Source organism: Micromonospora sp. NPDC048999 (genome assembly GCF_040649295.1).
Classification (GTDB): Bacteria; Actinomycetota; Actinomycetes; order Mycobacteriales; family Micromonosporaceae; genus Micromonospora.
In genome coordinates this window covers 1-115,343 of sequence record NZ_JBEZFI010000019.1, presented here as the reverse complement: position 1 = coordinate 115,343, position 115,343 = coordinate 1, and the positions used below count along the sequence as shown (strand labels likewise).

Genomic DNA, 115,343 nt, shown 5'->3' with positions numbered 1-115,343 from the left:
TCGCCGTTCACGACGCAGTCTTCCCGCAACGTCCCTTCACGCACGAACCCGAGCTTCTCCAGCACGCGGGCAGATGCCACGTTGCGTGTATCGGTCTCAGCCTGGACGCGATTAAGGTCCAGCGTGTCGAATGCCCACCGCAGCAAAACGCGCGCGGCCTCCGTCGCGTAGCCGTGGCCCCACGCTGCCTCGTTGAAGCAGTAGCCCAGCGATGCACTGCGGTAGTCCGGATTCCACCGGTTCAGGCTGCACCAGCCGATGAAGGCCCCGTCGGAGACACGATCCACGGCCAGCCGCGCCCCGGTGCCCCCCTCTGCCATCTGCCGGCAAGCCGCGATGAACCGCTCGGAGCGCACGTGTTCGCTCCACGGCGGCGCGTCCCAGTAGCGCAACACGTAGGCGCTGCTGTGCAGCGCGAAGAGGTCGGTCGCATCCGCGTCATCGAAGGGACGCAGGCGAAGGCGAGCGGTGTGCAGCGTGGGGGTCGGCAGCGACATGCGCGTCATGTTCCTCCCGTGATTGGTGGCCGATCAACCGGACATCTGATGCCGGCCACTCGCAACGAGCTTTCTCGGCGCGCGGGAGAGCGACGTACCCGCTCATCAGAATTGCGGCGTGGAAACCCAGCCGTTCACGGCCGGGAGGAAACGCCGCCGCCTCCCCTCAAGGTATGTCTTACATGGACGATTGTTAGATTGTGGGGCGTGGCTGAGGTGGTGAAGCGGGCGTACAAATACCGCTTCTACCCGTCCCCTGAACAAGCTGAGCTGCTGGGCCGCACCTTCGGGTGTGTGCGGAACGTGTACAACCTTGCGCTGGAGGCCCGTACCCGGGCGTGGACGGTGGACCGCCAGCGCACCACGTACGTGCAGTCCTCGGCGTGGCTGACCGAGTGGAAGCGCACGCAGGAGTTGGCGTTTTTGAACGAGGTGTCGTCGGTGCCGTTGCAGCAGACGTTGCGGCATTTGCAGGCCGGGTTCGTGGCGTTCTGGGACAAGCGGGCCGGGTATCCGAGGTTCAAGTCCAAGCGCAAGTCGCGGGCGTCGGCGGAATTCACCAGGTCGGCGTTCCGCTGGCGGGACGGCCGGCTCACCTGCGGAACCGTCGACGGTGACGGTGTCCCGGGACCCTGCCGGCCGTTGGTTCGTGTCCATCTTGGTGGAGGACCCGGCCGTGGCGCCGCTGCCACCCGTTGCCGGGGAGGTGGGGGTGGATGCGGGCATCACCAGCCTGCTCACCCTGTCCCGCCCGATCCCCGGGGTGAGTGACGAGGAAGGGAAGGTGGCCAACCCGCGTTTCGGGCAGGCCGACCGGCGCAAGCTGGCCAAGGCCCAGCGGGACCTGGCCCGCAAACAGAAGGGCTCCGCGAACCGGGCGAAGGCCCGGCTCCGGGTGGCGCGGATTCATGCCCGGATCGCCGACCGGCGGCGGGACCACCTGCACAAGCTGACCACTCGACTCGTCCGTGAGACTCAAACGGTCGTGATCGAAGACCTCAGCGTGCGTAACATGCTGCGCAACCGTCGCCTGGCCCGCGTCATCTCCGACGCGAGCTGGTCCCAGTTCCGCAGCATGCTGGAGTACAAAGCCCAGTGGTACGGGCGGGAGGTGATCCCGATCGACCGGTGGTACCCGTCGTCCAAGACCTGCTCGACATGCGGACGCATCAACACCACCCTCGCCCTCAACGACCGCACCTGGACCTGCCCCGGCTGCGCAACCGAGCACGACCGGGACATCAACGCTGCTAGGAACATCCTCGCCGCCGGGCTGGCGGAGAGGTAAAACGCCTGCGGAGCTGACGTAAGACCTCAAGGGAAGAAGTCCTCCCGGAAAGGCAGCCGGCGATGAAACAGGAAACCCCACGGGCGACCGTGAGAATCCCGGTCCCTTCAGGGCCGGGAGGATGTCAACGGCCTTGAGGATGCCCGTCCAGCTGAGCAGCGAGAGCCACGGATGCTGACGTCTTCGGGGCCGCCAAAAAGCTGATCGTGCCGGAGGCCTAGGTCGGGGGACGGATGCTGCCGGATCAGATCGCCGTCGGCCTCAACGCCGGCCCGGACGTCACTGCCGGCAAGCGCCCGAGCGGTAGTGCGACGGCCGCTCGGCAGGCCGCCGCGCCCCGGTTGCGGCAGGTGAGGACGCCGACCGCTCCAGCCGGGCGCTGATCTTGCAGACGGCATCTCGCACGATGGTTCGGCGCATGAGGAAGACTGGCGGGCATGGCTGACTTGGGCGATGCGAAGGCTGCGCTGCACCACTACCTCCAAGCGACTCGCGAAGACCTGATCTGGAAGCTCGACGGGCTGAGCGAACGCGAAGCCAGACTGCCCCGCACCGCGACCGGCAACAACCTGCTGGGAGTCCTCAAGCACGGCCTCAATGTCGAAGCCGGCTACTTCGGGCCTACCTTCGGGCGCGAATTCCCGACGCCTGAGGAACTGGTCCCCATGCAGGCGTACGACGAGGACCCGCAGGCAGACTGGTACGCGCGGGAGGACGAGCCGAAGGATGGGTTGATCGATCTGTATCGCCGTGTCGGGGTGTTCGCGGATCAGACGATCGAACAGCTACCGCTCGACGCGCCGGGGCGAGTGCCGTGGTGGCGGCCAGGTGACCAGGCCGTGACGCTGCAAAGGATCATCATCCATGTGACCTGCGACCTCGCCCGTCACGCCGGACATGCCGACGTCATGCGCGAGCAGCACGACACGGCGATCGGCCTGCGGCGGGAGAACACCAACATTCCTCACGACTATGACTGGCCGGCGTACGTCAACAAGCTGACGAAGCTGGCTAACCGCTTCGGATAGACGCCCGGTCCCGTCGGTACAGTCGGTGAATACAGCGTCCGCTCCTCGACAGTTCCGGGCACCTGCCGGCGCGCCTTCCACGCTCACGTTACGTGACGCTCGGATCGCGGCGATAGTGGATGGACGTCGATCACTCGGTGAGGAATGCGATCAGGGTCTTGAGGTACTCGTCCGGAACGGTCTCGTGAACCAGGTGGCCGGCCGGGATCGTCGTCAGCCGTGCGTCGACCAAGCGATCGGCGAGTTCGGCGAGGTGCTCCTGGGGGACCGGGCTCGCTGCCCCGCCCCCGATAAGCAGCGTGGGTGCCGTGATCCGGGCGACGACGTCGGCCCATCCTGGATCTGGATCGTCGATCTCGGGCCGGACCTGTTCCACCATGTGCCAGTCGAAGGGCAGATCCCCCGCGGGACGGTCGGGAAGCCCCGGCGGTCGAGGGTGCGGGTAACCGATGTCCTCAAGCACGAGTTTGCGGACGTGTCCCTGCCGTTCGGCGGCCACCCCGCAAGCCACCAGACCGCCGAGGGAATGGCCAACCAAGTCCACCGCGCCGATGTCCAGCTGGTCCAAGATGCCGATGACATCTTGCGTGAACAGTTTCAGGCTGTACGCGCCGGGCCAGTCGCTGGCACCGTGGCCGCGTAGGTCGACGGCGTACACCGTGCGCTCAGTACGAAGGCCCGAGGCGATCACCCCCCAGTCACGTGCGGTCTTTCCGGTGGCATGGAGCAGCACGGCGGGCGTCTCACCCTTGTCGACGGCTCGCCATACCCGCAGGGAGAAGTGAAGATCCGCGACCGCGATGTCCATCAGCTCAGGCACATCCTGAGCATCGCCAGCCATCGCCTCCGAATTCAAGACATTCCGCCGTGGGCAGACCCACACGCTGCATCCGGCAGGTCCGCGCACCGACCGGCTGACCGGACCCATCACCCGAGGAGGCCGCCCGTGACCGCGACCCCGCACCCCCTGCTGGACCCGCTCGCGCAGCTGGACGCGCAGGGCGCGCAGTTCGACTGGGACGCCCACGACGTGCTCCGCCTCGACGAGCGCTACCGGCGCCGGCAGCTCCCACTGCTGCACGAGGCCCCGCGGCCGCCGCTGACCGGCCATGACCTGCCGCCGGCGGAGTTCTGGCCCCCGGTCAGATCCGCGGTCATCCCGATCGACGACGCCGTGCTGCGGGCCGACGCTGACTTCACCGCGTTCCTCGACGACCTGCGCCGCGCTCTCAGCCCCGCCGTCTGGTGGCCCGGACTGCAGCTGCGCGCCGACCGGGTGCACGCGACGCTGGCGCCGGACCTGGGCATCGACGCGCAGCTGCCCGACGAGCCGCTCGCCGCGGTCCACCTGGCCGTACGCGGTCCCTGGATCGGCCGAATCAACACCGGGCGCATCTACCTGCCGGTGCAAGCCGCCGACGCCGGTTCGGCGCGGCAACTGGAAGCGGTCCGGGCCTGGCTGGGAGCCGAACACCGCCCGCTGCTCGCCGGCTACCTACAGCTGACCGACGACGTAGGCGGCGAGCAGTACGCCGCACTGCGTGAACTGGTCAGCAGGCACCAGACCCGCATCCACGTGCCCGTCACCCCCGCCGAGCTGCGGCTGATGGACACGATGGACGATCTCGTCCTACGGTCTCGCGTCGCGCAGCGCGCGCCGTTCACTTCGCCTACGGCGGCCGATTCAACGCGCAGCTTGGCCCGCCAGCCGAGCAGGGAGTCGGTCTGACGCCCGAGAATGTCGACCGCCTGTGGCTACGGGCGGCGGTGGAGTCGCCGAAGTTGCTGCGGACGTTGCCTTGTACGGGCTTGGTGACCCAGTCGCGCTCGGCCGTGCCCTCGCCCCGGACGAGCAGCGGCTTTGGGCAGGGGCAGCGCGGGCGAACGTCGGACACTATCCTCCGGGCCATGACTTCCACCTCGCCCGATCGGCGCGGCGTCGACTCCGCCCTGGACCCCTCGGCCGAGCAGATCCGGGACATGGGTGGGCGTGCCGTCGAGTGGGTCGCCGCCCACCACGACTCGATCCGGGACCTGCCCATCGCCCCGCGAACCTCCGCCGCCGCGCTGAAGAAGGTGCTAGCCGAGCCGCTGCCCGTCGAGGGCCGTGACTTCACCGACCTGCTCACGGTATTTCGTGAGGTGGTCGTGCCCGGCAGCCGGCACAACGGGCATCCCCGCTTCTTCGGGTACGTCTCGGCGCCGGGCACCGCCGTCGCCGCGGTGGCCGACTTCCTCGCGTCGGCGTTGAACCCGAACCTCACCGCGTGGCGGTCGGCCCCGGCTCCCGTTGAGCTGGAGCACGTAGCCATCGACTGGATCAAGGAGATTCTCGGCTGCGACCCGGGCGCCGGGGGCCTGTTCATGAGCGGCGGCTCGATAGCCAACTTCACCGCGCTCGCCGCCGCACGACACCGCCACTGCGGCGACGCGGTCGCCACCCACGGTGCGTCCGCGCACCCCGCGCCGCTGCGCGTCTATGCCTCCACCGAGACCCACCACTCGATCCACAAGGCCGCCGCGCTTCTCGGCATCGGGCGGGCAAACGTGCGCGAGATCCCGGTGGACGCCGCCTTCCGGATGGACGTCGACGCCCTTGTCCACGCGATCGACGAGGACCGGGCCGCCGGGGCGGAACCATTCTGTGTGGTGGCGAACGCCGGCAGCGTCGTCACCGGCGCGGTCGATCCGCTGGCCGAGATCGCGGCGGTGGCACGACGGCACGGGATGTGGATGCACGTCGATGCATGTTATGGCGGCTTCGCGCGGCTTGCCCCCTCGGCCCGCCCGCTCTTCGACGGCATGTCGGAGGCCGACTCGATCGCCCTTGACCCGCACAAGTGGCTCTACCTGCCCGCGGACTGCGGCTGCCTCATCTACCGCGACCCCGAGGCGGCACGGCCCGCCTTCAGCATGGACGCCGACTTCATCCGGGTCATGCAGACCGAGCCGGCCGAGGCCTTCGCCTTCTGGGACTACGGTCCGGACCTGTCCCGGCGCTTCCGGGCTCTCAAGGTCTGGATGGCGCTGGCGTACGCCGGTTCGCGAGCCGTCGGCGACGCGATCGAGGGCAACCTCGACTGCGCCCGTCACCTCGCCGAACTTGTCAATGCCAGCGCCGACTTCGAACTGCTCGCCCCGGTCGAACTTTCCATCTTCTGCTTCCGCTACCTGCCGCCGGGTGCTCGTGCCGGCTCGCGGTCGCAGGCGGACGAGGAGGCACTGGACCGCCTCAACGAACGGATCATGGTGGCATTGCAGCAGGCCGGCAGCTCCTATCTGTCGAACGCGACCATCAACGGCCGCTTCGCGCTGCGCGGCTGCGTGCTCAACTACCGCACCACCCGCCGCGACATGGAGATCCTGCTCGACGACGTACGCCGCGCCGCCGAGCAGGCGATCGAGGAGACGCGCTGAAGGTCGGCCTGCGGTTGCCACACCCGGCGTGGCGGTGTACGGCGAGGATCCACACACTCAGCGGAAAACCGGTGAACGTCAGTGGACACCGCACTAGATCGGGAAGCGGCCGCGGCGCCAGCGCCAGTGGCGGCCAGCCTTCAGATGGTCGACGACCGCGCGCTGGAGCACGGTGCGGCGCGGCAGCTGGTCGAGCGGCGTGGTCAGGGTGCGGAACACGAACCGCAGCACCTCGACGTCGGCGTCGAGGCCTTCCGGCTCCTCGTAGGGCTCCAGCTCGAACCTCTGCTGGAACCGGGCGATGTTGGAGTCCCCGGGCAGGTACTCCAGCAGCTGCGGGTCGAGCAGCCACGAGCCGCAGGAGAACGCCGTGTAGCGCTCGTCGGGAAAGTGGCGCGGGAAAAACGTACGGGCCTCGTCGAGCGACGCCGCGACCGCCTCCGGGGTCATCGGCCCCGACTCGGGTATGTGCAGATCGATGGCAGTGTCGCCGCGCTGGTACTGCAGCCGGCCCAGCTCGTAGACGCCGCCGCGCGCGTGCAGCGTCAGCCAGCTCTGCATGACCGGCCAGCCCTCGCGGTGCATCCGCCGGTCGATTGCGAGGTTGCGGCCCAGGTCCGCGAGGGTCAGCCACGACACGTCATCGGCGATGCCGTGGTCGCGGTGGTAGCCCGTGACGACGTCGACCAGGGCCAGGTACGCGTACACGTAGAGATGCCGCCAGGCGGGGCCTCGTTCGCGGGGCAGCGCCGGACCGGGCGGCAGCCAGCCGTGGCCACCGAGGTCGGCGCGGACCAGAGCGATCGAGCGGTCGAGCAGCCAGCGCAGCTCCGAGGTCCACAGCGGCGAGTGCGGGTCGGGCCAGCCCGCCATGATCTCGGCGGCGTCGTCCGGCTGTACCGCGAGCCGGTCGAGGATCGCGGGCGCGTCGGCCTCAGCGGGCAGCGGAGCCGACGGCAGGTCGCCGGCGAGCCGGTGCACGCGGTCGATGTCCTCGACGGGTACCCCGAGCCGGGCGGCGGTGTCGTCCAGGTCCACGCGGACGACCCTACCGACCGGTGGGGTCGCGGCGACAGGCCCGAACGCGCGATCGCCGCAGTCCCCTGCTCAACCTGACCGGCCGGACCGAGGCTCAGGCGACGGACGCGCCGACAGCCGTGGACACGGGTTTGGTCAGTCCAGGGTCACCGTCTGGATCCTGAGTTCGTTCTTTGGCCTGCCGCCTCCTGCGGTGCTGGCGTAGGAATCGTCGTGGCCGGCCGCAGCGACCCGATCGACGATGTCGAGGCCACTTGTGACCTCACCGAACGGGGTGTAATCCGGCGGCAGCGATTGAGTGCTGTCTTTGAACACGATGAAGAATTGGCTGCCGTTGGTGCCGGGGCCTGCGTTCGCCATCGCCACCACGCCCCGGTCGTACCGCGCGCCGGTCAGGTTTTCGTCCGCGAACTGGTAGTCCGGCCCGCCTTGACCGGTGCCGGTCGGGTCGCCGCACTGCAGGACGAAGATCCCCTCGGTGACGAGCCGGTGGCACGAGCTCTGGTCGAAGAAGTTCGCCGCTGCGAGATGCTCGAAGCTTGCCACGGTGCACGGCGTACGGGCTCGGTCCATCGTGACGACGATCGGCCCGTGGTTCGTGGTGATCCGCATCGTGGCAATGCCCTGGCCGGGAGCGTTGGCGAAATCAGGTGGGCCGACGGCTATGACTCCGGGGCGCGCCTGCGGGATGACCAGGCCACACGTCGACGATGCTGGCGTGGCCGGTGCCGGAGAATCGGCCTGCTCGGTCGGTTTCTCGCCGGTCGGATCCGCTGGGGTTGACGGATCGGAGTCGACGGTCCCGGCCCCGGCCCCGGCCGCATGCTCGGCGCTCTGGCGCAGGTAGTAGACGCCCAGCCCGGCGCAGCCCACGATGCCACACAGCAGCATCGCGGCGGCCGCACTGACCAGGCCGATGATGAGGCCGCGTCGGTTATTCGGCGGTTGCGCGGCTGGCAGGTATGCCATCGCGGGCGGATCGGGGTGTTTCGGCATCTCGGGGGGCTGCGGTGGATCGGTGTGCGGGTGACTCACAGGATCAACCTCCTCTGTCGCCCGCCGGAGGGCGGTGCCGGGCACGATGACGGCGAGACCTGACAACGCCCAGAGCGAGACCGCCACCGACGACAGCGGCGGGCGTATCTCGAACAGCGCGAAGAGCGAGTACGGTCCCGCACGTCGAAATCAGCCGCAATGATGCCATGGCTACCCGGGCCTTGGTCGAATGGCAGCATCACCATCAGGCCGATGCCATCCCCGTTAATTGGCAACCTTGGGGGCGATGCCACGCGGCGGGGGCTGCGGCACGATCGGCACGCCGGTGCCCGGCGTGGATCCCGCGCCTTGGCGGGTCACCATGGGGGCGGTCGTCGATGCCCGGCGGGCACCAACACGGGGCCGAAGGCCACCGCGTACCGGGATAGAATTCGATGCAGATCGCTGGGTGGCTCGCGGGGCCCCTTGGAAGGGGGCACCGCGACGTTGACAGGTCATTGAGCCCGATGGAGGTTCCGATGAGCAGCGAAGAGTCGACGTTGGCGGCCGGTGCAGAGGCGTTGTCGCGCATTGACACGTCGGTGGCGCACCCGGCCCGGCGGTACAACTACTGGTTGGGCGGTAAGGACAACTTCCAGGCCGACCGGGAGTCCGGTGACGCCATCGCCGCGGTTTTCCCCAGCGTCCGGATCGCCGTGCTGGAAAACCGTGCTTTTCTGCGCCGGGCGGTGGCCTACCTGGCCCGGGAAGCTGGCATCCGGCAGTTCCTCGACATCGGCACCGGCATCCCGACCGCCGACAACACCCACGAGGTCGCCCAGGCGATCGCGCCGGAGTCGCGCATCGTCTACGTGGACAACGATCCGATCGTGCTGAGCCACGCTCGGGCCCTGCTGACCAGCACACCACACGGCGCCACCGCATACATCGACGCCGACCTGCGCGAACCGGAGAGGATCCTCAGCCACCCCGACCTGCTGGAGACCCTGGACCTGTCCCAGCCGGTGGCGTTGATGCTTCTCGCCGTCATGCACTTCATCGAGGACGAGGATGACCCGTACGGGATCGTGAATCGGCTGCTGGACGCACTGCCCTCCGGCAGCTACCTGACCATCACCCACGGCACCGTAGACTTCATGCCGGAAGAGCAGCGGCAGCAGGGACACGCCGTGGCGACCAACGGCCGGCACGGCGCGCTGAAGCCGCGCACCCGCGAGGAGTACGGCCGCTTCTTCGACGGGCTTCAGTTGGTCCCCCCGGGCATTGCCGTCGTCACCGAGTGGCGTGCCGAGGGCGAGTCGGGTGAGCGCCCGGCACCGGCCGATGCCGCCATCTTCGGTGCTGTCGCCCGCAAGCCGTGAACAGCGGCACGAGGCTCAGAGTCCGGGTCGCACGGGGGCAACTCGCTGCGGTCGAGGCGTTACGCCTCCAGCGCGTTTCCACGGTTACAGCTGCAGGGCGGCGTTGAGCGCGGCCAGGTACGCCCCGGCCTGCGCCCCGTTGACCAGCCGGTGGTCGTAGGCCAGCCCAAGGTCCGCGATCATCCGCTCGCGCACCTCACCTGCGGCGTCCAGCACGACCTCGCGGTGCACGTCGGGCAGCGACAGGGCGCAGGTGACGCCGGGCGGGATGATCGGCTGGGCGTAGCGCACGCCGGGGGTGTTGTTGAGCGCGACCAGGAAGTTCATCCCGGCCATGTCGTCCTCGCGTAGCCGGTTGCGCAGCGCCTTCATCCGCAGCTCGACCACGGTGTCGGCGAGGTCGCTGAGGTCCAGCTCTGCCGCGTCGCGGATCACCGGCAGGAACAGCCCGGTGCCGACGTCCACGGTGAGCCCGACCGACGGCTGTGCCGCGTCGATGACCCGGCCGTCGCTGGTGAGCTGCGCGTAGAGGGCAGGGAACCGCTCGTGCAACGTGGCCACGGCAGCGATGACAACCTCGGTCAGGGTGACATCGGCGCCGGTCTCGTCGGCGGCCCGGCGCGCGTACGCGAGGGCGGCGGTCACGTCGACCCGCACGGCGGTGAAGGCGACCGGGATCTCCCGGTGTGAGGTTGCCACCACGTCGGCGATGCGGCGTTGCGACGGTGGCAGCGGCCGCCCCGGCAGCGCCGGTTGCGTGGCCACGGACGGCTCGGCGGCCGGGGGCGCCGCAGCGGGGATGGCGCCGGCGGGCAGGAGGTAGCCGATGGTCGAGCCCGGGACGCAGTCGGCCCCGGCGGCGAGGTCCTGGCGCAGGACGCCCGCGTGTGTCGCTGCGACTTCCTCGATCGCCTTGGAGGTCTCGACCGCCGCGATCGGCTGTCCGGTCTCGACGGTGGCGTCGGCCGGGACCAGCCACTCCAGCAGCACGTAGCTGTCGTCGTTGTTGTTGAGCTTGGGTACGGTCACCGCGATGCCCTGCTCCGCCGCCCGCGCCTGGCGCGACCTGGTCAGCGGGGAACCGGTGCGGGGAACCGGAGCCGTGCCAGAGAGGTGCATGATGCGGTCGAGGATCGTGTCCGCGCTGAGCAGGACCGCTCGTTCCAGGTGCGGCGCCGACGGGACGATGCTGTCGGCCGAGCTGACCAGGTCGATCGGCCGACGCAGCAGCGGCCACGCGGCGGCGTAGAGCTGGGTGGCGACCTCACTGCCCCAGGTGCCGCCGGTCGTGCTCTCTTCGGCGACGATCACGCCGTCCGCACCGTCGAGCAGGCCGAGCACACCGTCGACGTCGAAGGGGTAGAGCCGGGCCGGGACCAGCACCTCGACGTTGCGCCCCTGCTCCCAGGCCTTCCTGGCGGCGGCGATCGCCCGGTTGGCGACCCCGCCGGGCGCGATGACCAGCGTCGGCGCGGCGGCGGCAGCCGGGTCGTGGACGCGGGCCCAGTTTCGGTCCCCGCCCAGCAGCTCAAAGGCGAGACGGTCGTCGACGCGGTTGTCCACGTACCTCCGCTGGGTGTAGAGGATCTTGTCTTCGAACAGCATGGACGGTTCGCCGGATTGCAGCGCGGCGGCGAGCACATCGGCCGCGTCGTGCAGTGGCGACAGCTCGAAGAGCGTCAGGTGCGGGATGCCGATGAAGTGCTTCTGCAGGCTCTGGCTGTGCGTCGGGCCGTAGCCCCGCCCACCGCCGACGGGGCAGCGGATCACGACCCGCATCGGGGTGTGCTCGCCGTACATGGCGACGGATTTGGTGAGGAAGTTGATGATCTGGTCGAAGGCGAGGCCGACGAAGTCGCCGAACATGATCTCGACGATGACCGTGTCACCGCAGAGCGCCAGGCCGCCCGCGACGCCGGTGATGCCGTTCTCGCTCAGCGGCGTCGACAGCACCCGGCCCGGGTAGGCCGTCGACAGGCCGTGGGTGACCTTGAAGGCGCCGCCGTAAGGGTCGGCGACATCCTCGCCCAGCAGCCAGGCCCGTTCGTCGGCGGCGAACAGCTCGTGCAGGGCGCGGTTGAGGTGCTGGCTCATTCGTTCGGCGCGCGTCACGCCACGCCTCCGTGCACCAGGGGCCGGGCCAGCGCCGCGGTCGAGAGCTCCGCGACCCGCTGCCGGGCGTGCGCGTCGGCGGCCGAAAACTGTGGCGGGTACGCGGTCGCATACCGCTGCAGCCAGTCGAGGTGGCGCAGCTGGCGGATTTCGTCGGCCGGGCGGGAGTCGTCGCCCTTGCTGTGCGGGCCGAGCCGGACCGTGTGCTGCACCAACACGTGCGGCTGCCGGGTGGCGCGGACCCGCTCGATGTGCGGCGCGGCGGTGGCACGCACCTCGTTGAGGTCCAGCGAATCCGACTCGCTGAAGGTGATCCCGAACCCGGCGACCCGGCCGCCGATGGTCCCGGCCAGCTGCTGGGTGGTCGGGGTGGACTGGGCGATCCGGTTGTGCTCGACCACGACCAGCAGCGGCACCCGCCACAGCTGCGCCATGTTGAGCGCCTCGTAGACCGCTCCTTCGCCCCAGGTGCCGTCACCGATGTAGGTCACCACGATCCGGTCCTGGCCGGTCCGGTTGAGGTGCAGCCCCACGCCGACCGCGGCGGGCAGGCTCTCTCCCTGCACGCCGGTGGACAGGAACCGTTCCCGGCGCAGGTGTTGGCTGCCGCCGTGCCCATGGCACACCGCGCCCTCCCGGCCGAGCAGTTCGGCCAGCAATCCGTCCGGGTCGGCGCAGTGGGCCAGGTAGTGCCCGTGCCCCCGGTGGTTGCTGAACACGAAGTCTCCGGTCAGCAGCGGGGCCAGCGCGACCGGGATGTATTCCTGGCCGAGGCAGGTGTGCGTGGTGCCGCTGAGGTGGCCGTCCGCGTACAGGCGGAGCAGGTTCTCCTCGAAGCGGCGGATGAACAGCCCGGTGCCGAGGTCGGCGTCGCTGAGCGGAGACGGCGCGGCGACCGTCATTCCTCGACGCCCCGCTGCGCGAGCAGGTCGCGCAGGTCCGCCACCGACCGGACGGCCCGGATCTCCCGTGGCGTGATGGCGATCCCGTACGCGTCCTCGACCGCGGCGACGATTTGGAGGTGGCGCAAGCTCACCCAGGCCGCTGTGGTCGCGGGGCCGGTCTGCGCGTCGACCTGACCGACCGGCAACTCCAGCACGTCGGCGACGAGCCGCACCAGGCGACTGGACATCCGGTGTCCCTTTCCAGAACGGATATCGGGCAGCGGCGGCGCGCTGGCAAAACCGACCGGGCGATCGATGCTTACACCTCGATGATGGTACAGGCCCAGTGCATGCCCCGGCCCAACGAGATCAGCGCGACCCGGTCGCCGTCGCCGAATTCACCGGCGGCGAGCAGGCGGCTCAGCCCGAAGATCTGGTCCGCCGCGCCGAGGTGCCCGTGCTCGGCCGCCAGTTCCCGGTTGGTACGCGCCAGCGGCACCCCGTGTGCCTGCGCCAGAGACGCCATGGCCCGCTCGTTGTCGCTGACCAGGATCAGGCGTGCCAGGTCGGCGACCTTGACGTCGGCCCGCTCGCAGGCCCGCTCGGTGACCCGCACGGCACGCTCGTCGAGGTCCCGGGCGAACTGTTCGAACTGTTCGGCGTCGTAGTCGAAGAACTCCATCACGTGCCACACGTCGCGTACGGCGGGCGGCTCGGTACCGGGGCCGAAGGGTGCCGCCGCGCCGCCCACGTCGAGCCGGTGGAACGTGGCGTAGCGGCCGTCGGTGGCGGCCTCCGTGGCGAGCCACCGCAGCCGGGAATGCCCGCGCCGGGCCACCGTGGCGACCGCGCCGTCGGAGAAGACCATCGGCTGGGTGTCCATCCGGTTCCAGTACGTCTCGCAGGTCCGGTTCGCGGCCACTACCAGGGCGTTGGCGTACCGGGGGTGGGTGGCGAACTTGCCGGCGACGGTGTCGAAGCTGAGCACGCCCGTCGTGCAGGCCTGAGTGAGCAGCACCGCTTCGGCGTTGACCGCGCCGAGCCGGTGCGCCAGGTCGGCGGCGGCGTCCCAGTAGAGGTACTCGGTGAGGTCGGTGACGGCCAGCACCAGCAGGTCCACGTCCGTGGCGGCGAGCGTGGCGGCGTCGAGGGCCTGGCGGGCGGCCCGCTCGGCGAGGTCGGTCAGGCCAATCTCCGGCGCGCTGCGGTGCACCTGGCGGTAGCCGTACCCGAGGACCCGGTTGACGTCGTCGGTGTACTGCCCCACCACGTCCCCCACCGGTACCGGGTCGCCGAGCGCCTCGCCAAAGGACACCAGCCCGAAGCTCATTTTGCCGTCCCGCCGCAGATCCTTCGATGCATACCATTGCCGGATGCCCCGAGAGCATCTCACGTCGCTGGCCGGAACCCCGTGGTACGTATGGCGTTCGGCGCTACTGCGGTCGGCCGGTTTTCCGGTGGCCGGGATGCGGCGGTTCGCGGCGCCCGCGCTCGCGGCGGCCGCCGACGGCCATCTCACCGGTGCCTCCAACGTGACCGCTTTCGAGGCCGCGTTCGACGCCGCCGCAACGGATCTCGGCCAAGCGGTCTACGACATCGCCTGCGACGATGCGTTCCGCGCTGCGCTGGCCTGGCAGAATCCGGCCGTCCTGGTCGCGGTCGACGCGATCCGGCGCGACGGCCCGCACGCCCCGCGCAATCTGCGCCGACGGCACCGCGAGGAGGTCATCGCGAAATACTGGCAGCGTTACTGCCTCAAGAACGACACCGTCGGCTTCTTCGGTCCCATCTGCTGGACGGAGCTGGGCGGCCCCGGTCCCGTCGCCACGGTGCGCCCGGGTGCGGCTTTGACGCGTACCCGCCGGGTTTTTCTCGAGCGGTGGGCGCTGGACGCGCTCGGCGAGGCGTTCGCCCGCGCGCAGGGCGTGCGGGAGTGGCTGCCGGTGCGGCTGGCGCCCCAGTTGACGCTGCGCGACGGGGTGCTGTTGCATCCGCACCGCGCGCCGCAGGCGCTGCCGGCGGCGACGGCCGCGCTGCTCGCTCTGGCGCAGCGGCGATCGCGCGTCGCGGACCTCGCCTCCGCGCTGGTCGGGGACCCGGCGAGCGGGTTCCGCCGGGCCGTCGACGTGTACGCGCAGCTCGACGAACTCGCCGAGCGGGGCGTGCTGCGGATCGGGTTCGACCTGCCGATCGACCTCACCGCCGAGGATGTGCTGCGCGAGCAGCTCGCCGCGATCGGCGACGACCTGGTCCGCGAACGGGTGCTCGGTGAGCTGGCCGCCATCGGCGTGCTGCGCGACGCGGTGGCCGCCGCCGACGACTCGGACACCCTGGCCGCCGCGATGTCCGCTTTGGAGGGCAAGTTCGTCGAGGTGACCGGTCGGGCCGCGCGGCAGCAGCCCGGCGAGGTGTACGCCGGGCGCACGCTGTGCCACCTGGAGACCGTACGGGACCTGGACATCAGCTTCGGTGACAGGCTGCTGGAGAGGCTTGCTCCGTTGGAGCCGCTGCTGCTGTCGGCGCGGTGGCTGACGGCGGCGATCGGCGACGCGTACGCCGAGGCGTTGGCCGCCCTCTACCGTGACCTGTCGGCCGATTCGGCCACTGCGGATGTTCCGCTGCCGGACCTGTGGTTCCTGGCACAGGCGGTCGTGTTCGGGGCTGACCCGCCCGGCGCTGCCGTCACCGCCGATTTCCTGGCCCGGTGGGCGAAGGTGCTCGGCCTGGCCGACGCCGATGCCGACGCCCGGGAGCTGCGGTTCGGCGCCGCCGAGCTGACCGAGCGGGTCGCCGCGGCGTTCCCAGCCGCCGTGCCCGGCTGGGCCGCCGCCCGGATTCACAGCCCCGACGTGCATCTGTGCGCCCCGGACGAGGCGGCCCTGCTGCGCGGAGACTTCACCGTCGTGCTGGGCGAACTGCACGTGGCCCTGGCCGCGTTCGACACGCACTTTTTCGCGTACGGGCACCCGGATCCGCAGCGGTTGCGCGACGGCATGCGGGCCGACCTGCCTGAGGGCCGGGTGCGGCTGCTGGCCCCGGTGGACTGGCCACGTCACACGGCCCGTATCGCGGAATGGCTGCACGGGCCCGCCGACGCGCAGCTCGGCTTCGTCAGCGCCCCCGGCGCCGACCCGGACCGCCTTGTGCCGATCACCGGCCTCACCGTGCGACCGGAAGCCGACGGCAGCCTGCGGGTGCACGCGGGCGACGGACGGCAGTGGCCGCTGGTGGAGGTGTTCGCGCAGCTTTTCGACTACCAGGTGTTCGACACGTGGAAGCTGGCCGGGAACGTCGGGCATACCCCGCGTATCACCGTCGATGACCTCGTGCTGGTGCGGGAGACCTGGCGCACCACGGTCGGCGACACCGGGCTGCACAAGGTGAAGGGCGAGCGGGAACGCTACCTCGCGGTGCGGCGCTGGAGGCTCGGCCTCGGCCTGCCCGAGCAGATCTTCGTACGGGTCGACACCGAGCTGAAACCCAGCTTCGTCGACCTGACCAGCGGCGTCTACACCCGGCTGCTGTGCACCCTGCTGCGGGGCGCGCACGAGCGGGGCGGCGACGGGGTCGGGCTGACCATCACCGAGTTGCTGCCCGGCCCGGGCGACGCCTGGCTGACCGATGCGGCCGGCCAGGCGTACGCCTCGGAGCTGCGGCTACAGATCGTCGATCCGGCGGCGGCGCTGGTGCGGTAGCCACGCGGTCGCATCCGCCGGCGCGTCGGGGGTCTCGGTGTCGAACAGTCGCAACCGGTGCTGGCCGTAGGCGCCCAGCGACACCACGGCCAGGGCCAGCCCGGACACGACGAACGCGAACCCGAGCCCTCGGCCAGGGCCGGTCCCGATCAGGGCACCGACGCTGTCGGCCAGGGCGCCGCCCGGAGCGAACATCGGCTCCAGCACCGACCCGCTCAGCGGCACCAGTACGGCGAAGCCCAGCGGCAACGTCGCCCAGGTCAGGGTCTGGATGATCGCCAGCACCCGGCCGTGGAACCGCTGCGGCACCTTCACCTGGATGATCGACAGGTAGATGCCGTTGTGCAGGCCCAGGCCCAGTCCCACGCCGAAGCTGCCGAGCGCGACCAGCGCAAGGTTCGGGCGTACGCCGCTGAGCACCAGGCTGATCGCGACGCCGAACGCGATCGTGATCAGGGCGGGCATCCGGCGCCTGGTCGGGCCACCCCATACCGCGATCACGAGGCCGCCCAGGACAGCGCCCAGCGCCTCGGCGAACGCGACGGTGCCGACCTGGCCCATCGTGCCGAACGCGAGCACCATCGGCGGCACCAACAGCAGGCTGGCCAGGCAGAGGTTGTAGAGCGAGAAGAAGCCGAGCATGGCCCGGAACCCCGGCTCCGCCCACGTCATCCGTGCCCCGCCGATCAGCTCGGCCAGGAATGGCTCCTTGCGTCGGCGGCCGAGCAGCTTGGGGAACTTCACCACCGCGAGGACGCTGATCGCGACCGCGTAGCTGACGATGTCGATCAGTAGTACGCCGGTCAGGCCGATCGCCGCGAGCAGGCCCGCCGCCAGCAGCGGCACCGCCAGCGAGCTGAGCCCGACGGCCAGTTGGGCGATGCCGTTGGCGTGCCCGAGGTAGCGCTTCGGCATGACCTGCGGGATCGCGGCCAGGTAGGTGATGCGTTGGAACACCGACGCCGCGCCGAGCACACAGACCAGGGTGTAGATGGCGGCCAGGCCCAGTTGGTCGGTCCACAGCAGCGTGGCCAGCAGCGCCTCCGCCGTCACGGCGGCCGCGCACGCGGCGAGTAGCACCTTGCGCCGGTCGAAGCGGTCCGCGACGGCACCTGCGACCGGCAGCGTCAGCAGTGCCGGGAGGTAGGCGATCACCCCGGACAGGCCGAACCACAGCATCGACCCGGTGGTCAGGTAGACCCAGACGGGTACGGCCCACTGGGTCAGCGCCGAGCCGGTGGCCGAGATCAGCTGGCTGGCGGTGAGTGCCAGGAAGCGGCGTACGCCGGGCTGCACGTCGGCGCCGGCGGTGGCGGGGTCGGCGCTGGTGGCGGCTAGTTCCCAGTCGCCACCAGCGAGCCGGTCCGTCGTGGCCGGCGCGGCGGAGGGCTCGGCCAGCCGGAGATGGGTCTGGGTGACCACCTGGGCGAGCGCCTTGGCCCGCTGCTTGATGAAGTAGTGCCCGGCCTGGTCGAGGACCACCAGTGCGGTGGATACGCCGAGGAAGCTCCACTCGCGGTAGCGCTCCTCGTAATACTCGGTGAGCATGTCGTGGGTGCCCACGACGGAGATCACCGGCGCGGCCACCTGGACAGGCTCGGCCTCCAGCCACTCGGTGAACTTCTCCTGCGCCTCGGCGGCCTCCCGCCGCACGTGGTAGACGAACCGGTCGACCTGCGCCTGGTCCAGGTCGGCCAGCTCGGCGCCGATCGAGCGGAGGAACGTCTCGTAACGCCGGTCCGCGCCGCGGGAGTCGACCCAGTCGACGAGGCGGCCGAGCATGTTGTCCGGCCGGGCCGTCGGGAACACGCCGCCCGCGTAGATCGCTTCGATCGGGCGGCCCTGCTCGTGCAGCCGCCGGGCGATACCGGTCAGCAGGGCGCCGCCGACGCAGTGGCCGTACAGGACCAGCGGACCGTCCACCCGGTCCTGGATTTCGGTCACGCACCGGTCGACCAGCTCACCGAAGGGCAGCGCGGTGTCGCTGACCCCGACGTCATGTCCAGGGACCGCCACTGAGAACAGCGTGTGCCCGGGTGGCAGCTCGTCCGCGAGCGGCTGGTAGATGCTGGCCAGCCCGCCACCATAGGGTACGCACACGTAGGTCCGCACCCGCTGCGCCGCCGGGACCGGCTTGGTCAGTTCGTAGAGCAGCGGCCGCTGGCGCTCCGCGTCGGCCGGGCCGTCGATCAGCGCGGCCAGCCCCTGCACCGTGGGGTGCTGGAACACGTCCATCACGCCGACGTCGATGTGCCCGAACGCGTCGCGCAGCGTGGCCAGCATCCGGATCGCCAGCAGCGAATGCCCGCCCAGTTCGAAGAAGTCGTCGTCGAGCCCGACGTCCTTGATCCCCAGCACGTCCTGCCAGGCGGCGGCGATGGCCTGCTCGACCAGGGTGACCGGTGGCCGGCGCACGGCGGCCGGGCTGCCGTCATGCCCGGGCGCGGGCAGCGCGGCGGTGTCCAGCTTTCCGTTGGGAGACAGGGGCAGCGCGTCCAGCGGCACGAACGCCGACGGCACCATGTACTCCGGCAGCCGCCGCTTCAGCGCCTCCCGCAGCGCCGCCCGGTCCAGGGCCTCGGTCCCCGTCGCCAGCGTCACGTACGCCACCAGGCGCTGCTCGGCGGGCGTGGCGCCGCGTACGGCGACGGCGGCGGAGCCGACTTCCGGCTGCTCGCGCAGCACGGCGGCTATCTCCCCCAGCTCGATCCGCAGGCCGCGCAGTTTCACCTGGTCATCGACGCGGCCGAGGAACTCCAGCGTGCCGTCGGTCCGCCAGCGGGCCAGGTCACCCGTGGCGTAGAGGCGCCCGCCGGTGTCGTCGAACGGGTCGGCGACGAACGTGCCGGCGGTGAGTTCGGGGCGGTGCAGGTAGCCCCGGGCCACCTGCACCCCGCCGAGGTGGAGCTGCCCGGCGACGCCGACCGGTACCGGCTGCAGAGCCTGGTCGAGCACATAGGTACGGACGTTGCGGATGGGCCCGCCGATCGGCACCCGGCTGACCCCGGCCAGCGCTGTGGGCGTAGCGGCCCAGGCGGTGACGTCGATCGCGGCCTCGGTGGGCCCGTAGAGGTTGTGCAGCGCGGCGGCCGGGAGGGCAGCCACGGTCCGGCGGGCAAGTTCGAGCGGCAGTTCCTCGCCGCTGCACACGATCCGCCGCAGTGACCCGCATCGGGCGAGGTCGGCGGGACCGGCGGTGGCCAGGAAGGCGTCCAGCATCGACGGCACGAAGTGGACGGTGGTGACCTGCTCCCGCTCGATCAGATCCCGCAGGTACGCCGGGTCGCGGTGTCCGCCCGGCTGGGCCAGCACCAGCCGCGCACCTACGGTGAGCGGCCAGAACACCTCCCACACCGACACGTCGAAACCGATCGGCGTCTTGTGCAGCACGGCGTCGTCGGGTCCGAGCCCGAAGGCGTCCTGCATCCAGTCGAGCCGGTTGACGATGCCGGCGTGCTCGTTGATCACGCCCTTCGGTCGCCCGGTGGACCCGGACGTGTAGATCAGGTACGCCGCGTTGCCCGGCCCTGCGGCGGTGCCCGCTGCAGTCTCGGGCTGGTCCGGACCGGTCAGCGGCAGCACCACGCCCGGTACCGCCAGCCCCTCCGGCACCTCGTCGGCCAGCAGCACCCCGGCACCGGCATCCGCCAGCATGAAGGCCAGCCGCTGCGCCGGATAGTCCGGATCCAACGGCAGGTACGCCGCGCCGGCCCGGTGAATGCCGAGCAGCCCGACGACCAGGCGGCTGGAGCGGGGCTCATGGATGGCGACGATCGACTCAGGCCCCACACCGTGCGCGATCAGCCGCCGTGCCACCTGCTCTGCGGCGGCGGACAACTCGGCGTAGGTCAGCCGGTTGCCGCCGTCGACCAACGCGACCGCGTCCGGCGTACGCCGGGCCTGGCCGTCGAACAGCTCCGCCAGGGTGGTCTGGCGCACCGGGGCGTCGGTGGCGTTCCAGCCGGTCACGACCTGGGCGCGCTCGGCTTCCGACATGATCGGCAGCGCGCCCACCCTGGTCCGGGGCGCTGCGGCAGCGGCCGCGAGCAGCAGCAGGTAGCGGTCCGCGAACGCCTCCATGCTGGCGGCCGCGAACAGGGCGGTGTTGTACTCCAGCCGCAGTTCGTCCCCGGCGATCTCCAGCGACAGGTCGTCCATGGCGCCGCCGAACGCCTCACCGCGGCCCGTCGGCAGATGATGGAACGTGACCTGATACAGCGGCGGTACGCCGGGGTCGCGCCGCACCGCCAGGTCCTCGACGAGCTTCTGGAACGGCATGTCCTGGTGGTCCCACGCGTCGAGCACGACGTGGCGCACCCGGCGGACCAGGGTCAGGAACGGCGGATCACCGGAGACGTCGACCCGCAGCGTCAGCATGTTCATGAACATGCCCAGCAGCGGCGCCAACTCGGCGCGGTCGCGGCCCACCACCGGCATGCCGACCACGATGTCGTCGCTGCCTGAGAGCCGGTGCAGCAGCGCGACGTAGGCGGCCAGCTGCACCATGAACGGGGTCGCGGCGGCCTGCTGGGACAGCTCGGGTAGCGCCTGCGCCACGCCGTCGGGCAGGGTGCGGCGTACGTCGCTGCCGCTGAACGTGCGAGTCGGCGGGCGCGGATGGTCGGTGGTCAGCGCGTGCACGGCGGGCAGGCCGGTCAGCGTCTCCCGCCAGTAGTCGCGCAGCTGACCCAGCCGAGGGCCGTCGAGGCGGTCGCGTTCCCAGGCGGCGTAGTCGGCGTACTGGATGGGCAGGTCGGGCAGGTCCGGCGTCCGGCCCGCGACGGCGGCGGCGCACAGCTCGGTCAGCTCGGCACGCAGGTTGAGCAGTGCGGTGCCGTCCAGGATGACGTGGTGCCCGGCGAACAGCAGCCACCAGGTGTCCGCGTCGAGCCGCAGGAGCCGCGCCCGCCACAGCGGTGCGCTGTCCATCGGCAGGTCGAGGCGGGCGTACTCGGCGACGATCTGGGCGCGGGTGCGTTCCCGGTCCGGCTCGGTCAGCCCGGACAGGTCGGTCACCGGCAGCTCGATCGGCACGGTGGGGTGGATGTCCTGGTAGAGCTCGCCGTCGGTCAGGCGCAGGGTGGTGCGCATGGCCTCGTGCCGTTCGGTGACCGCTCGCAGCGCGGCGAGCGCCTGCTGCGGCCCCGCGCCCGGTGGCAGGGTGACCGCGTCGGTCATCGTGAACAGCGGCTGCCCGGGGCTGAGCTGGGCGGTGAACCAGACCCGCTCCTGAGCATAGGAGGCGGGGACGGTGTAGACGTCGCCCACCGCCGCGAGGTCGTGCCGCGTCTCGGTCATGCGGGTTGCCCCGGTCTGCGCAGCCGCGGGATGGGTGCCTCCGCGGCGGCGGCCGGTGGGGCGCCGCGTAGCGACTCGATCCGGGCGGCCATCGCGGTGACGGTCGGCGCGTCGAACAGCACCCGCATGGACAGCCGGGCGCCGACGGCCTGGCGGATGCGCAGCACCAGCTGCGCCGCCACCAGCGAGGTGCCGCCGAGTCGGAAGAAGTTGTCGTGTGGGCTGACTTCGGCGACGCCGAGGACGTCGCCCCAGATCCGGGCGATGGTGGCGGTCAGGTCGCCGTCAGCGGCGGCCGCGGTGGAGGTCACCGTGGCGGCGGCCGAGGCGAGTCGCCGCTCGTGGCCGGCGACCGCGGCCACCGGGTAGGCGCCGATCGCCACCGAGCCGGTGCGGCCCTCGGCGAGGACCCGCTGCCCCGCGGCGACCGCCGCCACGGCGGGGAGCCCGTCGTGTTCGGGCACGCCGTCGTCCTGCCACGCGCCCCAGGCCAGCGACACGAGGCGGGTCGGCCAGCCGTGCGGGCTGCGCGGGTACGCGTCGAGGAATGCGTTGCCGGCCGTGTCGTCGGCCCGGCCCAGGCCACCCGCGAGCGCGGTCACCGACGAGGTCAGCGCCACGAAGTCGAGCGGCAGGTCACCGAAGACCTCGCGCAGCACCAGCGTGCCGGTGACCTTCGGTCGCAGTTCCGCCGCCGCGTCGGCCAGCCGCGACCCGGCGGACAGGCCGGTGTCGGGCAGCTTCGCGGCGTGGATGATGCCGTCGAGGCCGCCGAGGTCACGCAGGACTTCGGCGCGTACCGCCCGCATGGCGGCCACGTCGGTAACGTCGGCGGTGAGGTGCCGCACCCGGGCGCCCGCCTGTGCCAGGGCCTCGATCGTGGCCGGCGGCGGCTGCGCGGTGCGGCTCACCAGCACCAGCTGCGCGCCGCGCCGGGCCAGGTCGGCGGCGAACGCGCCGCCGACGCGGCCCAGCCCGCCCGTGATCAGGTAACGCCCGCCGTCGCGGATGCCCAACCCCGAGGTGGTACGCCCATTCGGCCGGACCGCAGCGAACTCGCGGGTCCAGCGGCGCCCGCCCAGCCGCAACGCGACCGTCTCGGCCCGCTCGGTGCCGAGCAGTTCGTCCACCACCGCGTCGATGCCGGGGTCGCCCGGGTCGGCGTCGACCCAGTGGCAGCGCACCTGCGGGCGTTCCAGCGGCACCGAGCGCACCACCCCGGCCACGGTGGCGTGCTCCGGGCGCACCAGGTCGGCCCCGGTCACGTCGGCCACTCCGGTGGTGGCCACGTCTAGTTGCACACCGGCGGCCGGCAGCGCGTCCAGCAGCGTCAGCAGCGCGTAGTACCCGTGCTCCTGGGCCGCCGACACAGCGTCCGCATCGGAGTCGGCCGGGTCGCCGTCGAGCGCCCAGGCGTGCACGATCCGGGCGGCCCGGCCGTCGTCGGCGCACTCGTCGAGCAGCCGCTGATAGTCGGCGGCGTTGGTCGCTCGCAGCCGGTAGCCGTCGGGGCTGACGGCGAAGGCAGCCCCAGGGCGGACCACGGTGATGTCGGTGCCGCGCTCACGCAGCCGGGCCGCGAGGGCCGTGCCCCGCTCACCGGCGGCGAAGAGCAGCAGCTGACCGGGCGCTTCGGCGGGTGCCGTGGCGGGCAGTTGGTGCCAGACCGGCACCTCGACGACCCCGTCGTCGTAGCGGCGGTCGGCGGCCGGTTCGGCGGGTGCGGCCACCGGCGCCGGGTCGATCCAGTGCCGGGTCCGCTGGTACGGGTACCCGGGCAGGGGCACCCGGCGTGGCGTGCCGGGCGCGGGCAGGCGTACGGGGATCCCGGCCGTCCACAGCCGGCCCGCCGCCTCGTAGGCGGTCTGCCGGTCGGTCAGCTTCTCCCCCGGCGCGGGCAGCGTCCGCAGCGGCGCCCTGGCCCCCTTGGGCTGGCTGAGCCGGGCGAGCCCGGCGAGCTGGCGGCCGGGCCCGCACTCCAGCAGGAGCCACTCGTCGGCGGCACCCGTCGCGGCGAGCCCTGCCACGGTGGCCCCGAACCGCACCGGCCGGCACAGCTGTTCCCCCCAGTACGCCGGATCGGTGACCTGCTCGTCGGTGAACGGTGCGGCGGTCGCGGCCGACCACACCGGCAGGTTCGGCGCCCGGCGGGGCACCGCCGCCACCAGCGCCGCGAACTCGTCGCGCACCGGGTCCAGCAGCGGCACGTGCATCGCGTACGGCGTCCGCAGCAGGGTGCAGCTGACGCCGCGTTCGCGCAGCGTGTCGGCGAAGGCGGTGACCGGCTCTGGTGCGCCGGCCAGCACGCAGGTGTTGGGCCCGTTGCTGATCGCCATGGCGACGCCGGCGGGCAGCAGGGGCGAGATGTCGTCGGCGCCGCGCTGCACGGCGAGCATGCGGCCCTGCGGCGCGGCCTGGACCAGGCGGCCCCGGGCAGCCGCGAGCCGCAGCGCGTCGGGCAGGTCGAAGACCCCGGCCACGGTCGCCGCCACGAGCTCGCCGATGGAGTGGCCGATCATCGCGGCGGGCGTGACACCCCAGTGTCGCCACAGCATCGCGGTGGCGTATTCGATGGTGAACAGGGCGGGTTGCAGCGCCGCGGGTTCGGCCAGCCGCTCGTCGGCACCGGGTTCCGTGTTGAAGATCAGCTCGTGTGGGTTCCAGCCGAGGATCCGGCCGCATTCGTCCACGGTGGCCGCGAACACCGGCTCGGTCGCGGCGAGGCGCGCGCCCATGCCGGGGTGTTGCGAGCCCTGGCCGGGGAAGAGCAGGCCCACCCGGGGCACCGTCGCGGCGTCCCCGCTGGCCCGACGCTTCGGGTCGGTCAGCGCCGCGGCCGCCTGGGCCGCGTCCACCGCGACGACGGCGGCCCGGTGCTGATAGACCGGCCGTCCCTCCCGCAACGTGTACGCCACGTCGCGCAGTTCCCGCTCCGGCCGGTCGGTGAGCCGGGTGGCCACCTGGGCGCACGCCGCCGCCAGCGCGGCCGGGGTCGCGGCGGACACCTGGATCAGCTCGCCCCCACCGTGATCCGGCGCCGTGGCGGGTGCGGGAGGCGGTGCCTCCTGGAGCAGCAGGTGCGCGTTGGTGCCGCCAAGGCCGAGTGAGCTCACCCCGGCCCGCAGCGGTCGCTGCTCCTCGGGCTCCCACTTGGTCAGCGTCGACACCACGTAGAACGGGCTCGCCTCGAAGTCGATCTCCGGGTGCGGCCGGTCGTAGTTGATGCTGGGCGGGATGAGCCGGTGCTGCATCGACAGCACGGTCTTGATCAGGCCGATCACGCCACCGGCGGCACTGAGGTGGCCGATGTTGGCCTTGGTCGAGCCGACCCCACACCAACCCCGCTCGGTGGCACGCCGCCCGTAGGCCGCCGTCAGCGCCGCGATCTCGATCGAGTCGCCGAGGACCGTACCGGTGCCGTGCGCCTCCACGTAGCTGACCGAGCGCGGGGCGACGCCGGCGACCGCGAGGGCCTGCACGACGACCTCCAACTGCCCGCTGACGCTGGGTGCGGTGAAGCTCGCCTTGGTCATGCCGTCGTTGTTGACCGCATTGCCGATGATCAGCGCCCGGATGTCGTCTCCGTCGGCCCGCGCGTCGGACAGCCGCTTGAGCACGACAACCCCGACCCCGCTGCCGTAGACCGTGCCGTTGGCCTGCGCGTCGAACGGGCGGCAGTGCCCGTCGGCGGACGTGTATCCGTCGTCGGCGACGTACCCGACGGCGTGCGGCAGTTCCACGCACACCCCGCCCGCGAGCGCCGTGTCGCACTCGCCGTTGCGTAGCGCTTCGCTGGCCAGGTGTATCGCGACCAGCGACGACGAGCAGGCGGTCTGCACGGTCATCGCCGGGCCGCGCAGGTTGAGCCGGAACGACACGGTGCTGGCCAGGTAGTCGGGCTTGTTGCCCAGCGACACCCGCAGCTCACCCGCGCCCGCCAGCGCCTGCGGGTTCCGCCGGACGTTGAGCCACTGGTAGAGGTCGGCGTTGCTGCCCGCGTAGACGCCGATCTCGCCGTCGTAGCGGGTCGGGTCACAGCCCGCGTCGGTCAGAGCGGCGTGCGCGTGCTCCAGGAACAGTCGTTGCTGCGGGTCGGCCAGCTCCGCGTCGCGCGGGCTCATTCCGAACAGACCCGCGTCGAACTGGTCGAACTGGTCGAGCACGGCCGCCACCGGCACGTACGCCGGATCGTCGAGCTCGTCCTCGCTCACCCCGCGCGCCAGCAGCTCAGCCCGGCTGAACCGGGTGAACGACTCGGTGCCGTCGACCAGGTTGCGCCAGAACTCCTCCGCCGACGATGCCCCCGGCACGCGCAGGCTGAGCCCGACGATCGCGATCGGCTCCACTGCCTCGTTCGTCATGGCGTCCCTTCCGGCTCGGCCGAATCGCTGATGTGCAGGCGCAGCTCGCTGACATAGTGGCGGCCCTGGCCGTCGGGCAGCCACGCCTGCGGCAACCCGGGCAGCAGCTCCGACACCGTCACCGGCACGTCGTCGCCGCCCTCCAGATGTGCCGCCCGCAGCAGCAGGCAGAGCCGGTTGGCGTACAGCGGGCTGGTCAGGTCGGCGTACGTGGGTTTGAGTTCGGTGGCCACCCGGATGAAGACCCGCTCCGGCAGGCCCAGCGCGGCCCGCCACCGGCGTACCGCGAGGTAGCGTTGTGCCTGGTCGATGGCGCTGGTCAGGCCGGTCTGCCCGACCGTGGTGCGCCACGTCTCCCGGGCCAGCACCAGTTTGTCGACGGTGACCCGGGCGCTGTGCGGGCGCTCGGTCATCAGCTTGAACGCGTCGCCGGCGTGCACCGCGATCAGGTCGGCGAACACTTCGACCAGCGGCCAGCGGGTGCCGTCGGGCCCGGTCGCCACCAGCACGCCGTCCACCTCAGACACCAGGGCGGCGTTGGCCGGCACGAGCCGGTCCCGCCCAGCGCCCGGCGCGTCGGCGAACGCGAGCCGGTAGTCGCCCGGCCCGAACAGCGACGCCGACAACCGGCCGCCGACCCGGGGGAATTCGACCGGGTAGATCGGGCGCAGCCGTCCCGAGCCCAGGTCCGCCGCGTACGCGCGCCGCAGCCGGTTCAGGTCGGGATGGCAGTGCGTGAACAGCTCGGCGTTGAACGTCGCGTACGCCGCGTGCAGCTCACCGAGCACCGCCCCGAACTCGCCGTCGACCAGCGCCCGCGGCGACTCGGCGAAGATTTGCAGGTCCGGGCTGTGTACCCGGCCCGCGCTCCAGCCGGGGCGGGTCGCCGGGAACTGCTCGGCCACCCGGGGCGCCAGCTCGGCCGAGCTGACCTCCAGCCGCGCGGCGTCGGCGGGCAGTTCGGCGAGCCCGAGCACCCGTTCCCAGCGGGTGGCGAATTCGTGCGCGACCCGGTCGACGGGCCGGTCGCCGGGCCCGAACAGCGGACCCTGGGCGAGGAACCACAGGTCGCCGAGCCGGACCGGTCCGTCGCCGCTCAACTCGGCGTACAGGTCACGCAGCGCGTCGCCGTACGCGGCGGCCAGTGCGGCCGTGAGCCAGCGCGCCGCCTGCAACGGCAGGGCCAGGGCCGGGGCCAGGGCGTCGAGCAGGCCGGTGCCGACGGTGAACTCCACGTCGCGGGCGGTCTCCTCGTGGCACAGCGCCCGCCCGGCGTAGTTCTGCCCGGCCCGGCGGCGCGGCGGCAACCCCGTCAGCTCGGTGAACTCCGAGTCCAGCGCGGACAGCGCATCGGCCAGCGCGGCGGGGTCACCGGCGGCGTCGGCGACCCGGGTCCGGGCTCCGGCCAGCCGGTTCAGCCCGGCCAGGGCGTTTTCCCGCAGCGCCGGGTCGCCGATGGCGCCGATCCGCTCGCGCAGGCGCTCCGCCGCGGCGAACCCCTGCGGCAGGTCGAAGTCCCAGCGCAGCAGGCCCCGTTCGGCCAGGTGCGTCAGCAGCAGGAACCCGTCCTCGGACTGGCGCACGCCGGCGCGCTCGTCGCGGACCAGGTCGTCGACGATTTCCCGCGCGGGGCGGCTGCCGTCGCACCACGCCAGCGCGACCGACTCGGTCAGCGACACCGGTGTCGGGCGTTGGGCGGGCCGGTGCACGACCCGCCCGTCCAGGTGGGCGTGCGGCGCCAGGGCCGGGGCCAGCCACGCCCGCACCAACGGGTCAGCCGCCAGTTTGTCCGCGTACGCGGACAGGGCCCAGTATTCGAGGTAGACGGCGCGCCGGCGCAGCAGGCCGGGGCCGGGCATGGTGGTGATGGTGGCCGGGCCGGGTTCGACGGTGCCCCAGCACACCGGCCCGAAGAAGCCGATGGTTTCGCACTTGGCGACATATCGCTGCCAGTACCCGGCGACGACGTTCTCCCGGCCCCGGCGGCGGACGTTGCGTGGCCCGTCCGGGCCGTCCTTGACCAGCCCGTCGAGCGCCACCAGGACGTCCGGGTTCTGCCAGGTCACGGCCTCACGGAACAGCGGGTCGGCGGCGATCTCGCACACCGCCGCCGCCGACGCCCGGGTGGCGTCGGCGTACGCGGCCGTGAACGCCGACGCGTCGAGGTCACCGGCGAGGTGACGGTCGGCGGCGTCGGCGCAGTCCGGTGCGGCGAAGCGGTCCAGGCCGTCGGCGGGGAACCCGGCGCTGCGCAGCAGCGCGTCCCGCCAGACCGACCAGCCGGTGTCGCCGAGTGGGACCAGGTGGGTCACGTCGGATCAGCTCCGACAGCGGGCTCACCGGTCGAGTGGCGCCGGGCGCGCTGGAGACGGACGGCACCGCGACGCGTAGCCCGTTCCACCGCCGCGTCCTCGGCGCTTCCCGCCGGCGATTCCGTGGACGCGCGGGCGTCGTCCAGGTATGTGGCGAGCGTACGGACGGTCGGATGGCGGAACAGGTCCACCAGCCGCAGGTTCGTGCCGAGCAGCCGGTTGAGCTGCCGCTGCACGACGGCGACGGCCAGTGAGCCACCGCCGACGTCGAAGAAGCTGTCCGTCGCCGCCACCTCTGGTACGCCGAGCACGCTGCACCAGACCGACGCGATCTGCCGTTCGGTGGCGGTGGCCGGGCGCGCGGTGATCGCGCCCGAGCGGCCCACGGCCCGCTTGACCCGGGCGGCCCGGGTCACGTCGCCCGGCCTTCCGGCCGGGATGGCCGTCCAGCCGGGCAGCTGGGACACGGGTTGCCGCGGATCGGCGGCTCCGGCCCGCAGCATCTGCTCGACCTCGCCGAGCACGGCCGCCATCAGGCCGGTGCCGTAGACATCCGGGTTGAAGACGATCTCCACTCGCAGCTGCCCGTCGCGGGTCACGCCGTAGAGGGTGAGGTCGAACGGCGACCCGGGCGCGGCCACCGGCACCGGTTCGCTGCCGAGCCCGGCCAGGTCCAGGTTCGGCTCGTCGAACGTGTACATGTTGAACAGCACCTGCACCAGCGGGCTGCGGTCCAGCAGACCGCCGAGGCCGAACCCGCCGACGACGCGTTCCACCGGCGCTTCCGGGTGCGCGAGCGCGGCGAGGAGTTCCTCCCACGCGGCGCGCACCTGCTCGGCGAAGCCCGCCTCGGGGGCCGGGCGCAGCCGCAGCGGTGCGATCTCGATGAAGAACCCGACCATCCGCTCGAAGTCGGCGGCTCGCCGGTCCACCGTGGGCGTGCCGATGACCAGGTCCGGGTGGCCGGTGCGCCGGGCCAGCACCAGCGCGAACGCGGCCAGCACGGCGGCGGCCGGGGTCGCGCCGAGCCCGGCGGCGAGGTCGGTGAGGGCGGCCGTCGCGGCCCGGTCCAGCCGGGTGGTCACGGTCGCGCTGGTGAAGGTCTGTTCGGCGGGCCGGTCTCGTCCCCCGGGCAGCTCGATCACGACGGGTACGCCGGTCAGGTGCTCCAGCCACCAGTCAAGGTCCTGCTCGGCGCGTCGCAGGGAGCGGTCGGCGCGCCACGCGACATAGTCGCCGTAGGTGGCGGGCAGCGGCGGCAGCGGCGCACCGTCGCCGAGCGCGGCGCGGTAGGCGGTGGCGAGGTCGGCGTAGAACAGCGACTGGGACCAGCCGTCGAACACGGCGTGGTGGGCGTAGACGGCCAGCACGTGCTCGTCGGCGCCGGTCCGGATCAGTTCGGCCCGCCACAGCGTGTCGGTGGCCAGCGTGAACGGTGCCGCCGCAGCCGCCGCGAGGTGGGTGGCGAGGTCCGTGCCCGGGGCCAGTTCACGCACGGGCAACGGCACCGGCGCGGGCGGGTCGGCCACGGCGTACGGGACGCCGTCGGTGTCCGGGATGCGCCAGCGCAGGATCTGCTGGCGGTCCGCGACGGCGGTGAGCGCCGTGGCCAGGGCCGCGATGTCGAGGGGGCCGGTGAGCCGTTCGGCGAAGGCGACGTTGTAGGCCGACGCGGCGGCGAGGAAGTAGCGGTCGAGGAACCACAGCCGCTGCTGCGCCGGGGACAGGGCCGGTGGACGGCCCCGGGTGACGGTGGCCGGGCTGGCCTCGGCGGCGGCGTCGGCGCGGGCGGCGATGCCGCGCAGCGTACGGCCGATCAGCACGTCCTCGATCGCGATGTTCCGGCCCAGCCGCTCCCGCAGGTCGGCGACCAGCCGCATCGCGGTGATCGAGTGTCCGCCGTGGTCGTAGAAGTCGGCGTCGCGGTCGACGGCCGGTTCGTCCAGCAGCGCCGCCCAGGCCTGCGCGATGAGGCGCTCGGTGTCGGTGGCCGGTGCCTCGCGCTGCGGTGCCGGGGCGGGTTCGGCGGCGGTGAGCGCGGCCAGCCGTTCGGTGTCGATCTTGCCGTTGATGGTGATCGGCAGCGCGGCCATGGTGAACATCCGCGCCGGGACGGCCGCGGGTGGCAGCAGCCGCGCGCAGTAGGCGCGCAGGTCCGCCACGTCCAGGCCGGTGGCCACGTACGCGACGAGTTCCTGGCCGCCGGGGCCGCCGCGCGCCTGGACGCTGGCGTTGCCCACCTCGGGGTGGCGGCGCAGCACCGCCTCCACCTCGCCGAGTTCGATCCGCTGTCCCCGGATCTTGACCTGCCGGTCGGCCCGGCCGAGGAATTCCAGGCTCCCGTCGGGCAGCCATCGGGCCAGGTCACCGGTGCGGTAGAGCCGCTGCCCGGGCTGCGCGGTGAACGGATCGGGGATGAACCGCTCCGCGGTACGCGCGGCGTCGAACAGGTACCCGCGGCCGAGCCCCGGCCCGCCGGCCAGCACCTCGCCGATCTCACCGGGGCCGACCTCGCGCAGGCGGTCGTCGACCAGGTGGATACGGTGGTTGGCGGCGGGCTTGCCGATCGGGATGGGCCCGGTCCAGTTGCCGCTGCCCTCGAACCAGGTCACCAGCACCGTCGCCTCGGTCGGGCCGTAGACGCTGATGAACCGGCGGCCCCCGTCGGTCCACCGGCCGACCTGCTCCGGTCCGGTTGCTTCCCCACCGGTCATCACCAGCCGTACGCCGGGCAGCCGGGCCGGGTCCAGTAGCGGCAGGATCGGCGGCGGCAGCACCACGACGTCGACGGCCTGCTCGGCGCAGACCCGGTAGAGCCGGGTCGGGTCGGCCCGCTCGGCGTCGCCGGCCAGCACGACCGTGCCCCCGGCAGCCAGCGGAGCGAGCAGGTCGGCCACCGACGCGTCGAACCCGATCGAGGCGAACGCCAGGCATCGGGTCGTCTCGTCGTAGTTGGAGAAGTCCGCGATGTTGGTGACCTTCTCGGTCAGCGCCCGGTGCTCGATCACCGCGCCCTTGGGCTGCCCGGTCGACCCGGAGGTGAACATCGCGTACGCCGTGGTGGCCAGCGTCGCGGGCGTCGGCTGCCAGGGCGCCGTTTCGGCTGGTACGCCCAGCACGGTCAGGTCACCGAAGGCTTCGGGCGCGGCGGTGGGCGTACCCACGATGAGGTGAAGGCGGGCCTCGGCGGACAGTTCGCGCAACCGCTGCGGTGGCAACGCCGGGTCGAGCGGCACATACCCCGCGCCGGCCGCGTGCACGCCGAGCAGGGCGACCACCAGGTCCGGACGGCGATCCACGCAGACACCGACGAGGTCGTCCGGGGCGATGCCGTGTGCGCGCAGCGACGCGGCGAGGGCGCTGGCCCGGCCGACGAGGTCGCCGTAGCTCAGGGTCAGATCGCCCTGCACGACCGCGGGCGCGTGGGGACGCCGCTGGGCGTGCCCGGCGACCAGGTCGGGCAGGCACAGCTCGGGATAGGGCAGGTGGGGGCCGGTCATCGTCTTGCCTCGATCCAGTGTCTGGTCCGTTGGAACGGATAGCCGGGCAGCGGAACCCGCCGCCCCCGCACCACGGGCAGGTCGCCACCGTCCAGCCAGGAACGCGCGACGGCGTCGTCGGCCACCGGTCCGCCCTGCGCGAGCGCGGTCAGCTGCCCCACCGCCTCGTCGGCGTCGGCGCACCCGACCGCAGCCCGGTACGCCAGCCGCCGCCGTCCCACCGCCAGCGTGTGCGCCACGTCCGCCACGGCGAGGTCACCCACGGCCAGCCGCTCTGCCAGCCGCCGGGCCAGCTCCCGCAGCGCGGCCGGGCTGCCCGCCGACAGCCCCAGCACCACCCGATCATGACGTTCTTGCTCGTCATGGTTGTTCGCGCCGGGCGCCTGCGCCACCAGCACGTGCGCGTTGGTGCCGCCGAGGCCGAACGAGCTGACCCCGGCCCGCCGCTCCCCGGCCCACGGCCGGGTCTGCGCGCTGACCTCGGCACCCGCCGCGGCCAGGTCGATGTCGCCGTGCGCGCCGGTGAAGTGCGCCGTCCCCGGCACCTGCCCGGTGTGGACGGCGTACACAGCCTTGATCAGGGATATCACGCCGGCGGCGGCGTCCAGGTTGCCGAGGTTGCCCTTCAACGAGCCGAGCAGCAGCGGGCTGCCGCGGCCCCGGCGTACCCGAGTCAGGGCGTCGACCTCGATCGCGTCCCCCACCGAGGTGCCGGTGCCGTGACCCTCCAGATAGCCCACATCGGCCGAGTCCCAGCCCACCGACGCCAGCGCCTCCGCCAGCACCGCCGCCTGCCCCGCCACGCCCGGGATGGTGAAGCCGGGCCGGTCGGCGCCGTCGTTGTTCACGGCCCAGCCCGGCAGGACGGCGTAGACGTGGTCGCCGTCGGCGCGCGCCTCGGCGAGGCGTTTGAGCACCACGGCGCCGGCGCCGTTGCCGAACACCTGCCCGGTCGCGGCCGCATCGTAGGGACGGCACACCCCGTCGGTGGCCAGCAGTCCACCCGGCCGCCGGCGGTAACCGGCCTGCCGGGTCGAGACCACCGCCGAGCCACCCGCGATCGCCACGTCGCAGCGGTAGTCCAGCAGGCTCTGCGCCGCCTGACACACCGCGACCAGCGATGTCGAGCAGGCGGTCTGGATCGCCACAGCCGGTCCCGCCAGCCCCAGCGCGTACGCGGTGCGCGTCGGCAGGTAGTCGCAGCCCGAGCCGGTCAACACGTCGTCCCAGTCCTCAGCCAGGCCACCGAAGCCGGGCTGCAGAGCGGGATTGCCCAGCAGGTGATGGTGCAGGTAGCGGTTCGGGCCGCAGCCGGCGAACACGCCGACCTGGGCCGGGTCGCGGTCGGGATCGATTCCAGCGTCCTCCAGGGCGCGCCAGGCGACCTCGAGGAACAGCCGGTGCTGCGGATCGAGCAGCACCGCCAGCTCGGCGGGATAGCCGAACAGGTCCGCGTCGAAACCGTCCAGGTCGTCGAGCCGCCCGAACACCGGCACCCAGTCGGGGTCGGCGAGCGCACCCTCGGCGGCCGTCAACCGACGCACCGAGTCCACCCCGGACAGCAGGTTCCGCCACATGGCGGGTGCGTCGTCCGCGCCGGGCACCCGGCAGGACAGGCCCACCACCGCGATCTGGTCGGCCTCGCTCACGCCCCACCCTCCCCGCCGCCACCGCCCCGCGCGGCCCTGCGCCGCGCCATCCGGTACCCGACCGCCGCCAAACGACCATCCGCCGGTACGCCAGCGGCGTCCGCCGCCGCCAGGTGTGCCGCCAGCGCCGCCACCGTCGGGAACTCCACCAGCCGGGCCAGCGGCACCCGCCGGTCGAGGCGTTCCTCCAGGTGCCGCTGCAGGAGGGCGAGCTGGAGCGAATGCCCGCCCAACTCGAAGAAGCTCACCTGGCGGTCCACCCCGGGCAGTCCCAGCACCGCGCACCAGCCCGCCGCGATCGTCTCCTCGACCGGCCCCGACGGCGGCCCGCCGGCCCCCGCGACGGCTCGCGCCGCCTCGGCATCCGGATCGGGCAGGGCGGCCTGGTCGAGCTTGCCGGTCGGGCCCATCGGCAGCTGCGCCACCGCCACCACGGCGCGGGGCACCATGAAGTCCGGCAGCACCGCCGCCAACTGCTCCCGCAGCCGTCCCGGCTCGATGCTCGCGCCTGCGGCCGGGACCGCGTACGCGATGATCTCCTGCTCGCCGGTGCCGGACGCGGCCGCGCTGCGCCGGGCCACCACGGCCGCCTGGCCCACCCCGGGCAGCCCGGCCAGGTGGGCTTCGACCTCGCCCAGCTCCACCCGATAGCCGCGGATTTTCACCATCCGGTCGCGGCGACTCAGGTAGACCAGCATCCCGTCGGGCAGCCGCCGCGCGATGTCCCCGGTCCGGTACGCCCGCACCCCGCCGTGCTCGATGAACCGGGCCGCAGTGAGCTCCGGCAGGCCCAGGTACCCCAGCGCGACGTGCGGGGTACGCACGATCACCTCGCCGGTCAGGCAGGTCGGGCGCCCGGCCGGGTCGGCCAGCACCACCTCGATGCCCGGCAGCGGGTGCCCGATCGGCACGACGTTCTGCTCCAGCTGGGCGCCGGGCGGCAGGTGGTGCTGTGCGGCGAAGCTGATCTCGGTGGTGCCGTACCCGTTGACGAACACCACACCGGGCGCGAACGACCGCCGGGCCAGCGTTACGTCGTGCCTGGTCACCTCCTCGCCGCCGAGCACGACGGCGCGGATCGACGGCAGCCGCCCGCCCTCGCCCAGGCTCGCCACCACGTATCGGTAGACGGTCGGGGTGGAGTGGTAGATCGTGACACGCCGGTCGGCGAGGGCGCCGGCCAGGTGGCCGAGGCCATGCGCGCGAACGTCGACGGGGACGGCTGCGGCACCGGACAGCAGGGCGCTGAAGGTGTCGGTGACCGCCATGTCGTAGCCGAACGAGGTGAGCACGCTGGTGCGGTCATCCGGCCGGATGGCGAAGTTACGCACGTGATTGCGTACGCCGAACAGCACGTTGCGGTGGCTCTGCACCACACCCTTCGGCATCCCCGTCGACCCCGAGGTGTACAGCACGTACGCCGGGTCGTCCGGCCGTCCGGGCCCCCGCAGCAGCGACAGGTCGGCCGGGGAGGTGCCCGGCCGCGGGTGCACGATCGGCAGCTGCGGCAGCCCGGCTTCGGCGGCCAGCGTGGCGGCGAGCCGCGCGTGCTCGGGGTCCGTGACGATGGCCCGCACCCCGGCATCGCGCAGCATCCCGGCCAGCCGGACCGCCGGGAACCCGGTGTCCAGCGGCACGTACGCGGACCCCGACGCCAGCGCCGCCAGGATGCCGGTGATCGTGGCTACGCCGTGTCGGCACAGCACCCCGACCGGCGCAGGCGCTGCGATGGTGCCCGGATCGGCCAGGGCCACGGCGGTCGCGGCGACGGCGGCGCCGAGCTCGCGATAGGTCACGGTCGCGTCGTCGGCCAGCACCGCCACCCGCTGCGGGTACGCGGCAACGACCGAAGCGAACGCTGCCGGGATCGTGTCACCGCGTACGCCGTCGGCTTCGGTGCCGTCGCCACCGTGCAGCCGGCCCAGTTGCGGTGCCGGCCGCTGGTCGTAGCGGGCCGACGGCAACACGTCGGCCGACGACGCGGCCGGGTCCAGGGCGGACAGAAACTCGGCCAGGTCGGCGCACAAGTCATCGGCGTAGTCAACGGGCAGCCCCGACAGGGCGCCGTCGACCAGATCGGGGCCCAACTGGACGCTGGCGTCGGCGGCGGAACCCGGCGGTGCCGGGCGCACCGCCCGCCACAGCTCGCGGATCTGCGCGTCGGCGGTCAGGTCCAGCGCCACCAGGTCGTCGCCGTGCCCCAGCGTCACGACCTGGGCGCCCGTGTACCGGCGCACCAGCAGGGCGACCGCGGTGAGGACCACCGCAGCCGGGGTGACCCCGGCGGCGTGGGCCTGCGCGGCAAGCCAGGCAGCCCGCTCGGGTGACAGGCCGAGCGGGCGGTCGGAGCACGTCGGGTTCACCAGGTGTTCCCGACGGCGGCCACGACGTCGGCGACCGTGGACACCTCGGCGTCGGCGACGGCTACGGCGAAGTCGTTGGAGTAGCTCCCGGTGCCGTGCACCACGATGTCGTGCCCGGCCGGCACCAGGCCACGGTCGATGGCGTTGCAGACACCGGTCAGCGCCATCACGATCGACCACTCCCGCAGCTGCTCAGGGTCGGCGGGGAGCGTGAGCCCGGCGTTGGCGAGCCAGTCCCGGGCCACCGGGTAGCGCTGGGCGCATTCGCGCCGCGACACGACGATGCCGTCGCCGCCGTGCCGCTCGATCAACGCGTTCATCGCCGGGGAGGTCACCGGGCAGTGGGTGTAGAAGGTGGGGTCGAGCACCTCGGCCGGGTCATCGGTGACGGCCGGGAAGTGGGCGTCCTTGTCCTGCGTCCAGGCACCCACGCCCTCATCCAGCGTGTAGGCCGGGCAGTTGTCCCGCTCGAACGAACCGTGGCGCAGGCTGAGCACCATGTCGGGCGTACCGAGGTGCTGCACGAGCAGGAAGCCGGGCCGGTCGGCGGGGCTGGCCTTGCCCGCCGCTTCGAGCACGTCGCGGCCCAGGTTGTAGCCGAGCAGGCCGAAAGCGCTGGAGACGGCGTGCGCGTGCCAGCGCGGGCGGGCAGCGCCGGCCGGGGCCACGTCAGCCTCGAAGGCGGCGCGGGCGGCGTCCGCGACCAGGTAGTTCTTCAGGTCCAGGGTGTACCACAGGGTGATGCCGTGCTTGTCGTGCATCGTGGCGGCGTACTCGTCGACGAACGCGCGGCCGAGCGCCTTCACCCCCTCCGGGTCGCTGCCGGTGTACCGCAGCAGCGGGTTGACCTGACGCGACCGCGGGTCGGCGGCCAGCGCGTCGTGGCGGAACTTGTGCCGGGTCGACTGCGGTGCCAACACCACGATGGACAGCTGCTCCGGCGTCACCAGCCCGGCCGCGTAGGCACGGGCCACCGAGTCGCGCAGTGCGACACCCTTGTTGCCGGAGGTCGGCGTGAAGATGCACAGCCGGGTCCCGGTGCGCCGGATGTGTTCCACCGCGCGGGCGACGATCACCATCGACGCGAACGTCTTGGTGGTCTGGGTGCCCGGGTTCGCCGTCAGGTCGAGCAGTTGGAGGTGGTGCCCGCCGTATTCGCCCAGCCGGGACCAGCTCGCGGTGGCGGCGGCGTAGTACTCGCGCACCGCCGGGGTCAGCTCGGGCAGGTCGAAGCCGGGCGCGAAGCCGGGCGTCCCGGCCGGGCCGCCGGGAACGGCGCCGCACTGATCCACCGCCGCCGCGATGACGTCGTAATAGTCGGTGATCAGGTTGCGTGTGGTCGGGGCGGTCACGGACATCGGGATTCCTCCAACACACGAGGGGCCTGCGCCGGCGCCGGTGGCATCGTTCGCAGCTGGTCGCGCAGGGCGATGAACCGAGCAAAGACCTCAGGCAGTTCCGTCACGCGCCAGCCTTCGGCCAATTCCGGCTGGTACGCCGACAGCGCCGCCCGGGCACGCTCCGGATATCGCACGTGGCCGTCGCTGACCTCGACGCCGTCCCGGTGCCCGGCGACGGTGTTCCAGGCGACAGCCTGCGCCGCGCTGACCTCGGGCGGCAGCCGCAGCTCGGCCCGCCCACCGCTGAGCCGGACCGGATAGCCGCCCGGCAGCCCCAGCGGCCCGGGCAGGCTCGCCACCACCTCACCCGCGTCGGCAGCCAGCCCCGCCACCAGGGCGGCGGCGGCATGCCCGGCCAACGCGTTCAGCTGCGGCCGCGGCAGGGCACGGTAGCCGGCCAGCAGCCCGGTGACGTCCGGGACGGGCCGGCCGTCCAGCCAGGCGCGTACCTCGGCGGTGGTGTCCCCCGTGCGGTCCGGGCCGGGCGCGGCGAGGTGGGCATGGTGGCCGAGCACCGCCAGCCGCCCCGGCCCGGGACGGTCCAGCGCGGCGTCCAGACACGCGGCCAGGGTCGCCACGTTGCCGATGCCGCACAGCACGGGCAGATTCAGCGCCGCCAGCAGCGGGTTGACCGCGTCCGGGAAACAGCCGTTGACCAGCAGCGCGTCCGGTGCGCCGCCGGCCAGCGCGGCGGCCAGCCGGGACACCAGCTCGGCCTGCAACGCCAGCGTCACCCCGAAGCCGGCCGCGGCGACCAGGTCCGTCCAGGCCGACGGCGCGTGCACCCGCTCGTACGGCGACTGCGTCGACGCGGCGCAGACCAGCACGTCAGGGCGGAGCCGGGCCATCGACGCGGCGTCGGCGGCGTACCCGTCGCCGGGCTCGGTGCACGGTTCGGCGGTGAACGGTTGGGCGGTGAAGCTGACCCCGGTCCCGGCGACCGTGGCGCGCACCTGCGCGCCCCGGGCCGCGCCGGCCGCAGCGGTCAGGTCCCGGGCCAGCACGGTCACGCGTACCCGCTGGGGGGTGTGAATCGAGGCCAGGGAATCGCACAGCGAGCGGGCGAGCTGGCCGCTGCCCACCACGACGACATGCCGCGGCGCGTTACCGAGGGGGACTGTCATCGCGTCTCGCGTCCGCGACCCGGGCCAACCAGTCGGCGAAGGACCCGGCGCGCAGGCAGCTCGCCGGGGACACCTCCAGGTCAGCCATCTCGCGCACCCGGTGCGCCACACGCAGCGCGGTCAGCGAGTGCCCGCCGAGGGCGAGGAAGTTGTCGTCGTCATGCACGGCCTCGACGCCGAGCGTGACCCGCCACGCCTCGCGCAGCCGGTCGGCGAGGCCGCCGCCCTGCTCCGGGGCCGTCTCCCCGTGTCGCCGGGGTGGCGGCGGCAGTTCCAGCCGGGCCACCTTGCCGTTGGGCAGGCGGGGCAGGCTGTCGACGAAGACGAGCTGGTCCGGGTGCATCGCGGGCGGCAGCACCGACGCCAGGTAGCCCTGGAGGAGCCCGGTCGTCAGCAGCTGGTCGGCGGGCTCGTCCCAGGGCGAGGCCGCCGGCGGCTGATCCTGCGGCCGCATCGCGTAGAGGTAGCTGACATCGGCGTCCGCGCCGACGTTCCAGTCACCGATCTCGTGCACCTCGAACCCGGCCGCCGACAGCAGCTCGCGCACCTGCGGCGCGGTCACGCTGCTGCGCTCGACCTCCAGGCACACCTGGCCGATGCGGCGCCAGTGCTCCGGGCGCAGACCCCGAAGCACACTCAGCTCGGCGCCCTCGGTGTTGACCTTCAACAGGTCAACCCGGTCCAGCCCGAACCGGTCCAGCAGCTCGGACAGCGTCACCGTCGGCACCATGTGCGCCACCGAGGTCAGGCGCCGGTGCGCGTCGGCCAGCAGCGCGGCCTGCTCGGCCTCGTCGGCGTCGCCGCCACCCTGCCGGTAGTGCGACTGGACCAGGTCCGACGCGGCTTCGGCCCGATCGGCGCCCAGGCCGGACAGGTAACTCAGCTCGGGGAACGAGATCAGCTCGGCCGTGCCCGCCACATCCGTCACCGCGGCCTCCACGATCGAGGCGGACTCGGCGTAGAGGCTGAGGTTGGCCCGAAGGTACGGCAGCGTGTCCGGGTTCGGCTCAACCGCGATCAGGTGCACATCGCGCGCCTGCCGGGTCGCCCACAGCGAGAACAGACCGATATTGGCGCCCACATCGACAACGACCGCACCGTCACCGAGGCGTACGCCGAACCGCGAATACTCCGCGTGGTCGAAGATCTGCCGGTAGAGGAAGACCGCCTCGTCCGGCGACGCCGCCGTCACCGCCATGCCGTTGGGCAGCCGGAACCGGGTCAGCCCGCCGATCGCCGGGGCCCGCCGAGGCTGCGGCACCACGTACCCGACCAGGCGCGGCCCGGAATCCTCGTCCGGCACGGCCACGACCACCGCGTCGTGCACGGCGGGATGCTTACGCAGCACCGCGGCGACCTCGCCCGGCTCCACCCGGATGCCCCGGACCTTGACCTGGTCGTCAACCCGGCCCCGGAACTCCAGGAAACCCTCCGGCGCGACCCGCACCAGGTCACCGGTGCGGTAGAGCCGGGCACCCGGCCGGACCGGATCGGGCCGGAAACGTTCCGCTGTCCGCTCGTCGTCGCGCAGGTAGCCCAGGCCGACCGCGACCCCGCCGATCCACAGCTCACCGGTCTCGCCGTCGGCGACCGGCCGGAACTCCTCGTCCAGCACCCGCGCCGACACCCCGCCGATGATCCGGCCGACCGGGGCGATGCTGCCCGCGTACGCCTCGGAACAGTCCCAGTAGGACACGTTGATTGAGGTCTCGCTCGGGCCGTACCCGTTGAACAGCCCGCACGGCAGCGCCGCACGCCACCGCCGGACCAGTTGCATGTCCAACGCCTCACCCCCGCACAGCACCCGCCGCAACGTGACACAGCCGGCGAGTTCCGGCTCGTCGAGCACGTGCCGCAGCATGGTCGGCACGAAATGGGCGGTAGTGACGGCTTCCCGCTGGATCAGCCGGACCAGGCCGAGACTGTCGAACTGCAGGCCCGGCCCCGCGATGACCACGGTGCCACCCGCGATGAGCGGGGAGAAGATCTCGTGCACCGACGCGTCGAACCCGATCGACGACTTGTGCAGCACCCGGTCGTCGGCGGCGAAACCGAACCAGTCGTGGCCCCAGGCCAGCCGGTTGACCAGCCCGGCGTGGTGCAGCACGACACCCTTCGGCTGGCCGGTGGACCCCGAGGTGAACAACACCAGCGCGGCCTGCTCCCCCGGCGGCAGCCAGCCCCCACGATCCAGCGGATCGGCCCCCGCCACCACCGAGGCGGTACGCACATCGCGCCAGCGGGTGCCCGCCGGCGCGGCGACGGTAGCGTGCCGCTCCGCGTACAGGACGAGCCGGGGTGCGGCCATGGCGAGCAGCTGCTCGACTCGCCCGGAGGGCAGCTCCGGATCGACCGGCACCGCGACCGCGCCCACCGCGAGCGTCGCCAGCAGCGACGTCACGTAGTCGGCGGACCGGTGCAGGTAGAGGCCGACCAGGTCACCCGGCCTGATCCCGCCCCGGCGCAGCAGTTCGGCCGTCGCGCCGACCCGCTCCCACAGCTGTGCGTAGCTCACCTCACCGTCGGGGCCGACGATCGCCGGCCGGTCGGCGTCGACTCCCGAGGGCCGGTGCACCAGATCGAGCAGGTAACGCGGACTGGACATGGCGGTCACGCCGTCCTGGTCGCGACCGCGACGATCGCCATCCGGGGCACCTCGGCGACGAACTGCCCGTCGGCCCGGTAGACCACCGGCCGCGCCGGGATGCCGTCACGGCCACCGAGCGCGGCCAGGTAGCCGGTGTGGTCGAAGTGGTGCGTCAACAACCGCCACACCTCGTCATCGCTCAGCGTCGCGAAAAACTCCCGCACCCCGTACATGTCGCCGACATAGTCGCGAATCCGCTCGTACGCGGACTGCTCGGTGTCGGCGCGCACGATCAGCGGATCGTAAAGGTCGACGATGCGCACCGGCAGATCCACCTGGGCGAACAGGCCGGCCAGCTCCGCCCGGCTGAAATGCTGGTAGTCGTGGCCACCGGAGGCGTGCGAATGCACCACCTCACCGAAAAATCCAGCCATCGGGCTCGACTCGTCGAAGTCGTGCAGCACGATCCGGCCACCGGGACGGACCACCCGGGCCGCCTCCGCCACCGCCAGCGGCCGCTGATGTGCCGGGATGTGATGTGTTCCGTAGGCGAGCAGCACCGCGTCCAGGCTGGCGTCGCGCAAGAACAGGAAGTGCGCGGCCTGGCGTACGGCGGGCAGGCCGTGCGCGAGCGCCTTGTCGACCATGTGGCCGGACAGGTCGCCGGTGATGAACGCCAGCTTGGACTCGAAACAGGCGGACTGACTGCTCGCGGCGCGCGCCACGGTGCCGTCGCCGCCGAGCACGTCCAGGATGAGGGTGACCGGCTCGGACCCGGCCGGAGTGGCCAGCTCCAACAGTTGCCGCATCCCGGTCCAGCGCACCAGGGTGTCGCGCTGGGCCCGCCGATAAGAGTCGCCCCGGCCGGTGGAGTCGGTGTCGAACTCGCTCACCGTGGCGGCCAGCTCCGCGAGCGCCGCAGCCGCACCCGGGCGCTCGAAATCAAGCACCTCGCGTAGCTGGGGGTGGACGGTCGCCACCGTGTGCAGGTACTCACGCAGAATCAAGGACGGCAAGTACGACGGGCTCATGTGCACCTCGGCGCACGCAACGGTTTGCCGCCTCGTCAGCGACGTCCCTTCGACGAACGGATGGCGAACTGTAACACCGCATCTCGCCGGTCAGCCAGGTCGAACACCCGACACCATGGAATCCCTGGTGCGGGCAGGAGTCCTTACACATCCTTTGTCGACGATTACGACACAGCGGTGTGATCGGCGACGATGCGACGCATTAGGTCCAGGATTTCCGACTGGTAGTCAGTCAGGAAGAAATGCCCACCGGCGAACACATACCGCTGTGGCGGGGTCGCGCATTCCAGCGCCCACCCGGCCGCCCGGTCCAGGTCCACATGCTCGTCCGCGTCGCCCAGCAGCACGTGCACCGGCAGCTCCAACGGCGGCTCGGCACGGTAGGCGTACCGCTCGGACAGGGCGAAGTCGGCCCGGACACCCGGCAGAATGATCTCCATCATCTCCCGGTCCGCCAGCAACCCGGCCGGGGTGGCCCCGAAGTCGCGCAACGCCTCGATCAGGCCGGTGTCGTCGAGTTCGTGACAGCGCTGCTTTATCAGCCGGGTCTGCGGCGCCTCGGCCCCGCTCACCAGCAGCGCCAGCGGATCGGGCGCGCCCCGGCGGCGCAGCTCCCGCGTCACCTCGAACGCCACCAGCGCACCCAGGCTGTGCCCGAACAGCAGAAACGGCCCCGACGCCCGCTCGATGACCGCCGTCGTCAGCTGATCCACCAGCTCCGCAAGGTCGTCGACGGGCGGCTCGTGCATCCGGATTCCCCGGGCCGGCATCAGCGCGACCTGCAACGACAGTTCCGGCTCAGCCATCGTCTGCCACTCCATGAACGATGTGGCGATGCCACCGGCATGTGGGAAGACGAAGACCTGCGCGTCGCCGGAGGACTGCGCCACCGGCCCGAACCAGCGGCTCGCGCCGCCCGCACTCACCCGGGACATGACCGCGAGCATAGGTCAACCAGGGAGTCTGTCGGCGAGCCATCGTGCCGAGCCGGCCGGCACCTACCCGGTGCCGGCCGGTCCCGGCGTGACCCTGCCGCCCCCTCAGAGGCGACGACCGGATCAGTTGGCCCGCGGAGGCCGCCCCACCGTCACCTGGTGACGGGCGCGGTCGTCAGCCGCAGTGGATCGGTCCCCACGTTTCCGAGCTGAGGTTCCGATAAGTCACGGACACGATGATGCACCGGCTGGCCGTGCCGGTGACCTTCACCGGGCCGGCGTAGTACTGGAAGTTGCCGGGATCGTGGTCGAAGACGATCGGCTCGCACGGGTAGCCCGGGTTGTTGGTGCCGCACCGGCCGACGAGGATGTCCATCGACTCGGACTTGTCGCGGTTGAGGTTCTTCTGCGCCCAGACGCAGTTGGTGCCGCCGTTGGCGCTGGAGTAGTAGATGAACACCGAGATCGCGCCGCCGTACGCGTCGCGGTGCGGCGACAACTCGGTGCCGGGACAGGAAGCCCCTGGGCTGAGTTTGGTGTGGGCGGCGGCGGGCGAGCTGGTGACCGCGAGTGTCGTCGCCACCAGTACCGCAGTCAGGAATGCCCCGAGCAGGCTGCGCATGGACCGGTACGTCGAGGAGGCCATGAAGGATCCTTCCAATCAGAGGTACGTTGATCGTCATTATCCGCCACAGCCGAGGGGCCAGTACGGCCGGTGCCGGCTCGCCAGCACCGGCGTCGCTGCGCTCGGCGCTTCAGGTTGCAGGTGTCAACATCTGTTTTGTTGTCACTTACATCTGCGACACTGCTGTTTAGTTCGCCGAAGGGGTGAAGATCATGGTCGAAGATCGGCTTGTTGAGCTGGAGCTGCCGTCCCTCGACACGTTGGCCGCCAGGCTGGAGTACCTGTTCGACAAGATTCGCCCCACACCCGAGGAACTGAGCGACTCCGACGAAGCAGGACGCCGGTACACCAACAAAGAGATCGCCGACAAGATCAACGCAGCGGCGGCCGACACCGGTGTCACAATCAGCGCGGCCTACGTCGGAGAGCTACGCCGGGGCGTGGCCAGCGACCCTCGAATGTCGCACGTACGTGCCTTGGCCGCCGCGTTCGGCGTGAACTCGGGCTACTTCGTCGATGAGGCGGCCGCGCAACGAATCCAGGACCAGATCGGGCTGCTCAACGAGCTCCGCCGAATGGACGTCAAGCAGGTGGCACTACGCCAGGTGCTCGCCGACAGTGGACTGTCCGCCACGGACAGACATCTGATCGAGCAGATGGTGACGCGTCTGCGAGCCGTGGCCGAGGGCTCAGGCCCCGAGGAAGTCGGCAGCACGTCTGGCGATCGCAGGTAGCGGTGCTGATCCTTCGGTGGCAGCACGCCGACGACCGGGAGAACGCTCACGTGACGTTGTACCGACTACGCAAGCGCTGCGACCAACTGCTCGCCGCGCTGGAGATGCCGGAACCGTTCGACATACGCAGATTGTGCGAGATCCTCGGCGAACGGCGCGGCCGGCCCATCCACCTGGTTCCGATCAGCCTGCCGGCCCACACGGTGTGCGGGATGTTCGTACCGACCGGCGACTTCGACGCCATCTTCTTCGAGCAGAACACCTCGCCGCTGCATCAGATGCTGATCATCGGGCACGAGCTGGGGCACCTGATCGCCGGCCATCGCACGACCGAGGTAATGGATCCGGACGCCTCACGGTTGCTGCTGCCAGACCTCGACCCGGAGTTGGTCCAGCGCTGCCTTGGTCGCAGCAACTACGCCGCCGCCGAGGAACGCGAAGCCGAGATGATCGGTTCGCTGCTTCTTCGGCGGGCACACTGCGGCGGCACCGAACACGACGACTCGCCGCTGGACAGCCGGCAGGCCGAGCTGTACGACCGGCTACGACACTCCCTGGAACACCCCGACTGGTAGGCGGGAAATGGACACTGCGCTGTACGCCGTCTCCGCCCTCGCGGGCTGGATCGCCTTCGGATATCTGCTGCGGCTCCAGCGCCGGCAGCCCAGCCGCGTGCGCGGCGCGATCTGCGTCGCCATCGGAGCTTTCGCCGTCGGGATAACGCTCGCCGTACCACCCCTGGCCACCGCCATCGATCACACGTCGGGCCTGCCCAACCTCGCCAAGGTCCTCTCCCACGCCGGCGCGATGACCATCGCCGTGAGCGCCGAGAGCATGCTGCTCCACCTGGCGCTTCCGCCCGAAAAGGCCGCCGCCCGCGTCCGGGTGTGGGTCCTGGTAACCGGCTGCGCCTTCGTCGCGATAGCCGGGCTGTTCGCCTACACGCTCACCTACGACACGCCGGTGCTCCTGACGGTCGAGTACGCCACCGACCCCGCGGTGACCGCGTACCTGCTGATCTTCATGACCCTCGGCTTCTTCGCCTACTGCATCGACATCACCCGGCTGTGCTGGCGCTTCGCCCGGATCTGCGGGCGCCCCTGGCTGCGCCGCGGCCTTCGCGTCACGGCCGTCGGCGCCGCCTTCGCCCTGCTCTACAGCACCAACAAGATCGCGTATCTCATCGCCTACTGGACCGGTAACCGGCCGACCGGCGAGCGGGAGATCGCCGCGGTCCTGGTGACCATCAGCGCGCTGCTCATGATGGCCGGCCTCACCATGCCGGCATGGGGCCCTATCCTGACCATCACGCGACGCTGGGACGACCTCCGCTCCTACCGCCGGCTGGAACCGCTCTGGCGGGACCTCATCGCCGCACTCCCGGAACTCGAACTCGACGAGAGCCTGCGTCGGACCCTCACGGCCGTACGGGACATCGACTACGCCCTGACCCGCCGCGTCGCCGAGATCCGGGACGCGCGGCTCGCGCTGCGCCCGTACCTGGACGGCAGGGTGACGGCGCTCGCCGAACAGTTCGCCGACGAGGTTGAGCTGACCGCCGACAGGCGGCAAGCCGCGGTCGAGGCAGGGCAACTGGCCTGTGCTCTGCATGCGCGTCGCGCCGGCCTCGCTACCGCGCTCCCCCAACCCACTGATGACATGCATCGTCCCTCCGGTGGTTACGCCGGCGAGATCGCCTGGCTGACGCTCGTGGCCAGCGCCTACACCCGGTCGCTCGTGGTGGCCCAGACGCTCGCCGCGTCCCGACACCTCCCCTCGCAGTCACCGGTTGGAGATGCCCGACGATGAGAGCCCGCTACACCAACCTCGCTCGTATCCGCGCCCTCGACCCGGAGCGCGATTACCTGGCCATCTACCAGGCGATGCTGCGATACGAGTTCCCGTGGGACATGAAGCTCGGGCTCAACCTCGCCTTCAACCGGTCTTTCTCGATCCCGTCGATCGCCGCGGTGCACACCGCCACCGGTGAGCTGACCGAGCGTACGCAGAAGCGGATCGACGACACCGGTCTGCTGATGTACGAAATGGTGCTCAACGGCTTCGAGCAGCCGCAGGGCCGGGATGCGCTACGACGCGTCAACCAGATCCACCGCCCGTACGACATCAGCAACGACGACTACCTCTACGTCTTGGGCTGCCTGGTGGTGATCCCGACCCGCTGGCTGCAACGCTACGGCTGGCGCCGCCCGTGCTGCCACGAACGGCAGGCCACGCACCTCTTCTACCGGGAGCTCGGCCGCCGGACGGGCATCACCGACATCCCCGACTCCTACGAAGCGTTCGAGACCTGGTTCGACGCCCACGACGCCGCCCACCTGAAGCCGAACGACGACGCGGCGGCCATCGAACGGGCCACCCGCATGCTCATGCTCACCCGCATCCCGGGCCCGCTCGCACCGCTGGGCAACGCGCTCGTCAGCGCCATGTACGACGAACGCCTGCGAGCCGCGATGCAGGTCGCTCCACCCGCCTGGCCCGTCAGGGCCGGCCTGCACCTGGCGCTGAAGGTTCGCTCCCGGCTGCAGCGCTGGTTCGGCAAGCCGCGAACGACGGCGTTGTTCGCCGACGGAATCAAAACCAAGACCTACCCCGACGGGTACGAGATCAGCCAACTCGGCCCGCAGCCGAAAGAGGGGGTTGCCGCTGTCTACTCGTCGAGGGCTTGCTGCAGCGCCGGTTCGGGCGCTGAGGACACCGCAGGCGGGCGGGCGGTCACCAGGTCGTAGGCCGCCTTCCACGCCGCCGGTACCTCGCGTGCGGTGTTCCTCGCCAGAGTCACCGTCCGGCAGCCGTCACAGCGGGCGGCGACCCCACTCGCGTCGATGCCGAGGCGCCGGCACAGCATCACAGCGCGAGGCAGGTGCAGTGACTGGCTGACAAGCAGCGCCCGGCGTATGCCGTACACGTCATGGGCCCGCTTGCAGGTGTCGTAGCTGTCGAGACCATACGGGTCACCGACGATGTGCTCGGCGGGCACGCCTGCGGCGACGAGGTACGCCGTCATCACGGCGATCTCGTCGCCGGAGGTGCCGTCGCGGTCGCCCGAAACGAGCACGGCGCGGGCCTTGCCGTCCTTGACCAGTTGAGTTGCCACGTCCAGCCGCCCCTTCAGAAACGGCATGGGCTGAGTGCCTCCCGGTGCCAGTTGCGCGCCGAACACGACCACGACCGGCGCCTCGGGCGCATCGTCAATCGCGTACAGATGGCCAACGGAGTACGCCCGGACCCAAAGCGCCGGAGCGGCGAAGAGCAGCACAAGCCCGACCCCGGCGACGAGAACCCGCTGAACAAGCCGACGTCGCCGACGGGCCGGCCGCAGCCCGGACCGCCCCGAATCGACGGACGGGCCGTCGGCGTGACCGGGTGGGAGCGACGCGGAAGGGCCTGGCGTGACGGTCATGGCCCGATGGTAGGCACCAGTTCAAGCGGAACAGTCGTCTATCTGATGTCGATCACGGGCAGGCAGAGAGGACCCCGGGTTGGAACTCCACCTGCGGATCAGCGGGTCCGGGTTCGCCACGATCCGCGCCTACGACCCGGCCCTCGTGTCCGGCGCGGTGCTGGCCGGCATCACAGACCCCGTTGGTCGTCTCTTCTCGATCACTGGGCCCATTTCATCGGGTGCCGGAAACCCCCGATCCGCCGATGAGACGAGAGGGCAGATCGGGGGTCCTCGGCTGCTGTCACATCCGCCGGTTACTGGGCCGCCTTGGCGAACGCCACGAACGTGGACCACGCCGCCGGGGTGAAGGCGAGCGCCGGCCCCTGGGGGTCCTTGGAGTCACGTACGGCCACGACACCGGGTAGGTTGTCCGCCACCTCGACACAGTTTCCCTGGGCTCCGCTCCGGGTGGACTTGCGCCACTGAGCACCGCTTGACCTACTCATAATGTCTCTCCTTGATCCGCTGCATCAACTTACGGGATTCGTCGACGCTCAACGCTTGATCGGTGAGCGTGTTCCAAACCTCGGCGTAAGCCCTGACCTCTTCGATTCGATCGAGGTAGAGCGCCCCCGAAAGACCTTCGTTATAGACCGTTGTCGGCTCCGCAGACCTAGCCCCGTTGGTCGGAAAGTCCAGGATCACAAAGCCACCTGACACCGCCACCTGAGACAGTCTGCCGTTCAGTGGTAGAACCCTGATCGATACGTTGGGGTCCTCGCTGACCCTCATCAGTTTGTCAATCTGCGCGGCCATCCCGGCGACGCTCCTGTGAAGTAGTGCCTCCTCGATGAGGACATCCAGGGTTGGAGCGGCAGGCCGCCTCCTTGTGAGAAGGCGTTGCCGTTCGACACGTAGTTCAACGAGCTTGGCCGCCTCTCCGTCGGAGACATTCGGCCGGGTGCGCACGACCTGGGCGGCGTACTCCGGGGTTTGCAGCAGGCCCGGAACCAGGGCATGTTCGTATGTCCTAATCCGACTGGCGGCGGCCTCAAGGCCAACATACAGCTCGAACCAACGGGGGATTACTTCGCCATAGGCGTGATACCAGCCCTTGCTCTTCGACTCCTTCGCGAGGCTGGTGAGAACCTCGGTCATTTCCGCCGACGTCCCGTACATCCGGCACATCTGTTCCACGTCCAGGGAACGGACGGGAGTTTGCCCCGACTCGATGCGGTACATCTTGGCGCGCGACCACTCAAGATCGGATGCGGCGGCCTCCAAGCCGATCCCGGCCTGCTCTCTGGTTTGTCGCAGCAGCCGACCAAGCTCTCGCCTCGGCACGGTCGAGCCGACTTCGCTCATCAGGATCATCCTCCCCTGTTTCATCGTGACGCCTCATCCGACTTGCCGCGAGACGGCTCTTGCATCATCACCCGGGAAGCGCGTCTCAGCACGATTGTCTCGTCTGGAGTGTTGCAGCAGGCATCGATGTTGCCGGACCGTGGCAGCTAGAGAGGCCGGCCAGATGATCATGGGAGGTTGACGTGCCCCGGTGGAAGTGGTTCCAACGCAGCGGCGAACCCGTCGATGTGGTGCAGCGGCCCGCCTACGGCCACCGGGGAGGGGCGTACGGGAAGGAGGCTGCCGCCGACCCAGAGTGTGAACAGCCCTCCCCGGATCGGGCCGACCATGCCGAGAGGGACGACCGGGGTTGAGGGGCGAGTGATCGTGATTGCCGAGATCGTTCCGGTCGTGTTGGGCGGCTTGATGCCCGGGTTCCTGCTCGGGCTCTTCGCGTTCCGGGTCAAGGCACGGTGGTGCCCGCGCTGCGGCGAATCCACCGAGGCCATGCACCACACGGAGGAGCGATGAACAGCAGGCCAGGCCGATACATCGCTGGTGAGCTTCCACCCGGGCGGCGCGTGGCCCAGTTGCGGGCGCGACGCGGGATGACCCAGCAGATCTTCGCCAACCGGATCGGCAAGTCGAAAAGCTGGGTCGACAAGGTCGAGCGCGGGCTACGCAACCTCGACCGGTTCTCCACCATCGAAACAGTCGCCGAGGTCCTCGGCGTCACCCCCGAAATCCTGCTCTCCAAAGCAGCCCGCTGGCCGGAGCCGATCGGCGCCCCCGCCGACGCCCTGGAACGCGTACGCGCGACGCTGGCCTGCTACGACACCACCGGATTCGCCGCCGGCCGGCCGGTGCCGCCATCAGCGGACGAGTTGACCCGCCGGGTGAACCACGCCTGGGAGGCATACCGGCACGCCCACCACCCCCAGGTCCTACGGATGCTGCCCGACCTGCTCGGCGACGCCCGCCACCTCGCCACCGTGACCAGCCCGGCCGACACCGCCAACCTCCTGGTACGGACATACCGGCTCGCCGCCCAGGTGCTGGTCAAACTCGGCGAGGCGGAGCTGGCCTGGCTGGTCGCCGACCGGGCGATGACCGCCGCCGCCGGCGACCCGCGCCGCACCGCCATGGCCGCGATACCCCTGGCCCAGGCGCTCCGCGCCTCGAACCGGGGACGCCTGGCCATGACCGCCGCCACCACCGCCGTACAACAACTCACTCCCACACCAACCCGACACACCCCACCCGACCACCTCGCCCTGGCCGGCATCGTGCAGATCCAAGCCGCCCTCGCCGCCGCCACCTGCGACGACCCCACCGCCGTACGCCACCTCACCAACCACGCCGCCCACCTCGCCGCCACCCACCGCGACCACCCCCACCACAACGGCGGCGGCGACCTCGACTTCGCGCCCATCATGGTCGACCTCGCCCGCGCCCTGACCGCCGCCGAACTCGGCGACAGCCAACAAGCCATCACCCTCCACCGCCACGCCACCAACGGCGACGCCTGGCGTTGGCTACCCGCCGAACACCGCGCCGCCCACCTGATCGACATCAGCCGCGCCTACCACGACCTCGGCGACCACCACGCCGCCGGCCAGGCCCTTGTCACCGCCGACCAGATCGCCCCCGCCGAAACCCGCAACCGCCCCGCCGCCCACGCCGCACTGACCGCCCTGCTCCGCACCGGACCCACCTCAGCCGACGTCACCCGCCTCGCCACCACCATCGGACTCATCATCCAACGATGACGCGCAATATCGCAGGGTGCGTGCGCCGGTGGCCGGCGCGGTTACTGGCCAGGCGCACCTGGCCGGGTGTTCAGCCCAGCCGAGTGCATGAGGTGCTCAGGTTGCTTTCCGAGTTCTTGCTCGTTCTTGGCGTACCTCTTCAAGCGTGGCAGTGTCGGATGCGAGGTCCGGGTGGCCCACTTGGCGGTCGAGGTCGACGACGAGTTCGAGCTCGCTGATCGCCCTGTCGAGATTCCCCTCAGCCCGGTGGATCATCGCGATGTTGTACCGGGTGATTGCTTCGCCGGCGCGGTCGCCGACCTCCCGCCGGATGGGCAGGGCCTGCTGGTAGTAGGCCAGGGCCTGCTGCCGGTCCCCGAGCCCGTTGTACACGCCGCCGATGTTGTTGAGAGTGGTTGCTTCGCCGGCGCGGTTGCCGACCTCTCGCTGGATGGGCAGGGCCTGCTGGTAGTAGGCCAGGGCCCGCTGCCGGTCCCCGAGCCCGTCGTACACGAAGCCGATGTTGCTGAGAGTAGCGGCTTCGCCGACGCGGTCGCCGACCTCCCGCCGGATGGGCAGGGCCTGCTGGTAGTAGGCCAGGGCTTGTTGCCGGTCCCCGAGCCCGTTGTACACGCCGCCGATGTTGTTGAGAGTGGTTGCTTCGCCGGCGCGGTTGCCGACCTCTCGCTGGATGGGCAGGGCCTGCTGGTAGTAGGCCAGGGCCCGCTGCCGGTCCCCGAGCCCGTTGTACACGAGGCCGATGTTGCTGAGGGTGGCGGCTTCGTTGCCGTGATCGCCGGCCTCGCGGTACAGGTGCAGGGCCTGCTCGAAGCTGGCCAGGGCATGTCGGGGCTGCCCGGTGGAGGATTGGGCCCAACCCAGGTCATAGAAGGCGCTGGCGTCCGGGCCGAGGGTCAGGGTCGCGTCCGCGAGGGCCGCGACATCCGCGAACCGGGACCTGCGCAGCCACACCCTCGCCACCCGGTCTCCGACGTGCTGGGCGATCACCGACTCCCGGCCCGCCACCGCCAGCCGGTGCACCTCCACCCATTGGGCGAGGGTGGTCATGACGCGGGCCCGGGCGTGGCAGGGTCGGTGATCCAGAGTTCGTACAGGGATTGTGCGGCGGCGGCGCAGGCTTGGGTGTATTCGTCGTCGGTGAGCAGGGGGCGGATGAGGGGGCGCAGGACGTTGGAGACGTAGTAGCGGGGTTGGCGGGTTTCGGGGTCGATGCCTTCTTCGATCAGGCCGAGTTGGACGGCGCGTTCGATGTGGATGGTGGCGTCGGGGTGGTCGTGGACGGCGCGGACGGTGTCGGCGGGGACGGGTAGTTCGATGACGTTGACCTTGGCGAGCATCTTCTGCAGCTCGGGGGTCTGGGAACTGAGGAGGTTCTTCGCGAGGATGGTTTCCCGGCGGAATCGGTCGGCTTCCTCCTCGATGGCGGTGATGAGGCTATCGATGTCGAGACGGGGGTCGGCGACGATCAGGTCGAGCCAGTCGAGCAGGCGGGGGTTGCCGGCAGCGGCGTTGATGGCGCGTTGGCGGATGTCGGGCTCGATGGAGGAGCCGGGGCGCAGGTTGCGCAGGTTCGCGAGTTTCTTGGCCTGTTCGATTCCGGTGAGGGTTTCGAGTGACTCGACGACGATGGTGGTCGCGGCGGGTGCGGGAAAGCGGTAGCGGCTGGTGATGACGACCCGGCTGGAACTGCCGGTGTCGCGGATGGCCTTGAGTAGGGCGGGCAGGATGTCGGCCATCTCCGGGGAGAGCACGTGGCCGCCGTCGCGTTCGTCGAGGTTGCCGTCTTCGAAGTCGTCGAACACGAACAGGCAGGGAGTCTGTCCGAGAGGTCCGTCGACGTGAAGCAGATGGCGCAGGCGGACAAGGAGGGGGGCCTGGCCGTTGTCGAGCAGCTTGGCTGCTTCGATCTGCTGCTCCATTGTGGGGAACTCGACCTTGGTGGTGAGCTCCCGGAACCTGGTTAGGTCGACGCGGCCAAACCAGACGGCACGCTGGTGGGTGGGCATGCGTTCCAGCAGCCGGGAGGCGAGGCTGCTCTTGCCGAGGCCGCCCATGCCGTGCAGGACAAGGGCCTCGGCCGCGTCGCCGCTACCGTACGGTTGTTTGAGGGTACGCAGGCAGCGCTGGATGACGCGTCGTCGTCCGACGAAGGCAGCGCGGGCGGCGACCCGGGACAGTCGGGTCTGTGGGTCCAGGAATTCCTGATCGGCGGGCCGGATCTGGATCCGTGCACGCCCCTTCGTGAGCAGGGGCGTGACCATGGGGGCGAGCGGGGATCTGTCGGCGTAGGCGCGCAGCAGGTGCCAGTTGCCGCGCTTGTGCTTGTACAGGTGCTGACGGGCCTCGACGATGGCCCGGTCGAGGGGCTGCCCGTCCGCCAGTGACCGGTAGAGTTCGGCGGCGAACTCGGTCGCGGAGACGTCACCGACCGGCAGCGCCCACCCCAGCACGGCGGGAGCTCCGGCGCGGACCAGGCTCTCGCTCATCGAGGGGAACGCGCCGCCGTCGGGGGCGTTCCCGGTGAGGCAGCCGGAGACGAAGACCAGGCGGGGCCAGTGCCCGGCCATGGCTTGGGCGATCTGGTCAGCGGTGGCGTAGGCGAGCCCACCGAACTCGTTCTCGACGAGGAAGGCGGGCTGGCCGTTCACGCTGATGGTGGCGTGGCCACTCAGATGTAGGACGTCGAAGTATCCCGTCCCGTAGTCGCGGCTGAGAAAGCGAAGCCCTTCCAGCGTGCCGCTCTCCTCCACGACCAGATCGGCGCCGGTTCGGGAGGTGGCAGCCAGGATGGCCGCTTCCTCCGCCTCGTAGCTGAGCACCGGCTCGACGCCCTCGGGAGAAGTGGCCATGAACAGCACCCGCAAGGGTCGGTTCGCGGCTTTGACCGGGGCCGTGAGGGCCGAGTTGGTGCCGACGGCCCGCACCGGTAGCAGCGGCGCATTGACGGATACGGTCAGATGCGAGCCGTCCACGGCGAGCAGTTCCCAGGGCAGGTGCCGAAGCCGTCCCTCGGCGGTGATGCGCAGCGTGGTGCCGGCAGGGCGGTCCAGGACCGGGGTCAGCCACCGTTCATCGCCGTCGAGGAAGGCGGCCAGTTTCATGCCCAGGTCACGCAGCTGCGGTGCGCCGAACACCTTCTGCGCGACCGCATGCTGACTGTAATCGCGTTCCACCATCCCGATCAGCTGATCGATCGCCGCCTTGTCCACGCCACGGGTCTTCGGCGGGCCCCCACCGGTCCACAGGCGCAACTCGGAGTAGTCGGAGGTCTGCTCGAAGATCTCCAACTCGTACGTGCTCATCTCACCCACGATGATCTCCGCCCTCAGCGTTGCCGCGACTCGACCTGCTGGAAAGCGATCTCCAGCTCCCCTCCGCTGACGTTGGACACGTCGACCCGGGTACCGTCGCCGAGCAGGATCGTGACGGTAACGCCCTCGGCACGGCGGGAATGCCACCAGTCCCAGATCGTCTTGGCCGCGCCGACCCCAGCGAACACGAGCCCGATGACAGCGATCACCACATCGGCGGAACGCTGCACCTCAACAGGTGACACCCCATCGCCAGGCCCGGCGTTCGCGGCAAGGGCGGCGTGCAGTTCCGCGGCCCAACGCGCGGCGTCCGGTCCCGAAACCTCAAGTGCGGCAGTTCCCACCGTTTATCCTTCCCTCGTTTGCTGAAGCTGAATGAGGAACGCTCGCATCTGATCCAGCGCCGGATGGCTCGTCTGCTCGGCCAGAGCCACCGCTCGGCGCTGGAATTCGATGGCATCGTCCACTCGCGCCATCCCTAGGAGCAGAGCGGCCATATTGGACTGCGCCACGGCCTCCGATCCGCGATCACCGATGACGTGGACTACCTCAAGAACTTCATCCAACGTGTCCTTCGCCCCAGCGAAATCGCCTTGCTGGAACTTGATACCGCCGATGTTGTTGAGGGTAGTTGCTTCGCCGGCGCGGTCGCCGACCTCCCGCATCACGGGCAGGGCCTGCTGAAAGTAGGACAGGGCCCGCTGCAGGTCCCCGAGCCCGTCGTACACGCCGCCGATGTTGTTGAGGGTGGTTGCTTCGCCGGCGCGGTCACCGACCTCGCGCAGGATGGGCAGGGCCTGCTGGTAGTAGGCCAAGGCCCGCTGCCAGTCCCCGAGCCCGTCGTACACGAGGCCGATATTGTTGAGGGTGACGGCTTCGCCGGCGCGGTCGCCAACCTCCTGCCGGATGGGCAGGGCCTGCTGGTAGTAGGCCAGGGCCTGATGCCGGTCCCCGAGCCCGTCGTACACGCCGCCGATGTTGTTGAGGGTGGTTGCTTCGCCGGCGCGGTCGCCGACTTCCCGCACGATGGGCAGGGACTGCTGGTAGTAGGCCAGGGCCTGCTGCCGGTCTCCGAGCCCGTGGTACACGAGGCCGATGTTGTTGAGGGTGGCGGCTTCGCCGGCGCGGTAGCCGGCCTTCCGCGCGATGGGCAGGGTCTGCTTGAAGTAGGTCAGAGCTCGCTGTCGATCCCCGAGATCGTCGTAGGCGAGGCCGATGTTGTTGAGGGTGGCGGCTTCGTTGCCGTCGTCGCCGGCCTCGCGGTACAAATGCAGGGCCTGCTCGTAACTGGCCAGGGCTTCCCGGGGTTGCCCGGTAGAGGACTGCGCCCAACCCAGGTCATAGAAGGCGCCGGCGTCCGGGCCGAGGGTCAGGGTCGCGTTCGCGAGGGCCGCGACAGCCGCGAACCGGGACCTGAGCAGCCACACCCTCGCCACCCGGGCTCCGACCTGCCGGGCGATCAGCGGCTCCCGGCCCGCCACCGCCAGCCGATGCACCTCCACCCACTGGGCAACCGTGCCAGCCGGCCTACCGTGAACCAGAGAATCCGGCATCGCGTCCCGCCCGCTGTTGGCCCCTGAGCCCGGACCATTCGCCAACCCGAAAACCTCGCCTCACATCCACCTGGCCGGCATGGTCCATCGCCAACGCCGGTCAGCGTCCGCCCAACAACCGGAGCCCCTCCACAATGGCCGGCACTTTACGGCTGGCACCGATCCGGCGGACCGGAACGACCATGATCTGACATCAGAAACCACTCTCAAGCCGGATTGTCCGATCACCGCCGTCGGCGTACACACCGAGCCATTCCGGACCATGTTGGCCAGCTGGATGTGCGTCGTGCCTTCGACATGTTGGCGTCGATCAGCAGGCTCCAGCAATGGGCCGGCACCCGGGCAATGGGCCGGCACCCGGGCCCGGTTGCGGTGGTGGCGGCGTGGCGATCCATCACGAGTCTGCATTCGGTGACGCGATCGTCGCCGCGCTGCTCGCCGACGGCTGGGCGGAGGGCGACCGGGCCGACTACCGTCCCGAGCTTGGCCTCGACACCAGCCAGCTCTTCGCGTTCATCGGGGCGACCCAGGCGCAGGAGTGGGAGGACCTGGTCACCTACTACGGCGGTGACCGGGACGCGGCGCAGCGCGGGTTCGCCAAGCGGCTCGACCAGGCGATCGCCACCGACGGGCTGCTCGACGTGCTCCGCAAAGGCGTCAAGGACCACGGGGTACGGATCCGCCTCGCATACTTCAAGCCGTCGTTCGTGGAGTCGGAGGCGATCCTGGCCGACTACCGCCAGAACCGGCTCACCGTGGTCCGGAGCCGGAGTACGCGACCAAGCAGGCCGACCGGGGGAACCGCCTCGACCTGACGGTGTTCCTCAACAGCATCCCAGTCGCCACCGCCGAGCTGAAGAACCCGCTCACCGGCTCCGGGGTGGAGCACGCCAAGGAGCAGTATCGGACCGACCGCGACCCGACCGAGCTGATCTTCTCGCGCCGGGTGGTCGCGAACTTCGCCGTCGATCCGGGCCTGGTCTTCGTCACCACGCAGCTGCGGGGCGCGCAGACCCGGTTCCTGCCGTTCAACACCGGCAGCGAGGGGCCGGGGCGTCCCAGCGGCCGGGGCAACCCGCCGGCCACCGCGTACGGAAAATATGCCACCTCCTACCTGTGGGAGGAGATCTGGCAGCGGGACAACTGGCTCGACCTGCTGGAACGCTTCGTCCACCTGCACCAGGAGAAGGCCGCCGGTGGGCGTACCCGAAAGTCTTTGATCTTCCCGCGCTATCACCAGTGGCATGCGGTGCGGCGGTTGACCGCGCACGCGGCCCGGCACGGCGGCGGGCACAACTACCTGGTGTTGGCCTCGGCCGGCTCGGGCAAGTCGAACACCATCGCCTGGCTCGCGCACCGGCTGTCGTCGCTGCACACCCCGAACGACCCGGCGGCGCTCGCACCGGACGCGCCCGCCGCCGGCGTCAAGCCGGGCAGCCCGGTCTTCGACAAGGTCGTCATCATCACCGACCGGCGGAACCTGGCCTCCCAGCTCCGGGACACCGTCGGCAGCTTCGAGCAGACCGCCGGGCTGGTCGTGAAGATCGACGAAAGGTACGGCGCCAAGTCGGAGCAGCTCGCCAAGGCGCTCTCCCAGGAGACCGGCAAAATCATCACGGTCACCCTGGCCACCTTCCCGGCCCTGGTGGATTACCTCCAGCGCAACCCGACCGAGATGCGCGGCAGCCGGTTCGCGATCATCGTGGACGAGGCGCACTCCTCGCAGGCCGGTGAGGCCGCCACCGACGTACGCCGGGTGTTGCGCGACCTCGGTCTGGACGCCGACTCCGACGACGCGGGCGCGACCAGCGCCGCCGGGCCGCAGACCGCCGAGGAGAAACTGACGGCGAGCGTCCGCAAGCGGCAGCGCAGCGGGAACCTCTCCTACTTCGCCTTCACCGCCACTCCGAAGCACAAAACCCTCGAACTGTTCGGCACCCTCGGCGAGTACCAACCGCCCTGCGCCAGTTCCGGCAGGTGCTGACCCACGTACGCGCCGCCTCCAGCGAAGTCTCCCCCACCGCCCTCGACCTACGCCGCAACATCGGCATACTGCTGCTCTCCGAAGGTAGGGCCGCAGAGGCCATGGACGAGCTGCAGCCGCTCTACGACGACCTCTGCGTCGTCTACGGCCCACAGCACGAGGAGACCCGAGAAGTAGCCGACCTGCTTGCCCGGCTCCGACTCGCCGCCGGCCAATAGTTCGATCGCCCCGAGCGATCCTGGTCATGCGACGATCCGCAGCGGATGCTCAAGCAGGTCGGTGAGGGCGGCGAGGAACTGCGCGGCCAGGGCACCGTCGATGATGCGGTGGTCGGCGGTGAGCGTGTATCGCATCCGGCGCCGCACTTCCAGCGTCTCCCCGGACAGCGTGGGCTCCGGTGTCGCGGCACCGACGGCGAGGATCGCGCCTTGGGGTGGGTTGATGATCGCGGTGAAGTGCTCGACTCCGTACATGCCGAGGTTGCTGATTGTGAAGGTCCCGTCGGCCATGTCCACCGTGTTCAGCGTCCGGTTCGCAGCCTTGTCGGCTAGCGCCCGGGTCTGCGCGGAGATCGCCGTGACCGACATCCGGTCGGCATCGCGGATCACCGGCACGATGAGCCCGGCCGGAGAGGCGACGGCGATGCCGATGTTGACCCGCCCGTGCAGCAGGGTTTGGCCACGGCCCTCGGGTGAGTAGGACGCGTTGACGCCGGGGCGCTCGCGTAGGGCGAGCGCGACCGCCCGCACCATGAGGTCGTTGACTGTCACCTTTCGTCCGGCATCGCGCAGCGCGGTGTTCAGCTGCACCCGGAGTGCGAGGAGGCCCTCCAGGTCGGCGGATGCGGTCACGGTGAACGTCGGGATGGTTGTCGCGCTCTTGGTGAGCCGCGTCGCGATCGCCTGTCGCACCGGATCAAACGGCACCGTTGTCGTTTCGCGCCCGTCCTGCATCGGCAGTGCTGTGACACCGGCCGCAGCAGGCGCAGGTGAGCCGGTCTCGACCGGTTCGTTGGCAAGCGGTGCAGGCGTCGGCACCGATTCGAGGGCGTCGAGGTCCGCGCGGACGATCCGACCACCGGGACCCGTGCCGGTGACGCTGCTCAGGTCGATGCCGCGTTCCCGCGCGAGCTTGCGTACCAACGGGGTCGCGGCCCGGTGCTTCGGCTTGGCGGCGGTCGCCGCGAGTGCGGGTGGCGCCACTTGCGGGAGTGAGACGTTCTCGTCACCGGATCGGTCGTTGAGGCGGGCAATGGGTGTGCCGATGGCGGCGTTCTCGCCCTCGGGGACAAGGATTTCGACGAGGGTGCCGCTCTCGTAGGCCTCGTACTCCATGACGGCCTTGTCGGTCTCGATCTCGACGAGGATGTCGCCGGCGGCGACCGGGTCGCCGGGGTGCTTGTGCCAGGTGGAGATGGCGCCTTCTTCCATGGTGTCGGACAGGCGCGGCATGAGGATGTCGATCACGAAGGGTCTCCGATCAGCGGCGCCGGGCGACGGCGTCGAGGGTTTGGCGGATCGCGGTGATCGCGTCGTCGGCGGAGGGCAGGGCCGCGGTCTCAAGCGGCTTGGCGTACGGGAGTGGGACTTCGGCCATCGCGACGCGGCGGACGGGGGCGTCGAGCCAGTCGAAGGCGCCGTCGGAGATGGTCGCGGCGATCTCGGCGCCGATGCCGTAGGTGAGCCAGTCGTCTTCGAGGACGACGGCGCAGTTCGTCTTCTGGACCGAGGCGATGATCGTCGCCCGGTCCAGTGGGCGGAGGCTGCGGAGGTCGACCACCTCGACATCGATCCCATCACTCTCGGCGAGCTGCTCGGCCACCTGGAGCGCGACCGCCGCCATCCGGGAGTAGGCGACGACGGTGATGTCGGAACCTTCGCGAGTGATCTTTGCCTTGCCGATCTCAGCCGGTACGTCCTCGTCGTAGACCTCGCCCTTGGTGTTGTAGAGCGCCAGGTTTTCCAACACGAGGACGGGGTCGTCGTCGCGGATCGCGGCCAGCATCAGCGCCTTGGCGTCGGCAGGGTTCGAGGGGGCGACGACCTTCATGCCGGGGACGAAGGCGTAGTAAAGCTCGATGTTCTGCGAGTGGGTTGCGCCGAGCTGCTGCCCGCCGCCGCCCGGGGTGCGGATGACCATCGGCACCTTCGCCTGGCCGCCGAACATGCCGTAGATCTTGGCGGCGTGGTTGACGATCTGGTCCAGGGCGAGCAGGGAGAAGTTGATCGTCATGATCTCCACCACCGGCCGCAAGCCGAGCATGGCGGCGCCGATCGCGGCACCGGTGAAGCCCTCCTCGGCGATCGGAGTGTCCCGCACCCGCTTCGGGCCGAACTCGGCGAGCATGCCGGCGGTGATCTTGTACGAGCCTTCGAACAGGCCGATCTCCTCACCGATCAGGAACACGTTCTCGTCGCGCAGCATCTCCGACCGCAGCGCGTCGTGCAGCGCCTGCCGGTACGTGATCACGCTCATGCTGAAGCTCCGATCTGCTGGACGGTCGGCCGTGGCGCGGCGGGGAAGAGCGCGTCCCCGGGAAGCCGACGGGAATCGTTCGGCACCGGAGTCGCATAGGTGTAGTCGAACAATGTCGACACCTCCGGGTGGGGGCTGGCATCGGCGAACTCGGCGGCCGCGGCAACCGTGGCGGCGGCCGCGGCGTCGATCTCGGTGATCAACTCGTCGGTCAGCAGTCCTTGTTCATGGAGTCGGACGGCGTAGGCCGCGATGGGGTCGGCCGCCTTCAACGCCTCGGCTTCCTCCTTGCTGCGGTACTTCGCCGGGTCCACCACCGAGTGCCCCTTCAGGCGGCCGGAGACGGCCTCCAGCAGGTACGGCTTCCCGGCCCGGGCCCCGGCCAGTGCGGCCTTGGCGGCTTCGTGGACGGCGACCGGGTCGTTACCGTCCACGCGGGCGGAGGGCATCCGGTAGGAGGACGCACGCTTGTACAGTTCGGGTTCGGCGGACGACTGCTCGACGGTGGTGCCCATGCCGAGTCCGTTGTTGATCACGACATAGACGATCGGCAGGTTCCACAGGGCGGCGATGTTGAGGCATTCGTGGAAGGCGCCGATGTTCGTGGTGCCGTCGCCCATCAAGCACATCACCGCTTCGGATCCGCCACGGTAGTCAATGGCCAGCGCGGCCCCGGTCGCGAGGGGTAACTGGCCGCCGACGATGCCGTACCCGCCCATGAACCGGGACGCGATGTCGAACATGTGCATCGACCCGCCCCATCCCCGCGATACACCGTCCGCGCGCCCGTACAGCTCGGCCATCACCCGTTCCGGGCCGATGCCTCGGGCGATCGCGTACCCGTGCTCCCGGTAGTTGGTGAACACGTAGTCGGAGTCGTCGAGCGCGGCCATGAGACCGGCGACGGTGGCCTCCTCGCCAAGGTTCAGGTGGCAGTAGCCGCCGATCTTCGCCTCGGTGTAGGCGCGGGCAGCGCGCTCCTCGAACCGGCGGATCAGCACCATCTGCCGGTAGAACGCCACCAACTGCTCGTCACTGACAGTTGGTGGTTCTGTGTTCGCCGAGATCTTGCGCCTGCTCCTCGTCATGGACTTGTCGGCCGTTCTGGCCGGTGCGCTCGAGGGCATGTGGGTCTCCTTCTCGCCCGGGCACGCCACAGCCGATCGATGGGTCGGTCGTGGCGCGTCCCTGCGGGCCGAGGTTGAGGACTCAACGCCGGTTGAGATCAACATCGACCAGGTAATGAAACGTAGATCGTTTCATTATAGGATCGGTGGCGCCCGGTTGTCGACGAGAGGGACCTTGATGAGCACCAGCCCGTCGCAGGCGCCCCGTCGCAAGCGCGGTCGCCCGACCGAGGCAGAGCGGACCCAGCGGCGCGACGAAATCCTGGATGCCGCGGTGCGCCTGTTCATCGCGGGCGGGTTCGGTCAGGTCTCGCTTGACGAGGTGGCCGCGACGGCTCACGTCGCCAAACGCACCATCTACAGCTACTTCGGCGACCGGACCGAGATCTTCGTCGCCGCCGTGGAACGGCTTCGCCGCCGCGCCCTTGACCTGACCGGTGGCGAAGACGACACCCTGACCGAGCTCGCGACCAAGATCGTCTCCGCGTTGCACTCCGATGAGGCGATCGGGCTGCACCGGCTGATGGTCACCGAGGCCCACGCCTTTCCCGACCTGGCCAAACGGTTCTACCGCGACGGCCCAGAGTCCTACATCCGGGCACTCGGCGAACGCCTCCCCGAGCCGGATCCCGACCTGGCGCGTGCGCTGTTCACTCTCCTGCTGGGTGAACCGCACCGTCAGCGTCTACTCGGCCTGAGGGCCGCGCCAACCCGAGCCGAGGCGCGAGGACATGCGATCGCCGCGCTCACGCAACTGGGGCTCTACAACGAGCCCACCGCGACGTGAGATGAACAGCAACGCCCGCATCCCATCGAGAAGCTGTTGACCAGATTGGCTAATGCCGTTAGCCTTAAGCTAAGCTCATTAGCCAGCGTTGGAGGTTGCCATGCCCGAGTTCCTCACCGTTCACGGCGGCACGATCGCGTACGAGGTCACCGGCACCGGCCCGCTGGTCGTCCTGGCGCACGGCATGGGCGACAGCCGCGCGTCCTACCGCTTCGTCGTGCCCCAACTGGTCGCGGCCGGCTATCGCGTGGCCGCCGTCGACCTGCGCGGCTGCGGCGATTCGAGCGCCGAGTGGCCGTCCTACACCCGCACCGACATCGCGGGCGACCTCATCGCGCTGGTGCGGCACCTCGGCGGCCCGGCCGTGCTGGTCGGGCATTCGGTCTCGGGCGGCGCGGTCACCATCGCCGCAGCTCAGGCGCCCGAGCTGATCGAGGGCATCATCGAGCTCGGGCCGTTCACCCGCAAGCAGTCGATCCGCCTCGGCGACCTGCGGGTGAAGCGCTATCGCAGCGGCATGACCCGGCTGCTGATGACCGCCATCCTGGGCAGCGTGAAGTGGTGGCACAGTTACCTCGACGTCGCCTTCCCGGGACGCAAGCCGGACGACTGGGCCGAGCAGCTGCGGCGCATGGCGGCCATGCTCGGCGAGCCCGGCCGGATGAAGGCGATGCAGCGCATGGGCCAGTCCGCGCCGACCGACGCCGGCGCACAGCTCGGCAACGTCCGCTGCCCCGCGCTGATCGTCGAGGGCTCGCTTGACCCCGACTGGGCCGACCCGCGCGCCGAGGGCGAGGCGATCGTGGCGGCGATGCCGGCCGGGATCGGCAAGGTCGAGGTGATCGAGGGCGCGGGCCACTACCCGCACACCCAGTTCCCCGACGAGACCGTGGCGCTGCTGCTGCCGTTCCTCAAGACGTACGCCGGTGCCTAGAAGCTCAGCCAGCCCTTCACCCGCTGGTCCATCCGCAAACTGCTCGCCTACCTGCGCAAGGTGCACGGCCGGGTGATCCGCATCGGCCGCGAGGCCCTGCGCTAACCCCGGGCCCAGTGGCGCCCGCAGGAGCGCGCGCACCACCGCCAGATGCGTCACAAGTGCGCGTTTACGCGTTCGGGTCCCAGTCTGCGAGCTGCTCCATCGGCTCGGTGTCGCCGGTGGTCTCCAGGCCGTCGAGCGGGACGCGCGCGTAGAAGTAGAGGACCAGTTCGCTCGCTGCGCCTCGCATCGCCATGTCGCCCGGCTCCGCGTCGGCGGCGAGGTCGTCGCAGCGGACGCCGTCAGCGTTGAGGGTCAGGCGCCAGGAGCGGCCCTCGGTCGTGTGCAGGTCGATGGTCGCCGGCTTGAACGGCCAGGGGACGGTCGTCGCCGAGACGGTCGTCAGGAACTCGTCGACGCCCTCGACCGCGACGTCCGTCGGCAGCGGCTCTGCGGCCCCCAGGGTGAGCTGGGCGTCGTAGGTGTGGACGGCGATCTCCTGGATCTGGTGCCGGGCCACGGCTCCGCTGGTCTCCGGGGCCTGCGAGCGGCCCCACCAGGTCCAGCAGCCGCGGTCCGGGCCGGCCTCGCGCATCGCGTCGAGCATGAGCTCGGTCGACTCGGCGAGCCAGGCGTCCAGGGCTTCGCGGTCGCGGGGCGCGGTCGGGGCGCCCTTCGGGTCCGTCCTCGCCGGGGGCTCAGCGCCCGGGCCCGCCGCGATGATGGCGGCCTGGCGGCGGCGGCCGTCGCCGAGGTGCTGCGCCAGTTCGCGCAGCGTCCAGTCCGGGCAGGTCGGGACCTGGACGTCAAGGTCGGGGGCGGACGCGATCGCGGCGCGGAACGCGGCCGAGCGGTCTTCGATCAGCCGCAGGACCTCGGGGAACTCCACAATGCTTTGCACCTCGGTTGTGTATCACTGCGCTCCGACCGCCGGGTAGCGAATTTGTCGGACGAACGCGTCGACAGCCGGACGAAGCGCCGGCGCCGAAGCCCTGAAACTCCGCGCACTGCTCGCCAACGGCGCCTTCGACCGCTACTGGACCTACCATCTGGGCCAAGAGCACCAGCGCAACCACCAGGCCCGCTACCAACTCGCTGCTTGACCTACGAAGTCACGACCCAGCAATCCGCACCCTGGCATCCTCGCCGACGCCCTCGGGCTCAACGCGACCGTCATCGCCGCCGCCGTCCTCACCGCCGCCTCCGGCATCTTCGCCGCCCGCTGGATCACCGAAAACCCCACCCGGTGACCGGCCGCCCCACATGGATTTCGTTCCCGTGCACGATGCCGGCACCGTAGTGCCTGGAATCGCCGGTAGCTCTCGGGCACACCGGTGTGGAGTCAAGTCGTTCCGATCACGGATGCAGGTCGATCACCGACGCTCCTGAGCGGCTCGGTCGCCATGGACCCGCCCCCCGGCATGGCGGCAGCCACCTACCATCGAACAGAGACGATTCAGCGGGCACACCCCGAGGCTCGACCCGCCGGCCGGATTGACGGATACCGCATGACATACGAGGAATCCCTCCACCTGACCGCCGGGCAACCCCCGTCCGCGGCGGCAGGCGCCGGCGCGGGTCTGGTGGAGACCGCCGCGTACGCGAGGACAGCCCGGATCGACGAACTGCGCGCCACCGAATACCGGCATCTCGACCGCGACGGCCGGGTCTACCTCGACTACGCCGGGGCCGGGGTGGCCGCCCGGGCGCAGATCGTCGCGCACCATGACCGGTTGCTCTCGGGCCTGTACAGCAATCCGCACTCGGAAAACCCCACCTCCGAAGCGACCGGGTCGCTCGTCGAGTCAGCCCGGCGCGCGGTGCTCCGCTTCTTCCGCGCCGACCCGGCCGAGTACGCGGTCGTCTTCACCCCGAACGCCAGCGGCGCCTGTCGTCTGGTGGGCGAGGCGTACGGCTTCGGCCCCACCCGCCCGCTCGTGCTGACCTGGGACAACCACAACTCCGTCAACGGCATCCGGGAATACGCCCGCGCGGCCCGCGCGGTGGTCCGCTACGTGCCCCCGGCCGGGCCCGACCTGCGAACCACCGAGTCCGACGTGGTCACCGCCCTGGTCGCCGGCGCAACCGGGTCGGCGGGCCGTTCCCGGCGGGGCGGGTCCGGCAACGCCGGGCTCTTCGCGTACCCGGCGCAGAGCAACTTCACCGGGGTGCAGCACCCGCTGGACTGGGTGGACCTGGCCCATCAGCACGGGTACGACGTGCTGCTCGACGCCGCCGCGTTCGCGCCGACGAACCGACTCGATCTCAGCGCGGTGCGCCCGGACTTCGTCTGCCTGAGCTGGTACAAGCTCTTCGGCTACCCCACCGGCATCGGGGCGCTGCTCGCCCGCCGCGACGCGCTGACCCGACTGCGCCGACCCTGGTTCGCGGGCGGCACCATCCGGGCGGTCAGCGTGCAGGGTGACTGGCATCAGCCGATGGCGGACGAGTCCGGGTTCGAGGACGGCACGCTCAACTTCCTGAACATCCCCGACGTGGAGTTCGGGCTGAGCTTGCTCGACTCGATCGACGTCGACCTCGTCCACACCCGGGTCGGCCTGCTCACCGGGTGGCTGCTGCAGCGACTGACCGCGGCGCGGCACCGCACCGGCCAGCCGCTGATCCGGGTCTACGGGCCGCGCACGAGCGACGCCCGGGGCGGCACGGTGGCGTTCAACATCCACCGCCCGGACGGATCACTCGTCGACGAGCGGCTCGTCGCGCTCGAATCGTCCGCGGCCGGCTTCGCCCTGCGTACGGGTTGCTTCTGCAACCCGGGCGCCGCCGAGGCCGCCTTCGGGATCAGTCGGGAGTCGCTGCGACGTGCGCTGCTCGCGCATGCCGAGACGATCGACCAGTACCTCACCGTGCTGCGACAGCCGACCGGCGGCGCGGTACGCGTCTCCTTCGGCCTGGCCTCGACCGCGGCTGACGCGGAGCGGTTTCTCGCCTTCGTGGAGTCGACCTACCTGAACCGCGATGGTCCCGCCGGCGCGCGACTGGCACCCCGGCTACGCTGCTGACCCCGACGGTCGGCGGCGTCGCCCAGTACGCGCACCGGTTGAATCCGCCCGCAGGTCAGCCGGCCGGGGCTGGCTTGTACGCGGTGACCAGCTCCCAGGGGCCGGGTAGCACCGCCACCCGTTCGAAGCCGACCTCCGCGAGGAGCTTGGTGTAGAAATCCACCTCACGCAGTCGACTGACGCTGCTGTCCACGCCGATCAGGAAGTAGCTCCAGAAGAACTGCATAGCCAGTCGGTCCGGGGTGCGGAACTCCTCGCAGATCAGCAGCAGCCCGCCCGGCTCCAGCGCCGCGTACGCCTGCTCAACCAGGCGGCGGGCCACCTCGTTGGGCCAGTCGTGCAGCACCCGCACGAACGACAGCGCGTCGTACCCCGGGGGTAGCGGCTCGGCGAAGAAGTCGCCGCCGACGAACCCCAGCCGGTCCGCATGCCCTCGCGCGGCCCGGGTGGCCGCCACCAGCGGTGCCACCGCCGGCAGGTTGTACACATCGGCCCGCAGCCCCGGGGCGGTGTCCAGCACGTGCGCGGCGAGTGTCCCGTCACCGCCGCCCACGTCCAGCAGGCGGCGGCGGTGCGGCCAGAGCAGCTCGGCGTGCCGCCGCACCGCCTCGATCACCGGCCCCAGCCCGACAGCCATGCTGCGTTCGAACTCGGCGGTCTGGGCGTCGGTCTTCGGCGGCCAGGCGAAGTCGTCGTCGCTCATGCTGACCTCGCCGCGCAGGCTCTCGGCCAGGCGGCCGTGCAGTCGCCGCCACGGGTAACGGTCCCGGTCCCGCTCGATCGCGTCGGGGCCGACCACCGCGGCGACCGCGTCACGCAGCCCCGGCACCGCCCGGTAGCTGGTCGTGCCGATGTCGTCGGCGGGCTCGTCGCGGGTCAGGAAGCCGAGGCTCTCCAGGCAGTCGAGGAACTTGTACAGCCGCAGCGGGCGCACGCCGAATCGGGTGGCCAGCGCGTCGAGGCGGGCCGGGCCGGGCTCCAGCGCGTCGAGCAGTCCCATGCCGAACGCCGTTTCCAGCACGTCCATGGCCTTGGGGCCGTTGGCGAGCAGGCTCATCAGCGCCCGCGGCGAGAGGGTGACGGTCACCGATGCAACTCCTTCTCCAGCGCGTCCATGAACGCGTCGACCTCGTCGAGGGTGTTGTAGACGTGCGGGCCGACCCGCAGGTAGCCGCGCCAGCTGCAGATCGCGTCGCGGGCGGCCAGCCGCCGCTTCACCGCCTCGCCGTCGGGGACGTCCAGGCACACCACGCCACCGCGGCGGTGCGCCGCGGTGGGGCTGACCACCGCGATGCCGGCCGCACCGGCCCGATCCAGGACCCGCTGGGTGAGGGCCAGCGAGTGTCGCCGGATGGCCTCGATACCGATCCCGGCCAGCAGGTCCAGCCCGACCTGGGAGACCAGGGAGGTGAACGGGAACGGGGTGCCGCCGGCGAACCGACGGGCGTCCGGTGCCCAGCCGGTGGACGGCTGGAAGGTCAGCGCCCGGTCGCCGGCCTGCCAACCGGTGGCCGCCGGCGCCAACTCCGGCAGCAGGTCTGGACGGACGTAGAGGAAGGCGGTGCCGACGCCGCAGAGCCACTTGTGCGCGCCGCCGAGGACGACGTCGACGCCGAGGGTGGTGACATCCAGCGGAACCACCCCGACGGTCTGGAAGGCGTCCACCACCACGAGCGCGCCGACCTGGTGGGCGCGGGCGACCAGGCGGGGCAGGTCGACGGTGGCACCGGAGGTGAAGCTGGCATGCGACACGCACACCAGCTGCGTCCGCTCGTCGATGCGTGCTTCCAGGGCGTCCTGGTCGAGGTGGGGTCCGCCGGCGCCGACCACGTCGAGGTGGGCACCGTAGCGGCCGAAGGCCCGGAGGATGAACGGCACCGTCGGGTACTCCAGGTCGGTGGTGACGACCCGGTTGCGCGGCGGACGGTAGTCGAAGCAGGACGCGACCCGGGCGAGCAGGGTGCTCATGTTCGCGTCGGTGACGACGCTGCCCGGCGGTGCGCCGATCAGGTCGGCCAACGAGTCGGCGTACCGGTCGAGGTCGGCGTGCCAGCCCTGCCACACGTCGTCACGCCAGGTGCGCAGCGTCTGCCAGTAGTCGTGCAGGACCCGCTCGACGCCCCTCGGCACCGCGCCGGTGGAGTTGTTGTTCAGGTATACGCAAGTCTCGAGCAGCGGGAACTCGGCGCGCAGTGCAGCGTGCGCGGCAGCGTCGAGGCAGCGCGCCACGTCAGGCCCGGATGGCGGATCGGATCGGCTCACGCGGCGTTGCCTCCGCTCGGGTCAATCGGGCGGGGATCGGGGGCGGCGGCGGTGAAGACCGGCGTGGTGAGGACGGCTGCCAGGTACGGCGTGCCCTCGGTGTAGCCGGTGCCGGGCCGGGGGCCGAGCATTCGGGTCGCGACCTGGTAGTGGGTACGCCGCCACTGGAGCAGCGTCCCGCCGAACGCCGCCATCCGCCGCGCCACCAGCTCGCGGTCCGGGTTGTCGAGCCGGCCGTCGCGGACGGCCGAACGGTACGCCTCGTCGACGGTCGGCTGGCCCGCCCGTACCCGGTCCCGGACCTCTGGTACCGACCGGTAGGCCACCGAGTCCAGCCGATCCTCGTCCGGCGTACGGCAGAGCGACTCCACCAGCTTGTAGGAGCGGGACTGGATGGCGCTGGCTCCCTCGGTGTACCGCCGGAACGTCCGGAACGACTCCGCCTGCATGGTGGCCAGCAGCGAGAAGAGCGGGCTGGCGGTGCCGAGCAGGTCCCGGGCGTACCCGAGCCGGCCGGCGGCTGCACGAGGGGCGTGCCCGGTCAGCGCGGCGACCGCCGCGCCCAGCTCGTCCGCGATTCCGGCGAAAAGGCACTCGTACGCCTGGAGCACCCGGATGAACAGGTATTCGTCGTGGGTCACGTGGACCGGCAGCAGGCTCAGCCGCAGCGGCAGATCCCCGGCCGGGTCGAGGTCGCCGGCGACGGCGCACAGCGCTGCGGCGGTGGCCGGCTCACCACCGTCGGCCGGGCTGGCCAAGCCGAGGCGGGCCAGCGCGGGCGAGACGGCCCGGACGCCGAGCCGGCAACGCTTGGCCACTACGGCCGGCCCCGGACGCTGCTGCGGGAGCAGGCCCGTGGCGTTGGCGACGGCGGCCAGCTCAAAGGCCAGAGCGTCGGCGACCAGACGGACGAGGAGCCGGTCGCGGGCCTGCCGCGCGGTGGCGTCCTCGGCAGGGGGCGGGGCGTCCGCTCCGCAGGGCAGCCGGAGTAGACGCAGGGCCAGATAGCTGCGGTAGTCGTAGCGGCCGTCCCACTTGTCGAGTGCGACGTCGAGGAAGTCACGCAGCAGCCGTGCCGGATCGCCGCCCGTGGACGCCGTGGCACCGGCCGCCCTCGCTCGTGCCTCATCGAGCAGGGCGAGGAAGCCCTTGTCGGCGAAGTGTTTCCCGACCCGGTGGAACTCGCCCAGCACAGCCGGGTAAGGGAAAGTGCGCGGGTCGGTCGCGCCGGACAACCATCTTGTCAGCTCGTGCACGATCCGCCCTTCGACGTACCCGGATAGGCCTGCAATCGGCGGCTGCCCGGCACGTCCACCGAGCGCGGATCGTCAGGGCTGGGCGGCATCGGTCTCGTTACCCGTGCGGTGGAGCCGGGCCTGCCGCAGGTCAGGGAAGAAGCGGTGTTCGACGAGTTTCGCGAGCATGGTCATCGGGCTGCCCGGGGTGCCGGCCGGGGCGTGACCACCCACCTGCAGAGCCACCTGGTAGTGCCGCATTCGCCACAACGACACCCGCTCGTCCCACTCCACCATCGCCTCGGCCAGCCGGTGTACGGGGTCCGCCGGGTTTGCCGGGCACAGCGTCGCCAACGGAATTCCCCGAGCGGCGAGGTGTCCGGCGAAGGTCCGTCCAAGCTCCCGGCCGGCGGCCTGGACCCGCCGCCAGCCCGGCGACTCGGCGCCGGAACCGTTGCCCAACGCGGGCTGCATCGTCTGGAAGTCCACCGGGGACAAGTGCCGGAACATCGCCAGCTGGTCCGTGATCAGCCGCACCGCGAGGGTCGCCCGGAGCAGCAGCGCCTCGGCCACCGCGAGGTCCCCGGCATTCACCCTGGCGGTCGCCTCGACCAGCTCGGCCGCCGCGAGCTTCAGCCACAACTCGGTGGACTGGTGCACCACCTGAAAGAGCAACTCGTCGCGGTGGACCACTTCGGCCGGGGAACGCTGCAGACCAAGCAGCGTGTCCGTACGCATGTAGCGCGCGTAGTCCGTAGCACCGGCGCCCGGCAGCACGGGCGAGTGGTCACGCTTCACGGAGTAGCCCTTCGGTCGGCGGTGGCACACCGAGATCAACCGTCGATGACCATCATCCAATGATGAACGCCGATGCGCTACTCCTTCGTTGCTCGGACACGCCAACCCCACGACAGTCATCACGATCGATGTAGCGTCTCGCTGGGGGTTCCCGCGTAGCGCGCCTGCGACGGCGTGGGGGGTGCGCGGCCGGGACGCCTCACCTGCCGCTGTGTTGCGAAAGCCACGGCGGGGGTGGGTACCCGGCGGTACCCGTGGCATGTGATGATGCGGCGCATGCGAGCCGTGATCTTCGACGAGTTCGGAGCCCGACCGCAGGTCCGCGACGTTCCGGAGCCGGAGCTGCCGGCCGGAGGCGCGGTCATCCGCGTCGAGGCGACGGGATTGTGCCGCAGCGACTGGCACGGCTGGCAGGGACACGATCCGGACATCCGCCCGCCGCACGTCCCCGGGCACGAGTTCGCCGGTGTGGTCACCGCGGTCGGTGCCGGCGTACGCAACTGGCGGCCCGGCGACCGGGTGACGGCGCCCTTCGTCTGCGCGTGCGGGCAGTGCCCCGCCTGCGTCGCTGGCGACCAGCAGGTCTGCGAGCGGCAGACGCAGCCGGGCTTCACCCACTGGGGCTCGTTCGCCGAGTACGTGGCGGTGCGGCACGCCGACGTCAACCTGGTCCGACTCCCCGATGAGCTGGACCATCCCACCGCGGCGGCGCTCGGCTGCCGCTTCGCCACAGCGTTCCGGGCCGTGGTCGGCCAGGGACGGGTGGCCGCGGGCGAGTGGGTGGCGGTGCACGGCTGCGGCGGGGTGGGGCTGTCCGCGGTGATGATCGCGGCAGCGTGCGGCGCGCAGGTGGTGGCCGTCGACATCGCCCCCGACGCGCTCGACCTCGCCCGGCGCTGCGGCGCGACGGTCTGCCTGGACGGCAGGGCCCTCACCGAGCCGGGCGCGGTGGCCGCGGCCGTCCGGGAGGCGACGGGCGGCGGCGCCCACCTGTCCCTCGACGCGCTCGGCAGTCCCGCCACCTGCGCCGCCTCCATCGAGAGCCTGCGGCGACGCGGACGGCACGTACAGGTCGGGCTCCTGCCCGCTGCCCAGGGCCGCCCGGCCCTGCCGATGGAGCTCGTGATCGCGTACGAGCTGGAACTGCGGGGCAGTCACGGGATGCCGGCGCACGCCTATCCGGAGATGCTCCGGCTGGTCACCGCCGGGGTGCTGCGCCCCGGAGAGCTGATCACCCGCACCATCGGCCTCGCCGAGGTGCCCGAGGCGTTGACCACGATGAACCTACCGGCGCGCGGCGGAATGTGCCTCATCCGCCCCCGCTGAGACAACGGCGATCACCTCTTGCATCGGCTTTCTTACACACCCTCGCGCGTTTCATGCCGGGGCTGCCAAGATGCCCTGAGGATGATCGCAAAGCGGTCGCAGAGACCGGGCGACAGCCCGAGCACGTCTGCTGGTCACGCCAGGACGTAACCGTGTCCGGCTGCGGGGCGTCCGGCAGCGGCACTGGCGGGAGGGCCGGTGGAGGGTACGGCGACAACTCAGGCCCGACACATGCGCGTCGAGGTACTGCACCGTTTCCGCGTGCTGGTCAACGGACGGTACGTGGCACTGCCCGAGAGCAGTCAACGGTTGATCGGCTGCCTCGCCGTCGCCGACCACCCCCGGCCCCGGGCCACCCTGGCCGGCACGTTGTGGCCGGAGCGCAGCGAACGCGATGCGCACGCGTCGCTGCGGCAGGCGCTCTGGCGGCTCAACCGGCACGTGTCCGGGCTGCTGGAGCAGGAGAGCCAGCACATCGGGCTGGCCCGGGGCACCGAGGTCGACCTGCACGAGATCTACCGGCTCTCGGAGGCGGTCAACAACAGCGAGCCGAGGGTGAACCGGCAGGCCGTGCGCCTCTTGGAGGGCGACCTGCTGCCGGAGTGGTCCTACGACTGGCTGGACGGGCGACGCGAGTCGCTGCGCCAGGTACGCCTGCACACGCTGGAGGCGCTCGCGCGCAATGACCTGAAGGCCGGGCGTACCGCGACGGGACTGGTCGCCGCGCTTGCCGCGGTCGGGCTCGACCCGTTGCGGGAGAGCGCCCAACGGATCGTGATCGCCGCCCACCTGGCCGAGGGCAACCCGTCGGAGGCGGTCCGGCAGTACGGCCGGTTCCGTGACCTGTTGTGGGACGAGCTGCGGCTGCGGCCCAGCCGGCAGCTCCAGGAGATGCTTCCCGCAACTGTCGGCTGACCGCGCCCCGCCTCCCGCCTGACGGCCGAACGTCCCACCCGCGCCGACGGCCGGGCACACCTACCGCCCTGTCGGCCGATCCTCCGCTGAGCCGGGCGGACTATCCTGCGTACCCTTTCGGCCACCGCCGGCTTCCTGCCGCGACGCCAGGCCGCCTGCGGAAGGCGGCGACAACGCCGGGGTGACGTGCGGGCGACGCGGCCGCGACGGGCGGGCCATGCTCGGGAGACGGGTTGGCGACGAGCGCTGGCGAGAATCCGCGCATGAGCGTGCAGACCACATACCCCGGCGTGTACGTGCTCGAACGTCCGTCGGGCAGCCACGCGATCACCGGTGTGTCGACGTCGTTGACGGCGTTCGTCGGCGCCGCCCGCAAGGGTCCCGGCGACACGCCTGTGCCGGTGTCCAGCTTCGCCGACTACCTGCGGCAGTTCGGCGACGTGATGGACACCGCACGTCCGATGGGTCACGCCGTCGGGCAGTTCTTCGTCAACGGCGGCTCCCAGGCCGTCGTGGTGCGGGCGCTCGGCGCGGGCGCGGCCGCCGGTACCCTCGCCCTGCCCGCCGTGAACGGGCTGAAGGTGACCCTGCGGGCCCGCTCGCGCGGGGCGTACGCCAACGGCAGCGGCGCCGGGACGACCGGGCAGACCGGCCTCTTCGCCGAGGTGAAGGCGGCCGACGACTTCCCGGCCGATCGGTTCAACCTGGAACTCACCGAGTGGGCTCCGGGCGTCGGGGGCGGGCCGGCGACGGTCACCGTCAAGGAGGTCTGGCGGGAGTTGTCCCTGTCCCCCGCCAGCACCCGCTACGTGGTGTCCATCCTCAACGCCAGCACGCTGGTCACCGCCCAGGTCACCGGCACGCCGGCGCCGGCGCCCTCGGCCGGTACGTCCACCGGGGCGCTGAGCCCCGCGAACGTCAACGTGACCGGCAAAACGTTGCGACTCTCGGTCGACCAGGGGCCGGCGAACGACCACGTCCTGTTCCCAACCGAGGACCCGCCCGTCTCGCACACCCTGGCGCAGGTCCGGGACCACATCAACGCACCCGGCTCGGTCTGGCCGGTGACCGCCAGCGTGTCCGGCGGCAAGCTCGTGCTGACCAGCAAGACCAGCGATCTGAACAGTGCGGTCGTGGTCGGGCTGAGCGGGCTGAACGATGCGTCGGCCGACCTCGGCCTGGGCGTGGCCCGCGGCGGCGTCGAGGTCAGCGCGAGCGCGCCGTGCCGTCCGGCGGTCGCCCCGGCGGCGCCGCTGGTGGGCGGCTCCGACGGGGCGACCGTCGGGGCGAACGAGATCGTGTCGGCCACCGCCGGCCAGGGCCTGCTCGCCCTGGACACGTTGGACTTCCCCCGGTTCAACCTGCTCTGCCTGCCAGGCGTGACGACCGCGGACACCGCCTCGGTCAACACCGCCCTGGACTACTGCCGGCGGCAGAACGCGTTCCTGGTGATCGACCCGGCGCCCGGGCTGAACCCGGCGCAACTGAAGACCGCCGCGAACCTGCTGCGGGCGCAGGGCGCGCACGGCGCGGTCTACTGGCCCCGGCTGGTCACCGCCGACGGCGGCGCGGACGGGTGGGGGCCCAGCGGTGCGGTCGCCGGGATCATGGCCCGCACCGACGCGTCGCGCGGGGTATGGAAGGCCCCGGCCGGGCTGGAGGCCGGCATCGCCGGCGCGGTGGGACTCACCGCGCCCACCAACGACGACGTCTCCGGCGCGCTGAACCCGCTCGGGCTCAACGTGCTGCGCACCTTCCCCGGCGCCGGCATGGTGGTCTGGGGCGCCCGGACCCTCGCGGGCAGCGACGTGCTCTCCAGCGACTCCAAGTACGTCCCCGTCCGCCGGCTCACCGACTACATCCGGACCAGCCTCTACCTGGGCACCCAGTTCGCCGTCTTCGAGCCGAACGACCCGGACCTCTGGGCGCAGCTGCGCCTGGCGGTGGGGGGCTTCATGCGCGGGCTCTTCCGGCAGGGCGCGTTCCAGCAGTCGGAGAAGCACGCGGAGTCGGACAGCTTCTTCGTCATCTGCGACTCTTCGGTCAACCCGCAGACCGAGATCGACAACGGCCGGGTCAACGTCGTGGTCGGGTTCGCCCCGCTCAAGCCCGCCGAGTTCGTGATCATCACCATCACCCAGCTGAACCAGGCAGGAGAGTGAGATGGCCGAGTTCAGCGTGAACCCCACGCGCTTCGACCCGTACAAGAGCCACATGTTCCGCGTCCGGTGGGACGGCGTGTACGTGGCGGGATTGTCGAAGATGTCGCCGCTGAAGCGGGCGACGGCGCCGGTGACGCACCGGGTCGGCGGCGACCCCGGCCACGACCGGAAGAGCCCAGGCCTGACCACGTACGACGCGGTCACCCTGGAACGCGGCGTCACACACGACCTCGCCTTCGAGGCGTGGGCGAACAGGGTTGCCAGCCTGCGCCAGCCGGGCATCTCGCTGCGGGACTTCCGCAAGGACCTCATCGTCGACGTGTTCAACGAGGCGAACCAGAAGGTGCTCAGCTACAAGCTGTTCCGCTGCTGGGTCTCCGAGTACCAGGCGCTGCCCGCGCTGGACGCCTCGGCGGCGGTGGTCGCGATCCAGAGCATCAAGCTGGAGCTGGAGGGTTGGGAGCGCGACACCTCGGTCACCGAGCCCGCCGAGCAGAGTGTCTGAGGCGGGACCGGTCGTGTCGGCGGCACCCGGTCTGGCACGGCTGGTCGCCGCGCTCGACGACGGCGAGGGCCTCCTCGCGCAGGCCGTCGCGGTGCTGCGAGCCGCCGCCGCGGAGCCGGACCCGGCGTACCTGCCGGCCGGCACCGCCGACCGGCTGCTGCTCGCCGTGCACGAGCGGGTGGTGGGTCGTCCGCTCGAACTGACCGTCGCCTGCCCGGCCTGCGGCGCGCTGACCACCCTGCCGCTGAGCCGGGCCGACGTCGGTGAGCACCATGAGCGCAGCGCGTGGTGCGGGCCCGGAGCCGGCGTACGCGAGCCGAGCTACGCGGACCTGCTGGCCGCCGGGGGCGACCCGTACCGGCTGCTGGCGCTGTGCCAGGTCGGCGACGGCGACGGCGCCACGCTCGACGACCTGGCCCGCGTGGAGGGGTCGCTGTGCGGGCCGGTGCGCTCGTCGTGCTGCGACTGTGGCGTGCCGCTGGAGGTGGACGTCGACGTGGTCGCGCTGGTGCTGCGGGCGCTCAGTGGCCTGCGGGTGGACATCGACCGGGAGGTGCACCTGCTCGCCTCCCGGTACGGCTGGGACCTTGCGGTGATCGAGTCGCTGCCGGACGAACGCCGGCGCCGGCTGGCCGCCCTGGTCGCGGGGAGTACGCCATGATCGTCCCGCCGGCCGTCGCGCGGCTGGCTGCCCGCGCCACCCAGCCCCCGGTCACCGTCGGCTCGCCGCTCGCCGCCCACCTGGACGACGCCGGGGCCGCGCCCCCGGCCACGGCCGTGCCGCTGGTCCCCCACCCGGCCCGCCCGGTGCCGCAGCCAGGCCCAGGCGACGACGAACGAACGCGGGCCCAGGCGGCAGGCGACGGCCACCCGGCCGCGACGCGCGACGCGACGCAGCCCTCGCCGCCGGCCCGGTACCCGGCGCCGCATCCCGGCCCGCCGCCCCGGACCGCGCCCGCGTCCACCCCGGCTGGGCGGCCTCTGCCGGCCGTCCCGGTCGAGGTGCCCACGCCGGACGTGGCCGCCCGGGCGGCCACCGGTCCCGTCGGCCTGCCGCCGGCCGGGCCCGTGGTCGACTCCGACACCGTGGACGTCGCGGCGGTCCCGGCCGCGCGGGCCACCGGCGTACCCGCCGTCGCCCAGGCCGCCATGCCCGGCAGGAAGCGCCAACCCGCGGTCGCCGCCGCACCAGCTCCGCCGGCGGCGCTGCCCGCCGTTCCCGTCCACACACCGGAGGTCGGCACCGCGTGGCCGGACCCCACCGCGTCCACACCGGTCCCGGCGACACCCCGGCCGGGCACGGCTACGGATGGCCCGGCCCCGCCGGCCGGCGCCCCAGCACCGCGCGGCGCGGCGCAGCCCGCCCCGGTGCCACCGGTCCAGATCGGGCGCATCGAGATCCAGGTCGCCCCGCCGCCCGCCGAGAACGACCCGTTCAGCGGCTGCCGCTCGCTCGAAGGGGGCGTCACCGCCCGGCGAGGGGGTGGCTGGTGACCCTGTTCAGCCCCGGTCCGCCCGTGCTGGCCGGCGTGGACGAGGTGCTCCGGGTGCTGACCATCGAGGCGCTGAAGGGACTGGCCACACCGGTCGGGGTCAGCGTCGGCCCGCTCGACCGCCCCGTCGACGGGCCGCGGCTCAACTGGTTCCTCTACCGGATCGAGCCGGCCCCCGCGTACGCCAACATGGAGGCCCCACAGCACGGGTGGCGGACCCGGCGTGGTCGACCGCCGCTCGCCCTCACGCTGCACTACCTGCTGACCGCCGACGCCGGCGAGCTGAGCGAGAGCGGCACCGAGGACGACGTGGTGCACGCCGCCCTCTCCGCGCTCATGTCGGCGCTGCACGAGAACGGGATCTTCGGCGCGGACACCCCGGTCGCCACAGGCCCGGCCCGCTCCGTCGCCGACGTCGCGGACGCGCTGGACGGCATGGTCGAGCCCCTGCGGATCACCATCGAGCAGGTGCCGATGGAGACCATCACCGCGCTGTGGAACACCGGCTCGCACGCGCTGCGGCTGTCGATCGGCTACCAGGTCAGCCTGGTCACCGTGCCGGCGCAGACGGCGTACGTACCGGGGCCGCCGGTGCGCACCCGCCGGGTCGGCGTGTCGCCGTCGCCCGCACCCGTCGTCGACGGCGTGCGGCCGGCGACGACCTGGTTCGACCAGGCCCTCACCGTACGGGCGCGCGGCGTGACCGACCTGCGCCAGGTGACGTTGGGCCGGCTGCCGGGCGACCCGGACGACCCCACCGACGGGCGACCGGATCCGGTCACCACGCGTAGCACCGGGCCGTGGCGGCTCACCGCCACCCCGGCGCCGGACGGCCTCACCGTGCATCTGCCCAACGGGGAACTCGTGCCCGGCGCCCGGCCCCTCACGGTCACCAACCTCGCCGACGGGCTGGCAGCCGGCAGCGGGCAGGCGACGGTGACCGTGGTGCCGGTCGTCGTGTCCGCCGCCGCGCCGCTGGCCGCCGGCGCGACGGCGACCCTGACCGTGCGGCACGCCACCGGCGGCGGTCAGGCGCTCTTCGCCGGCCGGGCTGTCCCGTACACGGCGCTGTCGCCGACCTCGATCCAGGTCGTCGTCCCCGCCCTGCCCGCCGGCTCGCTCGGGGCGACGGTCCCGGTCAGCCTGCGTTGCGGCACGGTCGCCGGGCCGGCGACGGAGCTGGCGGTGGTGCCGTGAGCATCGCGACGGTCGAGGCGCCCGCGCGGGGAATCCTCTCGGCGCTGGCGGACCCGCGTCTGCTGGCCTGGCGGCACCTCTTCGTCTCCGGCGCCGCCGAGGTGCTGCGCCGCTACCGGGACGCGTGGGCGGACCCGACGCTGGACGATGCGACCCGCGTCGTCGCCGCCGTCGGCGTCGTCGACCCGCATCCCCGCGTGGCGCTGCTGCCAATGCCGGCCGAGGGCGAGTTCGCCGAGCTGGTCCGGGTCACCGGCCTCGACAGCGGTGCCGAGGCGGTGCTCGCGATCGCCTGGTGGGCCATGGTGGAGCCGCAGGTGGCGATCGTCTGCGGCTGCGTGCACGACGACGCTGGCCGCCGTTGGCCGAGCCTCGGCCTGCTCGCGCACGTCTTCGCCGGGGTGGGCGTGACCGTGCCGCTGACTGTCGACGCCACCCACCCGCTGGTCCGCGGTGGGCTGCTGGACTCGCTGGTCGGCCCCGACGCCCCGGTCCGGCTGCCCGCCACGACCGCCGCCGCGATCGCCGGCCAGCGTCCCGCCCCACCTGCCTCCAGTGGGGTCGCGCCGCGGGTCGCGGCCGCCGCCGCGCGGATCGCCGCGCTGCTCGACGCGGGCGTCCCGGTGCTCGCCCGCTGCGAGGTCGCCGACGACCGTACGCCGCTGCGCGACGCGGTGGCCGCGCAGCTCGGCATCGCGCCGGCCCCTGTGTCGCGGCCGTCGGCGGTCGCCCGGTTGCTGCTGGGTCTGCGGCACGAGCTGCCCGCGGTTCTGCTCGAGCCGGGTGAGGCGCCGCCGGCTGGGACAGCGTTCGCGCTTGGCGGCGCGGACGAGCCGGGCCCGCCCGGGTGGCACGTCGTCGAGCTGGCCGCGCCGACGCGGGACGTCGCAGAACAGGTCTGGCAGCGCGCGCTGCGGCAGGCAGGCGTCGCCGCGACCCCGGACGAGCTGGCCGACCTGGTCGGTCGGCTGCCGTTGGCCGAACCGGCGATTGCCGCCGTGGTGGGGCGGGCCTGCGCGGTGGCGGCGGTGGACGGCCGGGCCGCGACGGCCCGGGACGTCAGCGCGGCGCTGCGGGCCCAGCCCCGCCACGACCCGGGTGGATTCGCCCGCCGGCTGCCGGCGACGATCACGCTCGACGACCTCGTCCTGCCCCCGGCGACCCTCGCCGCGGTGCGGGACCTCGTCGCGCACGCCCGCCACTCCCCCACCGCGCACGACCGGCTGGGGTTCACCGGCCGCCGCGGCCGGGCCGTCATCGCGCTGTTCCACGGTCCGTCCGGCACCGGCAAGACCGCCGCGGCCGAGGCGGTCGCTGAGGCGGTCGACCGCGACCTGTGGATCGTCGACCTGGCCCGGGTGGTGACCAAGTGGCTCGGGGAGACCCAACGCAACCTCGACACCGTGCTGCGCGACGCGGCGACCGCCCGGGCGGTGCTGCTCTTCGACGAGGCGGACGGGTTGTTCGGCAAGCGGGGCGACGTCACCGACGCCCGCGACCGGTATGCCAACCTGGAGATCGACCATCTGCTGCAGCGCATCGAGGTGCACACCGGCGTGGTGGTGCTGACCAGCAACCGCCCGTCCGCGCTGGATGACGCGTTCGCCCGGCGGATCCGGCTCGCCGTCCGGTTCGACCTGCCCGACCACGGCGAGCGGGAGCTGCTCTGGCGCCGCCACCTGCCCGACGTGGACACCGCGGCGGTCGCCCGCGAGGAGCTGTCCGGGGCCACCATCCGGGCCGCCGCGCTCGCCGCCACGGTCGGCGCCATCGCCGCGGGCACGGAGGTGCGGGCCGAACACCTGCACGCCGCCGTGCGCCGCGAGCTGGAGAAGAGCCGCCGTCCACCGACCGCCCGGAGGCACCAGTGACCGACATCCAGGTGAACGTCGACGCGCCGCCCGAGCCGGGTCTGCTGCGCGCCGCGATCGAGGCCACGCTGGTCGGACGGGCGTGGCCGGACGGACCGGAGGCGGCCGTCGCGCGGGCCGTCGTCGAGCACGTGACAGGAAACGACCGCGGACCGGGGAGCGGGTCATGCTGATGCGCGGGATGCTGCTGTCCTTCTCCGACCCTGTGGCGGGGATGGTGCCGAGCCTGGTGCCGTTCCAGTACAACCCGGCCGAGGTCACCCGGGTGCTGCGGGTGCAGTCCGGCACGTCCGGCGGGTCGGGGCTGCGGGTGGGTGGGCCGCCGGTGGAGTCGTACACGCTGAAGATCGAGCTCGACGCGCTGGACGCGATCGACAAGCCGATCACCGGGTCGCTCGGCATCGGGCCGCTGCTGGCCACCATCGAGGGGCTGCTGGAGCCGGGCGGCGGCGGGCTGGCCGCGCTGGTCGGGGCGGTCGCCGGCGCGCTCGGCGGCGGCGGTGGTGGTGGTGCCCCGCCGGTGCCCGCGCCCTCGCTGCCGCTGGTGGTACTCGCCTGGAGCCTGGAGCGGATCGTCCCGGTCCGGGTGGACAGCTGCACCATCCACGAGACCGGCTTCGACGCGTTGTTGCAGCCCGTGCAGGCCACCGTGGACCTGTCGCTGACCGTGCTTCGCGGCCGGGACCTCAGCGAGGACATGAAGCTGGCGAACGTGCTGGCGACGGCCTACCAGGCGGTACGCACCGCCAGCGCCACCGTCGGCATCGCCCAAGGCGTGGAGCTGATGCTGTGAACGGCCGCTACGCGGACCAGCCGCAGCTGGACGTGGCGCAGGACGACGGCTCGACGCGGCGGATGTCGACGCCGCGGATCAGCGTCGCGCCGAGGGCCGACGTGGTCTACCCGGTTCGCGCCGGTGACCGGCTCGACCTGCTCGCGGCGGCGGTGCTGAACGACAGCACCCGGTGGTGGGTGATCGCCGACGCCAACCCGGCCGCCGACGCGCTCACGCTGGAAGAGCCGGGAACGATGTTGGCGGTGCCCGATGCCTGAGACGCGCACCGTGATCACCGTCAACGGCGCGCCGTTGACCGCAAGGCAGCTGGAGCTGGTGCAGAGCGTCAGCGTCGAGGAGTCGCTCGGCAGCCCGGACAAGGCCAGCGTCACCGTCGCGATGGACACCGACAGCAACAGCGCGTGGCGCAGTTCGCTGGACGCGCTGGTCGCGCCGGCCACCCCGTTCAGCGTGCGGGTGAGCCGGGGCGCAACCGGCTACGAGATCGACGCGCGCAGCGTGAGCGCGAACTGGAACTTCGCCCCCGGCGGGCTGTCCACGCTGACCGTGGAGGGGATGGACCGCAGCGTCGAGATGGACCGCCGCGACGTGCAGCGGCTGTGGCAGGACACCACCGACTCGACGATCGCGCAGACGCTGTTCGCGCAGTACGGCCTCGCCGCGCAGGTCGAGTCCACCCCGGCCGGTACGGACTCGGCCACCTACTCGCCGCAGCAGAGCGCTACCGACTGGGCCTTCCTGCGGGGCCTCGCCGGGCGCAACGGGTTCGACCTGCACGTCGAGTCGGTCGACGGGGTGGTCACCGGGGTGTTCCGGCGGATCAACCCGACCGCGGCGGCGCAGGGCACGCTCCGGCTGGGCTACGGAGAACTGGGCGGTCGGGCCACCGCGTCCGTGCAACTGCTCGCCGGGCAGGAGGTGCACCTGACCCGGACCATCCCGGGCACCACCGACACCGACGTGGCGAGCGACCCGGGCACCGGCAACGCGATGGGTCCGCGGTCGCTCGGCCGGGCCACCCTGATCCGTACCCACGCCGCGGCCGGTATCAGCGTGCTGGACGCCCGGACAACCGCCACGGCGATGGCCGAGCGCAGCGCGTTCGGCGCGTCCCTGTCCACCACGCTGACCGCCCCCGGCATGCCGCTGGTCCGCGCCCGCCGCACCATCACCGTCGCCGGGCTCGGCCCGACGCTGGACGGGCTGTGGCTGGTGAAGTCGGTGCGGCACACCATCACCGCCGGCGGGCACAGCCAGGCGCTGGGCCTGATCCGCAACGCCCTGGGCAGCGGACCGGCCGGCGCCGTCGGCCCGGCCGCCCTGGCCGCGGCGGTGGCGCTGTGAACAGCGGCTACGTCGGGCTGTTCCCCGGCACCGTGCACGACAACGACGACCCGGAGAAGAAGTGCCGGATCAAGGTGGACGTCCCGGAGCTGCTGGACGGTCCGACCGGCTGGTGCCTCCCCGCGCTGCCCTACGCCGGGGACGGCTGCGGCTTCGCGCTGGTGCCCCCGGTCGGCGCGGCCGTGCTGGTGCAGTGGCCGCGGGGCGACCTGTCCGCGCAGCCGGTCTGGTCGGGGGCGAACTGGAGCGCCGGCCAGGCGGTGGCGGGCGCCGGGCCGAACACGGTCGTCCTGCTCACCCCCGGTGGGCACCGGCTGGAACTGTCCGACGCCGACGGCGCGCTCACCGTCACCTCCTCGGCGGGTCCGGTCATCACCCTCGACGACGACGGCGTGCGGATCGACAACGGGTCGGGCGCGACCATCGTCATGCAGAACGGGCAGGTCGACATCAACGACGGCGCACTGGTGGTGAGGTGACGTGCCCGGCTACCTCTTGACCACCGCCACCGTGGCGACGTGCCCGCACGGCGGCTCGGCGAGCTTCACCGCGAGCCAGGACCGGGTGCTGGCCGACGGGGCGCCGGTGCTCGTGGTCTCCGACAGTACGACGATCGCCGGCTGCCCGTTCGTGGTTGGCACCGTCGCGAGCCCCTGCACGACGGTGCGCTGGCAGTCCCCGGCCACCCGGGTCGCGGCCGGCGACCCGGTGCTGCTGGACACCAGCGTGGGGCTGTGCCTCAGCGCGGCGTCCGCGCCGCAGGGGACGCTGCAGATCAGCTCCAACCAGTCGAAGGTGGAGGGCATATGACACGCTTCGCCGCCCAACCCTGGGCTGTCGGCGCCGGGCGCCGGCTGACCAGCCGGTCCGCGCTGGAGCACCTGGACGACCTGGTCCGCCTGGTCCTGCTCACCGGGCCGAACGAGCGGCTGCACCGGCCGGGTTTCGGTGCCGGGCTGGGCCCGTCGACGCTGTTCCAGCCGCTCTCCCCCGACCTGGCCGGCACGGTGCGGGCCCGGGCCCGGGGCAGCCTCACCGACGCGCTCGGCGACCGCCTGGACGTGGTGGACGTGACCGTGACCATCGCGGACTCGACAGTGTCCGCGCAGGTGGTCTACCGGCCCCGGCCGGCGGGCGAGACCCGGACGGTAACCCTCACCCTGCCGGCGGCGGCGCTGTGACCACCTTCGACGCGTACACCGAGCCGGTGCAGCCGCAGGCCAGTGCGCTGCGGCGGCCGGAGGCGCTGTTCGGCGGGGGCAATGTCGTCGGGCTGCGCGCGGCCAGCGCGACCGGTTCGGGCACCACCCGCACGGTGTCGGTCTGGCTCTATGACGATCCGCCGGCCGGGCTGACCGCGGCCGGGCTGTGGTCGTTCCAGGGCCGCCCAGCGGTCATGGTCGCCGGCCCGGGGACGATCGTCGCGGCGACCACCGACCCGGACGGCAACCCGGTCCCCGCGCACCTCGACCTGCCCGTGCGAGCGGTGGGTGCGGCGCTGCCCGGCCGTGCGCCGTACCGGCTGGGTATCGACCCGGCGGGCCTGGCCGGGCTGGGGCTCCAGGTCGACCCGCTGCGCCGGCACCTGCCCGTACGGCTGCGCCCCGAGTGCGGCGACGTGCCGGACTGCGTACGAATCCCGGCGCAGCCGGCCCCGCTCACCCCGCCCGACTACGACACCCTGGCCCGTGACTACGCCGGGCTGCGCGCGATGCTGCTGGAGCGGCTGGACGGGCTCGCCCCGAACGCCGACCACTCCCCGGCCGACGTCACGGTCACCCTGCTCGAGCTCATGGCGCACCTCGGCGACCTGCTGCACTACCGCCTGGACCGGGTCGCCACCGAGTCCTGGCTCGGCACCGCCCGGCACCGCGCCAGCGTCACCCGGCACGCCCGGCTCGTCGACCACCCGGTGCCGCCCGCGATCAGCGCCGCCACGTTCGTGCAGGTGCGGAGGGCCCACCCGAACGCCGGCCCGACCGACAGCAGCTTCGTCGTCCAGCCGGGGGACACCGCGACCGATGCGGCTGGCGATCCGGACCGGTCGCCCGACTCCGCGCACTTCACGCTGGAGACCGACGCGCCGGTCACCGTCTTCGCCTCGCAGGCCGAGGTGCCGCTGTACGACTGGACGGAGGCGGACGCGGTGCTGACCGCCGGCGCGACCAGTGCGGTGCTGGTCCGCCCCCGGCCGGCCGACGGCACCCCGCTGGCGGCCTGGCTGCCAGTGGGGTCACTGCTCGCCTTCGAGGTGGTCGCGCCCGGCCCGGCCGGCGGGCAGCAGGACTGGGCACGGCGGGTGACCAACTGGCCGCCGGACGACGGCGGCGGCGAGCAGATCCGCCTCCCCCTCGCCTCGTACCCGGCGCAGGTGGTCCGGGTGACCCACGCGGTCGAGATGGCCGACCCGCTCTCCCCCGGCCTGCCGCTGGTGCGGGTGTTCTGGGACGCGGCCGACGCGCTGACCCGGTCGGTGCCGGTCAGCGTGGACCGGTCCGGCGGCAGCCCGCGGGTCGGCGTGGCGCGGCTCGGTGTCCTGCCCGCCCACCACGGCCTGCTGGTCGACGGTGCGGCGGCGGTCGCGCCGCTCGATTCGCTCACTGGCGGCCAGCCCGACCCGGCCCGGGAACAGGTCGCGGATTACCTGCTCGTCCGGGCCGGGACGGTGGGGCTGTCCTGCGCGCCGGGCGGGCGGCCGTGGCGCCTGGACACCCGGGTCGCGCTGCCAAGCGGGGTCACCGTCGCCGCGACCCGGGTGACCAGCCTGCTGCGGGCGACCGCGCAGGGTTTCAGCGTGGTGGTCGACCACGACGACGACCACCCGCCCCGGTTGCGGTTCCGGACCGGCGTGCTGGGAGTGGTGCCACCCGCCCAGTCTGCGGTGACGGTGCGCTACGAGGTCGGCACCGGCCCGGACGGGTTGATCGCGGCGAACACGTTGACCCGCCTGGTGCGGACCACGTCCCCGGTCGGGCAGCCGTGCGTCTGGGCGGAGGCCGGCGCGGGTGTCACCGCGCGCAACCTCACGCCGGGGGTGGGCGGCGCCGCCGCGGTGCCGCTCGACGACGTACGCCGGGACGCCCCGCAGGCGTACGCGGCGGTGTCCCGGCGGGCGGTGCTGGTGAGCGACCTGCCGCCGTTCGCGACGCGGGTCCCCGGAGTGGCCCGGGCTGCGGCGCGCCGCTCGTGGTCCGGCTCCTGGCCGGTTGGGCTGGTGGCCGTGGAGACAGGGACCGACCTGGCCGACGCGGCCGTGGGCGAGGTGATGGACGCGGTGCGGATGGCCGGCACCGAGGTGGTCACCCTGCCGGCCACCACGGTCGGCCTGCTCGTCGCGGTGACCGTGTGCCTGACGCCGGGCACCGATTCGGCGCTGGCCCGGCTACGGATCCTCGCGGCGTTGCGGCCCGGCCGGCCGGGGGCGGTTTTCTCCCCCACCACCCACCGGCTCGGCACCTCGGTGTACATGTCGACGGTCGTCGCGGCGGTCGCCGGCCTGCCAGGGGTGGACGCGGTACGGGTGACGGAGGCCCGCCGGCTGTCCGAGCCGGCCGGCACATACCACGAGGTGCTCATGGTCGGCCCGAACGAGATCGCGGTCTGCGACGACGACGCCGCTGCGCCGGACCGGGGCCGGATCGAGCTGACCGTGGAGGGGGGCCGATGAACGCGCCGGAGCCTCGCGAGCTGACGCCCCGACCCGACCCGCCGCCAGGGCTGTCCCGGCTGCGCCGCCGGCTGGCCGACCGGCACGACTTCCGCGACGCGCTGCTGGCCGGCATCGCCGGGACTCCGGGGCCGGGCGGCACCGGCCCGTTGGGCGGGCGGCTGGACGTGGCGGGCGACCCGACCCTGGTCACCGCCGCCGAGCTGTGGTCGCGGGTGGCCGACTCGGTCGCCACGTACACCGAACTCACCGCCGGCGAGCGTTACCTGGGCACCGCGCAGGATTGGACGGACCTGCGCCGCACCGCCGACCTGCTCGGCCACCGACCGATGCAGCGGGCCGCCGCGCGCGGCTGGATCCGCTGCACAACGGACTCCGGCGCCAGTCCGCTCGTCCCGGCCGGTACCCGGGTGCAGGCGCCGGGCACGGCCACCAGTGCGGCGCAGGCCTTCGAGGTGGTCACCGACACCCAGCTGCGCGCCGACTGGGCGGACCTCACCGTCACCGCCGTGCCGGCCCCGCAGCCGCCGCCGGGCCGCGCGCTGCGGCTGCTCACCGACCCTGGCTTCGGCGCCGGGGACCGGGTTGCGCTGGTCGCCGAGGAACCCTCCGGGTACGTGCCGATGCCGTCTACCTGGTGGGGCTGGCTCGGCTGGATTTCGATCATCGACAACCAGTACGACGGCAACCTGACACTGCGCGCCGTGGTGACGGTGACGAAGAAGTCCGACGACCTGGGCGCCTTCCTGGTCACCACCGACCGGGTGCTCACCGGGCTGCTACGGCCGGCGAGCGGCACGACCTACGCCGCGTACCGGGTCCGGGCGAGGCTGTCGCTGGCGCGTCGGCTCAGCAAGCTGTCCTACGTGAACACGTCCGGTGTCGCCGCGACGGCCGCCGTCAGCTATCCGGGCGAGGCCGCGGCGGTCGGCTCCAGCCATCTGTTGGTGACCGACGCGAGCGCGGCGAGCCCGGGCATGAACATCCTCGTCTCCAACTCGTACGGGGCGTTCGTCACGACGGTCACGTCGGTCAGCGGCGTGGACTGGTCGGTCGCGCCGGGCACGAAGCACCACGTCGGGCGGATCGGCCTGACCGACTCGCTGCCGTCGGGCCAGCAGGCCGACGACATCGAGATCCTGCTGGTCGACCAGCGGGTCGTCGCCCAGCACCACGAGCTGCCGCCGTTGGCACCCGGCGGGACCCGGCTGCGGGTGCACCCCCGCCCCGCCGAGGTGCCCAGCCGGATCGCCGTGCAGACCACCGCCGGCTGGGAGCTGGCGGACTGCTCACGAGACGCCGGCGACACCACCGACGACGCAAAGGGCATGCTGCTCGTCCTCGGCGCCGGGCTCGCCGGGACGGCCGCGAAGGCCCCGGCGACCGCGAACCTCGTCCCGGTCCGGCACGGTGAGACGCACCGCGGGTCACTGACGGTGACCGGCGGCGGCACCGTCGTCCCGGGCCCGGTCACCGCCGATGTCGACCCGGCGGGCCGGGTCACCGACAGCCTCGCCGTCCGGGTCGGCGGGGTGGCCTACGACGAGGTCGACAGCCTGTACGGGCAGGATCCGGCCGCGTCGGTGTTCACCACCCGGCTCGCCGCCGACGGCCGCCTCGTGCTCCGTTTCGGCGCCGAGGCGGTGCGGGGCGAGGTGACGGCGACCTGGCGGGTCGGCGGTGGCCTGGTCGGCGAGCTGGACGCGACGCGGATCGACACGCTGCTCGGCAGCGTACGCGGCATCCGCAAGATCGCCGGGGTGGGCCGGACCACCGGGGCCGCCGATCAGGAGGACCCGCTGCGGATGCGGCGGGCCGCCACGGCTCGGATCCGGGCGCTGGACCGCGCGGTGTCGGTGGACGACCTGGCCGACCTGACGCTCGGCGTACCGGGGACGAGCCACAGCGTGGCGTGGCGGGGCGCGGGCCCGGCGGGCTGCCCCTGCGGCAGGGTCGGCCTGCACGTGGCGTCGCTGCGGTTCAGCGACACGGGGGTACGCGCGCCGCTCGGCGCCGAACTGGCTTCGCTCGCCGGCTACCTGGACGCCCGCCGGGACACCTCGGTGGGCCTGTGCGTGTGCGCGGGCGTGCCGAGCCCGCTGACCGCCACGCTGACGGTGGCCGCCGATCCGCGCCGCGACCCGGTGACCGTGCGCACGGCGGTCCGTGCGGCGCTGCTCGACCCAACCGGCCCGCTCGCGCCTCGGCCGCGCGACCTCGGCGTACCGCTCGACGCGAGCGACGTGCTGGCGGTGGCGCAGGCGGTCACCGGGGTGGTCGGCGTGGTCGCGCTGTCGGTCAGCCCGGGTATGCGCGCGGCGTCCGCCGCCGAGGCCGCGATCGGTCGGACGCCGGCCGAGCGGTACGAACTGCTGAGCCTGACGGCGGTGACGGTCCATTGAGTGAACGGTTTTTACGTATGGTGCCGCCGGCGCTGCTGCGCGCCGCGCCGGACGGGGCCGCGCCGCCGCCGCTACTGGCCCTGCTGGCAGCGTTGGAGGAGCAGTGGCTCCTGCTCGCAGCGGACGTCGATCGGGTGCTCGACGACGCCTTCCCGGACAGCGCCGCGGAGTGGGCGCTGCCGTACCTGGGCGCGCTGCTCGGGCTGCCGCCCGACGCCAGCCGGCGGGAGATCGCGTACGCGACCGCGCTGCGCCGGCGCAAGGGGACCCCGGCTGCCCTGGAGGACTTCGCCGAGGTCGTCACGGGCTGGTCGGCGCGGGTGCGCGAGGGCTGGACGGCCACGGTGTGGTGTCAGCAGCTGCGCCACCCGGTCCGGCGTACCGCCTCGCTCGACCTGCGCAACGGCGAGCACCTGCTGGCGGGTACCGGGCTCGACCCCGCCCGGCGGTCGGTGACGACGGGCGGGTCGTACCATCCGGCGGCGGCGACCGTGCAGGTGTTCCCGTGGCAGGTGCTCGGCTACCACCAGGTCGAGGTGGCGCCGCTGGGCGGCGGCCGGTTCGCGCTGCACCCGCTGGGCGTGAGCGCGCCGCTGTACCTGCGGCCGCGGCCGCTGAAGATCGCCAGCGATGCCGAGGACGAGCGACCGCCGGGCGAGCCGCCCGCCCCGCGCCGTCCGCGCGCGCCGGGCGAGCTTCCGGTACGCGCCACGTGGCGCCTGATCGACGCGCTCGGCGACGTGAGCTACGGGCCGGTGTGGACCCTGGCGCCCGACCATCCGCTGACCGGCGACGGGCCGGCGCTGCTGGAGCTGACTGTGGACGGTGTGCCGCTGCCCTGGGCGAAGGTCGGCCTGACCGCCCTGCCGCCGGTCGGGTCGCCCGCCGCCGCGGCGGGGACGGTGCTGGTCGACCCGTACCGGGGGGTGGTGAAGCCGGCCGGGGACCTGACCGGCACGCTGCGCGCCACCTTCTACCGGGCTGTCCCGGGCCGGCTCGGCGCGGTGGCGAGCACCGCCGAGACCCGCGACGACGCCGGCGTGGTGATCGTCGTCGACCCGGCGTCGGGCCCGCACCCGGCCGGGCAGATCGTGGTGCCTTCGCTGAGCGCGGCGTTCGCCGCCGCCACGGCGGCGACCGGCAGCCCTAGCGGGCCGGACGCGCCACAGGTGGAGATCCGGCTGCTCACCAGCGACCGGCTCGCCGCGCCGGCCGGGCCGGTGACCGGCGCTCCCGCGCTGACCCGGTGGCGGGTCGTCGCCCCGACCGGCTGCACCCCGGTGGTGACCGGGGACCTGTCCCTGCGGCTGACCGACGTGCAGGTCGAACTCTCCGGGTTCCTCCTCGCCGGCGCGCTGCGGATCGGCCCGCAGCTGGCCGGCGTCGACCTGGTCGGGATCACCTGCGACCCGACGTCAGGGCACGGGATCGAGGTGGACCCGACGGCGTGGACCGTGCGGCTGACCGCGACGCGCTGCCTGCTCGGCCCGGTCCGCGCCGACCTGTCCGCGTACCCGATCCAGCTGGCCGACTGCGTCGTCGATGGGCGGGGCTCGGCGCCGATGCCGTGCGGCGGGGACCCGGGTGGCGACCCGACCCGCGCCGCGGTCGCCGCCGCCGACCGGTTCCCGCCCGACCTTGCCGCCACCGGGGTCACCTTCGTCGGGCCGGTCGGGGCCGACGAGGTGTGGGTGACCGACTGCCTGTTCACCGGCGGGCTGCGCACCACTGTGACGTCGACCGGCTGCGTGCGCTACTGCCACCTGGGCGAACACGACTCGCCGCAGGCCCACCCTCCCGCGTATCACAGCCTGACCGGGCCGTTGCCACGCTTCGGCGGGATCGGCTTCGACTCGGCCGGCTATTACGCGCCGGTGGTCGACGCCCCGTCGGCTCGCCCGTCGTCCGCGCTGCTCACCGGCGCGAGCGACGGCGGCGAGATCGGCGCGTACCACCACGCCCGCCGTGGCCCGCTGGCCGTCCGGCTGGCGCAGCGCCTGCCCGAGATGACCCCGTTGACCGTGCATCCGCACCTGAGCGTCGCGCACCCGGAGGAATGACATGACCGGAGACGTCACCAGCGTCCCGTTGCGCGCCACCGACCGGTGGACCGCGGCGCTCATGCAGCAGGGTCGGGTGCTGCTCGACACCGACTGGAACCTGGTGGTCGGTGGCCCCGCCCGGGACGCCCGGCAGCTCGCCCGTGACACGATCGGCCCGGTCGGCGTACCGGTCGGCAGCACCGCCTTCAAGGTGGAGTTCGTGGGTGGGGCGTTGACGGTCCGCGCCGGGACGATGTGGATCGGTGGGCTGCTCGCCCGCAACCCCACCGACCTGTCGTACGCGGCGCAGCCGGAGATCCCCGCGCTGCCCGCGTCCGGGCTGGTGAACGTCTACCTCGACGCGTTCGTCGAGGAGGTGCAGGCGGCGGAGGACCCGAGTCTGCTCGACCCTGCCCTCGCCGGGGTGGATACCACCACCCGGACCCGCGTGGGCTGGCGGGTACGGGCCGCCGCCACGACGTCCGCCGCCTGTTCGGTGGCCGGACTGCCCGCGCCGGTGTCGACGGGCCGGCTGGACGTGTCGCGGACCGCCGCGCCGGTGTCGGCGGACCCGTGCGCGCCCCCGGACGACCCGCGCAGCAAGCTGCCCGACGGGCTGCTGCGCATCGAGGTGCTCGACGCGGGCACCGAAAAGACGGCCCGGTTCGCCTGGTCGTACGCGAACGGCAGCGAGGCGGTGACGGCGAGGGTGGCCGGCACGGCCGTGGCCCTGGTCCCGTCGCCTGCGGTGACGTTCGCCCCCGGCGACCTGGTCGAGGTGTCCACGCTGGCCCGGCGGGCCGACCGGCGCAACCACGGCGCGCTGTTCACCGTGGCGGCGGTGGTGCCGTCGGCCGGTGGCGACACGGTCACCCTCGGCGCCGCCAGCCCGCTGGCGGGCAACCCGCCCGGCACCTGCCTGCGGCGCTGGGACGGGCAGGTCGTCGGCGCGGCCGGCGCGGTCCCGCTGGCCCTCGGCGGCGCCGACGTCGGCATCGCCTTCACCGCCCGCCCCGGCACATACCAGGTCGGCGACTGGTGGGGGGTGCGGGTACGCGGCAGCGCCGCGGACGCGGTGGAGACGTTGACCAACGCCCCGCCCGACGGCGTCGTGCACACCGCAGCACCGCTGGCCGTGGTGGACCTGGCGAACAAGACGGTGCTCACCGACTGCCGGCCGACGTTCCCGCCGCTGACCGGCCTACGTGGCGGCACCTGCACGGTGACCGCGTTCCCCGGCGACGACCTGCAGGCCGCCTTGGACGCGTTGCCCGCCACCGGCGGCGAGCTGTGCCTGGCCGCCGGGACGTTCCGGGTCGGCGCCCCGCTGACCGTCGAGGGTAAGCAGCGGGTGGTGATCACCGGGGTCGGGCCGGCCACGGTGCTGGTCGGCGAAAAGCACGAGGCGGTGCTGGTCGCGACCCGTTGCCCGGACATCGAGGTCACCCGCCTGCGGGTGGAATCCGGCCTGGCTCCCGGCACGCCGCCCGGCGAGGAGCACCTGCTGGGTGCGTTGACCTTCCTGGGCTGCGACGGGGTGCGGGTACGCGACTGCGAGGTGTGGTGCCCGGACTCGCCGGGGAAGGCGCAGTCGGGCATCTACGCGGCACCCGACCCGGAGGGCGTGCGCCCCGGCGTGGTGGAGGTGCGCGGTAACCGGTTGGAGATCGGCGACCAGCAGGCGGGCATCATCGTCGCGTCGGCCAGCGAGAGCACCGTCGTGGACAACACCGTCGTGCTGTCGGCCGGCGAGGCGACCGTGGCGATGACCCGCCTGGTGTCCCACGAGCTGGGCCGGTTCGTCGCCACCCACCTGGCCGTTGACCCGAAGGCCGGCGGCGCGGCGGTCACCCTGGCCGACGAGCGCACGGTACGGATGGACGGTCCGGCCGCGCTGCGCCGCCTGGCCGCCGACTGGGCGAAGGCCACCCCGGCGCGGCGACTGGCGTCGGGCTCCTCGCTGCACCAGGGGTTGGCCCGGTTCGTCGCGTCCAGCGCCGCCGAACCGCACCAGGCGGCGGTCGGCGTGGTCAGCGGCCGGTTCCTCGCGGCGGCGCTGGAGGACACCCGGGCCGTCGGGCAGGGCATCGTGGTGGCCGGCGACCGGGCGAACCTGGTCCGGGTCGAGGGCAACGAGGTGGCCGGGGCGTTGCAGGGCGTCCACGTGGCGCTGCGGGCGGCCGGCGGCGACCGGCGGGTGCTCGGCCAGGTGGTGATCAGCAACAACACGGTGTCGTGCGCGGTCCCGTTCTTCTGGGGCCGCCAGCGGCACGCCTACTACGTGGGCAGTTTCACCAACCTGACCATGCTGGACAACCACGCCCGGTTGGAGCGTACCGGCGGCCGCACCGACGGCACCCTGGTCGACGCGGTCTGGGTGGCTGGCCAGTTGGGCGCGTTCCTGCAGCTGCGCGGCCTCGACGCGTCGGGGCCGTTCCGCGCCGGCGTGGTGCTGCGCGACGAGGGGCCGGTGCGGAAGGTTGCGCTGCGCTACGTCAGCGACGTGTTCAACCCGATGGGCGTCGGAGTACGCGTGGAGCAGGGTTCGTTCATGCTGGACCGTTGCATACCCTGACGAAGGGGATTATCCTCGTAGGTCCAGGCATACGACAACCCGCGGTAGGGACAGCCGAGGCTTTGCGGTCATGGATGACGGGTTCGACACCCGGTATGGCTGGATGGCAGGGATGACGAGGCGCCGACGAGGTCGGCGCCTTTCGTCTGCCCCGGGTCGGCCGGCTCACCAGCCGGTGATGGTGCCCCCGCCGGTCGGCGAGTAGTCGGCGTTGAGCTGGCGGATGCTTACTCGGCCGGCGGCGAACGCGGCCCGGATCGAGGCCTCCAACGCGGGATCGCCGAGGTTGAGCCGGCCCGGTGCGATGGCCGCCTGCAACTCGGCCATCCAGGTGGGCTTGATGGTGGTGGCCGGCGTCGGGAAGCTGCCCACGGTGGACAGCTTGACGTCGGTGGCGATCAGGGTCACCTGCCCGTTGGCGTCGACCTGGGCGGTGTAGAAGTCGCCGCCGGGCACGTTCGAGCCGGTCGGCCCCTGCAACCCGATCTCGCCGCGGGCCAGCGCCTGCCGCCAGGCCGCAGCCTCCCCCTCGTCGGCCCGGATGCCGGTGATCAGCGAGCGGGCCGTCCGCGCCGACGCGGACCGCTGCCCGAGCACCTGGCCGGAGAACGGGTCGACCACCTGACGGGCCGGGTTGGGGATGAACGCCCCGGCGGAGACCCGGATATTCAACGCCTGCTGCGGTTGCTGCGCCGGGGCGGGCGTCGGAGCCTGCTGCTGCACCGGGGCGGGCGCCGACGCCTGCTGCTGGACCTGAGCCTGCTGCCGCACCGGAGCCTGGCTCTGCTGAACGACCCCACCCTTGACGTCCCGCACACTGATCGTGGTCGGGGTGGGCGACTCTCCCATCCGCAGCGACGGCCCGACGTTGGCCAGGCCGATCATCGCCGCTCCGGTGTACGCCCGCACGCCACCCATGAACTGCCGGCCGAGTTGGAACGCGGCCTGCTGGGCCGGGGTGACCCCGGTCGGCTGGCGGCTGGCCAGCGCCCCGACGGTGAGCCCCAGCGCGCCGGCCTGCAACGTCTGGCTCCAGTCGCCCCCCGACTGGAGGTACGCCCCGCCGGCGCCGGCCAGGCTGGGCAGACCCACGCCGACGCCGAACCGGGCGACCGGGCTGCCCAGCCACTGGGAGCCGGTGCCGGCCGCGCCGCCGAACATGCCGAGCCCGGCGCCCCACGCGCCGGAACGCAGCACGAACCCGGCCCGACTCTCACCCTCCGGCACATCGCTGAGCGCGGCGCCGGTCATCGACCCGAGCGCGTTGCCGCCCCCACCGGAGAGCGCGCCCCGCCACAGCTGCCCGCCGCGGGTCAGCCCAGCCGTGCCCACGCCGAGGTTGCGGGCCAGCCCCAGGCTCGCCCCGCCGCCAACGCCGATCGCGAAGCCCTGCTCGCCGACCCGTTGCCCCTCGCTCAGCCCGGTCCGCAGCGCCGCGCGCCCACCGTGACCGGCGACCAGCTCGCCGCCCGCCCCGCCAGCGAAGCCGAGCAGGAAGCCCTCGCCGCCGACCACGGTCCCGGTGCCGACCGCGGTCATGCCGGTGGCGAGCAGGCCCGTCGCGCCGGTCCCGGCGACGCCCGCCGCGACCACCGGGGCGGCGAGGATCGCGCCGATGGACAGCGCCACCGCGAACGCCAGGTTCCGGGTGATCGTCAGCCCGGTGACGATCGAACCGGCCGCCTCGACCGCCCGGTCGATGCCCTCGAGCACAATGGTCCGCGCCTGGTCGGCCTTCTCCACGGCGGTGAAGACGGCGTCGGCCATCTCGGTCAGCGAGCCGCGCTGCTGGGCACTGCGGTAGCGGCTGAGCGCGATGTTGGAGTCGGCCATCGGGCCGAGCATGCGCCCCTCCAGATCGACCGGCTCCTCGCCGCTGACGACGCTGACGGCGAAGCCGACGACGTACTGGTCCTCGTAGTTGAGCCGCAGGTGCTCGCTCATCCGGAACTTCGTGCCGTCGTTCATGTCCCGCGCCCCGCGCGCGGCCTCCTGCAACGCGGTGGTGACCTTCCCGCGTACCCGGTTGGCGAGTTCCTGCGGGAAGACCAGCATCTCGCCCTCGTGCATGACGTACGCCATGCCCGGCTGCTCCTGGTAGGGCCGGATCGACTCGATCAGCCGGATGTTCGCGAGCACGCCGGCCCGGTCGGCGCCCGCCGCCGGCGACAGGGCGCGGGCCAGCCGCTGCTGCTGCCGCTGTGCGCTCGCCCGGCCCAGTTGCGCGCCGAGCCCGGGCTCCAGCGTGGCGAGTTCCTGCCGCAGGATCGACCGGTCGGCCCGGCTCAGGTCGGGGCGCTGCAACCAGGCGGTGATCCGGTCCACCTCGGCCCGGATTTCGGCCGGGTCGGTGAGCGGCGTGCTGGTCCGCTCCCGCAGCACGCGTGGCATCTCCGTCTGCTCGGGCAGCTCCGGCTGGGGCTGCGCCTGCGCCGCCCGGCCACGGCCACGGGGTCGCGGCGGCGGCCGGTCGGCGGCTCGCATGACGGCCTGCCGGCGGCCTATCTCCGCCTGCAGGGCCGCCTTGGCCTCCATCATCCGGTCGGTCTCCTGGCTGCCGACGATCTGCCGGTTGAGCCACTCGTCGACGGCGCGCAGCTCGTCCACCAGCTCGGTGAAGCCGTAGTGCCGGATGTCCGGGGTGCCGTGCAGCCAGTCCTCGGCCGCGAACGCGACGTACGGCGTGGCGGTGCTGTGCAGCGGCCCGAGCGTGTGAAGGTCGTGCGCGCCGTGGTGCGCCTGCGCCTCCGCGTCGGCCGGCGTGGCGTTCCCGTCGCCGGACTGCTGGGCGGCGTGGATCAGCTCGTGGGTGAGCAACGCGTCCGGGACGGACTGCCCCGGCCCGACCGCGATCCCAATGTCCCGCCCGAAAGTGAAGGCGGCGGCGCGGGCGGCCCGGGCCGCGGTCCGCACTCGCGGGCCGGTGTGCACGCGTACGCCGGCCAGCGACACGCCGGTCGCGGCCTCGACGGACGCGCGGACCGCGCCGGGGACGGGCCGGGCCGGGTCGGCGAACGCCCGCTCGAGCGAGACCCGGCCGAACTCGGATCCGGTGGCCGGCCGCGGCGATGCGGAGGGTCGCTGGTCGGTGGTCGAGGCGGTCTGCGCCGCGGGCGGGGCGGTGCCTCGGGCGGCAACAGCATGAGTCTGACTCACCGCAACTCCATCCGTCCCTGCCCATCCTGCCGCCCTGCCGACCGTCGAACAAGGACCATTCAGACTGGTCGGATCGCATTTCCGACAACCGCAAGCAACTTCGCCGACGCGCCGCTGTTCATCCGGTTGCTGCCCTGGGCGCGCTGGCCGCCCTCGTTCGCCAAGTACATGCTCCCGATTCCGAGATCACTCCCACACAGCGCCGTCGGTCTTCGCTGTCGGGGACGTTCGCGTTCCGGTCGCAGACCCCGTCCGATCGGGTGAATGCCTGATCCGATTTTGCCGGTACTTTGCCTACGGTCTGGCTCCAGACCTCGGCACGACACGGCATGTATCACAGAAGACCGTAGCTGCCGACACCGGTGCAGCGGGAATGCATATCCCACGGCTCGCCGAGCATCGGGGGCTTGACATGTCAACGTGTAACGGGACAGCGGGGCGTAGACATCGACGGGAAGGTCATCGGCCGTGAGTGCGAGCTCGCCGCTCTCAACGCGTTTCTTGAGCAGGCCGCGGGGCGGGCCTTGGTGCTGGTCGGCGAGCCGGGGTCGGGCAAGACCACGCTGTTCCGGCATGGTCTACGTACGGCGGCGGCGACCCACCTTGTGATGTCCTGTGCGCCGGCGGAGAGCGAGTCGTCCCTGTCGTTCGTGGCGATGGCTGATCTGCTCGACGGGCCGGCCGGGTCCGGGTTGGACCAGATGCCGCCGCGACAGCGGGAGGCGCTCGAGGCGGTGCGGACGCGTGGCGACGCACCGGAGCTGACCGTGGTCATGGCCGGATTCGTGAGCCTGGTCCGACTTCTCTCAAGTGCCCGTCCTGTTCTGATCGCGGTCGATGATGTGCAGTGGCTCGACCCCGAGTCGGCGCAGGTGCTCTTCTCGACCGCCCGTCGCGTCACCGGGCACCCTGTGACCTTCCTACTCACGAGTCGGATCGGCGAGGCCCGAGCCGAGACCATACTGTCGGCCTTCGATGACAGCCGGAAGGTCGAGTCCTCGGTCGGGCCGATGTCCGCCAACGAACTGCACGGTGTGATCCGCCAGGCGCTGGGCCGTCGGCTGTCCCGCCCGGAGCTGCTACGCGTCTACGAGGCGTGCGGTGGCTACCCATTGCATGGCGTGGAGCTCGTTCGCGCCCTGCATCTCGGCGACTCTCCCGGCGCTCACTCCTTATCCATATCCGTCGAGGGACTCCTGCGGAATCGGATCGACGCGCTACCGCCCAGGATACGGGAGGTGCTGGAGCTGGCCGCCTGCCTTACCCGCCCGACCGTCGAGGAGCTGGTCGCGGCAGTCGGAGTGGAGCGCGCCGAGACTGCGACGACGGACGCACGAGAGGCGACACTGGCCGCGCTGTCCGCCGCGGCCGCGGCGGACCTGCTGGTCGCCCGCGCCGGCCAGGTGCGGTTCACCCACCCGCTCATCGCCAACGCCGTGCGCTCCGACCTGTCGCCCGAGCATGCGCGGCGGCTGCACACCCGGCTCGCCCACGTGGTCGCCGACGCGGAGCGCCGGGCCCGGCACCTGGCACACAGCCTCGACGGCCCGGACGAGCACGCGGCGGACATGGTCGAGACGGCCGCCGTCCTCGCGGTGGCCCGGGGCGCGTCGAGCGCGGCCGCCGAGCTGTACGAGCTGGCCGCACGGCTGACCCCGAGCGAGCAGGCCGAACCGTTGCGACGCCGTCTTCAGGAGGCGGCGGAGCATCACTTCGCGTCCGGCGACAAGCTGCGGGCACGTCAACTGCTGGAGGGCCTGCTGGACCGGGCCGAGGGCGCTACGCGGGCGACGGTTCTCGTGATGCTGGCGAATCTGTACGGCGATGACCTCGACCGCGCTCTGGCGCTGAACGAGGAGGCGATCATCGCGGCCGGCGAAGACCGGACGCAGGCGGGAATGGCCGAGCACGGCATCGGGATGAACCTGCTTGTCCGGCGCGCCGACGCCGCGGGTGGGCTGATCCACCTGCGTCGGGCTGCGGAACTGTTGCCGGACGAAGCCCCGGTACGGGCCCGGGCGCTGACCAACCTTGCCTCGGTCGAGTACTGGACCGGCCCGACCGATGAGGTGGCGGTCAGGCGCGCGGCGGAACTCGGACGCGCCATGAAGGTCGGCCAGTTCTACGACAGCGGCGACTTCTGGCTGGGCCATCGGCGCATGCTGCAGGCTCGCTACGATGAGGCGCGCACAGCCATGCACCGCGTCATCGAGGCGGCCCGGCAGGCCGGCGACGACTTCAGCGTGGCGGGCGGGCTCATCCACTTCACGGAGCTGGAGATCCGCGCCGACGACTGGACCGCCGCGCAACGTTCGGCCCGGGAGTGTGCCGCGCTGTGCGAGCAGTTTGATGGTTCGCAGGGTGGAATCGGACCGTACGTCGCCTCGCTTGTGGCCGCGCACCTCGGCCATGGCGAGGAGGCGGAGCGGCTCGCGACAGAGGGGGCCGCGGCGGCGGTCGCCGGCCGCGACGAGATCTTCCGCATCCAGAACGTCGGCGTGCTCGGATTCCTGCGGCTCTCGCAGGGCGACGCGGAGGGCGCGGCCGACCTGCTGGGACCGCTACCGGCCCATCTGGCCAGCCTCGGTTGGCGCGAGCCGACGATGTTCCCGGTGTGGGACAACGCGATCGAGGCTCTCATCGGGGTCGGCGAGCTGGACCGCGCCGAACGGTATCTGAACGAGCTCGAGGCGAACGCCCGCGCCTACGGCAGCCCGTTGGCGATCCAGAACGCATGTCGATGTCGAGGCGTGCTCCAGAGCGTACGTGGCGACCATGCGGAGGCGGTCGCGACGCTGACCGAGGCCCACACGATCGCCACCGGCGTCTTCACCCGCGGCCGGGCGGGGCTCGCCCTGGGTACCGTGCTGCGTCGAGATCGGCAGATCAGTAAGGCCCGCAACCTGCTCGAGTCGGCTCGCGAGACGTTCGCGAGCCTGCCCGCGCCACTGTGGGTCGCGCTGGCCGAGCGGGAGATCCGGCAACTCGGTGGGCGTACGGCCTCCTCCGGGCTCACTCAGGCCGAGCAGGACGTAGAGCTACTGGTCATGGAGGGACTCAGCAACCACCAGATCGCGACTCGGCTCGGCAAGTCCGAGAAGACCGTCGCCGCCCAGCTGACCAGCGTCTACGCCAAGCGGGGCGTCAGCTCCCGGGCGGAGCTCATGGGGCGGCGCGACAACCCGGCGGGACCATTCATAGGAAGAAGTTCCAATACCGGGTGACGAGTCACCTCTCCTAGCGTCGTACGTAGCGGAAGGGAGAGGCACAGATGACCGATGGCACGAATTCCCCGTGACGGACCAGGTGTCCAACGGGCTACTCGCCGCGATCGCGGGCATTGGGCTCGCCTTCGTTACGGCCCGCCTCTCCGCGCCGACAACGGCATGAATCGCTAGCTAGCTCGAGAATCAACGACAAACCAGGCGGCCTGTGCGGGATCGGCGGGAGCAGCGGGCGGCGGCGGACCATCCAGCGGCCAGGACGCCGAGTCCGTTCGGAAGATCGAGTATGCGCCGCTCGGCCAGGACGACTGGCGGACTGCCCGACAGGACCGCGACTCGCGCCGAGCCTTGTCGGTATTTACCTGCGCGTTTCCGGGGAGATCCATAGTGAACAGAGCACACGTCGTCACCGGCGGTACCGGCTTCGTCGGGCTGGCGCTGATCCTGGAGCTGCTGCGGCGTACCGACGACGACGTCGTCTGCCTGGTGCGGCCCGGCGCGAAGGACCCGGACGCGCGGCTGCGGAGCCTGTTGACGGCTGCGGCGAGCGCTTACGGCCAGCACGCCGACATCGGCGGGCGGGTGCGGACCGTCGCCGGTGACGTCACCCGGCCGGGCTGCGGCCTGGCGGCGCCGATCCGTGGCCCGGTCGCGGACTTCTGGCACAGCGCCGCCTCGCTGCGCTACGAGGAGTCCGCCGCGGCGGAGATCTTCACCACCAACGTCGACGGCACCCGGCATGCGCTCGACCTCGCCGACCGGCTCGGCGCCGTCTCGTTCAACTACATCAGCACCGCCTACGTCGCGGGCACCCGCGACGGGGTGATCACCGAACGGCTCATCGCGCCCGACAGCAGCAACAACGCGTACGAGCGCAGCAAGGCGGCCACCGAGGCGCTGGTCCACGCCCACACCGGCACCGCCACCCGCATCCTGCGACCCAGCATCGTCGTCGGCCACAGCGGCACCCGGGCGGTCGTCGGCAGCTACACCGGCATGTACGGCTTCCAGCGCCGGCTCGCCGTGTTTGCCCAGCACCTGTCAGCGCGCGCCCCGCAGCGGCTGCGCCGGCCGGTGCGGATGCTGGTCGATCCCGGTACCCCGCTGAACTTCATCCCGGTCGACGCCCTGGTCGAGCAGATGCTGGGCATAGCCGCCTCCGGCAGCCCGGAACGAATCTTCCACCTCACCAACTCGACCCCGCCGGCCGCAGGCGACGTGCTGCGGCGGATCTTCGCGCTGGCCGGGCTGCCCGAGCCGGAATACGTCACCGACCCGTCCCAGCTCGACGACACGGACCGGGCGTTCGCCAAGGGCATCGAGTTCTACCGCTCGTACCTGGTCGGCGAGAAGCTGTTCGACCGGGCCAACAGCGACCACGCGCTGAGCCGTCCCGACGCCGGGATCATGCCGTTCCCCGACGACGAGATCACCGCCTACGCCCGCTGGTACCTCGACAACGTGCCACGTCACCGGCAGCCCGCCCAAGCGACGCGACCCGCGCCGGCCGCCCCACCGCAGCCAGCCCGTCCGTCCCGGATCGTCCTACTCGGCGCCGGCTACACATCGGTCTGGGCATACAAGTCACTGCGGCGGCGGCTGGGACGGCAGCTGCGCCGGGGCGACGTGGAGATCGTCTTCGTGGACCCGCACGGCTACCACTCGTACCACGGCTTCACCGCCGAGGTGCTCGGCGGCCTCATCGCCGACGGACACGAAAAGAGCCAACTGCAGACCACCTGCCCCCAGGCGCGGCTGGTCCGGGGCACCGCGCAGCACGTCGACCTGGCCCGCCGCGAGGTCACCGTGGCGCCGGCCGGCGCCGCGGCGGCGGCGTTGGTCCTGCACTACGACCATCTGGTCATCGGCTGCGGCAGCCACGACGACCTGGCCCGGGTCGCGGGGTTGGCCCAGCACGGCTGGTCGCTGAAGAACCCGGGCGGGTCCTCGGCTGTACGGGAGCGGCTGCTGACGCAGGTGGAGCTGGCCGACACGAGCCCGGACGAGCAGACCCGCCGGGAGCTGCTCACCGTGGTCGTCGTCGGGGGCGGGTTCACCGGCGTGGAGATGTCGGCCACGGTCGCCGAGATCTTCCGCAGCCTGCGCCCGCGCTACCGAGTGCTGCGCGAGGTCGAGCCGCGGGTGCATCTCGTGCACGGCGGCCCCGACCTGCTGCCCCAGCTGCGTCCCCGGTTCGCCCGGCTGGCCCGGTACGCGCAACGGCAGCTCGTCGGGGCGGGGGTGCAGGTGCATCTGGGCACCCGCGTGGTGCGGGTCGATGAGGACGGCGCGTACCTCGACGACGGGTCGGTACTCGCCAGCCGCCTGGTCGTGTCGACGCTGGGCCAGGCGGTGGCCCCGGTGCCGGGCACGGAGTCGCTGGAGTCGCGCAACGGTCGCCTGATCACCGACGACTACCTGCGGGTACACGGCAGCGGACGGGTCTGGTCCGGTGGCGACCACGCCCACATGGTGCACCCGGTCAAGGGCGAGCCCTGCCCGGCCAACGCGCTCTGGGCGATCAAGCACGGCGAGCGGATCGGCGGGAACATCGCGGCGACGCTGCGCGGCAGATCGCCACGCCGGTTCACCTACCGGGGGCTCGGACAGGCAGCGAGCCTGGGCGTCGGCAAGGGCGCCGTCGAGCTGTACGGGGTGCAGGTCACCGGCTGGGCCGGTTGGCTGATGCGCGCCGGGTTCTTCCTCTGGTTCATGCCATCCCGGCGGCAGGCCGCACGCAGCCTCGTGGACCTGCTCGGCGTACCCGTGCTGGGCCGGCGGCTCACCGCGCTGGCGGCAGCCGGCCAGCCGGTATCGCAGGGCGGCCCGGAGCGGCCCGCGGCGCCGAGCCAGCCCTCCCGCCCAACCCGCCACCGCACGTACGCCGAAGAGGGTGTGAGCTGACGGGACCCGGCTTCGCGGTCCCCCGCTGAGCGTGACACGCCACCCGCCGGCCGGGCCTGGGTCAGGTACCCCCAGGCCCACAGCCCATCGCCCGATGTCCCAGGACGCCAGGTACACGCCGCAGTGCAGGCACCGGAACAGGTACGCCGTCGGCTCACCGGCCCCGGCCGTCCGAGCCTTGCTTGAAACGCCGACGTCCCGGAATCGACCGCGGGCGGATGACGGCCGCCGGCGCGGGCGGATGCGGCGGCACCGCAAGCCTCAGCGCCGGGCGCCGCCCGGTCGGCCTCGGCCGGTCCCGGAGGCCCGCTGACCGACGCGCGGAGCCCGTACCGCCGAGGACTTGCCCGACCCGGGGCGGAAGTCGCGCGCCGCACCGGCAACCATCTCGTCGGGATCGCGACCGAGCGCCTGCCGGATGTGCGGCGGGACCACCTCCGACGTCGCCATCGCCATCCGCACCTGCACCGAGCGGTCGTCAACCAGGCCTCGCAGATCCGCCTCGGTCAGCTCGACCGCGAGCACCAGCGCAGCGCGGACGTCCACCACGGGATCCTGAGCGAGTGCGCTGCGCTGGGCGGTGGTGGTCCGCGGGTTGCGGGCGAGCCCCTTGCGTACGCGTGCGGTGCGATCGGCCATCAGGGCGGTGATCACGTCGGGGTCGTGGGTGTGGGTGGCGAGTCGTTCCCGTACCTCTGGTGAGACGTCGTCGACCAGCCGCGCGGCCAGCTCGGGCTCCAGTTCGCGCCTCTCCGCGAGGAGACCACGAAGCTCCTTGTCGGGGGCCTCCGCCATCACCCGGCGAATCGACTCGTCGCAGGCCGGGTTGCCGGCGACCCCCCAGCGGACCCACCGGTCGGCGTCCTTGACGAGTCGCAGGAGATTGGCGACCGAGGTCGAGGGGTTTCTCGCCACGGCCTCCCGGACGTGACGATCATGGTCCCGGGTCAGTGGTCGCAGTGCCTGCGCGGGCGCGTCGGTGCGGGTCGCGACCGCCTCACGGACCACGGCCGACGGGTCGGACGCCAGGTCGATGAGGGCCATCTGCGGCGTTGTGGGGTCCTGCGCGCAGGCGAGCCGCGCATCGACGCTGCCACCCGCCACACCGTCCGCGGCGGCGCCTGACCCACTGTGACGGTTGGGCCCGCCGACGTCCTGCTGTTTCCCCATGGGCACCATCATGTCACGGGCCGAACGGGAAGCCCTGACCAGCGCTTTGACGGTGGACGGAGCATCACTTCCGCGGATCCCCCGGCAGGTCGACAACGACGCGCGGCTCCCGCAGAGGCACGAGCGGGGCGACCTGGCTCCTGCCGGCCTTGGTTGTCAATGGTTTCGGGGAGGGCCGCCAGGCCGGATTCGTAGGCGAGGACCACAAGTCGGGCTCGGTCACCGGCATGGAGCTTGGCCCTAGCCCGGTTGATGTGGGTCTTCGCGGTCAGGGGCTGGTCACTGGACGACGAGCTTGCGAGCGATCGACGGTGCAAGCAGGGCGTCACCGCGCGCGGTTCTCCACGGTCCATCGGATCGACCTTGACGCGGAATCAAGGAAGCAAAATGCCGCTCCACCACCAAAACGGATAGAGCGGCAGGTCAGAGCAACTATCGGCGATTGACATCCTCTCCCGCCTAAAGTTCAGGGCCGGGAGGAATCGCGTCACGGACCGGGACGTTTCTGGTTTTCGATGTACTCGCGGATGACGGCGAGAGGTGCCCGGAAATCTGCTCGTCCACCTCGCCAGGTCGATGGCCCTGCCCAAAGAGGGGAACCGGGCGGCAAGTTTCTCCGGGGATGCCCTACGTGATCACCATCCGCGATCGTTTCCGTTCATCTACAGCCCCTCCCGGCGGGCCCGATCTCCGCATAGGCTGGCCTCCTCAATGGATCATTACCCCAGCGAGGTTTGACACGCATGTTCAAAAGACTCTTCTCCGCCGGCCTCTTGGCCGTCGGTCTGATCCTTGTCGTCCCGGCCACACCGGCGTCGGCCGCCCAGATCTCCGTGCCGTACGAGCCGCAGACCGGCACGGTCCGGGGTGTCTTCAAGGACCGATCCGGCAACCCGATCGCCAACGCGTTGGTCTACACCGAGAGCCTGACCTACAACCACTGGCAGCGTACGGCCTACACGGACGCGCAGGGGCGCTACGAGATAGACGTGCCGGCCGGCCCGGTCACGGTCCATTTCTCGGACCGCGCCATCTCGCAGTACGCCCCGGGCAAGCCGAACGCGGACGAGGCCGAGCGCTACACCGTGGTGCCGGGCCTGACCACGGTGGTCGACGAGCGTCAGGTGCCGACCGGCACGGTCCAGGGCCGGCTCACCGACCAGGCCGGTAACCCGGTCGCACGGGCGTCGGTCTATGTTCAGGCCCGGCCCTACTCCTACTCCGGGCGAACCGCCACGACTGACGCCGACGGCCGCTACTCCATCACGCGTGTGCCGGCCGGCGAGGTCAGCCTGCAATTCGTGAACAACCCGTTCAGCGTGTGGGCACCCCAGAAGCATGGCCAGGCCACCGCCAGGTGGTACACCCTGCGCAACAACCAGACACTGACCGTGGATGAGAGCCTGTTGCCGACCGGCACCCTGACCGGGCTGATCACCGATGCGGAGGGCAACCCGGCCCGGGCCAGCATCCGGGCACACGAGGTCGACGGCGACGGCGACTACAGCACCAGCACCGGGGCGGACGGCCGGTTCTCGCTCACCGTGCCCGCCGGGAAATGGCGGGTCGAGCTCAACGGCCGCCAGTGGCTGCCCGGCAAGATCGACGAGGCGGCGGGCAAGATCTTCCGGGTCGCTGCCGGGCAGTCCGTCGAGGTGAACGAGTCGCTCCGACCGACCGGCGCGCTGCGCGTCAAGTTGCGGACCGGCAGCAGTAAGGTTCTCAAGTACTCGTTCGCCCTCTGGCACGACGGCACGAAGGTCGCGGTCGTGAACGGCACCAACGTTGGCTCCCACACCTTTGAGAACGTCCTGCCGGGCGACTACCTGTTCAGCTACGGCGATTACTACGGCGAGTACTTCGCCCCCGGCACGCTCCAGATCGAGAACGCCGTTCCGGTCAAGGTCCGGCCCGAAACGACCAAGACGCTGGACGTGACGCACCCGGAGCAGTCCACGCTCTCGGGCCGGGTGACCCTGCCCACCGGCGAGCCGGCACCCAACCTCTTCGTGCACGCCGACGTGATCACCGACAGCATGGTGTACCAGCGCCGCACCGTCCAGACGGGTACGGACGGCGAGTGGGAGATGACCGGCGTGTTCCCGGAGTCGTACCGGATCACGCTCACCAACTCGTCCGATGAGCTCTCCCAGGACGGCGGCGAGGTGACCGTGGCGGCGGGCGGTTCGGCGTCGGTGAACTCGACGTGGCACACCGGCGGCTCGCTCATCGTCACCGCGGTGGACGCCGACACCGGCGCTCCGGTCAGCAACTACTGCGTCGCGGTGGTCACGAAGTTCGGCAAATTCTGCACGCAGGGCACGACGGTGACCGTAGCGGGACTCGATGCGGGCCCGACCTTGGTCACGCTGAGCATGCTGGAAAGCAGCGAGTACCTCGGCAAGCAGGACGTGCCGGTCACCATCGCGGCCGACGGGCGGGCCACGCTGACCATCCCGGTCGAGATCGGCGGACGGTTCAACGTGCAAGCGGTCGCCCGTGCGACGGGGGCCGCGGCGGGTGCAGACGTGTGCTTCTACGCCGTGCTGCCAAATGCGGGTGGCACCAGCGAGCTCCCATCCGTCTGCACCAACAAGCAGGGCAAGGGCACCAGCGACGCCTTGGCGCCGGGCACCTACCAACTGTTCGTCAAGCCGGGCAGCAGCGCGTACGGGGCGCAGTGGTACACCCCGGAGGGCGGCACCGGCGACCAGAAACAGGCCACCAAGATCACGATTAAGGCGGGCAAGATCGCTCGGCTCGACCCGGCCCAGTTGGACCCGGGCGGTTCGATCACCGGGGTGGTGCGCGGCCCGGACGGTCAGCCGGTGGAGCACGTCGAGGTCGGTGTCACCGCCTTCGACATCCCCCGGCCGGGCAGTTACGCCGAGAGCACGAACAAAGAGGGCAAGTACACGGTCTGGAACCTCGGGCCGTACGAGTGGCCCCTGCTCTTCACGCCGACCGGCGATCTGCCGCGGCAGTGGTCCGGCGCGACCGGCAACCGGTTCAAGGCCGAGACGGTGTCGGTCACCAGCCGCGCGACCAACACCTACGACACCACACTGTCGGCGGGCGTCAAGGTCACCGGCACGGTCACCATCAGACCCGGCGGCACCGCCTGGAGCGGCGGCCGACTGAAGGCACGCGGCGTGACCAGCGGCGACCTGCTCGCCGTCGGTGACGTCCCGGCCCAGGGCGGCACCTACGAATTCCGGGTGATCGGCGACGGCCAGCTCAGCCTGGAGTGGTACCTGGCCGACCCGGTGACCAAGTCGACCGGCTGGTACGACGACAACCCGCGGGTACCCGCGAACGGCCGCAAGCAGATCGACCTGACCATCGGCTGAGCCGTGGAGGCGGGCCGGCGACCTCCGTCGCCGGCCCGCCTCCGCTCTCATCGCCCGCCGGGCGGAATCCGGGGGGATCTGCAGTTTTGTATTTATATATGCGGCCTTCTGAACGGGTTGTCCGCCTGCTTCGACCGGGGTGGATGCGCTGGACCGCGATCAGTACTGTTGCCCGCATGCCGATCTCGCCCTACATCGCTGGCTTGCGCGCCCGTGTCGGCCATGACCTGCTGATGCTCCCGGGAGTCAGTGCCGTCGTCCGCAACGACCGAGGGCAAATTCTGCTGGGCCTGCGCAGTGACGACGGATCCTGGGGGCTTCCCGCTGGCGCGATTGATCCTGGCGAGCAGCCTGCCGATGCTGTTCTGCGAGAGATCTACGAAGAGACGGGCGTGGTCGCGGAGATTGAGCGCATCGGGGGCGTCGCGCTGAACCGATCCATCTACCCCAACGGCGATGTTTGTGACTACCTCAACGTGTGGTTCCGCTGCCGCGCGGTCAGCGGCGAACCACGCGTCAACGACGACGAATCGACCGAGGTCGGCTGGTTCGATCCCGACGACCTGCCAGAACTCGACGCCCTGTCGAAGCTGAGAATCGACACGACCCTCGCTGCCGATGCCCCGGCCTGGTTCGCCAAGCCCGGAGAGCGGCCGCCCGCGCTCGGCCACCCTCAACGCGGCGGTCCACCGGCGACGAACGAGTAAGCCGGCACGTGACCACGCCGGCTGTCGCAAGCGAGTACGCGTAGTCACGACACCGACTCGACCACCCAGCGCGCCGTGGCGGCCACGTCGAGCGCCACCAGCCGGTCGCGCCCTGTAGCCGGGCCGATCAGCGAGCCCGTGCCGTGGGGGCGGCGTCCGCGATGCCGACAAGGCGGGGATCGAGCCAATCACCGATCGCCGTTGATCGGCCTCCCGGTTGACATCGACAGTCACCCCGTCTTTACCCGGTCGAGGCGCTGCCCTCGACGCATGGGCACCACCTCGACCCGTTCCGCCCGGCGGTATCTGGCCCGGCCGGGCCGTTCCGCCGTTGTCGTAGACGATCTTGCGCCCTGCGCAGGCCGACCAGCGGGTCGCGGAGCTACCCCACCGGCTGCTCTGGCGGCCAGACCGCCGCGTCGACCTAGTGCTGTGACCGGGATGGTTCACCGTGATCGGAAGGCGCCTCGCGGGACGAGCGCACGCGAAACGGCTGGTATTACTGGGGCATGCAGGAAGAGATTGCACGCTCCGCGATCGACACGTTCATCTCCGCGTTCAACGCCTCGGACGACAGCTATGTGACTGCCCTGCTCTCCCAGGCGCTGACCTCAGACGTGGTTTTCTGGGGGCCGTTGGGTCGCAGCGAAGGAATCGCGGCGGTCGAGCGGTTCGTGCTGGACATCCGGCGCCACCCGGCGGGGACCGGCACGATGGTGCGCTGCTCAGCGGTGGACATGCCTGACGAGTGGGCCCGGTACCAGTGGGTCTTTACCACGCCGGATGGAGGTCCCCGCCTGGCGGGAACGGACGTCGTCCATCTGCGGCGGAGCCTCATCGACCAGTTCATCGTCTTTGCGGGGGAGATCGAACCGTCCGCCTCCTGAGTCATCCTTCTGTCGCCGTCCTTCTCCTGAACTTGCCCCCTTCGGCGCTCGGCACCCGTTCCCGCCCGCCGAGGCGAGCAGCATCATCGCGCGCCGGTAGCGCACCGAACTCGTGCTGCCCCTGCGCATGATCTGCTGCAGCTTCTGCCCCTCCTGGTCGGTCAGTCTGCGTACACGGACAGGCTCGGCCACCGGGCCTCCAGCGATCGGATCGGACGTCGCCGCACATCCGACCGCCACGACCGCCAACCCGGTGAACCTATGCGGTCACAGCACTAGACCAGGAATGGGCGCGCAACGCCCTGTACGACGTCGCGGGGATCCGGCAGACCGCCAACGCCGCGGGCAGCCCGGCAGCGGCTTCGGGCACGGTGACAGCCGGTGCGTCGGACAAGGACGAAATCAGCGATGATGGCAGCGCGGGCATGACTCGCTTCGGACGATCAATAAGGCGTATGAACCTCGATGATCATCTAAACCGGTCATGCCCGCCTGCTACCACCAGCACGGGCGCGTCTAGACCAACCACATCAAGCCGGGCACCCTCACGAATTTGCCGGGGCCCTGCACCGCGCATGCCCCCTCGTGCGCGCGCTGAACTTCCGGTTCACACGCGTCACACGATGGAGATCGACCGCACCTGGGTGTTGCCCTTGGTGTCGACGTACACCTTGTAATCGCCGACGGTGTAAGTGCCAGCAGCGTTGTTGTTGATGGTGAACGTGGCCGTCACAGGAGACTCGGTGCCGTCGATGTGGGTCTGCTTCACCGTGATGGTCAACTCGTTCGTGTTGCCCTTCAACTTCTTCACCACCGCCGACGGCTTCGCATCGATGACCGCGTTGGCGACCGTCACGTAGACCGCGTCGGGCGAAGAGAACTCCGCGTCCTTCTGCCCATCACCGAACAGGAAGAAGCCCCGCTGTTCGACGGCCCCGCGCCCAGGGAACGGATCCGGGTTTGAGGCCAAGTACGTCGGATTGACCGTGTACAGGTCCGTCTTGGAATCCGCGACGATGGCCTTCACCCCGGTGTACGGGGCATCGGTGATCGCGAGGTTGACCGACAGGTAGATGGCGTCGGGGTTGTTGGCCGAGATGCGCGAGGAGAAGTACTTGTCCGCACTCTGCCCCGCAGGAACGGCCAGCGGCACAACCGCGCCGTTGACGAGAATGTTGAACTGGAAGTCACCGTAGCCGCCGGCGACGAACTTCGCCCAAGCCGCGTCCGACATGTAGTCGGGGCGCTCCACCTTGAACTCCAGGCGCATCGGAGCCACGTACGTGCTGTTCAGGTACTCGCTGTCGTTCAGGGGCAAGTAGACCCCTCCCGGGGCGTGCCCCAGTTCGAAAGCCGACGCCGTCGGAGTCGAGTTGCCGCGCCCGTTCCACATCGGAATGTTGAACGAGGTGGCACCGAGCAGGGCCTGGTTGCCCAACTGGCTCGTGCCGACAGCGGCCGACGCGTCCTTGTAGGTGCCGATCGTGACGTCGAGCAGGTCGAGGTCCGCCCGGTCGGAGTTCAGCCCCGGGATGTTGGCCGACATGAACTTGGCACCGGCGGGCCCGGAGTACCGGGCCATCTCCAGCATGCCATCGGCCATCATCTTGGTCATCTGCACTGCCGAGTCAATCTTCATCCGCTCGTTGGCCGTGTGCCACCAGCGCTCGTTACCCGGGATGACGGCGCCGAAGGCGGTCATCTTGTTGCGGAAGCTGCTGGCGAGGGTGCCGCCGGTCGTGCCCTGCGGATAGACCACGTCCCGGAGGGAATGTGGATCCGCAAACGCCTCCGGGTTGTGGTTGATCGAGGCTTGGTAGCTCCCGAACTGAAGAGCCGTCAGCGGGTTGTCGTGAGTGACGTACAACCCGGCGCCGACGGGCGAGCCGAGGGTCCCGATGGTGAACCCCTTCGCCTGGAAGGCGGCCGTGACCGCCGCCGTTGCCTGGCCGGAGTCAGCCGCGGTGACGTGCATGCTGCGCACATACATCGGGATGCTGAGGCTGCCGGAAGCGTCCGTGTAAAAGCTCGTCGGGGTCTCCGAACTGATGCCTCCCATGAGGGCAAAGGTCAAGTTCGGCGTGCCGTTGCTCGGGTTGCGCAACAGGCTCGCCGGGATGCCCATGTACTTGCCGATATAGGCTTCGCCTTCAACACCGTCGCGGAAGAACAGGTCGGCGATGCCGTCGGCGGCCTTCTTCAACTGCATGTCGGCGGCCGTGGTTCCCAGTGCGCCGAGTCCCTTGGAGAGCAGGAACATTCCCCACACGACGGCATTCTTGCCGTACTGCGGGGTCGGCATCTCCATCGCCACATCGGTGTTGATCTCCAGCGTGAGCGAGTCGCCGGTGATCGTGGTCTGCACCTTGGGCGTGGTGCGGGGAGCAGCCGGGAGCCAACCCTTCGTGGTCGCGGCAGCGGTGATCGCCGACACGAAACGGTCGCGCTCGGCGGAGCCGGCCCCCGCCACGTCGAGGGTGAAAGTGGCCCGCGAGGCGATCTGCGTGGTGCTGCCGTAGGCGATGTCCTTGAGCGTCGGATCGCCTTCACGCAGGGTGACGCCGGCGGTGGCACCCTTCAGCCGGAAGGCCTTGGTGCTGTCCGCGGACAAGCTCATCGACACCGACGGGGTCACCGATCCCGAGTTGCCAACGATGACCGGGAACCGCGAGTCGGAGGTGTAGGCCGCGATCGGGATCTCTTCCCGGTTCAGGTTCTTGTAGGCCCAGTTGTCGTAGAAGCTCGGGTTCGAGTTGTACGGGATGGACTGGAAGGTGGCGGTGTTCGTCGTCGAGGGCGTGCCGGGACCGCCGTCTTCGTAGACTCCCATGACGATGCGGATACGTCGGTCGAGGGGCAACCCCGCCTCGAGCAGCGCCTTGGCCGCGAGCAGCGTCGCCAGCGTCGGGCCGCTGTCGTCCTGAATGCCCGCCCCGTAGACCCAGCCGTCCTGGACATAGGGCGAGTGGTACGCACCGGGAGTGCCGAGGTTGCCATCGGCGTCCCGCCAGCGCGCCAGCTGGGCGGATGAAACGGAAGCCGTCGGCGAGTCGAGGTGGCTCAACGCCATGACCATTTCCGGGGCGTCCGGGTCACCGATCTCGGCGTAGACGTACTTGTCGGGCTGGCGTTGGACGACCACCGGGAAACCCAGGTCGGTGGCCAGCTTGACCACCCAGGCGAGCTTGGCGACCTTGCGGTCGTACTCGTACTGGTTGGCTTCGGTGTTGCTGACCGGGAAAGGGTACGCCGTCGCGGCCGTGCCGCCTCGGGAGATGGAGTCGTAGCTCGACCCGTCCAGCATCGCCCCAACCAGACTGAGCGGGTCGTAGCTGCCGTCCCCCACCCGGGCGCTGCTGACGCGTCCAGCCAACGCCTCGACTTCCGCGTGGATCGCGTCGCGCTCGGCGTCGGTCACCGACAGATCGTAGGTGACACTCGGCTGGAAACGCTCCTCGCCGAGGCTGGTCGCGGACGCGTTGGGCATGGGCGCAACGGTCGCCGCGAGGGTCGCGGCGAGCAGGACGGGGAAGGTGATCGTCCGTCTGTTTCTCATAGAAGCTCCAGAACAGGAGGGTGGCACGGTGGCGACAGCACACGCTAGCCGGGCCGCCAGCGGCAGACAGGGCAGGATTTCTTGAGGATGATCTGAGAATCGGCCGGTGCCGTCAACTCGGCCGCAGCCGGTAGCCCACCCCGCGTACGGTCTCCACCAGGCCGTCGTCGAGATTGCCGCGCAGGACCACGACGTGGACGTCGAGGGTGTGTCCGGCCTTCCGGGTGGCCTGCGATGCGATCGCCACGGCCACGGCATGGGCCCGGCGGCGCCGGTGATCGCGGTCATCCGCAATCGTCTGCAAGGGCTATCCCGGGCGGCGTCCCCATGCCGAGATCAGCGGCGCGAGGGTGAGGTCGAGCTCGCCGGCATCGATGGCGGCGAGGTGCGCGTCGATCTCGGCGTCGTTGGCCAACCCCGCGGCGAGCAACTCGGCGCGGACCATGCGCACCGTCGCGGCCTCCAGCCGGTCGCAGGCCACCCCGCCGACCGGGAAACAACCGGCCGCCGCGACATCGACCAGGCCGGCTGCACGCAACGCCCGCGGCAACGTACGGCCGTAGCGCAGATCGGCGCCGCGGCGGGTCATCAACTCCCGGACAGCGCGCCGCAGCCGGTTGGCGCGCCGCTGCGCCGGGCCAACCTCATCGAGGCAAGCCAACGGCTGCAGCTCGGTATCGGCGTCCTCGACCAACAGCCAGCCGCCGGGCCGCAGCGCCGCCACCATCGTCGCCAACGCCCGGGCACGGTCGGGTACGTGAACGAGCACGAGCCGGGCGTGCACCAGGTCGAACGTGCCTGGCTGCGGCGGCGGGTCCCCGACGATGTCGTGCCGGAGCACCTCGTACCCGCCGTGCGGGTCCAACCAGGCCGGATTGATGTCCGTGGCCAGCACGTAACCGGTTGGTCCGACGGCAGTGGCGAGTGCCTCGGGAATGCTGGGGCCTCCGGCGCCGACTTCCCAGCTGCGCCAGCCCGCCTTCACTCCGAGCCGGTCGAAGTGCCCCCGTGTGACACCGTCGAACAGCTCGGCCAGCCAGGTGAACCGCTCGCCCGCCTCCACCCGGGCGTTGTCGAGCAGGTAGCGGTGATCCGGGGCAGACCCAGGAGTGTGCGGCGATGGGGGGCCAGACCCCGCGCCTGCAGTATTCACCGGCCCGCCTGCGGTCGTGTCCGGCTCGGACCCGGGATCGGCGAGGGGCTGCGATGAACTCATGCCTACATCCTCACGACCTACCGCGTGCTGTGTCAGCGCGACACGGAATGAAACCAGACACAGTCTGGCTCCAGCCAAGCCGGCCGACCCCTCGCCCTCGACACGACTACGCGCGGGCCATGGCCGCGGTGCGAATCATCGAGCGCGACCACGGCCTGGTCGCGGTCGAGGGTCCGGGCCGCCGCCGGGCGGCCGGGCACAATCCCGCGCGGGTGCACCGTCACGGCGCCTCGGTGGCCGAGGTGCTGCACTACCTGTTCGGGCCGGGCGAGTACCGCGACCACCACCGGCCGGGGGTGATCGCAGCGTGGGCATAGACGACCGTGGGCGGCGTCGACGAGCTTCAGCCAGCCACCACGGCCAGCGGACGACGGGTGCTGCGCCGGCTGGTGGAGTTGCTGGAGCAGCCGGTCGTGGCCGGCGTGCACCCGCCGGACAAGCCGGTCTGGCACTGCTCGCTGCACAATCACGCCGACGATGCGCTGCTGTCCGACCAGCAGTGGGCCCGGCTGGCCGCGGAGTTCAGGGCCGGGGTCGGATTGGTCCCGCACGGCGACCTGGGCGCGGTGCGGTGGCTGGGCATCCGCCACGGTGACGACTCACCGCCACGTCGGCCCCGTCCTTGTTCGCGACTGGTCACTGGCGAAAATATCCTGATGCAGCACCTGATCGTCCGGACCCGATCCGCGGCCGACCTCGACCGATGCGTTGACGCGCTGCGCGTGGTCCACCACGCCGATGCCTACCCACTGAACTGGCCGGCGGACCCACATGAGTGGCTTACCCCACCGCGGTTGCTGCGGGCGTGGATCGCAGACGGACCTGACGGCTCTGTCGCTGGCCACGTCGCGGTCCAACGCACCCTCAACGCCCTGGCCAGCCAAGCACCAGCCCGCCACGCCGAACTGTCACGGCTCTACGTCACACCCGCAGCCCGCCGCCGCTCCGTCGCCAGCGCATTGGTCCGCCACGCCCGATCATGGGCCGCCGAGCACGGCTACAACCTGACGCTGAACGTCACGGACGAACACCGCTCGGCCGCCGTCGCCTTCTACGAAGCCACCGGCTGGCAGCACTCCCACACCACAGACGCCGACTGGACCACCCCCGACGGCCAACCTGTCAAGCTGCGCCACTACATCCTCGACAGCCGGGACGCCTGACGCAGACCGAAGCTATCGAAACGCCCTCCGCCCGAAAACCGCAAGGTAAAGTCCGGACGCGTCAGCCCGACGTCGTCTGGGCCTACCTCGCGAACCGCTGGTCAGCGCGTTGATCATCCGCAACCTTCGGCCGGACGCGACACGTCCATTCGGGGTACCGATAGCTCCGATCCAGAGACACAGCGAAGCAGCCGGTCCATGCGCATCTTGCGGGCCGTCGGGAAAGGCCGACCGGCGACGGGCTGCTAGTACGGTGTCCACTAACGTTCACCGGGGGTCCGGTGGCCGTTGTGGATCCTCGCCGTGTGGGCGAGCGACTCCCCGTAGCCGGGTGGTGGTGGGGCGGGCCTCCGCAGGCCAACTGGACCTCGCGCCACCCGAGTTGGGCGGCGGGGGGGGGTCACGCCGGGACTGGCCGGCACCGGGTAGGTGTCGGCCGGCTCGACGGTGCGTGACCACCTCCGGCAGCACGACGGCTGCCGTGGTGGTGGGTCCGCCGCCCGGGGCGCGGGTGGCGATGATGGCAGCCGCGACCAGGTCACGGTGCCCAGAAAACCGGCAGTACGGGCAGGCCAGGGTCCGCCCACGCGGCTTCGGTATGCGCCGCCCGCAGGCAGGGCAGGTGGACGACGTGCCGCGTTCGTTGACAGGGTCGACGACGATGCCCGCCAGGGTGGCCTTGTCTCCCAGGATTTGCACGAGGCGGCCGATCTGCCAGTGCCGTAGCCGCAGGTTGTGCCGCCGCCCCGCATCCAGGTCCAACACACCCCGCGGGTCACCGAGCCGGAGCACCCCGACCCGCTGCTCGACCGCCCAAGAGACAACCGTGGCGGCGGCTTCGTGCTGGGCCTGCCGGACCCTGCGGCGATGCCGGCCCTCGACCAGCCGCGCCCGGCGGCGGTACTTACGCCACCGCCGCGACCCCCGCTGGCCCGGTTTCGGGGCACGGCGACCGCACGGCGGCGGGATTTGGTGTCGGCCAGGTGCATACGATGCTCGGCGCGAATCGCCCGCCCCGACACCAACAGGCCCTCACCATCGGGGCCGGCCACAGCGTAGGGGTGGATGATCCCGAGATCCACGCCAGCCACGCGCCCTGGGTCGGGCCCCTCACCCGGTGTGTAGGTGGCGACGGGGACTTCGGCGGTCACGTCCAGGAACAGCCGGCCACCCTCACACAGCAGCGTGACCGACCGGACCTACTCGACCGGGTACGACGCCGACGCCGAGCGATTCCTCGCCGACCATCCCGAACCCGCGCTGCCATGAGCCGGGCCCGTTGATCGCTGGATTGGACCGTTCACGTGAGCAGCCCGGGTCTGGAGGCGCCGCGAGGCCAGCGTCGCAGATCAGCTAAGCGATCCTGAGCCGGAGTGAGTTTCCGGGATCGTTTCCCACCTGGGTGGGGTGGCGTGGGCGTGGAGATGGAATCC

General features: G+C 71.7%; 86 protein-coding genes and 3 pseudogenes (1 of these 89 running past the window's edge). 46 read left to right on the top strand and 43 right to left on the bottom strand.

Going from position 1 to position 115,343, the window contains the following annotated elements:
* Nucleotides 1-497, bottom strand: the 5' portion of a protein-coding gene (locus AB0C02_RS20505; protein WP_357550029.1) for a GNAT family protein. 76 nt of this gene lie to the left of the window's left edge; only the first 497 of its 573 coding nucleotides appear in the window; the start codon lies at nt 495-497; its stop codon lies off the left edge, out of view.
* Nucleotides 498-545: 48 nt separating this feature from the next.
* On the opposite strand from AB0C02_RS20505, the pseudogene AB0C02_RS20500 reads away from it, so the two are divergent.
* Nucleotides 546-785 (top strand): annotated as a pseudogene (locus AB0C02_RS20500) (helix-turn-helix domain-containing protein); the annotation flags it as partial.
* On the opposite strand, the gene AB0C02_RS20495 reads toward AB0C02_RS20500, so the two are convergent.
* Nucleotides 743-1,093, bottom strand: coding sequence for a hypothetical protein (locus AB0C02_RS20495; protein WP_357550040.1), 351 nt, complete (start codon nt 1,091-1,093; stop codon nt 743-745). The pseudogene AB0C02_RS20500 and the gene AB0C02_RS20495 overlap by 43 nt on opposite strands.
* Before the next feature lie 53 nt (nt 1,094-1,146).
* Here AB0C02_RS20495 and AB0C02_RS20490 point away from each other — a divergent pair, with 53 nt between their 5' ends.
* Together AB0C02_RS20490 and AB0C02_RS20485 are read left to right on the top strand one after the other, a co-directional pair.
* Nucleotides 1,147-1,785, top strand: a complete 639-nt coding sequence (locus AB0C02_RS20490; protein ID WP_357550026.1) for an RNA-guided endonuclease TnpB family protein — start codon at nt 1,147-1,149, stop codon at nt 1,783-1,785.
* A gap of 437 nt (nt 1,786-2,222) precedes the next feature.
* Nucleotides 2,223-2,813: a DinB family protein gene (locus AB0C02_RS20485; RefSeq protein ID WP_357550023.1), complete on the top strand. Its 591-nt coding sequence runs from the start codon at nt 2,223-2,225 to the stop codon at nt 2,811-2,813.
* A 130-nt stretch (nt 2,814-2,943) separates the two neighbouring features.
* Here AB0C02_RS20485 and AB0C02_RS20480 read toward each other — a convergent pair whose 3' ends face one another.
* The gene (locus AB0C02_RS20480) at nt 2,944-3,633 is read right to left on the bottom strand and encodes an alpha/beta hydrolase (RefSeq protein WP_357550020.1); all 690 of its coding nucleotides are present in this window, start codon (nt 3,631-3,633) and stop codon (nt 2,944-2,946) included.
* A gap of 126 nt (nt 3,634-3,759) precedes the next feature.
* On the opposite strand from AB0C02_RS20480, the gene AB0C02_RS20475 reads away from it, so the two are divergent.
* Together AB0C02_RS20475 and AB0C02_RS20470 are read left to right on the top strand one after the other, a co-directional pair.
* Nucleotides 3,760-4,542, top strand: a complete 783-nt coding sequence (locus tag AB0C02_RS20475) for a hypothetical protein (RefSeq protein WP_357550016.1) — start codon at nt 3,760-3,762, stop codon at nt 4,540-4,542.
* A 179-nt stretch (nt 4,543-4,721) separates the two neighbouring features.
* Nucleotides 4,722-6,230 carry an aminotransferase class I/II-fold pyridoxal phosphate-dependent enzyme gene (locus tag AB0C02_RS20470; protein ID WP_357550014.1) on the top strand — a complete coding sequence of 503 codons (1,509 nt, stop codon included), beginning with the start codon at nt 4,722-4,724 and terminating at the stop codon, nt 6,228-6,230.
* 93 nt (nt 6,231-6,323) lie between these two features.
* Here the strand turns inward: AB0C02_RS20470 and AB0C02_RS20465 are convergent, their stop codons facing one another.
* Both AB0C02_RS20465 and AB0C02_RS20460 read right to left on the bottom strand, forming a co-directional pair.
* Complete coding sequence (locus AB0C02_RS20465; protein WP_357550011.1) at nt 6,324-7,268, bottom strand: acyltransferase domain-containing protein; 945 nt, start codon at nt 7,266-7,268, stop codon at nt 6,324-6,326.
* Between the two features lie 135 nt (nt 7,269-7,403).
* Nucleotides 7,404-8,390, bottom strand: coding sequence for a peptidylprolyl isomerase (locus tag AB0C02_RS20460; protein ID WP_357550008.1), 987 nt, complete (start codon nt 8,388-8,390; stop codon nt 7,404-7,406).
* A 392-nt stretch (nt 8,391-8,782) separates the two neighbouring features.
* Here AB0C02_RS20460 and AB0C02_RS20455 point away from each other — a divergent pair, with 392 nt between their 5' ends.
* Entirely contained in the window at nt 8,783-9,625 is an 843-nt protein-coding gene (locus AB0C02_RS20455) for an SAM-dependent methyltransferase (RefSeq protein WP_357550003.1), read from the top strand.
* Between the two features lie 84 nt (nt 9,626-9,709).
* Here the strand turns inward: AB0C02_RS20455 and AB0C02_RS20450 are convergent, their stop codons facing one another.
* The 4 genes from AB0C02_RS20450 to AB0C02_RS20435 all read right to left on the bottom strand — a co-directional run bounded on the left by AB0C02_RS20450 (nt 9,710) and on the right by AB0C02_RS20435 (nt 13,951).
* Nucleotides 9,710-11,737, bottom strand: coding sequence for a 2-oxo acid dehydrogenase subunit E2 (locus tag AB0C02_RS20450; protein ID WP_357550001.1), 2,028 nt, complete (start codon nt 11,735-11,737; stop codon nt 9,710-9,712).
* Nucleotides 11,734-12,639, bottom strand: a complete 906-nt coding sequence (locus AB0C02_RS20445) for a thiamine pyrophosphate-dependent dehydrogenase E1 component subunit alpha (protein WP_357549999.1) — start codon at nt 12,637-12,639, stop codon at nt 11,734-11,736. The genes AB0C02_RS20450 and AB0C02_RS20445 overlap by 4 nt, the downstream gene beginning before the upstream one ends.
* Nucleotides 12,636-12,869: an acyl carrier protein gene (locus AB0C02_RS20440; RefSeq protein WP_357549996.1), complete on the bottom strand. Its 234-nt coding sequence runs from the start codon at nt 12,867-12,869 to the stop codon at nt 12,636-12,638. The genes AB0C02_RS20445 and AB0C02_RS20440 overlap by 4 nt, the downstream gene beginning before the upstream one ends.
* A gap of 71 nt (nt 12,870-12,940) precedes the next feature.
* Complete coding sequence (locus AB0C02_RS20435) at nt 12,941-13,951, bottom strand: 3-oxoacyl-[acyl-carrier-protein] synthase III C-terminal domain-containing protein (RefSeq protein ID WP_357549992.1); 1,011 nt, start codon at nt 13,949-13,951, stop codon at nt 12,941-12,943.
* 43 nt (nt 13,952-13,994) lie between these two features.
* Here AB0C02_RS20435 and AB0C02_RS20430 point away from each other — a divergent pair, with 43 nt between their 5' ends.
* A complete protein-coding gene (locus AB0C02_RS20430) occupies nt 13,995-16,316 on the top strand; it encodes a lantibiotic dehydratase (protein WP_357549989.1) in 2,322 nt (773 codons plus the stop codon).
* On the opposite strand, the gene AB0C02_RS20425 is transcribed toward AB0C02_RS20430, so the two are convergent.
* The 12 genes from AB0C02_RS20425 to AB0C02_RS20370 form a co-directional block, all read right to left on the bottom strand.
* Entirely contained in the window at nt 16,278-21,614 is a 5,337-nt protein-coding gene (locus tag AB0C02_RS20425) for an amino acid adenylation domain-containing protein (RefSeq protein WP_357549985.1), read from the bottom strand. The two genes, AB0C02_RS20430 and AB0C02_RS20425, sit on opposite strands and share 39 nt — an antisense overlap.
* Nucleotides 21,611-25,975, bottom strand: a complete 4,365-nt coding sequence (locus AB0C02_RS20420) for a type I polyketide synthase (RefSeq protein ID WP_357549982.1) — start codon at nt 25,973-25,975, stop codon at nt 21,611-21,613. The genes AB0C02_RS20425 and AB0C02_RS20420 overlap by 4 nt, the downstream gene beginning before the upstream one ends.
* Nucleotides 25,972-28,287 carry a lantibiotic dehydratase gene (locus AB0C02_RS20415; protein ID WP_357549979.1) on the bottom strand — a complete coding sequence of 772 codons (2,316 nt, stop codon included), beginning with the start codon at nt 28,285-28,287 and terminating at the stop codon, nt 25,972-25,974. Before AB0C02_RS20415 ends, AB0C02_RS20420 begins: the two co-directional genes overlap by 4 nt.
* Entirely contained in the window at nt 28,284-31,787 is a 3,504-nt protein-coding gene (locus tag AB0C02_RS20410; RefSeq protein WP_357549974.1) for an amino acid adenylation domain-containing protein, read from the bottom strand. Before AB0C02_RS20410 ends, AB0C02_RS20415 begins: the two co-directional genes overlap by 4 nt.
* Entirely contained in the window at nt 31,784-33,436 is a 1,653-nt protein-coding gene (locus tag AB0C02_RS20405) for a beta-ketoacyl synthase N-terminal-like domain-containing protein (protein ID WP_357549971.1), read from the bottom strand. Before AB0C02_RS20405 ends, AB0C02_RS20410 begins: the two co-directional genes overlap by 4 nt.
* The gene (locus AB0C02_RS20400; RefSeq protein ID WP_357549970.1) at nt 33,433-35,799 is read right to left on the bottom strand and encodes a non-ribosomal peptide synthetase; all 2,367 of its coding nucleotides are present in this window, start codon (nt 35,797-35,799) and stop codon (nt 33,433-33,435) included. The genes AB0C02_RS20405 and AB0C02_RS20400 overlap by 4 nt, the downstream gene beginning before the upstream one ends.
* On the bottom strand, nt 35,796-37,157 hold the full coding sequence (locus AB0C02_RS20395) for a DUF6002 family protein (protein WP_357549969.1): 1,362 nt from the start codon (nt 37,155-37,157) through the stop codon (nt 35,796-35,798). The genes AB0C02_RS20400 and AB0C02_RS20395 overlap by 4 nt, the downstream gene beginning before the upstream one ends.
* Nucleotides 37,148-38,323, bottom strand: a complete 1,176-nt coding sequence (locus tag AB0C02_RS20390) for a potassium transporter TrkA (RefSeq protein ID WP_357549967.1) — start codon at nt 38,321-38,323, stop codon at nt 37,148-37,150. The genes AB0C02_RS20395 and AB0C02_RS20390 overlap by 10 nt, the downstream gene beginning before the upstream one ends.
* On the bottom strand, nt 38,304-40,928 hold the full coding sequence (locus tag AB0C02_RS20385; protein WP_357549966.1) for an amino acid adenylation domain-containing protein: 2,625 nt from the start codon (nt 40,926-40,928) through the stop codon (nt 38,304-38,306). Before AB0C02_RS20385 ends, AB0C02_RS20390 begins: the two co-directional genes overlap by 20 nt.
* 5 nt (nt 40,929-40,933) lie before the next feature.
* Entirely contained in the window at nt 40,934-41,917 is a 984-nt protein-coding gene (locus AB0C02_RS20380) for a class I SAM-dependent methyltransferase (protein WP_357549964.1), read from the bottom strand.
* Nucleotides 41,918-42,105: 188 nt separating this feature from the next.
* Complete coding sequence (locus AB0C02_RS20375; RefSeq protein WP_357549960.1) at nt 42,106-42,876, bottom strand: alpha/beta fold hydrolase; 771 nt, start codon at nt 42,874-42,876, stop codon at nt 42,106-42,108.
* Between the two features lie 175 nt (nt 42,877-43,051).
* On the bottom strand, nt 43,052-43,522 hold the full coding sequence (locus tag AB0C02_RS20370; protein WP_357549958.1) for a hypothetical protein: 471 nt from the start codon (nt 43,520-43,522) through the stop codon (nt 43,052-43,054).
* Between the two features lie 191 nt (nt 43,523-43,713).
* Between AB0C02_RS20370 and AB0C02_RS20365 the strand changes: the two genes are divergently transcribed.
* The 4 genes from AB0C02_RS20365 to AB0C02_RS20350 are packed head-to-tail and all read left to right on the top strand — an operon-like array spanning nt 43,714 to nt 46,982.
* Nucleotides 43,714-44,235: a hypothetical protein gene (locus AB0C02_RS20365; protein WP_357550037.1), complete on the top strand. Its 522-nt coding sequence runs from the start codon at nt 43,714-43,716 to the stop codon at nt 44,233-44,235.
* A gap of 2 nt (nt 44,236-44,237) precedes the next feature.
* On the top strand, nt 44,238-44,810 hold the full coding sequence (locus AB0C02_RS20360; RefSeq protein WP_357549956.1) for a hypothetical protein: 573 nt from the start codon (nt 44,238-44,240) through the stop codon (nt 44,808-44,810).
* Nucleotides 44,811-44,817: 7 nt separating this feature from the next.
* Nucleotides 44,818-46,044, top strand: a complete 1,227-nt coding sequence (locus AB0C02_RS20355; RefSeq protein WP_357549954.1) for an MAB_1171c family putative transporter — start codon at nt 44,818-44,820, stop codon at nt 46,042-46,044.
* Complete coding sequence (locus AB0C02_RS20350; protein ID WP_357549951.1) at nt 46,041-46,982, top strand: oxygenase MpaB family protein; 942 nt, start codon at nt 46,041-46,043, stop codon at nt 46,980-46,982. The genes AB0C02_RS20355 and AB0C02_RS20350 overlap by 4 nt, the downstream gene beginning before the upstream one ends.
* On the opposite strand, the gene AB0C02_RS20345 is transcribed toward AB0C02_RS20350, so the two are convergent.
* From AB0C02_RS20345 to AB0C02_RS20335, 3 genes are all read right to left on the bottom strand, one after another.
* The gene (locus AB0C02_RS20345) at nt 46,904-47,512 is read right to left on the bottom strand and encodes an ElyC/SanA/YdcF family protein (RefSeq protein WP_357549949.1); all 609 of its coding nucleotides are present in this window, start codon (nt 47,510-47,512) and stop codon (nt 46,904-46,906) included. The two genes, AB0C02_RS20350 and AB0C02_RS20345, sit on opposite strands and share 79 nt — an antisense overlap.
* Nucleotides 47,513-47,952: 440 nt before the next feature.
* Nucleotides 47,953-48,144 carry a DUF397 domain-containing protein gene (locus AB0C02_RS20340; RefSeq protein ID WP_357549946.1) on the bottom strand — a complete coding sequence of 64 codons (192 nt, stop codon included), beginning with the start codon at nt 48,142-48,144 and terminating at the stop codon, nt 47,953-47,955.
* Complete coding sequence (locus tag AB0C02_RS20335; RefSeq protein WP_357549945.1) at nt 48,137-49,027, bottom strand: helix-turn-helix transcriptional regulator; 891 nt, start codon at nt 49,025-49,027, stop codon at nt 48,137-48,139. Before AB0C02_RS20335 ends, AB0C02_RS20340 begins: the two co-directional genes overlap by 8 nt.
* A gap of 336 nt (nt 49,028-49,363) precedes the next feature.
* Here AB0C02_RS20335 and AB0C02_RS20330 point away from each other — a divergent pair, with 336 nt between their 5' ends.
* Together AB0C02_RS20330 and AB0C02_RS20325 are read left to right on the top strand one after the other, a co-directional pair.
* On the top strand, nt 49,364-49,513 hold the full coding sequence (locus AB0C02_RS20330) for a hypothetical protein (RefSeq protein WP_357549943.1): 150 nt from the start codon (nt 49,364-49,366) through the stop codon (nt 49,511-49,513).
* Nucleotides 49,510-50,751, top strand: coding sequence for a helix-turn-helix transcriptional regulator (locus AB0C02_RS20325; RefSeq protein WP_357549942.1), 1,242 nt, complete (start codon nt 49,510-49,512; stop codon nt 50,749-50,751). The genes AB0C02_RS20330 and AB0C02_RS20325 overlap by 4 nt, the downstream gene beginning before the upstream one ends.
* 96 nt (nt 50,752-50,847) lie before the next feature.
* Here AB0C02_RS20325 and AB0C02_RS20320 read toward each other — a convergent pair whose 3' ends face one another.
* Genes AB0C02_RS20320 through AB0C02_RS20305 form a run of 4 tightly spaced genes read right to left on the bottom strand, consistent with a single transcriptional unit; the run spans nt 50,848 to nt 55,564 of the window.
* Nucleotides 50,848-51,798 carry a tetratricopeptide repeat protein gene (locus AB0C02_RS20320; protein ID WP_357549941.1) on the bottom strand — a complete coding sequence of 317 codons (951 nt, stop codon included), beginning with the start codon at nt 51,796-51,798 and terminating at the stop codon, nt 50,848-50,850.
* Entirely contained in the window at nt 51,795-54,053 is a 2,259-nt protein-coding gene (locus tag AB0C02_RS20315) for a CHAT domain-containing protein (RefSeq protein ID WP_357549940.1), read from the bottom strand. The genes AB0C02_RS20320 and AB0C02_RS20315 overlap by 4 nt, the downstream gene beginning before the upstream one ends.
* 23 nt (nt 54,054-54,076) lie before the next feature.
* Nucleotides 54,077-54,406 carry a hypothetical protein gene (locus tag AB0C02_RS20310; RefSeq protein WP_357549938.1) on the bottom strand — a complete coding sequence of 110 codons (330 nt, stop codon included), beginning with the start codon at nt 54,404-54,406 and terminating at the stop codon, nt 54,077-54,079.
* A gap of 3 nt (nt 54,407-54,409) precedes the next feature.
* Complete coding sequence (locus AB0C02_RS20305; RefSeq protein ID WP_357549937.1) at nt 54,410-55,564, bottom strand: tetratricopeptide repeat protein; 1,155 nt, start codon at nt 55,562-55,564, stop codon at nt 54,410-54,412.
* 434 nt (nt 55,565-55,998) lie between these two features.
* On the opposite strand from AB0C02_RS20305, the gene AB0C02_RS20300 reads away from it, so the two are divergent.
* From AB0C02_RS20300 to AB0C02_RS20290, 3 genes are read left to right on the top strand one after another with little or no spacing between them, the layout of a single operon-like run.
* Entirely contained in the window at nt 55,999-56,430 is a 432-nt protein-coding gene (locus tag AB0C02_RS20300; RefSeq protein ID WP_357549935.1) for a hypothetical protein, read from the top strand.
* A gap of 2 nt (nt 56,431-56,432) precedes the next feature.
* Nucleotides 56,433-57,599 carry a DEAD/DEAH box helicase family protein gene (locus tag AB0C02_RS20295; RefSeq protein ID WP_357549933.1) on the top strand — a complete coding sequence of 389 codons (1,167 nt, stop codon included), beginning with the start codon at nt 56,433-56,435 and terminating at the stop codon, nt 57,597-57,599.
* Entirely contained in the window at nt 57,593-57,817 is a 225-nt protein-coding gene (locus tag AB0C02_RS20290; protein WP_357549931.1) for a hypothetical protein, read from the top strand. The genes AB0C02_RS20295 and AB0C02_RS20290 overlap by 7 nt, the downstream gene beginning before the upstream one ends.
* 24 nt (nt 57,818-57,841) lie before the next feature.
* On the opposite strand, the gene AB0C02_RS20285 is transcribed toward AB0C02_RS20290, so the two are convergent.
* From AB0C02_RS20285 to pdhA, 3 genes are read right to left on the bottom strand one after another with little or no spacing between them, the layout of a single operon-like run.
* Nucleotides 57,842-59,065, bottom strand: a complete 1,224-nt coding sequence (locus AB0C02_RS20285) for a dihydrolipoamide acetyltransferase family protein (protein ID WP_357549929.1) — start codon at nt 59,063-59,065, stop codon at nt 57,842-57,844.
* A 13-nt stretch (nt 59,066-59,078) separates the two neighbouring features.
* Nucleotides 59,079-60,074 (bottom strand): alpha-ketoacid dehydrogenase subunit beta, encoded by a 996-nt coding sequence (locus AB0C02_RS20280; protein ID WP_357549927.1) that lies wholly within the window; start codon nt 60,072-60,074, stop codon nt 59,079-59,081.
* Nucleotides 60,071-61,096, bottom strand: coding sequence for a pyruvate dehydrogenase (acetyl-transferring) E1 component subunit alpha (gene pdhA, locus AB0C02_RS20275; RefSeq protein WP_357549924.1), 1,026 nt, complete (start codon nt 61,094-61,096; stop codon nt 60,071-60,073). The genes AB0C02_RS20280 and pdhA overlap by 4 nt, the downstream gene beginning before the upstream one ends.
* A 31-nt stretch (nt 61,097-61,127) precedes the next feature.
* Here pdhA and AB0C02_RS20270 point away from each other — a divergent pair, with 31 nt between their 5' ends.
* Together AB0C02_RS20270 and AB0C02_RS20265 are read left to right on the top strand one after the other, a co-directional pair.
* Complete coding sequence (locus AB0C02_RS20270; protein ID WP_357549922.1) at nt 61,128-61,988, top strand: TetR/AcrR family transcriptional regulator; 861 nt, start codon at nt 61,128-61,130, stop codon at nt 61,986-61,988.
* Nucleotides 61,989-62,088: 100 nt separating this feature from the next.
* The gene (locus AB0C02_RS20265) at nt 62,089-62,922 is read left to right on the top strand and encodes an alpha/beta hydrolase (protein ID WP_357549920.1); all 834 of its coding nucleotides are present in this window, start codon (nt 62,089-62,091) and stop codon (nt 62,920-62,922) included.
* A 169-nt stretch (nt 62,923-63,091) separates the two neighbouring features.
* Here the strand turns inward: AB0C02_RS20265 and AB0C02_RS20260 are convergent, their stop codons facing one another.
* Entirely contained in the window at nt 63,092-63,865 is a 774-nt protein-coding gene (locus AB0C02_RS20260) for a maleylpyruvate isomerase N-terminal domain-containing protein (protein ID WP_357549919.1), read from the bottom strand.
* A 607-nt stretch (nt 63,866-64,472) separates the two neighbouring features.
* Between AB0C02_RS20260 and AB0C02_RS20255 the strand changes: the two genes are divergently transcribed.
* On the top strand, nt 64,473-65,987 hold the full coding sequence (locus AB0C02_RS20255) for an aminotransferase class V-fold PLP-dependent enzyme (protein ID WP_357549917.1): 1,515 nt from the start codon (nt 64,473-64,475) through the stop codon (nt 65,985-65,987).
* 55 nt (nt 65,988-66,042) lie between these two features.
* Here AB0C02_RS20255 and AB0C02_RS20250 read toward each other — a convergent pair whose 3' ends face one another.
* From AB0C02_RS20250 to AB0C02_RS20235, 4 genes are all read right to left on the bottom strand, one after another.
* Nucleotides 66,043-67,074: a methyltransferase gene (locus tag AB0C02_RS20250; RefSeq protein WP_357549915.1), complete on the bottom strand. Its 1,032-nt coding sequence runs from the start codon at nt 67,072-67,074 to the stop codon at nt 66,043-66,045.
* Complete coding sequence (locus AB0C02_RS20245; protein ID WP_357549912.1) at nt 67,071-68,249, bottom strand: aminotransferase class V-fold PLP-dependent enzyme; 1,179 nt, start codon at nt 68,247-68,249, stop codon at nt 67,071-67,073. The genes AB0C02_RS20250 and AB0C02_RS20245 overlap by 4 nt, the downstream gene beginning before the upstream one ends.
* Nucleotides 68,246-69,505, bottom strand: coding sequence for a hypothetical protein (locus AB0C02_RS20240; RefSeq protein WP_357549909.1), 1,260 nt, complete (start codon nt 69,503-69,505; stop codon nt 68,246-68,248). The genes AB0C02_RS20245 and AB0C02_RS20240 overlap by 4 nt, the downstream gene beginning before the upstream one ends.
* A 72-nt stretch (nt 69,506-69,577) precedes the next feature.
* Nucleotides 69,578-70,282, bottom strand: coding sequence for a tryptophan 2,3-dioxygenase family protein (locus tag AB0C02_RS20235; protein ID WP_357549906.1), 705 nt, complete (start codon nt 70,280-70,282; stop codon nt 69,578-69,580).
* Between the two features lie 276 nt (nt 70,283-70,558).
* Here AB0C02_RS20235 and AB0C02_RS20230 point away from each other — a divergent pair, with 276 nt between their 5' ends.
* The 19 genes from AB0C02_RS20230 (at nt 70,559) to AB0C02_RS20140 (ending at nt 92,577) form a co-directional block, all read left to right on the top strand.
* On the top strand, nt 70,559-71,608 hold the full coding sequence (locus tag AB0C02_RS20230) for a zinc-dependent alcohol dehydrogenase family protein (protein WP_357549903.1): 1,050 nt from the start codon (nt 70,559-70,561) through the stop codon (nt 71,606-71,608).
* Between the two features lie 231 nt (nt 71,609-71,839).
* Nucleotides 71,840-72,523: a BTAD domain-containing putative transcriptional regulator gene (locus tag AB0C02_RS20225; RefSeq protein WP_357549902.1), complete on the top strand. Its 684-nt coding sequence runs from the start codon at nt 71,840-71,842 to the stop codon at nt 72,521-72,523.
* Between the two features lie 263 nt (nt 72,524-72,786).
* Nucleotides 72,787-74,685, top strand: coding sequence for a phage tail sheath subtilisin-like domain-containing protein (locus tag AB0C02_RS20220; protein ID WP_357549901.1), 1,899 nt, complete (start codon nt 72,787-72,789; stop codon nt 74,683-74,685).
* 1 nt (nt 74,686) lies between these two features.
* Entirely contained in the window at nt 74,687-75,190 is a 504-nt protein-coding gene (locus tag AB0C02_RS20215; protein WP_357549900.1) for a phage tail protein, read from the top strand.
* Between the two features lie 13 nt (nt 75,191-75,203).
* Nucleotides 75,204-75,851 carry a hypothetical protein gene (locus tag AB0C02_RS20210; protein WP_357549899.1) on the top strand — a complete coding sequence of 216 codons (648 nt, stop codon included), beginning with the start codon at nt 75,204-75,206 and terminating at the stop codon, nt 75,849-75,851.
* Nucleotides 75,848-76,684 carry a hypothetical protein gene (locus tag AB0C02_RS20205; RefSeq protein ID WP_357549898.1) on the top strand — a complete coding sequence of 279 codons (837 nt, stop codon included), beginning with the start codon at nt 75,848-75,850 and terminating at the stop codon, nt 76,682-76,684. The genes AB0C02_RS20210 and AB0C02_RS20205 overlap by 4 nt, the downstream gene beginning before the upstream one ends.
* Nucleotides 76,681-77,880: a DUF4255 domain-containing protein gene (locus tag AB0C02_RS20200; RefSeq protein ID WP_357549897.1), complete on the top strand. Its 1,200-nt coding sequence runs from the start codon at nt 76,681-76,683 to the stop codon at nt 77,878-77,880. Before AB0C02_RS20205 ends, AB0C02_RS20200 begins: the two co-directional genes overlap by 4 nt.
* Nucleotides 77,877-79,751, top strand: a complete 1,875-nt coding sequence (locus AB0C02_RS20195) for an ATP-binding protein (RefSeq protein WP_357549896.1) — start codon at nt 77,877-77,879, stop codon at nt 79,749-79,751. Before AB0C02_RS20200 ends, AB0C02_RS20195 begins: the two co-directional genes overlap by 4 nt.
* Nucleotides 79,748-79,924, top strand: a complete 177-nt coding sequence (locus AB0C02_RS20190) for a hypothetical protein (protein WP_357549895.1) — start codon at nt 79,748-79,750, stop codon at nt 79,922-79,924. The genes AB0C02_RS20195 and AB0C02_RS20190 overlap by 4 nt, the downstream gene beginning before the upstream one ends.
* On the top strand, nt 79,918-80,544 hold the full coding sequence (locus AB0C02_RS20185) for a hypothetical protein (RefSeq protein ID WP_357549894.1): 627 nt from the start codon (nt 79,918-79,920) through the stop codon (nt 80,542-80,544). The genes AB0C02_RS20190 and AB0C02_RS20185 overlap by 7 nt, the downstream gene beginning before the upstream one ends.
* On the top strand, nt 80,541-80,804 hold the full coding sequence (locus tag AB0C02_RS20180; protein WP_357549893.1) for a hypothetical protein: 264 nt from the start codon (nt 80,541-80,543) through the stop codon (nt 80,802-80,804). Before AB0C02_RS20185 ends, AB0C02_RS20180 begins: the two co-directional genes overlap by 4 nt.
* Nucleotides 80,797-81,891 carry a contractile injection system protein, VgrG/Pvc8 family gene (locus AB0C02_RS20175; protein WP_357549892.1) on the top strand — a complete coding sequence of 365 codons (1,095 nt, stop codon included), beginning with the start codon at nt 80,797-80,799 and terminating at the stop codon, nt 81,889-81,891. The genes AB0C02_RS20180 and AB0C02_RS20175 overlap by 8 nt, the downstream gene beginning before the upstream one ends.
* Nucleotides 81,888-82,370 (top strand): phage baseplate assembly protein V, encoded by a 483-nt coding sequence (locus tag AB0C02_RS20170; RefSeq protein ID WP_357549891.1) that lies wholly within the window; start codon nt 81,888-81,890, stop codon nt 82,368-82,370. Before AB0C02_RS20175 ends, AB0C02_RS20170 begins: the two co-directional genes overlap by 4 nt.
* 1 nt (nt 82,371) lies before the next feature.
* Nucleotides 82,372-82,701 (top strand): hypothetical protein, encoded by a 330-nt coding sequence (locus AB0C02_RS20165; RefSeq protein WP_357549890.1) that lies wholly within the window; start codon nt 82,372-82,374, stop codon nt 82,699-82,701.
* Nucleotides 82,698-83,072 carry a hypothetical protein gene (locus tag AB0C02_RS20160; protein WP_357549889.1) on the top strand — a complete coding sequence of 125 codons (375 nt, stop codon included), beginning with the start codon at nt 82,698-82,700 and terminating at the stop codon, nt 83,070-83,072. The genes AB0C02_RS20165 and AB0C02_RS20160 overlap by 4 nt, the downstream gene beginning before the upstream one ends.
* Nucleotides 83,069-85,558, top strand: a complete 2,490-nt coding sequence (locus tag AB0C02_RS20155; protein WP_357549888.1) for a hypothetical protein — start codon at nt 83,069-83,071, stop codon at nt 85,556-85,558. Before AB0C02_RS20160 ends, AB0C02_RS20155 begins: the two co-directional genes overlap by 4 nt.
* Nucleotides 85,555-87,960, top strand: a complete 2,406-nt coding sequence (locus AB0C02_RS20150; RefSeq protein WP_357549887.1) for a hypothetical protein — start codon at nt 85,555-85,557, stop codon at nt 87,958-87,960. The genes AB0C02_RS20155 and AB0C02_RS20150 overlap by 4 nt, the downstream gene beginning before the upstream one ends.
* A gap of 17 nt (nt 87,961-87,977) precedes the next feature.
* Nucleotides 87,978-90,020 (top strand): phage tail protein, encoded by a 2,043-nt coding sequence (locus AB0C02_RS20145; protein WP_357549886.1) that lies wholly within the window; start codon nt 87,978-87,980, stop codon nt 90,018-90,020.
* A 1-nt stretch (nt 90,021) separates the two neighbouring features.
* Nucleotides 90,022-92,577, top strand: coding sequence for a DUF6519 domain-containing protein (locus AB0C02_RS20140; protein WP_357549885.1), 2,556 nt, complete (start codon nt 90,022-90,024; stop codon nt 92,575-92,577).
* A 165-nt stretch (nt 92,578-92,742) separates the two neighbouring features.
* Here AB0C02_RS20140 and AB0C02_RS20135 read toward each other — a convergent pair whose 3' ends face one another.
* Nucleotides 92,743-95,733 (bottom strand): DUF4157 domain-containing protein, encoded by a 2,991-nt coding sequence (locus AB0C02_RS20135; protein ID WP_357549884.1) that lies wholly within the window; start codon nt 95,731-95,733, stop codon nt 92,743-92,745.
* 407 nt (nt 95,734-96,140) lie between these two features.
* On the opposite strand from AB0C02_RS20135, the gene AB0C02_RS20130 reads away from it, so the two are divergent.
* Both AB0C02_RS20130 and AB0C02_RS20125 read left to right on the top strand, forming a co-directional pair.
* On the top strand, nt 96,141-98,957 hold the full coding sequence (locus AB0C02_RS20130) for an AAA family ATPase (RefSeq protein WP_357549883.1): 2,817 nt from the start codon (nt 96,141-96,143) through the stop codon (nt 98,955-98,957).
* A gap of 387 nt (nt 98,958-99,344) precedes the next feature.
* Nucleotides 99,345-101,861, top strand: a complete 2,517-nt coding sequence (locus tag AB0C02_RS20125) for an SDR family oxidoreductase (RefSeq protein ID WP_357549882.1) — start codon at nt 99,345-99,347, stop codon at nt 101,859-101,861.
* A gap of 261 nt (nt 101,862-102,122) precedes the next feature.
* Here AB0C02_RS20125 and AB0C02_RS20120 read toward each other — a convergent pair whose 3' ends face one another.
* Nucleotides 102,123-102,905: a hypothetical protein gene (locus AB0C02_RS20120; protein WP_357549881.1), complete on the bottom strand. Its 783-nt coding sequence runs from the start codon at nt 102,903-102,905 to the stop codon at nt 102,123-102,125.
* 134 nt (nt 102,906-103,039) lie between these two features.
* Nucleotides 103,040-103,300: pseudogene (locus tag AB0C02_RS20115) on the bottom strand (hypothetical protein); the annotation flags it as partial.
* A 474-nt stretch (nt 103,301-103,774) separates the two neighbouring features.
* On the opposite strand from AB0C02_RS20115, the gene AB0C02_RS20110 reads away from it, so the two are divergent.
* The 3 genes from AB0C02_RS20110 to AB0C02_RS20100 all read left to right on the top strand — a co-directional run bounded on the left by AB0C02_RS20110 (nt 103,775) and on the right by AB0C02_RS20100 (nt 107,975).
* The gene (locus AB0C02_RS20110; RefSeq protein WP_357549880.1) at nt 103,775-106,381 is read left to right on the top strand and encodes a carboxypeptidase regulatory-like domain-containing protein; all 2,607 of its coding nucleotides are present in this window, start codon (nt 103,775-103,777) and stop codon (nt 106,379-106,381) included.
* A 176-nt stretch (nt 106,382-106,557) separates the two neighbouring features.
* Entirely contained in the window at nt 106,558-107,088 is a 531-nt protein-coding gene (locus tag AB0C02_RS20105; protein ID WP_357549879.1) for an NUDIX domain-containing protein, read from the top strand.
* A 509-nt stretch (nt 107,089-107,597) separates the two neighbouring features.
* Nucleotides 107,598-107,975: a nuclear transport factor 2 family protein gene (locus AB0C02_RS20100; RefSeq protein ID WP_198940448.1), complete on the top strand. Its 378-nt coding sequence runs from the start codon at nt 107,598-107,600 to the stop codon at nt 107,973-107,975.
* A 616-nt stretch (nt 107,976-108,591) separates the two neighbouring features.
* Here AB0C02_RS20100 and AB0C02_RS20095 read toward each other — a convergent pair.
* The 3 genes and pseudogenes from AB0C02_RS20095 to AB0C02_RS20085 all read right to left on the bottom strand — a co-directional run bounded on the left by AB0C02_RS20095 (nt 108,592) and on the right by AB0C02_RS20085 (nt 112,594).
* Nucleotides 108,592-111,531 carry a M20/M25/M40 family metallo-hydrolase gene (locus AB0C02_RS20095; RefSeq protein ID WP_357549878.1) on the bottom strand — a complete coding sequence of 980 codons (2,940 nt, stop codon included), beginning with the start codon at nt 111,529-111,531 and terminating at the stop codon, nt 108,592-108,594.
* 112 nt (nt 111,532-111,643) lie between these two features.
* Nucleotides 111,644-111,766, bottom strand: a pseudogene (locus AB0C02_RS20090) (winged helix-turn-helix domain-containing protein); the annotation flags it as partial.
* A gap of 72 nt (nt 111,767-111,838) precedes the next feature.
* Nucleotides 111,839-112,594, bottom strand: coding sequence for a methyltransferase domain-containing protein (locus AB0C02_RS20085; RefSeq protein ID WP_357549877.1), 756 nt, complete (start codon nt 112,592-112,594; stop codon nt 111,839-111,841).
* A 272-nt stretch (nt 112,595-112,866) separates the two neighbouring features.
* Between AB0C02_RS20085 and AB0C02_RS20080 the strand changes: the two genes are divergently transcribed.
* Nucleotides 112,867-113,064 (top strand): hypothetical protein, encoded by a 198-nt coding sequence (locus tag AB0C02_RS20080; RefSeq protein WP_357549876.1) that lies wholly within the window; start codon nt 112,867-112,869, stop codon nt 113,062-113,064.
* Nucleotides 113,065-113,070: 6 nt separating this feature from the next.
* Nucleotides 113,071-113,910: a GNAT family N-acetyltransferase gene (locus AB0C02_RS20075; protein WP_357549875.1), complete on the top strand. Its 840-nt coding sequence runs from the start codon at nt 113,071-113,073 to the stop codon at nt 113,908-113,910.
* Between the two features lie 267 nt (nt 113,911-114,177).
* Here the strand turns inward: AB0C02_RS20075 and AB0C02_RS20070 are convergent, their stop codons facing one another.
* The gene (locus AB0C02_RS20070) at nt 114,178-114,609 is read right to left on the bottom strand and encodes a zinc ribbon domain-containing protein (protein ID WP_357550035.1); all 432 of its coding nucleotides are present in this window, start codon (nt 114,607-114,609) and stop codon (nt 114,178-114,180) included.
* 426 nt (nt 114,610-115,035) lie between these two features.
* Here AB0C02_RS20070 and AB0C02_RS20065 point away from each other — a divergent pair, with 426 nt between their 5' ends.
* Nucleotides 115,036-115,179, top strand: a complete 144-nt coding sequence (locus AB0C02_RS20065) for a hypothetical protein (protein ID WP_357549874.1) — start codon at nt 115,036-115,038, stop codon at nt 115,177-115,179.
* Nucleotides 115,180-115,343: the final 164 nt, after the last annotated feature.

Bases quoted from the DNA above. Each gene is read 5' to 3' on its own strand.
- AB0C02_RS20485 (WP_357550023.1), top strand. From the start codon at position 2,223: ATGGCTGACTTGGGCGATGCGAAGGCTGCGCTGCACCACTACCTCCAA.
- AB0C02_RS20470 (WP_357550014.1), top strand. From the start codon at position 4,722: ATGACTTCCACCTCGCCCGATCGGCGCGGCGTCGACTCCGCCCTGGAC.
- AB0C02_RS20455 (WP_357550003.1), top strand. From the start codon at position 8,783: ATGAGCAGCGAAGAGTCGACGTTGGCGGCCGGTGCAGAGGCGTTGTCG.
- AB0C02_RS20445 (WP_357549999.1), bottom strand. From the start codon at position 12,639: ATGACGGTCGCCGCGCCGTCTCCGCTCAGCGACGCCGACCTCGGCACC.
- AB0C02_RS20440 (WP_357549996.1), bottom strand. From the start codon at position 12,869: ATGTCCAGTCGCCTGGTGCGGCTCGTCGCCGACGTGCTGGAGTTGCCG.
- AB0C02_RS20435 (WP_357549992.1), bottom strand. From the start codon at position 13,951: ATGAGCTTCGGGCTGGTGTCCTTTGGCGAGGCGCTCGGCGACCCGGTA.
- AB0C02_RS20430 (WP_357549989.1), top strand. From the start codon at position 13,995: ATGCCCCGAGAGCATCTCACGTCGCTGGCCGGAACCCCGTGGTACGTA.
- AB0C02_RS20425 (WP_357549985.1), bottom strand. From the start codon at position 21,614: ATGACCGAGACGCGGCACGACCTCGCGGCGGTGGGCGACGTCTACACC.
- AB0C02_RS20420 (WP_357549982.1), bottom strand. From the start codon at position 25,975: ATGACGAACGAGGCAGTGGAGCCGATCGCGATCGTCGGGCTCAGCCTG.
- AB0C02_RS20410 (WP_357549974.1), bottom strand. From the start codon at position 31,787: ATGACCGGCCCCCACCTGCCCTATCCCGAGCTGTGCCTGCCCGACCTG.
- AB0C02_RS20395 (WP_357549969.1), bottom strand. From the start codon at position 37,157: ATGTCCGTGACCGCCCCGACCACACGCAACCTGATCACCGACTATTAC.
- AB0C02_RS20390 (WP_357549967.1), bottom strand. From the start codon at position 38,323: ATGACAGTCCCCCTCGGTAACGCGCCGCGGCATGTCGTCGTGGTGGGC.
- AB0C02_RS20385 (WP_357549966.1), bottom strand. From the start codon at position 40,928: ATGTCCAGTCCGCGTTACCTGCTCGATCTGGTGCACCGGCCCTCGGGA.
- AB0C02_RS20375 (WP_357549960.1), bottom strand. From the start codon at position 42,876: ATGTCCCGGGTGAGTGCGGGCGGCGCGAGCCGCTGGTTCGGGCCGGTG.
- AB0C02_RS20370 (WP_357549958.1), bottom strand. From the start codon at position 43,522: ATGGCCTCCTCGACGTACCGGTCCATGCGCAGCCTGCTCGGGGCATTC.
- AB0C02_RS20365 (WP_357550037.1), top strand. From the start codon at position 43,714: ATGGTCGAAGATCGGCTTGTTGAGCTGGAGCTGCCGTCCCTCGACACG.
- AB0C02_RS20355 (WP_357549954.1), top strand. From the start codon at position 44,818: ATGGACACTGCGCTGTACGCCGTCTCCGCCCTCGCGGGCTGGATCGCC.
- AB0C02_RS20350 (WP_357549951.1), top strand. From the start codon at position 46,041: ATGAGAGCCCGCTACACCAACCTCGCTCGTATCCGCGCCCTCGACCCG.
- AB0C02_RS20340 (WP_357549946.1), bottom strand. From the start codon at position 48,144: ATGAGTAGGTCAAGCGGTGCTCAGTGGCGCAAGTCCACCCGGAGCGGA.
- AB0C02_RS20335 (WP_357549945.1), bottom strand. From the start codon at position 49,027: ATGAAACAGGGGAGGATGATCCTGATGAGCGAAGTCGGCTCGACCGTG.
- AB0C02_RS20325 (WP_357549942.1), top strand. From the start codon at position 49,510: ATGAACAGCAGGCCAGGCCGATACATCGCTGGTGAGCTTCCACCCGGG.
- AB0C02_RS20320 (WP_357549941.1), bottom strand. From the start codon at position 51,798: ATGACCACCCTCGCCCAATGGGTGGAGGTGCACCGGCTGGCGGTGGCG.
- AB0C02_RS20315 (WP_357549940.1), bottom strand. From the start codon at position 54,053: ATGAGCACGTACGAGTTGGAGATCTTCGAGCAGACCTCCGACTACTCC.
- AB0C02_RS20280 (WP_357549927.1), bottom strand. From the start codon at position 60,074: ATGAGCGTGATCACGTACCGGCAGGCGCTGCACGACGCGCTGCGGTCG.
- AB0C02_RS20265 (WP_357549920.1), top strand. From the start codon at position 62,089: ATGCCCGAGTTCCTCACCGTTCACGGCGGCACGATCGCGTACGAGGTC.
- AB0C02_RS20255 (WP_357549917.1), top strand. From the start codon at position 64,473: ATGACATACGAGGAATCCCTCCACCTGACCGCCGGGCAACCCCCGTCC.
- AB0C02_RS20230 (WP_357549903.1), top strand. From the start codon at position 70,559: ATGCGAGCCGTGATCTTCGACGAGTTCGGAGCCCGACCGCAGGTCCGC.
- AB0C02_RS20225 (WP_357549902.1), top strand. From the start codon at position 71,840: ATGCGCGTCGAGGTACTGCACCGTTTCCGCGTGCTGGTCAACGGACGG.
- AB0C02_RS20220 (WP_357549901.1), top strand. From the start codon at position 72,787: ATGAGCGTGCAGACCACATACCCCGGCGTGTACGTGCTCGAACGTCCG.
- AB0C02_RS20215 (WP_357549900.1), top strand. From the start codon at position 74,687: ATGGCCGAGTTCAGCGTGAACCCCACGCGCTTCGACCCGTACAAGAGC.
- AB0C02_RS20205 (WP_357549898.1), top strand. From the start codon at position 75,848: ATGATCGTCCCGCCGGCCGTCGCGCGGCTGGCTGCCCGCGCCACCCAG.
- AB0C02_RS20185 (WP_357549894.1), top strand. From the start codon at position 79,918: ATGCTGATGCGCGGGATGCTGCTGTCCTTCTCCGACCCTGTGGCGGGG.
- AB0C02_RS20175 (WP_357549892.1), top strand. From the start codon at position 80,797: ATGCCTGAGACGCGCACCGTGATCACCGTCAACGGCGCGCCGTTGACC.
- AB0C02_RS20160 (WP_357549889.1), top strand. From the start codon at position 82,698: ATGACACGCTTCGCCGCCCAACCCTGGGCTGTCGGCGCCGGGCGCCGG.
- AB0C02_RS20150 (WP_357549887.1), top strand. From the start codon at position 85,555: ATGAACGCGCCGGAGCCTCGCGAGCTGACGCCCCGACCCGACCCGCCG.
- AB0C02_RS20145 (WP_357549886.1), top strand. From the start codon at position 87,978: ATGGTGCCGCCGGCGCTGCTGCGCGCCGCGCCGGACGGGGCCGCGCCG.
- AB0C02_RS20140 (WP_357549885.1), top strand. From the start codon at position 90,022: ATGACCGGAGACGTCACCAGCGTCCCGTTGCGCGCCACCGACCGGTGG.
- AB0C02_RS20120 (WP_357549881.1), bottom strand. From the start codon at position 102,905: ATGGCCCTCATCGACCTGGCGTCCGACCCGTCGGCCGTGGTCCGTGAG.
- AB0C02_RS20110 (WP_357549880.1), top strand. From the start codon at position 103,775: ATGTTCAAAAGACTCTTCTCCGCCGGCCTCTTGGCCGTCGGTCTGATC.
- AB0C02_RS20105 (WP_357549879.1), top strand. From the start codon at position 106,558: ATGCCGATCTCGCCCTACATCGCTGGCTTGCGCGCCCGTGTCGGCCAT.
- AB0C02_RS20100 (WP_198940448.1), top strand. From the start codon at position 107,598: ATGCAGGAAGAGATTGCACGCTCCGCGATCGACACGTTCATCTCCGCG.
- AB0C02_RS20095 (WP_357549878.1), bottom strand. From the start codon at position 111,531: ATGAGAAACAGACGGACGATCACCTTCCCCGTCCTGCTCGCCGCGACC.
- AB0C02_RS20080 (WP_357549876.1), top strand. From the start codon at position 112,867: ATGGCCGCGGTGCGAATCATCGAGCGCGACCACGGCCTGGTCGCGGTC.